At 71.5% G+C, this 115343-nt stretch carries 103 protein-coding genes and 3 pseudogenes (2 of these 106 cut by a window edge); 55 read left to right on the top strand and 51 right to left on the bottom strand.

The features are described from left to right. Positions 1-391 carry the 5' portion of a Flp pilus assembly protein CpaB gene (cpaB, locus tag D6270_RS22080; protein WP_109163871.1) on the bottom strand. 323 nt of this gene lie to the left of the window's left edge, so 391 of the gene's 714 nt are visible here — the first part of the coding sequence; the start codon lies at positions 389-391; its stop codon lies beyond the left edge, outside the window. A 104-nt stretch (positions 392-495) separates the two neighbouring features. After that, positions 496-1362, bottom strand: coding sequence for a hypothetical protein (locus D6270_RS22075; protein ID WP_204117074.1), 867 nt, complete (start codon positions 1360-1362; stop codon positions 496-498). A gap of 642 nt (positions 1363-2004) precedes the next feature. Between D6270_RS22075 and D6270_RS22070 the strand changes: the two genes are divergently transcribed. After that, positions 2005-3735, top strand: a complete 1731-nt coding sequence (locus D6270_RS22070; protein ID WP_318780028.1) for a chitinase — start codon at positions 2005-2007, stop codon at positions 3733-3735. A gap of 146 nt (positions 3736-3881) precedes the next feature. Here D6270_RS22070 and D6270_RS22065 read toward each other — a convergent pair whose 3' ends face one another. From D6270_RS22065 to D6270_RS22045, 5 genes and pseudogenes are all read right to left on the bottom strand, one after another. After that, positions 3882-5183, bottom strand: coding sequence for an Nramp family divalent metal transporter (locus tag D6270_RS22065; RefSeq protein ID WP_109167313.1), 1302 nt, complete (start codon positions 5181-5183; stop codon positions 3882-3884). Between the two features lie 94 nt (positions 5184-5277). Beyond that, positions 5278-6753 (bottom strand): GntP family permease, encoded by a 1476-nt coding sequence (locus tag D6270_RS22060; RefSeq protein WP_109163888.1) that lies wholly within the window; start codon positions 6751-6753, stop codon positions 5278-5280. A gap of 228 nt (positions 6754-6981) precedes the next feature. Beyond that, complete coding sequence (locus tag D6270_RS22055; RefSeq protein ID WP_030561417.1) at positions 6982-7392, bottom strand: RidA family protein; 411 nt, start codon at positions 7390-7392, stop codon at positions 6982-6984. 6 nt (positions 7393-7398) lie between these two features. Beyond that, positions 7399-8157, bottom strand: coding sequence for an IclR family transcriptional regulator (locus D6270_RS22050; RefSeq protein WP_109163892.1), 759 nt, complete (start codon positions 8155-8157; stop codon positions 7399-7401). Then, positions 8154-9235, bottom strand: a pseudogene (locus D6270_RS22045) (sugar kinase). Before D6270_RS22045 ends, D6270_RS22050 begins: the two are co-directional and overlap by 4 nt. Positions 9236-9326: 91 nt before the next feature. Between D6270_RS22045 and D6270_RS22040 the strand changes: the two are divergent. After that, positions 9327-10669, top strand: a pseudogene (locus D6270_RS22040) (alanine racemase). A gap of 33 nt (positions 10670-10702) precedes the next feature. Continuing rightward, on the top strand, positions 10703-12322 hold the full coding sequence (locus tag D6270_RS22035; RefSeq protein WP_109163896.1) for an N-acyl-D-amino-acid deacylase family protein: 1620 nt from the start codon (positions 10703-10705) through the stop codon (positions 12320-12322). A gap of 50 nt (positions 12323-12372) precedes the next feature. On the opposite strand, the gene D6270_RS22030 is transcribed toward D6270_RS22035, so the two are convergent. Then, positions 12373-13227 (bottom strand): siderophore-interacting protein, encoded by an 855-nt coding sequence (locus D6270_RS22030; RefSeq protein ID WP_109163897.1) that lies wholly within the window; start codon positions 13225-13227, stop codon positions 12373-12375. Between the two features lie 91 nt (positions 13228-13318). On the opposite strand from D6270_RS22030, the gene D6270_RS22025 reads away from it, so the two are divergent. Continuing rightward, complete coding sequence (locus D6270_RS22025; protein WP_109163898.1) at positions 13319-14182, top strand: TetR/AcrR family transcriptional regulator; 864 nt, start codon at positions 13319-13321, stop codon at positions 14180-14182. Positions 14183-14308: 126 nt separating this feature from the next. Here the strand turns inward: D6270_RS22025 and D6270_RS22020 are convergent, their stop codons facing one another. After that, positions 14309-15166, bottom strand: a complete 858-nt coding sequence (locus tag D6270_RS22020; RefSeq protein ID WP_109163899.1) for a S1 family peptidase — start codon at positions 15164-15166, stop codon at positions 14309-14311. A gap of 127 nt (positions 15167-15293) precedes the next feature. On the opposite strand from D6270_RS22020, the gene D6270_RS22010 reads away from it, so the two are divergent. The 4 genes from D6270_RS22010 to D6270_RS21995 all read left to right on the top strand — a co-directional run bounded on the left by D6270_RS22010 (position 15294) and on the right by D6270_RS21995 (position 18672). Next, positions 15294-15569 carry a hypothetical protein gene (locus tag D6270_RS22010; RefSeq protein WP_225976925.1) on the top strand — a complete coding sequence of 92 codons (276 nt, stop codon included), beginning with the start codon at positions 15294-15296 and terminating at the stop codon, positions 15567-15569. 210 nt (positions 15570-15779) lie between these two features. Then, a complete protein-coding gene (locus tag D6270_RS22005) occupies positions 15780-16595 on the top strand; it encodes an arylamine N-acetyltransferase family protein (RefSeq protein ID WP_109163900.1) in 816 nt (271 codons plus the stop codon). Between the two features lie 390 nt (positions 16596-16985). Next, complete coding sequence (locus D6270_RS22000) at positions 16986-18197, top strand: pyridoxal phosphate-dependent aminotransferase (protein ID WP_109163901.1); 1212 nt, start codon at positions 16986-16988, stop codon at positions 18195-18197. 79 nt (positions 18198-18276) lie between these two features. Next, entirely contained in the window at positions 18277-18672 is a 396-nt protein-coding gene (locus D6270_RS21995; protein WP_093690791.1) for an SCO4983 family protein, read from the top strand. 246 nt (positions 18673-18918) lie between these two features. Here D6270_RS21995 and D6270_RS21990 read toward each other — a convergent pair whose 3' ends face one another. Further along, entirely contained in the window at positions 18919-20745 is a 1827-nt protein-coding gene (locus D6270_RS21990; protein ID WP_109163902.1) for a phosphoenolpyruvate carboxykinase (GTP), read from the bottom strand. A 209-nt stretch (positions 20746-20954) separates the two neighbouring features. On the opposite strand from D6270_RS21990, the gene trhA reads away from it, so the two are divergent. Then, complete coding sequence (gene trhA, locus D6270_RS21985) at positions 20955-21668, top strand: PAQR family membrane homeostasis protein TrhA (protein ID WP_109163903.1); 714 nt, start codon at positions 20955-20957, stop codon at positions 21666-21668. A 115-nt stretch (positions 21669-21783) separates the two neighbouring features. Here the strand turns inward: trhA and D6270_RS21980 are convergent, their stop codons facing one another. Then, complete coding sequence (locus D6270_RS21980; RefSeq protein ID WP_109163904.1) at positions 21784-23802, bottom strand: thioredoxin domain-containing protein; 2019 nt, start codon at positions 23800-23802, stop codon at positions 21784-21786. Positions 23803-23998: 196 nt separating this feature from the next. On the opposite strand from D6270_RS21980, the gene D6270_RS21975 reads away from it, so the two are divergent. After that, the gene (locus D6270_RS21975) at positions 23999-24565 is read left to right on the top strand and encodes a Uma2 family endonuclease (RefSeq protein ID WP_109163905.1); all 567 of its coding nucleotides are present in this window, start codon (positions 23999-24001) and stop codon (positions 24563-24565) included. A 179-nt stretch (positions 24566-24744) separates the two neighbouring features. Here D6270_RS21975 and D6270_RS21970 read toward each other — a convergent pair whose 3' ends face one another. Further along, entirely contained in the window at positions 24745-25512 is a 768-nt protein-coding gene (locus D6270_RS21970; protein WP_109163906.1) for a transposase, read from the bottom strand. 311 nt (positions 25513-25823) lie between these two features. Between D6270_RS21970 and D6270_RS21965 the strand changes: the two genes are divergently transcribed. Both D6270_RS21965 and D6270_RS21960 read left to right on the top strand, forming a co-directional pair. Further along, positions 25824-26243, top strand: a complete 420-nt coding sequence (locus D6270_RS21965) for a hypothetical protein (protein ID WP_109162526.1) — start codon at positions 25824-25826, stop codon at positions 26241-26243. A gap of 64 nt (positions 26244-26307) precedes the next feature. Beyond that, a protein-coding gene (locus D6270_RS21960; RefSeq protein WP_162600266.1) for an IS5 family transposase occupies positions 26308-27116 on the top strand; the annotation gives its coding sequence in 2 pieces (ribosomal slippage) (positions 26308-26647 and positions 26647-27116; 810 coding nt in all). Here D6270_RS21960 and D6270_RS21955 read toward each other — a convergent pair. The 3 genes from D6270_RS21955 to D6270_RS21945 form a co-directional block, all read right to left on the bottom strand. Then, positions 27108-27650 carry a hypothetical protein gene (locus D6270_RS21955; RefSeq protein ID WP_158650544.1) on the bottom strand — a complete coding sequence of 181 codons (543 nt, stop codon included), beginning with the start codon at positions 27648-27650 and terminating at the stop codon, positions 27108-27110. The genes D6270_RS21960 and D6270_RS21955 overlap by 9 nt on opposite strands. A gap of 371 nt (positions 27651-28021) precedes the next feature. Beyond that, positions 28022-28327 carry a hypothetical protein gene (locus D6270_RS21950; RefSeq protein WP_158650543.1) on the bottom strand — a complete coding sequence of 102 codons (306 nt, stop codon included), beginning with the start codon at positions 28325-28327 and terminating at the stop codon, positions 28022-28024. 37 nt (positions 28328-28364) lie between these two features. Then, a complete protein-coding gene (locus tag D6270_RS21945) occupies positions 28365-33536 on the bottom strand; it encodes a DUF6531 domain-containing protein (RefSeq protein WP_109163909.1) in 5172 nt (1723 codons plus the stop codon). A 611-nt stretch (positions 33537-34147) separates the two neighbouring features. Between D6270_RS21945 and D6270_RS21940 the strand changes: the two genes are divergently transcribed. The 3 genes from D6270_RS21940 (at position 34148) to D6270_RS21930 (ending at position 38676) form a co-directional block, all read left to right on the top strand. Continuing rightward, a protein-coding gene (locus D6270_RS21940) for an IS5 family transposase (protein WP_109167315.1) occupies positions 34148-34974 on the top strand; the annotation gives its coding sequence in 2 pieces (ribosomal slippage) (positions 34148-34490 and positions 34490-34974; 828 coding nt in all). 5 nt (positions 34975-34979) lie between these two features. Then, positions 34980-35228, top strand: a complete 249-nt coding sequence (locus D6270_RS21935) for a hypothetical protein (RefSeq protein ID WP_109163910.1) — start codon at positions 34980-34982, stop codon at positions 35226-35228. A gap of 142 nt (positions 35229-35370) precedes the next feature. Continuing rightward, a complete protein-coding gene (locus tag D6270_RS21930; RefSeq protein ID WP_109163911.1) occupies positions 35371-38676 on the top strand; it encodes a tetratricopeptide repeat protein in 3306 nt (1101 codons plus the stop codon). A gap of 31 nt (positions 38677-38707) precedes the next feature. Here the strand turns inward: D6270_RS21930 and D6270_RS21925 are convergent, their stop codons facing one another. Next, complete coding sequence (locus D6270_RS21925) at positions 38708-38932, bottom strand: hypothetical protein (protein WP_109163912.1); 225 nt, start codon at positions 38930-38932, stop codon at positions 38708-38710. A gap of 1 nt (position 38933) precedes the next feature. Next, positions 38934-39815: a mycothiol conjugate amidase Mca gene (gene mca, locus D6270_RS21920; RefSeq protein WP_109163913.1), complete on the bottom strand. Its 882-nt coding sequence runs from the start codon at positions 39813-39815 to the stop codon at positions 38934-38936. A gap of 211 nt (positions 39816-40026) precedes the next feature. Here mca and D6270_RS21915 point away from each other — a divergent pair, with 211 nt between their 5' ends. Then, positions 40027-40443 carry a DUF4307 domain-containing protein gene (locus D6270_RS21915; RefSeq protein WP_109163914.1) on the top strand — a complete coding sequence of 139 codons (417 nt, stop codon included), beginning with the start codon at positions 40027-40029 and terminating at the stop codon, positions 40441-40443. Positions 40444-40657: 214 nt separating this feature from the next. Further along, on the top strand, positions 40658-41155 hold the full coding sequence (gene greA / locus D6270_RS21910) for a transcription elongation factor GreA (RefSeq protein ID WP_109163915.1): 498 nt from the start codon (positions 40658-40660) through the stop codon (positions 41153-41155). Between the two features lie 88 nt (positions 41156-41243). On the opposite strand, the gene D6270_RS21905 is transcribed toward greA, so the two are convergent. From D6270_RS21905 to ilvA, 3 genes are all read right to left on the bottom strand, one after another. After that, positions 41244-42107, bottom strand: coding sequence for an ABC transporter permease (locus D6270_RS21905; protein WP_109163916.1), 864 nt, complete (start codon positions 42105-42107; stop codon positions 41244-41246). Beyond that, a complete protein-coding gene (locus tag D6270_RS21900) occupies positions 42104-43078 on the bottom strand; it encodes an ATP-binding cassette domain-containing protein (RefSeq protein WP_109163917.1) in 975 nt (324 codons plus the stop codon). Before D6270_RS21900 ends, D6270_RS21905 begins: the two co-directional genes overlap by 4 nt. Before the next feature lie 144 nt (positions 43079-43222). Then, a complete protein-coding gene (ilvA, locus tag D6270_RS21895; protein WP_109163918.1) occupies positions 43223-44452 on the bottom strand; it encodes a threonine ammonia-lyase in 1230 nt (409 codons plus the stop codon). A gap of 157 nt (positions 44453-44609) precedes the next feature. On the opposite strand from ilvA, the gene D6270_RS21890 reads away from it, so the two are divergent. The 9 genes from D6270_RS21890 (at position 44610) to D6270_RS21850 (ending at position 51822) form a co-directional block, all read left to right on the top strand. Continuing rightward, positions 44610-45137, top strand: coding sequence for a MarR family winged helix-turn-helix transcriptional regulator (locus D6270_RS21890; RefSeq protein WP_109163919.1), 528 nt, complete (start codon positions 44610-44612; stop codon positions 45135-45137). 112 nt (positions 45138-45249) lie between these two features. Then, complete coding sequence (locus tag D6270_RS21885; RefSeq protein ID WP_109163920.1) at positions 45250-46098, top strand: STAS domain-containing protein; 849 nt, start codon at positions 45250-45252, stop codon at positions 46096-46098. Continuing rightward, entirely contained in the window at positions 46095-46469 is a 375-nt protein-coding gene (locus D6270_RS21880) for an STAS domain-containing protein (protein WP_109163921.1), read from the top strand. Before D6270_RS21885 ends, D6270_RS21880 begins: the two co-directional genes overlap by 4 nt. Continuing rightward, entirely contained in the window at positions 46466-46888 is a 423-nt protein-coding gene (locus tag D6270_RS21875; protein ID WP_109163922.1) for an ATP-binding protein, read from the top strand. Before D6270_RS21880 ends, D6270_RS21875 begins: the two co-directional genes overlap by 4 nt. After that, a complete protein-coding gene (locus D6270_RS21870) occupies positions 46876-47970 on the top strand; it encodes an ATP-binding SpoIIE family protein phosphatase (RefSeq protein WP_109163923.1) in 1095 nt (364 codons plus the stop codon). The genes D6270_RS21875 and D6270_RS21870 overlap by 13 nt, the downstream gene beginning before the upstream one ends. Continuing rightward, positions 47967-49349 (top strand): sensor histidine kinase, encoded by a 1383-nt coding sequence (locus D6270_RS21865; RefSeq protein ID WP_109163924.1) that lies wholly within the window; start codon positions 47967-47969, stop codon positions 49347-49349. Before D6270_RS21870 ends, D6270_RS21865 begins: the two co-directional genes overlap by 4 nt. Further along, positions 49346-50968: a fused response regulator/phosphatase gene (locus tag D6270_RS21860; RefSeq protein ID WP_109163925.1), complete on the top strand. Its 1623-nt coding sequence runs from the start codon at positions 49346-49348 to the stop codon at positions 50966-50968. The genes D6270_RS21865 and D6270_RS21860 overlap by 4 nt, the downstream gene beginning before the upstream one ends. Before the next feature lie 48 nt (positions 50969-51016). After that, positions 51017-51565, top strand: coding sequence for a sigma factor-like helix-turn-helix DNA-binding protein (locus D6270_RS21855; RefSeq protein ID WP_109163926.1), 549 nt, complete (start codon positions 51017-51019; stop codon positions 51563-51565). 44 nt (positions 51566-51609) lie between these two features. Continuing rightward, entirely contained in the window at positions 51610-51822 is a 213-nt protein-coding gene (locus D6270_RS21850; RefSeq protein ID WP_109167316.1) for a hypothetical protein, read from the top strand. A 54-nt stretch (positions 51823-51876) separates the two neighbouring features. Here D6270_RS21850 and D6270_RS21845 read toward each other — a convergent pair whose 3' ends face one another. Next, entirely contained in the window at positions 51877-53022 is a 1146-nt protein-coding gene (locus tag D6270_RS21845) for a cystathionine gamma-synthase (protein ID WP_109163927.1), read from the bottom strand. Positions 53023-53125: 103 nt separating this feature from the next. On the opposite strand from D6270_RS21845, the gene D6270_RS21840 reads away from it, so the two are divergent. The 3 genes from D6270_RS21840 (at position 53126) to D6270_RS21830 (ending at position 55486) form a co-directional block, all read left to right on the top strand. Further along, entirely contained in the window at positions 53126-54229 is a 1104-nt protein-coding gene (locus D6270_RS21840; RefSeq protein WP_109163928.1) for a hypothetical protein, read from the top strand. A 92-nt stretch (positions 54230-54321) separates the two neighbouring features. Then, entirely contained in the window at positions 54322-54987 is a 666-nt protein-coding gene (gene msrA / locus D6270_RS21835) for a peptide-methionine (S)-S-oxide reductase MsrA (protein WP_109163929.1), read from the top strand. A gap of 64 nt (positions 54988-55051) precedes the next feature. After that, positions 55052-55486, top strand: coding sequence for a VOC family protein (locus tag D6270_RS21830; protein WP_109163930.1), 435 nt, complete (start codon positions 55052-55054; stop codon positions 55484-55486). Between the two features lie 99 nt (positions 55487-55585). On the opposite strand, the gene D6270_RS21825 is transcribed toward D6270_RS21830, so the two are convergent. The 3 genes from D6270_RS21825 to gdhA all read right to left on the bottom strand — a co-directional run bounded on the left by D6270_RS21825 (position 55586) and on the right by gdhA (position 58366). After that, positions 55586-56347: an isocitrate lyase/PEP mutase family protein gene (locus D6270_RS21825; protein ID WP_109163931.1), complete on the bottom strand. Its 762-nt coding sequence runs from the start codon at positions 56345-56347 to the stop codon at positions 55586-55588. Positions 56348-56384: 37 nt separating this feature from the next. After that, entirely contained in the window at positions 56385-56786 is a 402-nt protein-coding gene (locus tag D6270_RS21820; protein WP_109163932.1) for a helix-turn-helix domain-containing protein, read from the bottom strand. Positions 56787-56986: 200 nt separating this feature from the next. After that, positions 56987-58366 carry an NADP-specific glutamate dehydrogenase gene (gdhA, locus tag D6270_RS21815; protein WP_109163933.1) on the bottom strand — a complete coding sequence of 460 codons (1380 nt, stop codon included), beginning with the start codon at positions 58364-58366 and terminating at the stop codon, positions 56987-56989. 446 nt (positions 58367-58812) lie between these two features. On the opposite strand from gdhA, the gene D6270_RS21810 reads away from it, so the two are divergent. Next, positions 58813-59301: an RDD family protein gene (locus tag D6270_RS21810; RefSeq protein ID WP_225977074.1), complete on the top strand. Its 489-nt coding sequence runs from the start codon at positions 58813-58815 to the stop codon at positions 59299-59301. On the opposite strand, the gene D6270_RS21805 is transcribed toward D6270_RS21810, so the two are convergent. The 3 genes from D6270_RS21805 to D6270_RS21795 form a co-directional block, all read right to left on the bottom strand. After that, positions 59265-59660 carry a DUF1330 domain-containing protein gene (locus D6270_RS21805; RefSeq protein ID WP_109163934.1) on the bottom strand — a complete coding sequence of 132 codons (396 nt, stop codon included), beginning with the start codon at positions 59658-59660 and terminating at the stop codon, positions 59265-59267. The two genes, D6270_RS21810 and D6270_RS21805, sit on opposite strands and share 37 nt — an antisense overlap. Positions 59661-59961: 301 nt before the next feature. Next, complete coding sequence (locus tag D6270_RS21800) at positions 59962-61227, bottom strand: L,D-transpeptidase (RefSeq protein ID WP_109163935.1); 1266 nt, start codon at positions 61225-61227, stop codon at positions 59962-59964. 236 nt (positions 61228-61463) lie between these two features. After that, positions 61464-61913: a hypothetical protein gene (locus D6270_RS21795; protein ID WP_382776717.1), complete on the bottom strand. Its 450-nt coding sequence runs from the start codon at positions 61911-61913 to the stop codon at positions 61464-61466. A 108-nt stretch (positions 61914-62021) separates the two neighbouring features. Between D6270_RS21795 and D6270_RS21790 the strand changes: the two genes are divergently transcribed. After that, positions 62022-62348, top strand: coding sequence for a hypothetical protein (locus tag D6270_RS21790; RefSeq protein WP_109163936.1), 327 nt, complete (start codon positions 62022-62024; stop codon positions 62346-62348). A 117-nt stretch (positions 62349-62465) separates the two neighbouring features. On the opposite strand, the gene hutH is transcribed toward D6270_RS21790, so the two are convergent. The 5 genes from hutH to D6270_RS21765 form a co-directional block, all read right to left on the bottom strand. Continuing rightward, positions 62466-64016, bottom strand: a complete 1551-nt coding sequence (hutH, locus tag D6270_RS21785) for a histidine ammonia-lyase (RefSeq protein ID WP_109163937.1) — start codon at positions 64014-64016, stop codon at positions 62466-62468. Positions 64017-64344: 328 nt separating this feature from the next. Beyond that, positions 64345-65499 carry a GGDEF domain-containing protein gene (locus tag D6270_RS21780; protein ID WP_109163938.1) on the bottom strand — a complete coding sequence of 385 codons (1155 nt, stop codon included), beginning with the start codon at positions 65497-65499 and terminating at the stop codon, positions 64345-64347. 98 nt (positions 65500-65597) lie between these two features. Next, entirely contained in the window at positions 65598-66410 is an 813-nt protein-coding gene (locus tag D6270_RS21775) for an enoyl-CoA hydratase/isomerase family protein (protein WP_109163939.1), read from the bottom strand. 165 nt (positions 66411-66575) lie between these two features. Then, positions 66576-67775 carry an adenylate/guanylate cyclase domain-containing protein gene (locus tag D6270_RS21770; RefSeq protein WP_109163940.1) on the bottom strand — a complete coding sequence of 400 codons (1200 nt, stop codon included), beginning with the start codon at positions 67773-67775 and terminating at the stop codon, positions 66576-66578. A gap of 191 nt (positions 67776-67966) precedes the next feature. Next, on the bottom strand, positions 67967-68839 hold the full coding sequence (locus D6270_RS21765) for a biotin--[acetyl-CoA-carboxylase] ligase (RefSeq protein ID WP_109163941.1): 873 nt from the start codon (positions 68837-68839) through the stop codon (positions 67967-67969). A gap of 207 nt (positions 68840-69046) precedes the next feature. On the opposite strand from D6270_RS21765, the gene D6270_RS21760 reads away from it, so the two are divergent. The 4 genes from D6270_RS21760 to D6270_RS21750 all read left to right on the top strand — a co-directional run bounded on the left by D6270_RS21760 (position 69047) and on the right by D6270_RS21750 (position 71719). After that, positions 69047-70627 carry an acyl-CoA carboxylase subunit beta gene (locus D6270_RS21760; RefSeq protein WP_109163942.1) on the top strand — a complete coding sequence of 527 codons (1581 nt, stop codon included), beginning with the start codon at positions 69047-69049 and terminating at the stop codon, positions 70625-70627. A gap of 27 nt (positions 70628-70654) precedes the next feature. Continuing rightward, entirely contained in the window at positions 70655-70861 is a 207-nt protein-coding gene (locus tag D6270_RS21755) for an acyl-CoA carboxylase epsilon subunit (protein ID WP_109163943.1), read from the top strand. Between the two features lie 77 nt (positions 70862-70938). Further along, the gene (mmpB, locus tag D6270_RS33685) at positions 70939-71067 is read left to right on the top strand and encodes a morphogenic membrane protein MmpB (protein ID WP_264081522.1); all 129 of its coding nucleotides are present in this window, start codon (positions 70939-70941) and stop codon (positions 71065-71067) included. 40 nt (positions 71068-71107) lie between these two features. After that, positions 71108-71719 carry a nucleoside triphosphate pyrophosphatase gene (locus tag D6270_RS21750; protein WP_109163944.1) on the top strand — a complete coding sequence of 204 codons (612 nt, stop codon included), beginning with the start codon at positions 71108-71110 and terminating at the stop codon, positions 71717-71719. A 21-nt stretch (positions 71720-71740) separates the two neighbouring features. On the opposite strand, the gene D6270_RS21745 is transcribed toward D6270_RS21750, so the two are convergent. After that, the gene (locus tag D6270_RS21745; protein WP_225976923.1) at positions 71741-72181 is read right to left on the bottom strand and encodes a hypothetical protein; all 441 of its coding nucleotides are present in this window, start codon (positions 72179-72181) and stop codon (positions 71741-71743) included. Between the two features lie 376 nt (positions 72182-72557). On the opposite strand from D6270_RS21745, the gene D6270_RS21740 reads away from it, so the two are divergent. After that, on the top strand, positions 72558-74312 hold the full coding sequence (locus D6270_RS21740) for an acetyl/propionyl/methylcrotonyl-CoA carboxylase subunit alpha (protein ID WP_109163945.1): 1755 nt from the start codon (positions 72558-72560) through the stop codon (positions 74310-74312). Positions 74313-74443: 131 nt separating this feature from the next. Continuing rightward, on the top strand, positions 74444-75040 hold the full coding sequence (locus D6270_RS21735; protein WP_109163946.1) for a TetR/AcrR family transcriptional regulator: 597 nt from the start codon (positions 74444-74446) through the stop codon (positions 75038-75040). Positions 75041-75188: 148 nt separating this feature from the next. On the opposite strand, the gene D6270_RS21730 is transcribed toward D6270_RS21735, so the two are convergent. Together D6270_RS21730 and D6270_RS21725 are read right to left on the bottom strand one after the other, a co-directional pair. Next, the gene (locus tag D6270_RS21730; protein WP_109163947.1) at positions 75189-76157 is read right to left on the bottom strand and encodes a DeoR/GlpR family DNA-binding transcription regulator; all 969 of its coding nucleotides are present in this window, start codon (positions 76155-76157) and stop codon (positions 75189-75191) included. 208 nt (positions 76158-76365) lie between these two features. Continuing rightward, a complete protein-coding gene (locus D6270_RS21725; protein WP_109163948.1) occupies positions 76366-77805 on the bottom strand; it encodes an NAD(P)H-quinone dehydrogenase in 1440 nt (479 codons plus the stop codon). A gap of 389 nt (positions 77806-78194) precedes the next feature. Here D6270_RS21725 and D6270_RS21720 point away from each other — a divergent pair, with 389 nt between their 5' ends. From D6270_RS21720 to D6270_RS21710, 3 genes and pseudogenes are all read left to right on the top strand, one after another. Continuing rightward, positions 78195-78632: a gamma-glutamylcyclotransferase family protein gene (locus tag D6270_RS21720; RefSeq protein ID WP_015610940.1), complete on the top strand. Its 438-nt coding sequence runs from the start codon at positions 78195-78197 to the stop codon at positions 78630-78632. Between the two features lie 105 nt (positions 78633-78737). Then, on the top strand, positions 78738-79562 hold the full coding sequence (locus D6270_RS21715; RefSeq protein WP_109163949.1) for a purine-nucleoside phosphorylase: 825 nt from the start codon (positions 78738-78740) through the stop codon (positions 79560-79562). A 294-nt stretch (positions 79563-79856) separates the two neighbouring features. Continuing rightward, a pseudogene (locus tag D6270_RS21710) lies at positions 79857-81496 on the top strand (phospho-sugar mutase). A 165-nt stretch (positions 81497-81661) separates the two neighbouring features. On the opposite strand, the gene D6270_RS21705 reads toward D6270_RS21710, so the two are convergent. Beyond that, positions 81662-82312, bottom strand: a complete 651-nt coding sequence (locus D6270_RS21705) for a PH domain-containing protein (protein WP_109163951.1) — start codon at positions 82310-82312, stop codon at positions 81662-81664. Between the two features lie 127 nt (positions 82313-82439). Here D6270_RS21705 and deoC point away from each other — a divergent pair, with 127 nt between their 5' ends. Genes deoC through D6270_RS21690 form a run of 3 tightly spaced genes read left to right on the top strand, consistent with a single transcriptional unit; the run spans position 82440 to position 85740 of the window. After that, a complete protein-coding gene (gene deoC / locus D6270_RS21700; RefSeq protein ID WP_109167320.1) occupies positions 82440-83387 on the top strand; it encodes a deoxyribose-phosphate aldolase in 948 nt (315 codons plus the stop codon). Positions 83388-83393: 6 nt separating this feature from the next. Next, positions 83394-84830, top strand: coding sequence for an aldehyde dehydrogenase family protein (locus D6270_RS21695; RefSeq protein ID WP_109163952.1), 1437 nt, complete (start codon positions 83394-83396; stop codon positions 84828-84830). Next, the gene (locus D6270_RS21690) at positions 84823-85740 is read left to right on the top strand and encodes an aldehyde dehydrogenase family protein (protein ID WP_109163953.1); all 918 of its coding nucleotides are present in this window, start codon (positions 84823-84825) and stop codon (positions 85738-85740) included. Before D6270_RS21695 ends, D6270_RS21690 begins: the two co-directional genes overlap by 8 nt. Before the next feature lie 92 nt (positions 85741-85832). Here the strand turns inward: D6270_RS21690 and D6270_RS21685 are convergent, their stop codons facing one another. Further along, complete coding sequence (locus D6270_RS21685) at positions 85833-86255, bottom strand: hypothetical protein (protein WP_109163954.1); 423 nt, start codon at positions 86253-86255, stop codon at positions 85833-85835. A gap of 57 nt (positions 86256-86312) precedes the next feature. On the opposite strand from D6270_RS21685, the gene D6270_RS21680 reads away from it, so the two are divergent. Beyond that, a complete protein-coding gene (locus tag D6270_RS21680; protein WP_109163955.1) occupies positions 86313-87020 on the top strand; it encodes a uridine kinase in 708 nt (235 codons plus the stop codon). 527 nt (positions 87021-87547) lie between these two features. Here D6270_RS21680 and D6270_RS21670 read toward each other — a convergent pair. Further along, complete coding sequence (locus D6270_RS21670; protein WP_109163957.1) at positions 87548-88348, bottom strand: SigE family RNA polymerase sigma factor; 801 nt, start codon at positions 88346-88348, stop codon at positions 87548-87550. 217 nt (positions 88349-88565) lie between these two features. On the opposite strand from D6270_RS21670, the gene afsQ1 reads away from it, so the two are divergent. From afsQ1 to D6270_RS21645, 5 genes are all read left to right on the top strand, one after another. Next, positions 88566-89243, top strand: coding sequence for a two-component system response regulator AfsQ1 (gene afsQ1 / locus D6270_RS21665; protein ID WP_204117197.1), 678 nt, complete (start codon positions 88566-88568; stop codon positions 89241-89243). Further along, on the top strand, positions 89240-90802 hold the full coding sequence (locus tag D6270_RS21660) for an ATP-binding protein (protein ID WP_109163959.1): 1563 nt from the start codon (positions 89240-89242) through the stop codon (positions 90800-90802). The genes afsQ1 and D6270_RS21660 overlap by 4 nt, the downstream gene beginning before the upstream one ends. Positions 90803-90903: 101 nt before the next feature. Next, positions 90904-91557, top strand: a complete 654-nt coding sequence (locus D6270_RS21655; protein WP_225977073.1) for a hypothetical protein — start codon at positions 90904-90906, stop codon at positions 91555-91557. 70 nt (positions 91558-91627) lie between these two features. Next, positions 91628-92194 (top strand): VanZ family protein, encoded by a 567-nt coding sequence (locus D6270_RS21650; protein WP_204117198.1) that lies wholly within the window; start codon positions 91628-91630, stop codon positions 92192-92194. A gap of 132 nt (positions 92195-92326) precedes the next feature. Beyond that, positions 92327-92533, top strand: a complete 207-nt coding sequence (locus D6270_RS21645) for a PspC domain-containing protein (RefSeq protein WP_109163961.1) — start codon at positions 92327-92329, stop codon at positions 92531-92533. Positions 92534-92620: 87 nt separating this feature from the next. Here the strand turns inward: D6270_RS21645 and D6270_RS21640 are convergent, their stop codons facing one another. Next, positions 92621-92923: a hypothetical protein gene (locus D6270_RS21640; protein WP_109163962.1), complete on the bottom strand. Its 303-nt coding sequence runs from the start codon at positions 92921-92923 to the stop codon at positions 92621-92623. Between the two features lie 134 nt (positions 92924-93057). Continuing rightward, on the bottom strand, positions 93058-94212 hold the full coding sequence (locus tag D6270_RS21635) for an adenosine deaminase (RefSeq protein ID WP_109163963.1): 1155 nt from the start codon (positions 94210-94212) through the stop codon (positions 93058-93060). A 113-nt stretch (positions 94213-94325) separates the two neighbouring features. On the opposite strand from D6270_RS21635, the gene D6270_RS21630 reads away from it, so the two are divergent. Then, entirely contained in the window at positions 94326-95087 is a 762-nt protein-coding gene (locus D6270_RS21630) for an alpha/beta hydrolase (protein ID WP_109163964.1), read from the top strand. A gap of 211 nt (positions 95088-95298) precedes the next feature. Here D6270_RS21630 and D6270_RS21625 read toward each other — a convergent pair whose 3' ends face one another. Beyond that, complete coding sequence (locus D6270_RS21625; RefSeq protein WP_109163965.1) at positions 95299-96252, bottom strand: LysR family transcriptional regulator; 954 nt, start codon at positions 96250-96252, stop codon at positions 95299-95301. 62 nt (positions 96253-96314) lie between these two features. Here D6270_RS21625 and D6270_RS21620 point away from each other — a divergent pair, with 62 nt between their 5' ends. The 3 genes from D6270_RS21620 (at position 96315) to D6270_RS21610 (ending at position 99708) form a co-directional block, all read left to right on the top strand. Then, positions 96315-97625 carry an MFS transporter gene (locus tag D6270_RS21620; protein WP_109163966.1) on the top strand — a complete coding sequence of 437 codons (1311 nt, stop codon included), beginning with the start codon at positions 96315-96317 and terminating at the stop codon, positions 97623-97625. Between the two features lie 187 nt (positions 97626-97812). Beyond that, the gene (locus D6270_RS21615; protein ID WP_109163967.1) at positions 97813-98529 is read left to right on the top strand and encodes a L,D-transpeptidase family protein; all 717 of its coding nucleotides are present in this window, start codon (positions 97813-97815) and stop codon (positions 98527-98529) included. 141 nt (positions 98530-98670) lie between these two features. Next, positions 98671-99708 (top strand): sigma-70 family RNA polymerase sigma factor, encoded by a 1038-nt coding sequence (locus D6270_RS21610; protein ID WP_109163968.1) that lies wholly within the window; start codon positions 98671-98673, stop codon positions 99706-99708. Between the two features lie 13 nt (positions 99709-99721). Here the strand turns inward: D6270_RS21610 and D6270_RS21605 are convergent, their stop codons facing one another. Then, complete coding sequence (locus tag D6270_RS21605; RefSeq protein ID WP_109163969.1) at positions 99722-100075, bottom strand: STAS domain-containing protein; 354 nt, start codon at positions 100073-100075, stop codon at positions 99722-99724. Positions 100076-100222: 147 nt separating this feature from the next. On the opposite strand from D6270_RS21605, the gene D6270_RS21600 reads away from it, so the two are divergent. After that, positions 100223-103558, top strand: a complete 3336-nt coding sequence (locus D6270_RS21600) for a S8 family peptidase (RefSeq protein WP_109163970.1) — start codon at positions 100223-100225, stop codon at positions 103556-103558. 100 nt (positions 103559-103658) lie between these two features. Here D6270_RS21600 and D6270_RS21595 read toward each other — a convergent pair whose 3' ends face one another. The 7 genes from D6270_RS21595 to D6270_RS21565 all read right to left on the bottom strand — a co-directional run bounded on the left by D6270_RS21595 (position 103659) and on the right by D6270_RS21565 (position 112221). Continuing rightward, positions 103659-104936, bottom strand: a complete 1278-nt coding sequence (locus tag D6270_RS21595) for a thymidine phosphorylase (RefSeq protein ID WP_109163971.1) — start codon at positions 104934-104936, stop codon at positions 103659-103661. A 113-nt stretch (positions 104937-105049) separates the two neighbouring features. After that, on the bottom strand, positions 105050-105469 hold the full coding sequence (locus D6270_RS21590; protein WP_109163972.1) for a cytidine deaminase: 420 nt from the start codon (positions 105467-105469) through the stop codon (positions 105050-105052). Continuing rightward, the gene (locus D6270_RS21585) at positions 105466-106728 is read right to left on the bottom strand and encodes an ABC transporter permease (RefSeq protein WP_109163973.1); all 1263 of its coding nucleotides are present in this window, start codon (positions 106726-106728) and stop codon (positions 105466-105468) included. Before D6270_RS21585 ends, D6270_RS21590 begins: the two co-directional genes overlap by 4 nt. Next, on the bottom strand, positions 106725-107840 hold the full coding sequence (locus tag D6270_RS21580) for an ABC transporter permease (RefSeq protein ID WP_109163974.1): 1116 nt from the start codon (positions 107838-107840) through the stop codon (positions 106725-106727). Before D6270_RS21580 ends, D6270_RS21585 begins: the two co-directional genes overlap by 4 nt. Beyond that, positions 107837-109420, bottom strand: a complete 1584-nt coding sequence (locus tag D6270_RS21575; RefSeq protein ID WP_109167322.1) for an ABC transporter ATP-binding protein — start codon at positions 109418-109420, stop codon at positions 107837-107839. The genes D6270_RS21580 and D6270_RS21575 overlap by 4 nt, the downstream gene beginning before the upstream one ends. A gap of 344 nt (positions 109421-109764) precedes the next feature. Further along, complete coding sequence (locus D6270_RS21570; RefSeq protein WP_109163975.1) at positions 109765-110811, bottom strand: BMP family lipoprotein; 1047 nt, start codon at positions 110809-110811, stop codon at positions 109765-109767. Between the two features lie 174 nt (positions 110812-110985). Next, positions 110986-112221: an amidohydrolase gene (locus D6270_RS21565; protein ID WP_109163976.1), complete on the bottom strand. Its 1236-nt coding sequence runs from the start codon at positions 112219-112221 to the stop codon at positions 110986-110988. 257 nt (positions 112222-112478) lie between these two features. Between D6270_RS21565 and D6270_RS21560 the strand changes: the two genes are divergently transcribed. Then, complete coding sequence (locus tag D6270_RS21560) at positions 112479-114140, top strand: FG-GAP repeat domain-containing protein (RefSeq protein WP_151414711.1); 1662 nt, start codon at positions 112479-112481, stop codon at positions 114138-114140. A 108-nt stretch (positions 114141-114248) separates the two neighbouring features. Here D6270_RS21560 and D6270_RS21555 read toward each other — a convergent pair whose 3' ends face one another. Both D6270_RS21555 and D6270_RS21550 read right to left on the bottom strand, forming a co-directional pair. Continuing rightward, complete coding sequence (locus D6270_RS21555) at positions 114249-115283, bottom strand: hypothetical protein (protein ID WP_109163978.1); 1035 nt, start codon at positions 115281-115283, stop codon at positions 114249-114251. A 10-nt stretch (positions 115284-115293) separates the two neighbouring features. Then, a protein-coding gene (locus tag D6270_RS21550) for an N-acetylneuraminate synthase family protein (RefSeq protein ID WP_109163979.1) crosses the window boundary here: on the bottom strand, positions 115294-115343 show its 3' end. 883 nt of this gene lie beyond the right edge of the window; 50 of the gene's 933 nt are visible here — the last part of the coding sequence; its start codon lies off the right edge, out of view; the stop codon is at positions 115294-115296.

Here is a 115343-nt window from a genome sequence, read left to right as displayed (position 1 = left end):
GTGTGATCTTGCCCGCGACGCCGGTGGCGGCGTCGATCATGATGGCGATCTCCTGCTCACCGGCGCGGAGTTCGGGTTTGCGCACCATCATGTCCGACTGGAGCAGGGAGCCTTGGCGGAGCTGGGTGACGGCGATCTTCGACTCGACCTCCCGCAGGTCGGTCACGGCGTTCTCCGAGAGCCAGCGCTTGGGCATCGTGATCTTCTCGAACTGGCCGCTGTTCAGGGCCGTGTAGGGGGCCACATCGGTCTTCAGCTGGTAGGCGGTCACTTCGGGGCCCACCTTGGAGTTCACATCGCTGATCACCGAGAGCACTCCGGCGAAGGCACCGAAGGCGCACAGGACCGACAGGAGCAGGAGTATCACGCCGCGGCGCTGGCGGGAGTTCATGGGCCGGACAACCTCGTTCGAATCGGATGCGTGGGGCAGCGGACAGAGAGGGATGTGCGGTGAGGCGGTTCGGGCCGGGGTCCGGACGCCTGGGCCGGGCGGGCCTAGGGACCGGAGCGTTCGCCGGCTTCCAACTGGAGGACACCCGTGGACGCCGCGCGGTTCTCGGGAGCGGCGAGCGGTGCGGAACAGAAGGCGCACCGGTCGCCGATGAGCTCCATCTCGCACCAGTGGCACTTCTCCCGGCGGACGGAGGAGACCAGCTGGTACAGGACGGAGAGGTCCGGGAGGTGGGCGGCGAACTCCACCAGCTTTCCCGTGCCCCACCAGCGCGGGGAGTCGGCGGGCAGACCGGTGTCGTGGACGGCCTGGACCTTCCAGGCGGGCGCGAGGGTCTCCTGAACCCAGTCCGACTGCAACTGCCCTTTGGCGACGAGGAGATGCGTACGGAATTCGGGTCCGGCCAGGGCTTCGGCGGCCGGGCTCACCTTGATGAGCTGGGGCCGGGGCCCGGCGAGCACGGCGAACTGGGAGCCGGGGACCCAGGACTTGGCGTGGCTCTTGAGGCTGACCGGGACCCGGTCCAGCTTGGCGACCGAGTTGAGCAGGGCGCCCGCGTAGATGTAGTGCGAGAGCAGCCGGGCGGCGGAGGCGACCACCCCGGGGCTGAAGTGGCAGATGGACAGCTGGCGCATCTGGCGCACCAGTACGGCCACGCCGAGGGGCGGCAGGTCCACCTTGACCAGGGCGATCCGGTCGCTCTCCAGGACCGAGCGGATGGAGTGGAGCCGGCGTTCGTGCTCGGGGCGGATGCCGGACGGATAGAGGGCGATCACATATCCGTGCTGTTCGAGCAGGAGATGCATGTCGCCGATGGCCAGCTCCAGGGCCTGGGCTTCGGGGGCCTGGAGCAGGGCCGCGGTCGGTGTCTGCTGATCGGTGGGCGGCAGCACCAGATCTGCACTCGTCACTGCTATCGCGGTCGGCACGCTCTTCCCCGTTCGGCTCCGGCCGACGTCGGGACGTCGGCCGCAATCGCTCCTGCTCCGTGCTCCTGCCCCAGCACTTTAGCCACGTCTCACCAGGCAGAGAACAGTTATCGGAGACCAGTGCGTCATCATGCGAACACCGTTCGTACGCGGGTCGGGTGCTAAACGGGATGAAATCGATTCCAGTCAACTTCCCTACTGTTGCGGAGCGTTACCGAATCCGTCATCCGGAATCCGGGCGCGCTTCCGTTTCCGCACGTCAGGGCGGGCGGGAGAGCGTTCCGGACCATTCCGGCGGGCCGTTCCCGTCACGGTGCGAAGACCTTCGGCAAGATCACCCATGCGGGTAGCGGGAGGCGGGCCCCGGACCACCTTCCGGCAAAGAAATTCCGGCCCGGGACGCCCCGGGAAGCCGCCCCGGGCATCGGACCGCCCACCCCTCCCGAAGACCCTTTCACTGCCAGAGGTCTTGACAACTTGATTGGTCTGGACCAGTTTATCCGCCAGCGGTGACGACCGCTTCCACGCCACCCGCACGGCCTTCCCCTTCCTCGCCGCCGTGCACCCGCCCGCACCGCCGCACCACCCCCGCCACGCACCACCAACTCCCCACGGAGGCCCCCCGTGCAACGCTCCGCAGGCAGCAGAAGACAGAGAAGGCACAACTCCCGGCCCTTCCTCGGCGGCGCCATGGCCGTCATCGCGGCGGGCGCCCTGACCGTCACCGGGCTCGTCTCCACCGCCCAGGCCGCCGACGTCAACAACGCCAAGAACGCGGGCTTCGAGTCGGGGCTCGCCAACTGGTCCTGTTCCGCCGGAAGCGGCGCCACCGTCTCCTCCCCCGTGCGCAGCGGCACGTCCGCCCTCAAGGCCACCCCGGCCGGCCAGGACAACGCCAAGTGCACGCAGACCGTGGCCGTGAAGCCCAACTCGACGTACGCGCTGAGCTCCTGGGTGCAGGGCGGTTACGCCTACCTCGGGGTGACCGGCAGCGGAACGACCGACGTCTCCACCTGGACGCCCGGCTCCTCCACCTGGACGAAGCTCTCCACCAGCTTCAAGACCGGCGCCAACACCACCTCGGTGACCATCTACACGCACGGCTGGTACGGGCAGTCGGCCTACTTCGCCGACGACGTCGAGGTGACCGGCCCCGACGGCGGTGGCGGCGGCGAGCAGCCCCCGGTCCTGCCGGGCACCCCCGCCGGTCTCACCGCGGGCGCCACGACGACGTCCTCCATCGCCCTGTCCTGGAACGCGGTCTCCGGCGCCACCGGCTACAAGGTGTACCGCAACGGCACCCAGGCCACCACGGCCACCGGGACCTCGGCGACCATCACGGGGCTGACCGCGGACACCGCGTACCAGTTCTCCGTGAGCGCCACCAACGCGGCCGGGGAGTCGGCCAAGTCGGCCGCCATCACCGCCCGTACGGCCAAGCAGGGTACGGGCCCCGGTCCCGGCACCACCGTGCCCAAGCACGCGGTGACCGGCTACTGGCAGAACTTCAACAACGGCGCGGCCGTCCAGAAGCTCACCGACGTCCCGGCCGACTACGACATCATCGCGGTCTCCTTCGCGGACGCCACGGCGACGCCGGGCGCGGTCACCTTCAAGCTGGACTCGGCCGGGCTGAACGGCTACACCGACGCCCAGTTCCGCGCGGACATCAAGACCAAGCAGGCGCAGGGCAAGAACATCATCATCTCGATCGGCGGCGAACTGGGCACGATCCGGGTCGACAACGACGCCTCCGCCACCGCCTTCGCCAACTCGGTGTACGCGCTGATGCAGGACTACGGCTTCAACGGGGTCGACATCGACCTGGAGAACGGCCTCAACGCCACCTACATGACGAAGGCGCTGCGCCAGCTCTCGGCGAAGGCGGGCAGCGGGCTCGTCATCACGATGGCCCCGCAGACCATCGACATGCAGTCGACGTCGGGTGAGTACTTCAAGACGGCGCTCAACATCAAGGACATCCTGACCGTCGTCAACATGCAGTACTACAACAGCGGTTCGATGCTCGGCTGTGACGGCAAGGTGTACTCGCAGGGATCGGTGGACTTCCTCACCGCGCTCGCCTGCATCCAGCTGGAGGGCGGCCTCGACCCGAGCCAGGTCGGCATCGGCGTCCCGGCCTCCACCCGGGGCGCGGGCAGCGGCTACGTCTCCCCGTCGATCGTGAACGCCGCCCTGGACTGCCTGACCAAGGGCACCAACTGCGGCTCGTTCAAGCCTTCGAAGACCTACCCGTCGCTCCGTGGCGCGATGACCTGGTCCACGAACTGGGACGCGACGGCCGGGAACGCCTGGTCGAAGGCGGTCGGCCCGCACGTCCGCAGCCTGCCGTAGCACCACCGCACCACCCCGGAACCTGCAGCGCCGCCGCTCCCCCGGCGGCGCTGCGGCGTTCCATGAGCCGGCTTCCGCAAACCGGCTTCAGAGAGTCGGATTCAGAGAGTCGGATTCCGTAAGCCGGTTTCCGTAGGTCCCCCGCATCACCAGGGCAGTTCACGCACCTGCTGCACGCAGAGCACGACGAACAGCAGCCCGGCCACGGCCAGCATCCCGTTGCTGAGCGGTCCGTTGCGCCACTCCCTCGGCGTACGGGAGGAGTTGAGCAGCCACAGCAGGGTCAGGGCGAGGAACGGCATGAAGAACGCGCCGAGCACCCCGTACGCGATGACCAGGCCGAAGGGCTCGTCCAGCCAGAGCAGGGTCATCGGCGGGAAGGTCAGCCAGAGCAGGTACGCCCGGAACGGCAGCGACCGCTGCTGCCGGTCGACGACGGCAGGACCGGCGTGCTCCTTCTCGCCCTCCGCCGGGGCGCGGAACCGCTCCACGAAGTCGGCGAACATCAGGCTCACCCCGTGCCAGACGCCGATCAGCGAGGAGAACGAGGTGGCGAAGAAGCCGACCAGGAACAGCTTCGCGGTGCCCGCGCCGAACCGGTCCTCCAGCACCTTCCCCAGGTCGATCAGCCCCCGGTCACCCGAGGTGAGGGCGATCTGCGAGGCGTGCAGCAACTCGGCGCCGACGATCAGCATCGCCACGACGAAGATCCCGGTGGTGATGTAGGCGACCCGGTTGTCCAGCCGCATCACCTGCATCCAGGAGGAGTTGCTCCACCCCTTGGCGTTGACCCAGTAGCCGTACGCCGCCATGGTGATCGTGCCGCCGACGCCGCCGATCAGCCCGAGGGTGTAGAGCAGCGAACCGTCCGGCAGTACGGGGACGAGCCCGGCGAACGAGGCGCCCGCATCGGGCACCACCCGGGCGGCCACGTACACGACCACCACGAACATGATCCCGACCAGGACCGTCATGACCTTCTCGAAGACGGCGTACCGGTTGAACCAGACGAAGGCCAGACCGGCCAGCCCGGTCACGATCGCCCAGAACTTCAGCCCCGGCCCGTCCGGGAAGAGCGCCACGATGGGCAGGGCGCTGGAGGACATGGCCGTCGCCCCGTAGATGAAACCCCAGATGACGACGTACACCGCGAAGTAGACGGTCGTCCACGCGCCGATGCTGCGCCAGCCGTCGAAGAGCGTGCGCCCGGTCGCCAGGTGCCAGCGCCCGGCCGCCTCGGCGAGCGAGATCTTGACGAGGCAGCCGATCACCGCCGCCCACATCAGGGTGTACCCGAACTTGCTGCCCGCGACGAGCGTCGCGACCAGATCACCCGCCCCGACGCCGGTCGCCGCGACGACGATCCCGGGGCCGATGTACCTCCAGCTGGATTGACGCGGTCGGGAGGCCGGCTCCCCTGTCTCTGTGGTTGCGTTCGTCTCCGACATGCCGATCAAGGAAGCGCAATCGGGTGGCCGGCACAAGGGGGCGTGCGGGGGTCGGGTGGGCGGGGGCCGCCGTGACCCCCGCCGCCCGCCCGCCCTAGATCACCAGGCTGAGCAGCGCCGCGACCGCGAAGCCCGCCACCGACAGCACGGTCTCCAGCACCGTCCAGGACTTCAACGTGTCGCGTTCCGAGATGCCGAAATACTTCGACACCATCCAGAAGCCGCCGTCGTTCACATGCGAGGCGAAGATCGAACCGGCCGAGATGGCCATGATGATCAGCGCCAGGTGGGCCTGGGAGAGGTCCTGGCCCTCCACCAGCGGGACCACGATCCCGGCCGTGGTGACGATCGCGACGGTGGCCGAGCCCTGGGCGACGCGCAGGACGACCGAGATCAGCCAGGCGAGCAGGATCACCGGCAGGCCCACGTCGTTGAACGTGTCGGCCAGCGCGTCCGCGATGCCGCTGCCCTTGAGTACGGCGCCGAAGATGCCGCCCGCGCCGACCACCAGCAGGATGTTGCCGATCGGCTTGAGCGAGGACGTGGAGACGGACTCCAGGGACTTGCGGGACCAGCCGCGGCGGATGCCGAGCAGGTAGTACGCCAGGAACAGCGCGATCGTCAGGGCGACGAACGGGTTGCCGAAGAACTCCACGACCGAGCGGAGAGTCGAAGGGTTCAGCGCGATGGAGGAGAACGTCGCGGCGAGGATCAGGATCAGCGGGGTGCCGATGATCGCCAGGACCGTCAGGAGCGGGACCGGCTTCTCGTGCGGGGTGACCCCGGCGGCGCGCTGTTCGGCGGCTACGGCGGCCTTGGCTTCCTCCGCGGCCTCCACCATGTCCTGCGGTACGTCGACGAAGATCCGCTTCCCGATCCAGGAGGAGTACGCCCAGGCGGCCAGGACGGACGGGATGCCGACGACGGCGCCCATCAGGATGACCCAGCCGAGCGACACGTTGAAGAGTCCGGCGGCGGCCACCGGACCGGGGTGCGGGGGCAGGAACGCGTGGGTCATCGACAGCCCCGCCAGCAGCGGCATCGCATAGAGCAGGATCGATTTTCCGGAGCGCTTCGCGGCGGCGTACACGATCGGCGCGAGGACGAAGATGCCGACGTCGAAGAAGACCGGGATGCCGAAGACGAGACCCGTCATCCCCATGGCGAGGGGGGCGCGCTTCTCTCCGAAGGCGTTCAGCAGGCGGGCGCTCAACACCTGGGCGCCGCCCGAGACTTCGAGGATCGCGCCGAGCATCGTACCGAGCCCGATGATGATCGCGACATGGCCGAGGATGCCGCCCATGCCGGACTCGATGACGGAGACGGCGGCGGATTTCTGCACCGTGCCGAAGAGCTCGGTGACCGAGAGCCCGGCACCGAGGCCGACGGCTATGGAGACCGCGAGCAGGGCGACGAACGGCTGGAGCCTGACCTTGATGATCAGGAAGAGGAGGAGCGCGATACCGAGGGCGGCGACGGTCAGCAGACCGGCGGTGCCGTCGATCAGGAGGAGCAGGCCACCGGTGTGCGGTGGCGTCTCGACCGGCGGTGGGGTGGCGGCGAGAAACAAGGGGACTCCGGTGGTGCTGGAGGAGGGTATGGGGGAGCGCGGCACGGCGCCCCGGAAGAGCGGGACGCCGCGCCGTACGGCTTGCTGAAGCGGTTCTGCGGGCGCGAGTGCAGGTGCGGACGCGGACGCGAGTGCAGCTGCGCGTGCGGGCGCGGGTGCGGGTGCGGCAAAGGGATCAGTGGGGCCTGGCGTCCGGTGGAGCCGGGTCGGCCGGCCGGGCCGGGACCGTCAGCTGAGCACCGCGAGGGCGTCGATCTCGATCAACAGGCCCTTGGGCAGGCCGACGTAGACCGTCGTGCGGGCCGAGGGGGCCTCCTTGAGGTTCTGCTCGGCGAAGTACGCGTTGTAGATCTCGTTCATCTCCGCGAAGTGGTCCACGTCGGTCAGGTAGACGCGCATCATCATCACGTCGTCCCAGCTCGCGCCGCCCTCCTCCAGGATCGCCTTGACGTTGGCGAAGGTCTGGAGGGTCTGCTCGCGCAGGGTGGGTCCGGCGGGGGTCGGGGCCTGTCCCTCGACGGCCGGGAGGAAGCCGACCTGGCCGGCGACCTGGAGGATGTTCCCCTTCCGCACGCCGTGCGAGAACTTCGCGGGCGGAGTGGTGTGGGTGGAGGGGGTGAGGGCGGTCTTCTCGGTCATGGCTGATCAGGCTTTCTTGGGTCGGTTGCTGCCGGAGAACTCCCGGCTGATCGTCTCGGCGGTGCGCCGGACCAGCGGGAGCAGGGTGAGGAGCTCCTCGGCCGTGACGACCACGTTCGGTGCGGAGACCGACATGGCCGCGACGACCCGTCCGTCGGCGCCCCGGATGGGGGCGCCGACGCAGTTGATGGACTCCTCGTGGCCACCGAGGTCGGTGGCCCAGCCCTGTTCGCGCACGACGGCCAACTCCTTGAGGAAGGCGGCCGCGCTGGGCGTCGAACGGGGCGTGTACATGGGGTAGTCGAGCTTCTCGGCGATCGCGCGCCGCTCGGGCTCGGTGAGGTCGGCGAGCAGCAGCTTGGCCACGGCCGCGACGGTGATCGCGACGGGCTTGCCGATCCGCGAGTACATCCGGACCGGGTAGCGGCTCTCGACCTTGTCGATGTAGAGGACTTCCTGCTCCTCGTAGACCGCGAGGTGCACGGTGTGCCCGCACTTGTCGTTGAGTTCGACCAGGTGGGGGTGGGCGATCTCGCGTACGTCGAGGTTCTCGACGGCCTCCTGGGCGAGGGCGAAGAGCCGGGCGCCGAGGCGGTAGCGCTGGTCCTGCTGGCGGTAGACGAGCCCGTGCTCGTGGAGCGTACGCAGCAGGCGCAGCGCCGTGGACTTGTGGACGCCGAGCCGCTCGGCGACCTGGCCGAGGTCGGCGGGGCCCTGGGCGAGCAGCGGCAGGATGCTGAGCGCCCGGTCGACGGTCTGGCTCATGGCGTACGTACCTCCTCGGGGGCCCGGTCGGCTGCGGTCCAGCCGGGGCCGAGACGAAGTCTCCCCCAGGCACCGTCGTCGAGGGCGACCAGCCGGTCGGCGTGGTCACGGGCGGGCGGCTCGGTGAGGTCCCCGGGCACGGTGAGGACGGCGGCGGCCATGAGATGCCCGTGCCGAACCCGGTCCCGCACCGGCAGCCCACGCAGGGTCGCGGAGAGGAACCCGGCGGCGAACGCGTCCCCGGCCCCGACGGCGGCGACGACGTCCACGTGGAGGGCGGGGACGGGGGTGACCGTTTCAGCCCCTTCGGCGTTCGAGGAGCGGGGTCCGGGGCGGCGCCCCGAGAACACCGTCGCGCCCGCGCTCCCCCGCTTCACCACCACCACGCCCGGCTCCGGCAGAGCCGCCCGGATCGCCTCCGCGCCCACGATCCCCCATGCCTCCTCCGCCTCGTCCTCCCCACGAACACCAGGTCGCAGCGGCGAGCCAGCTCCAGCAGCACGGACGCGTCCGCGCCCCGCCACAGGTGCGGCCGATGGTTCACATCGAACGACACCAGCGGCCGCCCCGGACGCGGAGCCGTCAGCTCCCGCAGCAGCTCCAGACAGTCCGCCGACAACGCCGCCGTGATCCCGGACAAATGCAGCACACGACCCGCGAACACCTCCTCGTACGGCACGTTCGCCGGGGACATCGCGGACGCCGCCGACCCCGCCCGGTAGTACGCCACCTCGTGCGCCCCCGCCCCGCGATCCGTCGCCGTACGGAAGTAGATCCCCGTCGGACGCAGCGGATCGCGCCGCACAGCCGACGTGTCGACCCCGTACCCCGCGATCGTCTCGACCAGGTGGTCGCCGAAGCCGTCCGCCCCGACCCGCCCCACCCACGCCGCCCGGTGCCCGGCGGCGGCGAGCGCGCAGGCCACGTTGGACTCGGCGCCGCCGATCCCCCGCCCGAAGGACGGCACATCGGCGAGGCGGCCGGGCTGCGAGGGCAGGAACGTCACCATGGACTCACCGAGACAGACGACCTCGGTGGTCGCGTCGGCGCGGGCCGTCCCTGCTGCGGGTCCGGACACTGAAGGCTCCTCGCTGATCGGCGTGCGGGCCGGTGGTCACCATTGACCGGGCATCGGCTCGGATGTTAGACAGCGTTGAGCGATATGCGCAATGGGTGTTGCATATGATGCAACGTACTTCGAGGAGCTTCCCTTGGCAGCCGAAAGCCTCACCTCCCGAGCCGAGCAGCTGGCCGCCGGCCTCGCCGAAGAACGCGTCGACCACCGCTTCAAGGCGCTCCCGCCCGACGCCGAGGGCCTGACCGTCGAAGCCCTCGCCGCCGAGCGCCGCAACCTCTTCACCGGCGGGTTCACCACCCCCGTCCTCGCCCTCTCCGCCGAGTCCGTCGCACACAACCTCGCCCTGCTGGAGACCTACGCCGAACGTCACGGCCTCGCCTTCGCCCCGCACGGCAAGACCTCCATGTCCCCGCAGCTCTTCGCGGACCAGCTGAAGCGCGGCGCCTGGGGCATCACGGCCGCCGTGCCGCACCAGGCCCGCGTCTACCGCGCGTACGGCATCGGCCGGATCTTCCTCGCCAACGAACTGGTCGACCCGGTCGCGCTGCGCTGGCTGGCCGGTGAGATGACCGCCGACCCGGAGCTCCGCTTCATCTGCTACGTCGACTCCGTGCGCGGGGTGGAGCTGATGGAGGCGGCCCTGAGCGCGGCGGGCGCCACCCGCCCCTCGACGTGGTCGTGGAGCTCGGCGCGGGCGAGGGCGCGCGCACCGGCGCCCGGACCGAGGCCGACTGCGCGGCGGTGGCCGACGCGGTGGCGGCGGCCGGGTCGCTGCGCCTGGTGGGCGTGGCCGGATACGAGGGCGAGGTGCCGGACGCCGATCCGGAGCGCGTACGGGCGTGGCTGCGGCGGCTCGTGGCGCTCGCGGCCGACTTCGACGGCGCCGGGCGGTTCACCGGCGCCGAGGAGATCGTCATCAGCGCGGGCGGCAGCGCCTGGTTCGACGCGGTGGCGGACGTCTTCGCCGAGATCCCCGAACTCACGCTCCCGGAACTGAAGTTGCTCCGATCCGGCGCGTACGTGTCGCACGACGACGGCCACTACAAGCACCTCACCCCCTTCAACAGGGTGCCCGAGGAAGGCACGTTGGAGCCCGCGTTCCGACTCTGGGCCCAGGTCGTCTCGCGCCCGACCGGTGAGCAGGCCTTCCTCAACGCGGGCAAGCGGGACGCGGCGTACGACCTGGACCTCCCCGAGGCGCAGGTGGTCCGCTCGGCCCGGGACGGCTCGGTCCGCCCCGCCACCGGGATCACGGTGACCGGCCTCTCCGACCAGCACACCTGGGTCCGTACGGAGGAAGGGGCGGAGCTGGAGGTCGGTGACTGGGTCGGCATGGGCCTCTCGCACCCCTGCACCAGCTTCGACAAGTGGCAGCTGATCCCGCTGGTCGAGGCGGACGGCACGGTCAGCGACTACATCCGCACGTTCTTCTGAGCCGTTCCGTCCCCGCTCCCTGAAAGGCCACCCATGGACCTGGTCCTGCGTGACGCGCTCGTCGTCGACGGCACCGGCGAGACCTCCTACCGCGCCGATGTGGCGGTCGACGGCGGCCGGATCGCCGAGATCCACCGCGAGGGCTCCCCCGGCCCCCGCCCCACCGCCACCCGCACGGTCGACGCCGACGGCCTCGCGCTGGCCCCCGGCTTCATCGACATGCACGCCCACAGCGATCTGGCGCTGCTGCGCGACCCGGAGCACACGGCGAAGGCGGCGCAGGGCGTCACGCTGGAAGTGCTCGGCCAGGACGGGCTGTCGTACGCCCCGGCCGACGACCGCACGCTCGCCGAGGTCCGCCGCTCCATCACCGGCTGGAACGGCGACGGCTCCGACATCGACTTCGACTGGCGCACGGTCGGCGGCTACCTGGACCGTCTGGACCGCAACTTCGGCGGCCAGGGCATCGCGGTCAACGCGGCCTACCTGGTCCCGCAGGGCACGGTCCGGATGTACGCCGTGGGCTGGGACGACCGCCCCGCCACCGACGCCGAACTGGCCCGGATGAAGGCGCTGGTGGACCAGGGGATGCGGGAGGGCGCGGTGGGCATGTCGTCCGGCCTGACCTACACCCCCGGGATGTACGCGGACGACGCCGAGCTCACCGAACTCTGCCGGGTGGTGGCCCGCCACGGCGGCTACTACTGCCCGCACCACCGCAGTTACGGCGCGGGAGCACTGGAGGCGTACGAGGAGATGGTGCAGCTGACCCGGAACGCCGGCTGCGCCCTCCATCTCGCCCACGCCACCATGAACTTCGGCGTCAACGAGGGCAGGGCACCCGACCTCCTGGCCCTGCTGGACGATGCGCTGGCCGCCGGGGCCGACATCTCCCTCGACACCTACCCGTACACCCCCGGCTGCACCACCCTCGTGGCGATGCTGCCGAGCTGGGCGAGCGAGGGCGGGCCCGAGTCGGTCCTCACCCGGCTCGCGGACCCTTCGAGCTCCGAGAAGATACGGCACCACCTGGAGGTGCTCGGCTCGGACGGCTGCCACGGGGTGCCGATCGGGTGGGACACCATCGAGATCTCGGGCGTCGGCGCACCGCACCTGGCTGAGTATGTGGGCCGTACGGTGGCGGACTCGGCCCGGCTCCTGGGCGAGGAGGCCTGGGTGACCGCCCGGCGGCTGCTCACCGAGGACCGGCTCGGGACGACGATCCTCCAGCACGTGGGCCACGAGGAGAACGTCCGGCAGATCATGCGCCACCCGGTCCACACCGGCGGCAGCGACGGCATCCTCCAGGGCGACAAGCCGCATCCACGGGCGTACGGCACGTTTCCGCAGTACCTGGGGCGGTACGCAAGGGAGTTGGGCGTCCTCTCGCTGGAGGAGTGCGTGGCCCACCTCACCTCGCGCCCGGCCGCCCGTCTGCGGCTGGCGGACCGGGGCCTGGTGCGCGAGGGCTACCGCGCGGACCTGGTGCTCTTCGACCCGGAGACGGTGGCGGCGGGCTCCACGTTCGGGGAGCCGCGCACGCTGCCGGTGGGCATCCCGCACGTGCTGATCGACGGCCGGTTCGTCATCGAGGACGGCCGGCGTACGTCGGTGCTGGCGGGCCGGGCGGTGCGGGGCGCGGGGGCCGCCTGAGCAACCTCAGCACACTGCGCGCACCGTTACCCCGCGCGTCCTGCGCACCGTTACGAGGCGTCGGCGGCCCGCTCCGCCGCCCAGGCCAGATCCTCCTCGGTGGGAGCGTCGTCCTGGGTGAGCGCGCGCCGCCAGTAGCCGCTGAACTCCACGGCGGACCTGGGCAGTCGGCACTCCCCCACCAGGTGACGACGCAGCGCCCGCACCGCCGACGCCTCGCCCGCCACCCAGGCCGCGTCCACCCCGTCGAGGTCCGCCCCGGCACCCCGTACCGCCTCCGGGAGCGAGCCGCCCCGGCCCCGGTGCACCCAGCGCACCTCGGCCCCTCCGGCGGCAGCCGGCAGCTCCAGCTCCTCCCCGGCGTCGGCCACCTCGGCGTACACGAGCGCCCCGGTCGTGGCCGGCAGCGCCTCCAGCACCGTGGCGATGGCCGGGAGCGCGGTCTCGTCCCCGGCGAGCAGCATCCGCTCCGCCTCCGGCAGCGGGCGGGCGTACCGGGACGACGGGCCGACCATGCCGAGCACGTCACCGGGGCGGGCGTCCGCACCCCAGCGCGAGGCTGGCCCGCTGTCGCCGTGGAGCACGAAGTCCACGGCCATCGCGTTGCGTCGGCGGTCGTAGGAGCGGACGGTGAAGCTGCGCATCCAGGGCCGCCGAGCCTCCGGGATCGCGAGGAACGCCTCGTACCAGCGCATGCCGTACGGGTCCTCGGCGCCCGGCTCCGGCAGCAGCCCCTCCGCCACGCTCCGCCCCTCGCGCGGCAGGCAGAGCTTCAGCTGCTGGTCGGGGCGGTCCTCCATGAGGCGGGGCAGCGCGTCCCCGGTGAAGGTGACCCTGGCCGTGCGCGGGGTGATCCGCTCGGCCCCCGTGACCCGCACATGGCTGACCGGCATGGCCTGACTCATGAGCCGGACCCCTCTCCGTCGAGACCGCTGATATCTTTACGTCGTAAAGAATTACCCGACCGAAGTTACTTTATGGCGTAAGGAGTCGCAAGTGGTGGTCTTCGCCGGGCAGGGTGACGCCCGCCGCTCCCTCTCCCTGCTCTGGCGCCCGGAGGCCGCAGCCCCGCCGCGCGGCGGCCCCGGGCCCAAGCCCCGGCTCAGCGTGGACGCCATCGTGGCGGCGGCCGTCGCGGTGGCGGACGAAGAGGGCATGGCGGCCCTGTCGATGCGGGCGGTCGGGGACCGGCTGGGCCGGACCGCGATGGCGCTCTACACCCACGTACCCGGCAAGAGCGAGCTGCTGGACCTGATGTACGACGCGGTCCACGCCGAACTCCCTTCCGCCTACCCGGAGTCGGCCGACTGGCGGGTGCCGCTCACCGCGTGGGCCGGGGAGGTCCTGGAGTTCTACGTCCGCCACCCCTGGGTGCTCCAGGTCTCGCAGGCGCGGCCGGTGCTGGGCCCGCACGAATACGCGAACCTGGACACGCTCGTCCGGCTGCTCGGGGCGACGGGGCTGGCGGCGCGGACGGTGCGGCGACTGGTGGGGACGCTGTTCCCGCTGGTGCAGGGGTCGGCGCGGACGGTGGCCGACGCCCGGCGGGCCGCGACGGCGACCGGGAGCTCCGACGAGGAGTGGTGGGCGGCACGCTCGGCGGCCCTGACGGAGCTGGTCCCGGACTTCGCGGAGCGCTTCCCGGCGGTGATCGGGCTGGAGCGGGACGGGGCGCCCCCGGAGCCGGCGGCGGCCATGGGCCCGGACGACGGCATGCCGTATCCGGAGCGGGAGGCGCGGGAGACCTTCCGGGTGGGGCTCGGGGTCCTGCTGGACGGGATCGACGCGGCGAGGGCAGCGGCCCGAAGGGACGGGCAGGCGGCCCAAGGCGACGGGCAGCCGACCCAAGGGGACGCGTAGGCGGCCCAGGGGGACACACCGAGGAGCGCACAGAGGGAGGCGCGGAAGGGCGCATGGAGCGCGTGACCGCGCCGGGCGGCCCTGGGGCCAGGACCGCCCGGCGCGCCTGCGAGGCAGGCGGGGGAGCTACGGCTTGGGCAGCCCGCAGCCCTCCCGGTCCAGGTCGATCTTGTTGCCGGTGCCGATGCACGGGACCATGTTGTACGTCTGCTGGGCGTAGTTGATGCCCTCGCGGACGGTCACGTTGCCGTTCTCGTCGACCTCGCACGGGTTGTTGTCCGTGCACTCCTGGCCGTCCTCGTTACCGGTGTTGTTGACGGCGACCACCTTGCCGGTGGCGTCGTCGATCACCGGCGAACCCGACGTACCGCCGATGGTCTGGCACTCCGGGGTGTAGCGGACGGAGTCCTTCCAGCTCCATCGGCCCTCCTTGAGCTGGGGGACGAAGCCGTCGATGTCGCAGCTGTAGGTGCGCTTCCAGTAGCCCGAGGCGACGGTGATGGCGGAGCCCGCCACCGGGTGGGCGGTCTCCAGCTCCAGCGCCTGGATGCCGTAGCTGTCCTCTATCTGCTGGTAGGTGGAGGTGAGTTCGTAGAGCGAGAGGTCGGTGTCAGTCATCGTGCCGTACGCGATCTTGCTCGCCTTCAGCGTGCCGACACCGGTGCCCGAGGCGTTGAGCAGCGTGAACGTCCGCGTGGACGGGCGGTCGACGAGCACCTGACCGGGGCCCGGGAAGCCGGTCTCCAGGCAGTGCCCGTTGGAGAGCACGAGGGCGGGGTCGGTGGGGGCGGAGTCGGGCGAACGGACCACGGAGCCCGAACAGTTGCTGAGCGCGACGGTTCCGGCGAAGGTCACGGCCTTCGCGGCGGGAGCGGTCTCGGTGGCGGATTCCTGCACCTGTGCGGATTCGGCCGCGACGGCGGGCGCGATGCCCGCGCCCAGGAGCAGGGCAGCAAGAAACGCACCGATGAGAGGCTTGTTCATGTGGGGGGTCCCCTCCAGTGATGCCAAGGACCGGAGATCTTCCGGCTTTTGACATGCGCATGGTTCCCCAGATGTCAGGCCATCACAAGGGGTCACTTCCGGCCAAGGCGTCCCGCCCGGGGAAGACGTGCTCGCGCCCCCACTCCCCCAGCGGCCCGGGCGGCACGCGTTCGCACTGGTGGAGAACGCGGGGGCCGACCAGAAGCACTTCGGCGAGCTGGTGGCCGACCGGTTCGCCGCGATGGCTCCGGCGACCGCCGGGCTCGGTGCCGCCCCTGCGGCCGAGGACACGACCAGCCCGGCCGTGGTGGCGGCCGGGGCGGCGCCGTTCCGTGCGGCGCGGGAGCAGGGCGTGGACACGGCCCTGCTGACCACGTCGGCGGGCGCGACGACCGGAATCTGACGGTCCGGCGCGCCGGGACGGGGCCTGGGCCTGGGCCCGGCGGGGCAGTGCGCGGAAGCCGGGGTCCGATGGCCCGGCGCGCCGGGCCAGGCCCCGAAGCGCCCGCCCGTCCCCCATACGGGCTCGGTCCCAGGTCCCGGTCCGTGCGGTCGCCCCGCCTGGTACCACGGCCTGAGGCGCTCCCCGGCCCCGGCTGCGTACGGTCGGGGTATGACACTCGACCTCGACGCCTATTTCGCCAGGATCGGCTGGTCCGGGGAGCCCCGCCCCACGGTGGAGGTGCTGCGGTCCCTGCACCGCGCGCACGCCCTGGGCATCCCGTTCGAGAACCTGGACCCGGTGCTCGGCTCGGCGCCCTCCCTGGACCTGGCCGACCTGGAGGCCAAGCTCGTCCACGGCGGGCGGGGCGGCTACTGCTACGAGCAGAACACCCTCTTCGCCACCGCCCTGCGACAACTCGGCTTCACCGTCACGCTGCTGGCCGCCCGGGTGCTGCTCGGCGCCGCCCCGGGCGATGTCCGGCCGCGCAGCCACATACTGCTGCGGGTGGACGTGCCAGACGTGGCGACCCCGTACGTGGCCGATGTCGGGTTCGGCACCGTCGGCGCGCTGCTGGAGCCGGTCGAGATGGTGGCGGGGGCCGAGCTGTCCGACGCGCCGCGCCATCACCGGCTGGTCACGGTGGCCCACGAGGGGCCGCTGGAGATGTGGGAGTTGCAGGCGGAGAAGGGCGGCAGCTGGGAAGCGCAGTACAGCTTCACGCCGGAGCCGTTCGAGGGCCCGGACTTCGAGATGATCAACTGGTACGTCGCCACCAGCCCGCATTCGCCGTTCGCTCAGGCGGTGTACGTGCAGCGTGCCCTGCCCGACGCCTCGCATCTGTCGCTGGCCGGCCTGGACCTGGTCGAGACGGCGGAGGACGGCACGATCAAGGAGCGGATGCTGTCCGGCCCCGCCGAGGTCGTCCAGGTGCTGGAGGACGGCTTCGGCATCCGCGTACCGGAGGGCGCCGCGCTGCCGGGGTGAACCGGCGAGGTGTCTCGCCGGCGCAGCGACCCGCCCGCGCCGCACTCCCGGGTGGGGCCGCGGGCCGCCGCACTCCCCGGCACCGGAGGCCCCGCGCACTCCCGGGCGCGACCGGAGGCCGCCGCACCCCCAGCGCGCCCCCAAGGCGCCACGCACCCCGCCGCGCCCCGACGGGTTTCCGCCGCTCCGCCCGCGTGGCGCATCTCACCCGGCCGGGTGGCTCACGCCCCATTCCAAGCCGCGACGCCGCCCCGACCGGCCGATCCCACGGTCCGGGCCCGGGGCGGCCTTGCCGATGGAAGCCGGAGCGCGGGGCGGGCGGGCAAGGGGGGTCGCGAGGACGGCGCAATCTCCGCGCACCGCGCGAAACGCGGCCGTAAGCTCGCGGACATGCAGGTCACCCAGTCCACGAAGCTCGCCAATGTCTGTTACGAGATCCGGGGCCCCGTGCTGGAGGAGGCGATGCGGCTCGAAGCGGCCGGTCAGCGCATCCTCAAGCTCAACACGGGCAACCCGGCCGCGTTCGGGTTCGAGTGCCCGCCGGAGATTCTCGAGGACATCCTGCGCAACCTCGCGGGCGCGCACGGCTACGGGGACGCGAAGGGGCTGCTCTCGGCGCGGCGCGCGGTGGTGCAGCACTACCAGACCAAGGGGATCGACCTCGACGTCGAGGACATCTACCTGGGCAACGGCGTCTCCGAGCTGATCCAGATGTCGATGCAGGCGCTCCTCGACGACGGCGACGAGGTCCTCGTACCGGCTCCGGACTACCCCCTGTGGACGGCCTCGGTCTCCCTGGCGGGCGGGACGGCCGTGCACTACCGGTGCGACGAGCAGGCCGACTGGATGCCGGACCTCGCGGACATCGAGCGGAAGATCACCGACCGCACCAAGGCCCTGGTGATCATCAACCCGAACAATCCGACCGGCGCGGTGTACGACGACGAGATGCTGCGCGGTCTCACCGAGATCGCCCGGCGCCACAACCTGATCGTCTGCTCCGACGAGATCTACGACCGCATCCTGTACGACGGCGCGACCCACACCCCCACCGCGGCGCTGGCCCCGGACCTGATGGTGCTGACCTTCAACGGCCTCTCCAAGAACTACCGGGTGGCCGGCTTCCGCTCCGGCTGGCTGGCGGTCTGCGGCCCGAAGGCGCACGCCACCTCGTACATCGAGGGGCTCACGATCCTGGCCAACATGCGGCTCTGCGCCAACATGCCCTCCCAGCACGCCGTGGCCACCGCGCTCGGCGGGCGGCAGTCGATCGACGACCTGGTGCTGCCGGGGGGCCGGATCCTGGAGCAGCGGGACGTGGCGTACGACCTGCTGACCTCGATCCCCGGGGTGACCTGCGTGAAGCCGAAGGGGGCGCTCTACCTCTTCCCGCGCCTGGACCCCAAGGTCTACAAGATCAAGGACGACCGGCAGATGGTCCTGGACCTGTTGCGGGCCGAGAGGATCATGGTCGTGCAGGGTACGGGGTTCAACTGGCCGGAGCCCGACCACTTCCGCATCGTGACGCTGCCGGCGACCGAGGAGCTGACCGACGCGATGACCCGGATCGGCACGTTCCTGGACGGCTACGGGCAGCTCTAGACCCCCGGGGCAGGATCGCGCACAAACTTAGACTCAATCCAATGTAGGATGGATACCCAGCATCACCGGGAGGCCATCCATGTACGAGCCGATCCGCACCCCATCGGTCCACAGCCCGGCCGACGAAGCGGACTTTCCGCACCGCAGCCGTGAGGAGGAGCTGGACATCCAGCTCGCGGGGCATCTCGCCGCCCTCCTCGCGGTCACCGACGAACTCGGCCTCGGCCCGGCGGGCGACCGTATCGCCGAACAGGTGGCACGCCTGCGCGGCGCCCCGCCCGCCCGGCACGCCGCGCTGACCGACGCCGCCCCGGCGTCCCTGCACCGCCGCGCCCACGCCCTGGCGGGCCGCGCACTGGTGGTGGCCGCGTCCCGCGCCGACACCACCGCCGCCATCCTCTCCGCGCAGCGGATGGACGCCCACACCGAGGCCCTCGCCTCCACCCCCGCCGAACAGCTGGTCGGCGCCCACTGACGGCCCCGGTCCGCGTGCCGCCTCGGCGCACGGACCGGGTGCCACGGCCTCCCACCCGAGAACGAGGGCGGCCCCCGGAACCGTGAGGGGTTCCGGGGGCCGGAGGGGCTGTCCTTGGTCAGGGACGGCCCCGGGGCTGTCGGTGACGACAGGCCCCGTACCGCGGCGGATCGCCGATTCCCCAGGTCAGGGCGGATGCCGACGGAGCCAGCCGCGGAGTTCGGCAGGTCGAGCGGGCGTACGGGCTCAGCCCAGCCGCTCCACCAGCGCGCGGTACTCGTCCCACAGCTCCTTGGGCGTGTGGTCGCCGAAGGTGTTCAGGTGCTCGGGGACCAGGGCGGCCTCCTCGCGCCAGACCTCCTTGTCGACCGTGAGCAGGAAGTCGAGGTCGGACTCGGAGAGGTCCAGCCCCTCGGTGTCGAGTGCTCCCTTGGCCGGCAGGATGCCGATCGGGGTCTCGACGCCCTCGCCCTTGCCCTCCAGGCGCTCCACGATCCACTTCAGGACACGGCTGTTCTCGCCGAAGCCGGGCCACACGAACGTGCCCGCCTCGTTCTTGCGGAACCAGTTCACGTAGTAGATCTTCGGCAGCTTGGACTGATCGGCCTTGTCCGCACCCACCTTGACCCAGTGGTTCATGTAGTCGCCCATGTTGTAGCCGCAGAACGGCAGCATGGCGAACGGGTCGCGGCGCAGCTCGCCGACCTTGCCCTCGGCCGCCGCCGTCTTCTCGGAGGCGACGTTGGCTCCGAGGAAGACGCCGTGCTGCCAGTCGAAGGACTCGGTGACCAGCGGCACGGCCGAGGCGCGGCGGCCGCCGAAGAGGATGGCCGAGATCGGGACACCCTTGGGGTCCTCCCACTCCGGCGCGATGATCGGGCACTGCCCGGCGGGCACGGTGAAGCGGGCGTTGGGGTGGGCGGCGGGCGTCCCGGACGCGGGGGTCCAGTCGTTGCCCTTCCAGTCCGTGAGGTGCGCGGGCGCCTCCTCGGTCATGCCCTCCCACCAGACGTCACCGTCGTCGGTGAGCGCGACGTTGGTGAAGACGGAGTTGCCCCACATCGTCTTCATGGCGTTGGCGTTGGTGTGCTCGCCGGTGCCCGGCGCGACGCCGAAGAAGCCGGCCTCCGGGTTGATCGCGTAGAGCCGGCCGTCCTCGCCGAACCGCATCCAGGCGATGTCGTCGCCGATGGTCTCCACGGTCCAGCCGGGGATGGTCGGCTCCAGCATGGCGAGGTTCGTCTTGCCACAGGCGGACGGGAACGCGGCCGCCACGTAGGTCGACTCACCGCGCGGCGGCGTGAGCTTGAGGATCAGCATGTGCTCGGCGAGCCAGCCCTCGTCGCGGGCCATCACGGAGGCGATGCGGAGCGCGTAACACTTCTTGCCCAGCAGGGCGTTGCCGCCGTAGCCGGAGCCGTACGACCAGATCTCGCGGTCCTCGGGGAAGTGCGAGATGTACTTGGTGCTGTTGCAGGGCCACGGGACGTCCTCCTGGCCCTCGGCCAGCGGCGCTCCCAGCGTGTGGACGGCCTTCACGAAGAAGCCGTCGGTGCCCAGCTCGTCCAGGACCGCCTGACCCATGCGGGTCATGGTGCGCATGGAGACGGCGACGTACGCGGAGTCGGTGATCTCCACGCCGATCGCGGAGAGCGGCGAGCCGACGGGCCCCATGCAGAAGGGCACGACGTACATGGTGCGCCCGCGCATGGACCCGCGGAAGACACCGTTCCCGCCCGTGAAGACCTCCCGCATCTCGGCGGGGTCCTTCCAGTGGTTGGTCGGACCCGCGTCCTTCTCCTCCTTGGAGCAGATGAACGTACGGTCCTCGACGCGGGCGACATCGCTCGGGTCGGACGCGGCGTAGTACGAGTTCGGCCGCTTGATCTCGTCCAGCTTGGTGAACGTGCCCTTGGCGACGAGCTCCCCGCACAGGCGCTCGTACTCGGCCTCGGAGCCGTCGCACCAGACCACCCGGTCGGGCAGGGTGATGGCTGCGATCTCGTCGACCCAGGAGACCAGCTCCTGGTGGTGGGTGGGGACAGTGAGGGGAGCCGCGATGTCGCGCGCCACGATCGCTCCTTGATGAGGGTGGGTGTTGTCAGGTGCCCCGTGGGGGCTGCGACCCGGATGCTTCGTACCCTTCGATCCCCTGGCGCTCATCCGGTGCCGACCGCACTCATTTGATCATCCGACCGTTTCGCCCATATGTCCAGGGGGCCTCACACGTGAGCATCACCACTCATATTCGTTACCTACGGTTGCGTAGGTAGCATGCGGATATGACTGACGCCGCTGCTGCCGCCGCGATCCCAGGGCCTGCCGAGCCGACGACCGGCCCCGTCGAACTCGACCCCGTTCCCGTCAAGCCCCGCATGCGCGGCTGGCTGCACGCCGGCATGTTCCCGGCGGTGCTGATCGCCGGGATCACCCTGATCGCCCTCACGGACAGCACCCGCGGCCGGATCGCGTGCGCCATCTACATCGCCACCGCCTGCCTGCTCTTCGGCGTGAGCGCGGTCTACCACCGCGGCACCTGGGGCCCGCGCGGGGAGGCGGTGCTGCGCCGCCTGGACCACGCCAACATCTTCCTGATCATCGCGGGGACCTATACCCCGCTGACCCTGCTGCTCCTGCCCGAATCCACCGGACGGCCCCTGCTCTGGGCGGTCTGGGCGGCAGCGGCGGCGGGCATCGCCTTCCGGGTCTTCTGGGTCGGCGCCCCACGCTGGCTCTACACGCCGTGCTACATCGCGATGGGCTGGGCGGCGGTCTTCTTCCTGCCCGACTTCATGCGGACGGGCGGCATCGCGGTCCTGGTGCTGGTCATCGTGGGCGGGCTGCTCTACAGCGCGGGCGGCGTGATCTACGGCATCAAGCGGCCGAACCCGTCGCCGCGCTGGTTCGGCTTCCACGAGGTCTTCCACTCGCTGACGCTGGCGGCGTTCGTGGCGCACTACGTGGGCATCTCGCTGGTGGCGTACCAGCACGGATAGGCGGTACGCGTACGGGCAAGGGTCCGGCCACGCCTGCACGCCGAACGACTGAGGAACAACGTCCCGAGGGGCCGGTCGCAGACGACGGCCGGCCCCTCCCCCTCGCTCCGCGGCGTCAGCCGCCCAGCTTCACCGCCAGCTCGGCCGCATCCGTGGTCGGCGCGTCACAGACGAAATGCCGGCAGACGTACGCAGTCGGCACCCCGCCCACCAGCGGCCGGTCCACCAGCAGCGGGAACTCGGCCCCCGCCCCCGGCCCCTCGCCCGCCGCGACGACCGCACCGGGCGCCCGGCCGAGCAGCGCCGTACGGTGCAGCTCACCGCCGACGGGCCCGGCGACGGCCACCTCGCGGGGCCCGTCCAGCAGCGCCTCGGCGACGGCGAGCCCCCAGCCGATGAACCGGGGCGCACGGGGGGCCAGCGCCTTGACGACACCGAGCGCACCTTCGGCGGCGGTCCGGTGAGCTTCGGACCCGGTGTACGCGGCGTACGAGAGCAGAGCCCCCGCCGCAGCGGTCCAACCGGCCGGAGTGGCGCTGTCGGTCGGATCCTGCGGCCGCCGGATCAGCTTCTCGGCCTCATGGGCGGTGTCGTAGAGCTGCCCGCCCTCACCGGTGAACTGCTCCAGTACGACATCGAGCAGGAACCCGGCGAACTCCAGCCAAGCGCCCTCCCCGGTCACCGCGGCCAGGGCGAGGAACCCCTCGGCCACGTCGCCGTAGTCCTCCAGCACCCCGGCGTTGGTGCCGGCGCGCCCGTCCTTGGAGGTACGGGTCAGCCGGGCGACCTCGCCCAGGTGGACCCGGACCAGCAGGTCGGCGGCCTCGGTGGCGCGCTCCACCAGGTCGGGCCGGTCGAAGTAGGCGCCGGTCTCGGCGAGGGCGGCGATGGCGAGCCCGTTCCAGGCGGCGACCACCTTGTCGTCCCGCCCCGGACGCGGCCGCTCCTCCCGTGCCGCCAGCAGCCGCGCCCGTACGTCGGCGACGCGCCCGGCGTCCACGGGCCGCCCCTCACCGGAAAGCTGGAGGACGGAGGCGCCTTCCTCGAAGGTGCCCGCCTCGGTCACCCCGAAGTAGGCGGCGGCGAAGGCCCCGTCCTCCTCACCGAGCACCGCGCGCAGCTGCGCGGGAGTCCACACGTAGAAGGCGCCCTCGACGTGCTTCCCCTGCGCGTCCTCGCTGTCGGCGTCGAGCGCGGAGGCGAAGCCGCCCTCGGTGGTACGGAGCTCCCGCACCATGAAGTCGGCGGTCTCCAGGGCGATGCGACGGGCCTCGGCGGACCCGGTGGTGCGCCAGAGATGGGCGTAGACCCGGCACAACAGCGCGTTGTCGTACAGCATCTTCTCGAAGTGCGGGACGACCCACTCCCGGTCCACGGAGTACCGGGCGAACCCGCCGCCGAGCTGGTCGTAGATCCCGCCCCGGGCCATCGCCGAACAGGTGTCGGCGGCCATCTGGAGGGCCCCCTCGGACCCGGTACGGGCGTAGTGCCGCAGCAGGAACTCCACGGCCATGGACGGCGGGAACTTGGGCGCACCCCCGAACCCGCCGTGCTGCCCGTCGTACTCCCGGGTCAGCCCGAGCAACGCCTGCGCGACCTCCGGCTCCCCCGGCACCCCGTCGCCCCCATGAGCCAACGACCGCCCGGCCAGATCAGCCACGATCCGCCCGGCCACCTCGGCCACCTCCTCACGCCGGTCACTCCAGGCGGCGCTCACCCCTTCGAGCACCTGCTGGAAGGAGGGCGACCCGTGCCGCGGCTCGGGCGGGAAGTAGGTCCCGAAGTAGAAGGGTTCGGCATCCGGCGTGAGAAAAACGGTCATCGGCCACCCACCATGCCCGGTGGCCGCCTGCACGGCCTCCATGTACACGGCGTCGACATCGGGCCGCTCCTCCCGGTCGACCTTCACGGCGACGAAGCGCTCGTTGAGGTAGGCCGCCACGGTCTCGTCCTCGAAGGACTCGTGGGCCATGACGTGGCACCAGTGGCACGCGGAGTATCCAACGGATAGCAGAACGGGTACATCGCGCCGTTTCGCTTCGTCGAACGCCTCGGGTCCCCACGGCCACCAGTCGACCGGATTGTCAGCGTGCTGAAGCAGATAAGGCGAGGTCACACCAGCTAGCCGGTTCATACGGCCCAGCCTCTCACAGCGTCTGCCGCGACCGGTGAAACGCTGACGAGCCCGCCTCACTTGGCCGAATTGCACTTATGCCCCATGACGTGGTGGGCGGCTCCTTCCCTTCCGAGTCGGGCAGTCGGGCACCTCGGAACAGTAGGCTGACTCCAGCAGCGCCGGACCTGCCGAGGCCTCTCGAAGGAGGTAGACCATGACCGCCGAGATGGTGGCGCCCGCGTGGATGCATACGCAGATCAGCGCGGAGCAGTACGACTCCTGGTCGGAGGAGCAGTGCGCCGGCATCGAGATCGTGGACGGGATGGTCGTCGTGAGCCCGAGCGCCTCCAAGCGCCACAACCGGCTGGCCCGCATCCTGGCCAACGCCCTGGACGCCGCCGCGGGCCCAGACTGGAACGCCGACACAGACTTCGACGTCCGCCTGCAGGATGTGCCGCTCACCAACCGCCGTCCGGACGTCACCGTGTATCGGGCGGAGACCATCGACCTCACACCCACCCGCCCCGAGCACGTGCTCTTGGTCGTGGAGGTGGTGTCGCCCGGCTCGGAAACCACGGACCGGATCGTGAAGGTGGACCAGTACGCCAAGGCGGGTATCCCCTTCTACTGGCGCATTGAACAGGCCGCCACCGGTGTCCCAATCGTGTACACCTACGTCCTCGACCCCGCCACCAAGGCCTACCGGGACGGCGAGATGTTCACCGGCATCGCGAAGGCCACCGCACCATTCCCCGTGACGGTCGATCTTGGCGTCCTGTAGGGGCACCGACAGGTTGTCCACCAACGATGCTTGACCTTTAACGCACGCATCGTGCTGCTTCACAGTCCGATCGACAAGCGTCTTCCATCTCCGGACCTGGCAAACCTCCTGCTAAGGGCTGTCCCGTAAATGATCTCTGACGGACGGGAACGCGGGAGGGGATCCATCCGGCCGCTTATCTAGCCGGAGAGGTTGAGGTTGTGCATCCGGGCGATGCCGAGCATGGCGTGGTGGACACCATCGCCTTTGAGGCGGCAGTCGCGGAGGATCTTCCAGTTCTTCATGCGGGCGAAGACGTGCTCGACCCGGGCGCGGACCTGCTTGTGGGATTTGTTGTGGGCTTCCTTCCAATCGGGCAGCTCCTCGGCCTTGCGGCGCCGGTGAGGCATCACGAGTCCGGTGCCCGGATAGCCGCCGTCGGCGATGGTGAGGGTCGTGCCAACGGCAGCCTTGGCCCCTGACCCCTCCCATGCCCTGCAGTCATTGCGGTTGCCGGGTAGCGGGCGTCCCACCAGGACGACGTGGCGGGTGTCGGCGTCAATGACGACCTGGTGGTTGGTGGAGTACCGATAGTTCTTGGACCGCTCGGCGATGGTGTGGTCCCGGGTAGGCACGAGCGTCCCGTCCACGATCAGTACGGTGCCCTTGTCGAAAGACCTGCGTGGCCGGAGCGCGATCATCGGCCCGAGATGGTCGATGATCCGGTCTGCTGCGGACTTCGACACACCGAAGAGCAGCGCGAGCTGCCGCATCGTCAAGTTTGTTCGCCAGTAAGCCGCGACCAGCAGCGTCCGGTCCTCCAGAGGCAGGCTCCACGGCCGCCCTCTACCAACGGTGTCCGCACCCTCACGCCGCAGAACCGTCACCAGCTTGCCGAAGGAACGCTGGCTCAGCCCGGTGAACGGGGCTATCCAGGACGGCTGCGATGCCGTAATCACACCAGTCACAACTGGATCATCCCAGTTGCCGCTGCCGCCCCATGCCCTCGATTCTGCGTGAGGAGGTTCGTCCCCTCCGAGATGCGAGGAATTCTGCACCGAAAGCCTGACGCACCGATGAGTTTCCTGCGCTGCGGGGGTCCTATTGGCAGCAACGCACACCACAGCAGTACGGACCCTACTTACAGCTCGTTTCACAATGAGGGTGACGAGGAGCTTGCTGTCAAGCTCGACCTCGTCCGTAAGATCGCTCCATGCCTGCTGACAAACGTGTAACTCGGTCCATGTGTCGCGTCCAGCCGATATCAGATCCTCGGCCGATGTCGGAGCTGCCTCAGCGGATCTGGTCAGATGAGGACTGGGAGCGAATCCAGCGTGGCTACGGGGCGCAGGACATGGACGAGAAGTGGGACGTCTTCACAGAGGGTGAGGTCGTCTTCTTCCATCGAAGCTGGACCGGTTACGGAGTCTTCGCGGCGACCTTCGCACCGGTTGATAGTGGTGGATGGCGAATCGCCAGCGTCGTGGTTGAGCGTGATGGCGAACGCTACGGAGGCTCGGACGACGCCTACGACTGCGTCATGCTTGAGTTGGTGATCACTGCCATTGTGCTTGGCGAACCAGCGCCGAAGCTCCGATCGAGGCTGGTGGAGTTGACCCGTCGAAAGTCACGCTCCGCTGATGCCCCGGCCGGCGTGATTCAGCACAGCGCCTTGGGACTGCGCTCAGACTCCAACTGATCGTTCCAGGATGAGTTCGCCGCGGGGCTTGGCGGTCGGGTCTGGTGGCGGCAGAGTGGTGCAGGTGTCGGATGATCTTGTGCCTGATGACCTGTGGGAACGCGTCGCCCCATTGCTGCCACCCCGTCCGCCGCGGCGTCATCGGTATCCCGGACGCCTGCCCGCGGACGATCGTGCCGCCCTGCGAGGCATCGTTTACGTGCTGCGCAAGAATGTGAGCTGGAGGGACGTGCCTGCCGAGCGGACCGGGTGCAGTGGGGTGACGGCCTGGCGGCGGCTGCAGGACTGGACCGAGGCCGGCGTCTGGCCCCGACTGCACGAGGTTCTTCTGGCCGAGCTGCGCAGGGCGGGTCTGTTGGACATGGACGACTGCGCGATCGACGGCTCGCACGTCCGGGCCCTGAAAGGGGGGCTCACACTGGACCTTCGCCGGTCGACCGTGCGCGGCCGGGCAGCAAGCACCATCTGATCACCGACCGGCACGGCACCCCTCTCGCCGTCTCGCTGACCGGCGGAAACCGGCACGACGTCACCCAGCTGACGCCCCTGCTGGACGCGATCCCCCACATCCGCGGAGTCCGAGGGCGGCCTCGGCACCGGCCGGGTCGGCTGTTCGCCGACCGCGGCTACGACTACGACAAGTACCGGCGCATCCTCAGAGCCCGCGGCATCACACCGAAGATCGCCCGACGCGGCGTCCCGCACGGCTCCGGACTGGGCAAGACACGGTGGGTCGTCGAGCGGACCTTCGCCTGGCTCCGCCAGTTCAAACGCCTCCGCATCCGCTACGAGATACGCGCCGACCTCCACCTCGGGCTGCTTCAACTCGCCTGCAGCATCATCTGCTTGCGACGCCTACGAACCTCATTCTGAAACGATCAGTAACAGACGGACAACGACCGCGAGCTGGAGCAGTGGCTGGCAGACCCGAGCACCAGCATCCCGCTCAACGCCCGAGACCGGGGCCGGGCTCCTCGCGGCGAGGTGAACTGGCGGCGTGCCAGCATGCTCGCCACCAACGGCCGCACTCACGTATTGTTCGCCGCCGAGAACCGCTTGGGGCTCAAGCGGCGTCACCGCGTGCTCGCGTGGCTCGCCGACACCGGCCGCAGCCACACAGGCCCTGTACGTGTACCGTCCTTCGCTCCGCCCGCGGATGAGCGCCTCACTCACAACGACCGGGTCCTGCATGAATGGCTGGAAAACCAGGACAACTTGATTCCCGTCCACCCGGTAGACGATCAGGTCGCGTGGGCCGGTGAGCCGAACTGGACGGAACTGGCCCGACTTGTTTACGGGCAACCGAGCAACGTCTTCGGCCACGGCAACAAGGCCCGGGCCGAGCAACGGCGCCAGTGGGTCTGTGAGGTGGCCCGCGACCCGAACCTCACCATCGCGACGGATCACGGCCTCAACCTCCGCATGCTCCGGGCAGCCTGCTACGAACGAAAACCTCGAGCTGAAGAAGAAGACGTCCGTCCAGGGACAGCGCCGCATCGCCGCCCTGCCTACGTCGGGCCCCTGGCTGGAGTAACTCCGCAGGTGGGACGTCCACCGAGTCCTGTGCATCGTGACATTTACAGGTCACGGCTCTGTTGCGAGGGCAGACTGGATACTCGCGCTGGGCAGTCGGTGGGTGGCTTGCGGGTTGGGGGCGTTTGCCGGGTCCGCTACATGGGCCGCCACGCCGCTCTCATGAGCTGAAGCACATCCCCCAGTGGAATGCCGAGAGGCCGGGCTCTGGGTAGAGCGCGGCCTCTCGGGTGGTGACGTGGCACCTACCAGTAGGTACGCGTGATCTTGTCAGGCAGTCGCCCCTGCCGCTCCCCTTCCTGGAAGATCGCCGATGCCGCGATCAGGAAAGCACGGACGAGCTTCGGGTCCAGGCCGGGATTTTCCACGTTCCCGACGTTTTTGTCGAGGAGCATTTCGCCGAGGGTTATTCCCTCCAGCGTGCAGGGGCGGGCGACTGACCCCTCCGGGTCGATCAGGATGTTCCCGGTGACACCTTCTGCAGTTTCCCAGGCGTAGACGGATCCCACTTCGAGAGAAATGGTCTTCCTGCACGTCAGTGATGCTGTCACGGGGATTTCCACCAGTTCGCTCGAGCCAGGGGTTTGATCACCGGAATCCTATACCGTCCGCCGCGGGCGCATGTTCGTCCCAGGTGCGGCCGGCGTCCAAGGTCGCCTGATGGGCGCGGCGATAGTTCTGGTCGCCGTGCTGACGCATCCAGTTCGACTCGTACAGTTCATGCGCGAGCAGATCGAAATCGCTGGGATGCGGATTTCCGTTCTGGAGGCGTTCCCAGGCCCTGGCGATACGCGGATTGGCGTCGAATCGTAGAATTCCCGCGTCGAGCTGATGCGATTCGACGAACAGGTGGTTGTAGATCTGATTGATATCGGCCGCAGAATAACCGTGCGACGCCGCGGTCTGCGCCACCCGGTCGAGCTGGGCGTCGGCGCGGATCGCGGCATAGGCGTGGTCCGCCCATTCCAGCTCGAAGTCCATCTCGCTGCGCGGCCGCCGGAAGGACGAACCGCCGGACTGCAGCTCCCGCTCCGTGGCCACCGCGGTCCGCCGCCACCCGGTCAGCCCGCCGACCCCGGTGAGGACCAGCTGCTGGGCGAGTTCGTCGGCGGTCTCTGCGTACAGGTCGGCGAGCGCGTCGCAGCCCTGCTGCCGGAGCATGTACTCGGCCCGGTACAGCCGATAGGCGGGGCGGACGGGAAGGTACCTGTCGATGAACGCGCCCGCGCCACCGTTCTCACCTGTAAACGCGTCCTCCAAATCCCCGAGGAACACGAACGGCGACTTGGCGACGTCCACGAAGGCGTCGCCGAAGATGCCGAGCGCTTCGCCGAGGCTGTCGACTCGGTCATTGTTCGGGTCGTCGGGCGTCAGACCGCTGGGGTCGGTGAGCACGCTGGGCACGTTGTCGGCGTAGGCGTACGCGGAGACATACGGCGTCGACAGGTCCCTGTCGGCCGGGTCGGACCGCGTGAAGCGGCCGGTGGCGGTGTCGTACTGGCGGGCGTGCAGGTCGAGATTGCCGGTGCTGGTCTCGTACCGGGCGCCGGTGTACGACGGAGTGCTCGCGGGCGCCCCGCTGGTGGTGGTGTTCAGGACGCGGGTGCCGAACGAGTCGTAGGCCCAGCGCTGGTAGAGGGTCCCGGTACTGTCGGCAACGTCGACCGGGGAGCCCTGGGTGTCGTGGTGGTAGTAGAAGAGCGCCCCGGCGCCCGTTTTGGTGGCGGTGGGCTGGCCGAGGGGGTCGTAGCGGTAGGACTGCTTGACGGCCCAGGCGCTGTCGTACTCGGTGGCCAGGATGGGCAGGGGTGCGTTGGGGTCCCACTGGGTGCGGTTGGTGACCGCGCCGTCCTTGGCAGTGGTGACCTGGTTGCCGCTCGCGTCGTGGTCGTAGGTGTAGGCGGCGCCTGCGACGGTGGCGGCGGAGATCTGTCCGGCCAGGTCGTAGGTGTAGGTGTCGGCGCCGGCCTTGGTCCGGTTGCCCTCGGCGTCGTGGTCGTAGGCTGTGGTCGCGATGCCGGTGGTGGTCGAGGTGAGCTGGTCGGCCGCGTCATAGGTGTAGCTGGTCGAGGCGGTGCCCAGGGTGGAGGTCAGCCGGTTGCCGACTTTGTCGTAGGTGTAGGACGTGGTGCGGCTGGCGGCGCAGCCGGTGACCCAGGGCTGCGGCGCGCAGCCGGAGGTGAGCCGGCCGACCGCGTCATAGGTGAGGTCGTAGCCGCCGGTGCCGACGCTGGCCCGGGTGACCTCCACGCGCGAGGGCAGGCCCGCCGCGGACAGTGTCAGCGCCGTCTTGGTGACCGTGGCGCCCGCCTTGGTGGCGGTCACCGCCGTGACCCGGCCCGCCCGGTCGTAGGTGCGGTTCTCGGTCTCGGTGTTGGGCAGGGCCGACGTGACCAGGTTGCCCGCCGGGTCCCAGGTGTACGTGGTGGTCTTGCCGTCGGCCGCCATCGTCGCGGTGTTGCCGTCGGCGTCGTACGTGTACGTGATCGTGTTGCCGTCGGAGTACTTGCGGGTGAGCATCTGCCCGGCAGCGTCGTAGGTGTAGGCGAAGCCACGCGTCTTGGTCAGATTGCCGACCGCGTCGTAGACAAAGTCCTCGGAGATCTTGGAGTTCGCGCGGGCGGTCAACTGCCCGGCGTCGTCGTAGCCGAAGGTCGCGTCGGGGGTGGCGTCCGAGTAGTCGATCTTGGTGAGCAGACCGCGCGGGTCGTACGCGTAGCCGGTGGTGCCGCGGGGCGTGGTCTTCCCGGTGACGTTGCCCTCCGCGTCGTATGCGTAGGTCGTCTTCCGTTCCAGTGGGTCGGTGACCGAAGTGAGGCGGTGCACCGCGTCGTAGCCGTACGCGGTGACGTGGCCGTTGGCGTCGGTGCGCTCGGTGAGGTTGCCGAGCTTGTCGTGACCGTAGGCGGTTACCGCGCCGTCGGGGGCGGTGACCTTGATCAGCTGGTCCAGGTCGTCGTAGCCGTAAGAGGTGGTGCGCCCATCAGCGTCCTTGCGTCCGACGACCTTGCCGAGGGCGTCGTAGGCGGTGGTGGTGACGCCGCCGAGCGGGCCGGTGACCTTGGTGGGGTTGCCCGCCGGGTCGTAGCCATACGTTGTCGTGTACTGGGCGGGGTCGGCGCCGGTGCCGTTGCCGCGCGGATCGACCGCGGTGGCTCGGCGGCCGTCGCCGTCGTAGGTCCAGCTCGACTTGTGACCGAGCGGGGAGGTGCGGCTGAGCAGGTTGCCTTCGGTGTCGTAGGCGTAAGTCGTGGTCTTGCTCAGCTGGTCGGTGCTGCTGCTGAGGCGGTTGTTCTTGTCGTAGACGGCGGTGGTCGTCTTGCCTGCGGCGTCGGTGGTCTTGGTGACATTGTTGTTGGCGTCGTAGGTGTAGCCGGTGGTGTGGCCCAGCGGGTCCGTGACCACGAGCGGCCGGTTGATCGCGTCGTAGGTCCTCTTCGTCGTCGCGCCCGTGGGACCGGTGGTCTCGGTGAGGTTGCCAGCCGCGTCGTACACGTAGGACGTGGTGTAGGCGGCCGGGTCGGCGCCGGAGTCGTTCCCGCGCGGCGAGACGCTGCTGAGCAGCCGACCGACCTTGTCGTACATGTAGGTGGTTCGGCCGCCGGCCGCGTCGGTCTCGGAGGCGAGCCGTCCGCTCGCGTCGTAGGTGCGGGTGAGGGACTTGCCAGCCTGGTCAATGGTCCGGGTCAGGTTCCCCGCGTTGTCGTAGCCGAGGGTGGCGGTGTCGCCCGCAGGGTTGCGCACCGATGTCAACTGCTCTGCGCCGTTGTACTCGTAGGTCGTCGTACGGCCCAGGGCGTCCGTGGCCGAGCTGAGCAGACCACGGCCGTCGTAGGTGTACTTCGTGGTGTACGCGGCCGGGTCGGCACCGGAGACGTTGCCGCGCGGGTCCGTCCTGGTCAGGACGCGGCCCGCCTTGTCATAAGTGAACGTCGTCTTCGCACCCAGCGGGGTGGTGACCGACGTCCGGTTGCCCGCGGCGTCGTACCCGTACGTGGTGACCTTGCCGCGCGGGCTCGTCACGGTCTCCAGCGAGCCGAGCGCGGTGTATGTGTAGAGGGTCTTGCCGCCCGTCGGGTCCGTCGCCGACGTCAGCCGGTTCGCGGTGTAAGCGTATGTCGTCTTGTTGCCGCGGCCGTCAGTGTGGCTCGTGAGGTTGCCCGCGGTGTCGTAGCCCCAACTCTCCTTGTAGCCGAGCGCAACCGGCGCAGTGCGGGTGAGCATCCGCCCCGCGGTGTCGTACGTCATCGCTGTGGTGTTGCCGCGCCGGTCGGTGATGGCGGCCGGGCGCAGCTGACGGTTGTAGTCGTAGGTGATGCTCTTGCCGTACGGGTCGATCGTCTCCATCAGGACGTTGCTGGCGTAGACGTCGGTCCACACGCCGCCGTCGGGTGCGGTGGTGTGCGACTCGCTCTTGCCGTCCCAGGTGAACGTGGTGGTCTTGCTGTTCTGGTCGGTCTGGGACTTGATACGGCCCGCGCTGTCGTAGACATTGCTGACTTTGCCGCCGGCCGGGTCGGTGTAGGACGACAGCCGCTTCTTCGTGTCATACGCGTACGAGGACGTCCTGCCGGCCGGGTCGGTGACCGAGGTCAGCAGACCGTCGGTGTAGCCGTACGAGACCGATGTACCGTCCGGCAGGCCCACCTTGGACAGCAGTCCGTCGGCGCTTGGTGTGAAGGAGGTGGTGCGACCGGCGGCGTCCTTGACGGAGGCGAGCTTGCTTGACGCGTACGTCAGGCTCAGGCCCTTGCCCGCCGCGCTGACCACCGAGGTCAGCAGACCGGCACTGTCGAAGGTCCGCACAGTGTGGTCCGGGGTGGTGACCGTGTACGTACTCGTCCCCTTGACCAGCTTGGCCGTCGTGCCCGCCGGGGCGGTGTACGTGCCGTCGCTCGCCTGCGTGAACACGAATGACGCCCCGTCACCCGTCCGGTATGTCGCCTTCCCCGTCGCGAGGGTCAGCCGCGCGTCGAACGGCGTCGCCCAGCCGCGCCCCAGCAGACCGGTGGAGGTCGAGTCCGACCGATAGGTGCGCTCCAGGGTCAGCGGCACCCCCGGACCCGTCAGAGAGGCGTCGATGAGTTGCTCGTAGAACATGCCGGTCGCCGTGTTGACCGGGTCGGCGCGGTGGGCCTGGGCGTAACAGGTGCAGATGCCCGCCGCTGCGCCGGGAATGCCGGGCGTGTAGAAAGCCCCCACCAGTGGCGAGGTGGTCCCGCCCGGGCTTGAGCCGTCGGCGTTGTTCAGGAAGACCCAGGCGTAGTACTTCTTGCCGTCCTCCAGGATTCCGCCCAGTTCACCGCCGGCCCACCAGAAGCACTGGTCAGTGGGGTAGGAGTTGCTCGACCACCAGTCGTAGCACCAGGCGCCGGTGTCCGGGGTGTCCCCGCTGGGGTCATCGGTGGACTTCTTGATCTCTTGCTGAACGACGGGGGAGCCCGCTTCGTCCAGGACATACAGCCACATCCCGGTGTACGTCGATCCCCGCTGCGGCAGCTTCACCTGCCCGCCGATCGACAGCATGCCGGGGTACGCGGTCGCCCAGGCCGACACCGAAACCGGGTTCCCGGGCGCGGCGGCGAGGCGCTGCGCAGCCGCGCCCGCCTCGGCGCCGGGGCCACGCTTGATGCGCTCCGTGTCCGGCCGCCCGTGAGGGGTGCCCTTGGCTTTGCGCTCCGGCGCGTTCATGTAGCCCCGCATGGGCGACAGTTCGTGCCGGTCCTTCGCGACCTGCTTGCGGCGCTCGGCCAGCGTCATCGCCTGGGGCGGATCGGGCAGGTCCTCGGCCGTACGGGCCTTGACCTGGGCGACGCCCGCCGCAGCACCGCCCGGTCGGTCCCGGGGAGCCGCCCAAGACGGGGCGGCAGCCGATATCGCAAGGAGGATGAAGGCCAGGAAGGCCGTGACGAGTCTTCGCGCTTGTGTGCGCATGATGAATCACCTGTGAGGCAGCAGTGAGCAGAGACTCAGTGATGTTGATCCACAAAGCGTCCGCAGTAACGCGCGGTACGAAATGCGGCTGGATTGCAGCGGCAACGCTGAAGTGATGAGAGGGGAAGCACCTGGTCACGAGGGCGGGCAGGTGCTCAAATTGGCGTGGACGCGACGACGCGAGCGGGCCGGTGCACGTGAACGCACCATTACCGGTGGAGGGCTGGGCAGAGGACAGCCCTCCACCGGACGAGGCAACCTAGGTCGCGAGGCCGCCACGGACGGCGCTGCAAGGCCGGCCCGGGATCAGACACAAGGGCCGAGCGCGCACGGGGGGCCTCGACACGCGACCCACCTGGTGACTCGGAATAGAGGACTGGCCGATCCCTCCGCACTTAGAGCGTGTCCTACATGGCCAGTTGGCGGTTGTGCTGTTCATGGGAAGTGGAGGGTGGGGATGGATTGTTCCGGACGGACTGTGGGAGATAGCGAGGCCGTTACTGCCGTCGGCCAGAGTGCGGCCGCAGGGCGGCGGGGTCGCGAACATCGATGATGAGGCGGTCTTCGCGGCGATCATCTACGTACTGGTCAGCGGATGCGCCTGGCGGGCCCTGCCGCCGTGCTTCGGTGCGTCGAAGTCGACCGTGCACCGACGGTTCGTCATCTGGTCGAGAGCCGGGGTGTGGGGCCGGCTGCATGAGAAGATTCTGCAGCTCCTGGATGAACGGGACTTGATCGATCTGTCCCGGGCGGTCCTGGACTCCGCGCACGTGCGCGCTAAAAAGGGGGCGAACTTGCAGGTCCGAGCCCCGTGGACCGGGGCAAGCCGGGTTCCAGGATGCACGTCCTGTCCGACGCGGACGGACTGCCCCTACGCGTCGGGCTCTCCGCGGCCAACACCCACGACAGCCTCGCGCTGAAGCCCATGCTGTCCCATTTCCACATGGGACACGAATCCCACGCGACGGAATCGAAGCCCGGCCGCCTTCACGCCGATAAGGCGTACGACGTCCCCCACCTGCGGCGATGGCTCTGGGGTAAGCACATCGGAGTCCGCATCGCCCGCAAAGGCATCGAATCCAGCGAGCGGCTCGGCCGCCGCAGATGGGTCATCGAGCGCACCATGTCCTGGCTGACCGGCTACCGCAGACTCAACCACCCCTACGAGCGGAAACCAGGCAACTACCTGGCCTTTCTCGGACTGGCAGCCGCTCTCTGCTGCTACAAACGATTCCTCAAACTGACCATGCAGGACACGCTCTAAGGCCCGTGAAGGCCCGTGTCCGACTGCGGGAGACGGCCGGGCTCCCGTCGGCCGCGCGCGGCCCCGCCGCCACGTTCGCGGACCGTCTCGGCGTACTGGCGGCCAGGATGCGCGAGGTGTCGAAGGCCCGTACGGAGCAGGAGTTCCGGGAGCGGATGGCGAGCACCGGGGAGGGTGACGGGACCGAGGAGGAAGGACGGATGCGGGCCGCCGTCGGGCTGCCCGCACCGGGCACGGGCGACATGGCCGGGTGAGCCCGCACCTCCGTCCTTGACCCTCCCCTTGCACGGTGGCTCTCGCGCCGAAGCGCCGTACGCAGGACACTTGGTCCTGACGTCGGGTCACCGACCCCCGGCGGCGCAGGACATCGGACGCAGCTCTCGGAGGGGGACACACATGCGGGACAGCCATCGGGCGGAAGCCGAAAGGCTGTTGGTGCGGGCCGTGGAGGAGGAGGCGCGTCGCACGGGTGGCCGGACGGACCCCGGTGTGCTGATGGCGCGGGCGCGGGCGGCTCTGGACACCATCGCGGCGGGGGCGGGCGAGGAGTACGCCGCGTACACGCAGGCACTCGACGCGGCGGCGGCCGGTGACCGTCCCCTCTCCGAGCGGCTCAGCCGGGAGGCGCTGGGGACTCCACTGCTGGTCACAGGGGTCGCGGCCGTCGCCGCGTTCGGGGCGGATCTGGCGTTCGGCACGACCACCGGTCCCGCCCTCGGCGCGGGCGCGGTCGTCGCGGTGGCCGGCGCCGCGACGACCGTGGCGAAGGCGACCGCCTCGCACTGGCCCGCCGCCCACCGCCGCGCCGGAGCGGCCGGACAGCCGGGCGGGGCCGAGCAGTTGCGGCTCCAGTGGCTTTCCGCGCTGGAGGTACGGGGCATCCGCCCGTATCTGGACCAGCAGCGGATGCTCACCCCCACCACCCGCGCGTCCCAGCAGAGAAAGCCCTCTGTCGTACGGCAGTTGCGCGGCGGTGACCGCAGTGCAGCCGCCCGTGCCCGGGTCGTGCTGGAGCAGTCCTTCGGCCATCTGCCCAGCACCGAAGGGCCGTTCACCGGCCGGCGGGCCGAGCTGGGACAGATCGCCCAGTGGGTGCACGCCGCCCGCGCCTCCACGCGGACCCGCCCCACCGTCGTCGTGCTGCACGGCGAACCGGGGTCCGGACGCACGACGCTCGCGGTGCGGGCGGCGCACGCGCTCAAGGACCAGTTCAAGGGCGCCTGCGTGGTCGACCTGCGGGGCCAGGTCAGCGGGGAGAGTCCGCTGCCGACCCGGGACGCCCTGCTCCACCTCCTCAACCGGCTGGGCGCCCCGCGCGAGCAGCTCCTCTTCCGGGACGGCACCACGCCCGGAGCCCCCGCCCGACGCGACGGGGCTCCCGGCAACTCCGGTCCCGCGCAGGCGGCGGCGTACGGGAAGTCCGCCGCCGAACAGCATGTGCGGCGCCTCGGCGAGCTGTACCACCAGCACCTCACCGGGACCCCCGTCACCATCGTGCTGGACGACGCGACCGACGCCGAGCAGGTCCGCACCCTGATCCCGGAGCGCTCCGACAGCCTGGTCATCATCACCGCCCGGGAGCCGCTGGAGCTGCCCGAGGACGTGCCGGCCTGGGTGCACCACCTGCCGGTCGGCCCGCTGGACGCGGGAGGCGCCGAGGAGCTGCTGCGCGAGGTGGCCGGGGGCGAGGAGTCGGGGCCGTACGACTATCCGGCCACCGACGCCGTCGTGGAGCTGTGCGGCGGGCTGCCGCTGGCGCTGCGGGTGGCCGCGTCCGCGCTCGGGGCCCGTACCCGCAGTGCGCTCGCGGAGGACCTGCGGGCGTACGGTCCGGTCTCCCCCGTGGACCGGACCCTGTGGCTGCGCTACACCGACCAGAACGAGGCGGCCCGCCGGCTGCTGCGGCGGCTCGCGCTGGCGGGCCGGGCCAGCCTCGGGGCGGCGGCCGCCGCTGCCCTGCTGGCGGCCGATGAGCAGGAGGCCGGGCGGCGGCTGGAGGAGCTGACCCGGGCCGGGCTGCTCACCCACGTTCGGGGCTCGCGCTACCGGCTCCACGACCTCGTGAGGGGCTTCGCCCTGGCCCGGCTCCTGGACGAGGAGGAGCCCGCCGAGCGGGCAGCCGCCCATGAGCGGCTGCTGACGAGCTACGCGGAGCTGGCGAACGCCGTGATCCGCATGGTCGACGGGAAGATGTCGACCCGGGCCGGACAGTTCGGCTCGCACGGCTTCGGTTCGCTGGACTCGGCGCTGCGCTGGCTGGACGACGAGTCCAGCTTCATCACCTCCGCGCTGCGCCACACCGAGGGCGTCGACCAGTCCACCGTCCTGAACCTCCTGGGCGCGTTGTGCGACTACTGCCTGCTGCGCGGCGACCTCTACCGGCTGGGTGAGATCAGCGAGCTGACGCGCTCCGTCGACCAGGGGCTGCTGGAGCGCTCGGTGCAGTGGCGTACGGGGATCGCGGCGCGGCAGCTCGGTGAGCTGGACAAGGCCCGCACCACGCTCTCCTCGGTGGTCGGCCTCTACCGGGAGGCGGACAACGACGCGGGCGCGGCCCTCGCCCTCTGCTCGCTCGGCATCACCCTGCACCACCAGGGCAACCTCACCGAGGCCGCCGCCCGGCTCGGGGAGGCGCTGGAGCTCCAGGCCTCCGCCTCGCAGGCCGAGGACCGGGCCTGGACCCTGCACGCGCTGGCGGCCGTCGAACGCGACCGGGGCAACCTGGCCCGCGCGCTCGCCCTGCTGGACACCGCGCTCACCCTGCACCGCGAGGGCGAGTCGCTGCACGGGGAGGCGTGGACGCGCTTCCAGCTCGGCCAGGTCCGCCTCCGTACCGGCGAGGTGGCGGCGGCCGAGGAGGCCCTGTCCACCGCCCTGGAGCTGTACGGCCGCACCCGCGACGGGCGCGGCGAGGCCTGGGCCATCACCCAGCTCGCCCGGGCCCGGCTGCTGGACGGCGACCCGGAGGCCGCCCTGGAGCAGCTCCGCGACGCGCTGGCCCGGCACCGGGACAACGAGGACGCGCGCGGTGAGGCGTGGACGCTGTACTACCTGGGCCAGGCGCTGGAGGAGGCCGGCGACACCGTGGAGGCCGTACGGGAGCTGGAGCGGGCCCGGACGATGTTCTCCCGGATGCGGGACGTGTACGGGCTCGCCTGCGCCCGCCACCACTCGGGCCGGGTCACCCGCGACCAGCGGGCCGCGCAGACGGGGAACCTGCGCAATTCGGGGTTCGCCCGGCAGCTCCTGATGGACGCGCGGGCCGACTTCCGGCGCATCGGGGTGGCGCACGGGGAGGCGTGGGCCTGCCTGGAGCTGGCGCTGATCGACGCGGGCAACGGCCGGGCGGCCCAGGCGCTCGCGCTGTGCGACGAGGCGGTGGAGCTGTTCGTCTCGTACGGGGACGAGCGCGGGCGCGACTGGGCCCGGTTCCTGCGGTGCACGCTGCTGCCGTACGCCTCGCCGGGCGGCAGCGAGGTGGGCACGGTGGTGGCCCAGCAGGAGCTGGCGGAGCTGGCCGCCGCGCACCACCCGGCCCGGGACTCCGGTCTCGAGCGGTGCGCGGAGACGTTCGCGGTGGTCCTGAGCCGGGGTGTGGACCTGGAGGACGGCTGGCAGGCGTGGCGGCTCGGCCTGATCCCGACCCGCCACTCCCGCGAGGTCATGGGCGTGCGGACCTCTGCCGGCCCGTCCGGCGTCTGAGGACGGAAGCCCGCGTCCCGGGGCCCCTGGCCTACTTCTCGGCGGTCACGCCGGGGGCCCCGCTCTCGGCGGCCGGATCAGGCGCCTCCTCGAAGTTGACCCGCCCCATGTGCCGGTTCATCGACTTCATCAGCTGCCACACCCCGATGGCGAGGGCGGCGAAGACGAGGAACCCGAGAACGCCGGGGGTGACCTTGTTCTTGTCGAGTTCGGCGGCGAGCGGGACGACGTGCGTCAGTGCCTGGGTCGCGTACATATCAGGCATTGTCGCGGATGCCCGCGAAGAGGTCGCTCTCGGGGAGGGAGGTATCGACCAGAGACTTCGCCAGCTCGTACTCCTCGGTCGGCCAGACCTCCCGCTGGATCTCCATCGGAACGCGGAACCAGCCGCCCTCCGGATCGATCTGCGTGGCGTGCGCGATCAGCGCCTTGTCGCGGATCTCGTAGAACTCGTCGCAGGGAACGTGCGTGGTCAGCGTGCGTTCGACGCGCTCGAACTCCTTCCACCGCTCCAGCCACTCCCCGTACGGCGACTCCAGGCCGCGCGCCAGGAGCGCCTCGTGCAGCGCGACGGTGCGCGGCCGGTTGAAGCCCTGGTTGTAGTAGAGCTTCCGCGGCGTCCAGACCGGCCCGAACTCGTCCTCCGGGAAGGCCTCCGCGTCGGCCGCACCGTCGAACGCGATCATCGAGATCGTGTGCGTCATGATGTGGTCGGGGTGCGGGTAGCCGCCGTTCTCGTCGTACGTGGTGATGACCTGCGGCCGGAACGCGCGGATCTTCGCCACCAGCCGCCCGGCCGCGACCTGGGGGTCCTCCAGCGCGAAGCAGCCCTCCGGCAGCGGCGGCAGCGGGTCTCCCTCGGGGAGGCCGGAGTCGACGAAACCGAGCCACTCCTGCTGGACGCCCAGGATCTCCCGGGCCTCGTCCATCTCCTTCTTGCGCACCTCGTGGATGTTCTTCTCGATGTACGCGTCGCCCTGGAGCTTCGGGTTGAGGATGGAGCCGCGCTCGCCCCCCGTGCAGGTCACGACCAGCACGTCCACCCCCTCGGACACGTACTTGGCCATGGTGGCCGCGCCCTTGCTCGACTCGTCGTCGGGGTGGGCGTGAACGGCCATCAGTCGCAGCTGCTCAGTCAAAGCTCGATCCTCAGTGATGTGGTCGCGATGTGATGTGACCGCGGTGGGTCGCCAGGGAGAGAGTGCCATCACCCTGGTGGTCGTTGTCCTGCCTCTTTCGTGGTCCTGCTGTTCCGCTCCGGGGCGCGGTCGGACGACGAACCGGGGACTTCTATAGTGACCGAACGGGGAGGTGGAAAATTCCTCGTTGCCCGGACCGGAGGGAAAGATCATGACGGCGGTTCGCGAAGCCACGCCCGCGGGGCGGTACGGCAGGACCGACGACCAGCGTGCGGACCGCAGGCTGAAGATCGTCGGTTCGGTGCTGGGCGTCGCGCTGCTCGGCGTGGTCGGCTGGATCGGCTACGGCTATGTGACCGGCCAGGGCATCAGCGCCGAGCTGATCAAGTTCGACATCGTCTCCGACACACGGACCGAGGCCCACCTCGAAGTGCGCAAGGGCAGCGAGGTCGACGGCTACTGCACCGTACGGGCCCTGAGCAAGGACGGCAGCGAGGTCGGCCGCAAGGAGGCCCGCTTCGGCCCCGGTGCGAGCCGGATCGACGAGCTCCTCGTGATGCGGACCCGGGCCCGGGCCACCGCGGTGGAGCTCACGGGCTGCACGGGCGGCGACTCTCCCGCCGGCTGACCGTCCGACGGCGGACTTTTCGCCGCGCCCGATCCAGTGCACCCCTGCTGACCTGGGCCTTCCCTCGGCCGGGCAGTCCACCCGGACGTGTGACGGTTTACCTTCTCCCCCTTTTCCTGGGGAATTGTTAGGCTCGTGGTTTCGCCCACCCGAGGAAGTACATGCTTCCGGGTAGGGCGATCCTTTGTATTCCCAGTACCGACGAGGAGCACCTGTGACCCAGACCAGCGAAAACGTCACCTGGCTCACGCAGGAGGCGTACAACCAGCTCAAGGCCGAGCTGGAGTACCTGTCTGGTCCCGCGCGCACGGAGATCGCCGTCAAGATCGCGGCGGCCCGTGAGGAGGGTGACCTCCGGGAGAACGGCGGGTACCACGCGGCCAAGGAGGAGCAGGGCAAGATGGAGCTGCGCGTGCGGCAGCTCACCCAGCTCCTGGAGCACGCGAAGGTCGGCGAGGCGCCGGCCGACGACGGCGTGGTCGAGCCCGGCATGGTCGTGACGATCGCCTTCGACGGCGACGAGGACGACACGACGACGTTCCTGCTCGCCTCCCGCGAGTACGCCAGCGGGGACATCGAGACGTACTCCCCGCAGTCCCCGCTCGGTATCGGCGTGAACGGCAAGCGGACCGGCGACAACGCGGAGTACGAGCTGCCGAACGGCAGGACGGCCACGGTGAAGATCCTCGCCGCGAAGCCGTACACGGGCTGACGCCCGGCCCGCCCCGACGCACACGACGCGGGACCCCGGCCCTCTCGGAGGGCCGGGGTCCCGCGTCGTCGCGTCTTGCTGGGATGGCTCAGGCGGTCGCCGAGCGGTACTTGCGGACCGCCAGGGTCCGGAACACCACGATGATCACGACCGACCAGATGACCGAGGCGAGGATCGGGTGCTCCATCGGCCATGCCCCGGTGACCGACTTCGGCACGCCCGGCATCGTGTTGCCGAAGAGCTGGCGGGCGCCCGCCACCGTGGCGCTGAAGGGGTTCCACTCGGCGACGTGCTGGAGGAACGTCGGCATGCCGGTGACCGGCACGAAGGCGTTCGAGATGAACGTCAGCGGGAAGAGCCAGATCAGCCCGCCGGAGGTGGCCGCCTCGGGGGTGCGTACGGAGAGGCCGATCAGGGCCCCGATCCAGGAGAAGGCGTAGCCGAGCAGGAGCAGCAGCAGGAAGCCGCCGATCACCTTGCCGAGGTTCTCGTGGGTGCGCCAGCCGACGATCAGGGCGACCCCGGCGAGCACGACGAGCGTGAGCGTGGTCTGTACGAGGTCGGCGAGCGTACGTCCGGTGAGGACGGCGCCCCGGGCCATCGGCAGCGACCGGAAGCGGTCGATGAGCCCCTTGTGCATGTCGTCGGCGATGCCCGCGCCGGCGCCCGCGGTGGCGAAGGTGACGGTCTGGGCGAAGATGCCCGCCATCAGGAACTCCTTGTACAGCTGCGGGTCGGTGGAGCCGCCGATGCTGATGGAGCCGCCGAAGACGTACGTGAACAGCACCACGAACATGATCGGCTGGATGAGCCCGAAGATCACCATCTCGGGGATCCGGGTCATCCTGATCAGGTTCCGCTTGGCGACGACGAGCGAGTCCTTGACGGACTGGACCATGCCGCCGGAGGGGCGGGGGGCCAGGACGGGGGCGTCCTTGGTGGTGACGCTCACGGGGTCTCCTCCTTGCCGTCGTTGTCGTGGGCCTCGGCCGCGTGGCCCGTGAGCGAGAGGAAGACGTCGTCCAGGGTCGGGCGGCGCAGGGCGATGTCGTCGATCTCCACGCCGCTGCCGTCCAGCTCGCGGATGATCTCGGCGAGCAGCTTGGCCCCGCCGCTCACCGGGACGGTCAGCTTGCGCGAGAGCCGTACGACGCTGACCTCGCCCTTGCCGAGGGTGGTCAGCACGGAACGGGCGGGTTCGATCTCGTCGGGGCGGTGCACGACGACCTCGACGCGCTCGCCGCCGGTGCGGGCCTTGAGCTCGTCGGAGGTGCCGCGGGCGATGACCTGACCGTGGTCGATGACGCAGATGTCGTTGGCGAGGCGGTCGGCCTCCTCCAGGTACTGCGTGGTCAGCAGCAGCGTCGTACCGCCCGCCACCAGGTCCTCGATGACGTCCCAGAGCTGCTGCCGGTTGCGCGGGTCGAGGCCGGTGGTCGGCTCGTCCATGAACATCACGGGCGGCGAGACGACCAGGGCGGCCGCGAGGTCGAGGCGGCGGCGCATGCCGCCGGAGTACGTCTTGGCCGTACGGTCGGCGGCGTCGGCGAGGTTGAACCGCTCCAGCAGGACGCCCGCCCGGGCCTTCGCGTCGCGGGCGCTCATCTGGTAGAGCTGCCCGACCATCTGGAGGTTCTCGCGGCCGGTCAGATACTCGTCGACCGCGGCGAACTGCCCGGAGAGCCCGATGGAGCGGCGTACCTCGTTGGGCTTCTTCAGCACATCGATCCCGGCCACGAACGCAGCTCCGCTGTCGGGGCGCAGGAGGGTGGTCAGGACCCGTACGGCGGTCGTCTTGCCCGCGCCGTTGGGTCCGAGCAGCCCGAGGACGGTGCCCTCGGGAACATCGAGGTCGACCCCGTCCAGGGCTCGTACGTCACCGAAGGTCTTCACCAGGCCTTCGGCGTGGATCGCACCTGGCATAGAGGGACTCCCCCGTCGCTCGTTCTGGGTACGTGCGCGCCACGTGGCTTCTCGTCACCTGGCTTCGGGAGTGATCCTAGGATTCGCGGGGCCTCACCGCGCGGTGAATATCGAGAGCCGGCCAAGCTAGCGGAATCCGGACGGTCAGCCGATGACCCGGTACCCCTCCGCGCGCAGCGCCGCCTCGACCTCTTCGCAGTGGCGGGGGCCCTTGGTCTCCAGGTGGAGGTCCACCTCCACCTCGGTCAGGCCCAGGCGCGGGTCGGTGCGCACATGGCCGATGTCCAGCACATTGGCGTCGGCCACGGTCAGTGCGGCCAGCAGGGTGGCCAGGGCCCCCGGGCGGTCGGTGAGCCGCAGCCGCAGGCTGAGGTAGCGGCCGGCGGCGGACATCCCGTGGCGCAGGACGCGCTGCATCAGCAGCGGGTCCACGTTGCCGCCCGAGAGCACCGCCACCACCGGCCCCCGGAACGCCGCCGGGTCGCTGAGCAGCGCGGCCACCGGGCTCGCCCCGGCCGGCTCCACCACCAGCTTGGCCCGCTCCAGGCAGAGCAGCAGCGCGCTGGAGAGCTCGTTCTCGGTGACGGTCCGCACCTCGTCGACCAGCTCCTCGATCACCGCGAAGGGGACGTCGCCGGGGCGCCCCACCTTGATGCCGTCGGCCATGGTGACCGGGTCGTCGAGGGAGACCGGGCGGCCGGCGGCGAGCGAGGGCGGGTAGGCGGCGGCGCCCTCGGCCTGGACGCCGACGATCCGGATGTCGGGGCGCAGCGCCTTGACCGCGACGGCGATCCCGGCCGCGAGTCCGCCGCCGCCGATACCGACGACGATGGTGCGGACCTCGGGGCACTGCTCCAGGATCTCCAGCCCGACCGTGCCCTGGCCCGCGATGATGTCGGGGTGGTCGAAGGGGTGGATGAAGACCGCGCCGGTCCGCTCCGCGTACTCCTGGGCGGCGGCCAGCGTCTCGTCGACGACCTGTCCGTGCAGCCGCACCTCGGCCCCGTACTCCTGGGTCGCGGCGACCTTGGGGAGCGGTGCGCCGACGGGCATGAAGACGGTGGAGCGCACACCGAGGAGGGAGGAGGCGAGCGCGACGCCCTGGGCGTGGTTCCCGGCGCTCGCGGCGACCACCCCGGCCGCCCGCTCCACCGGGGTGAGGCCGGAGATGCGGACGTAGGCGCCGCGCAGTTTGAAGGAGCCGGTGCGCTGGAGGTTCTCGCACTTGAGGTGGACGGGGGCGCCGACCAGCTCGGTCAGGTGCCGGCTGCCCTCCAGGGCGGTCACTCTGGCCACCCCGGACAGCATTTTCTGCGCGCCCCGGACATCGTCGAGGATCAGGGCCGGGTGCCGGGAGGTCGCGCGGAACATCATGCCCGCAAGTCTTGCAGCTCGGAGCGGTCGCGGCAGACTTGTCCCATGGCGGCCTGCGGTGGTGTCCGCAGGTTTGTGCGGCACTGGTACGCGTTGCCCCGGGGCCGCGTACTCTGTCCCCCACCCATCCGACACCGCACGAAGAGAGCTTCCAGCCATGCCCCCTCAGGACATGACGACTGCTGCGTCTCCTTCCGGGGGCACCGCCCCCGAACACCCGGGCCCCGACCGCCTGCTGGACTCCCTCCAGCACCAGGTGGCGGTCTTCGCCCGCCGTGCCGAGCAGACCCGCCTCGGCGGTGTCGGCCAGGTCCGCAACTCGATGGACCGGGCGGCGTACCTGCTGCTGAACCGCCTGGACAAGGAAGGCCCGATGGGCGTCAAGGCGCTCGCCGCGGGCATGGGGATCGACTCCTCGACCGTGACCCGGCAGGTGGCCCCGCTCGTGGACACCGGGCTGGTCAAGCGGACCTCGCACCCGGAGGACGGGCGGGCCGTCGTGCTCCAGCTCTCCCCGCGCGGCCAGGCCCGCCTGGAAGAGGTCCGCGCCTCCCGGCGTGAGCTGATGTCGCAGGTGACGGACGGCTGGACGCAGGAGGAACGGGACACCTTCTGCGCGCTGCTCACCCGGTTCAACGGTTCGCTGGCCGCCCGCCAGGCCGCGCACCAGCCGCCGGGCGACTGACCCCCGCGCCCGAGCCCTCCGGTCCCTGCCCCCGCCACGAGGGGCGGGGACCTTGCCGTACCCTTCGCGAAGAGTTGCCTGAAGGATACTTTTTAGAGGTAAGGGGCGGGACATGGCGCAACAGAAGAGCCCGAGGGGCCCGGTGGAGCTGCTCACCACCGACCGGGAGAAGGCCACCGCGGAGTGGATCGACGGTGTCGCCGGATCGCTCCAGGGCCGTATCAGCAAGGCGGAGCTCGACCGGGAGCTACGCGAACTGTACGAGGCCCTGGTGTCCGGACTGGCCGCGGGGGACGAGACCCGTGGTGAAAGCCTGTCCGAGGTGCGGGCGCTGCTGACGGAGCTGTCCCGCAACCGGGCCCGGCAGGGATTCACGCCCAGCGAGACGGCGATCAGCGTGCTGGCGCTGAAGCAGGCGCTGGAGCCGGTGATGCGCAACGACTCCACCGCGGACACCACCGCCTACCTGCGGCTGAGCCGCGTACTCGACGACCTGGCGCTCTACACCATCGAGACGTACACCCGCACCCGCGAGGAGATCATCAGCTCGCAGGCCGCCCAGCTCATGGAGCTTTCGACGCCCGTGGTGAAGCTCTGGGACGGCGTCATCGCCGTGCCCCTGGTGGGCACCCTGGACTCCGCCCGCACCCAGGTGGTGATGGAGAAGCTCCTCCAGGCGCTGGTGGACACCGGCTCCGAGCAGGCCATCATCGACATCACCGGGGTTCCCGCCGTGGACACCGAGGTCGCGCAGCACCTGCTCAAGACGGTCGTCGCGGCCCGGCTGATGGGCGCGGAGTGCACGGTCTCCGGTATCCGCCCGCAGATCGCGCAGACCATCGTGGCGCTCGGCATCGAATTCGGTGACATCGTCACCAAGGCGACCCTCGCCGACGCGCTCCAGCACGCGCTGAAGAGGTCCGGCGTCGATCTCGTCACCCGTCAGGGCGGCGAGCGATGACCGAGCGGGTACCGGTCCTGCGGATCGGTGACATCCTCCTCGTCTCGATCCAGGTGGATCTGGAGGACCAGACGGTCCTGGACCTCCAGGAGGACCTGGCGGAGCAGATCGTCGCGCGGTCCGCCCGGGGGGTCGTCATCGACATCACCGCGGTCGAGATCGTCGACTCGTTCGTCGGCCGTATGCTGGCCACGATCGCCTCCATCTCCCGGCTCCTCGACGCCGAGACCGTGGTCGTGGGCATGCGGCCCGCCGTGGCCATCACCCTCGTCGAGCTGGGACTGTCGCTGGGCGGGGTGCGTACGGCTCTCGACCTGGAGAAGGGACTCGCGCTGCTGCGCCGGTCTGCGACCGGTGCGGAACTGCCGTGAGCGTCCCCTGGGCGGTGGAGACACCACCGCAGACGCAGCCGATCACCCAGAACGACGACGTGGTCCGCTCCCGCCAGCAGGTCCGCACGTTCGCGCAGGCGTGCCGGCTCTCCCTGGTCGACCAGACGAAGTTCATCACGGCCGCCAGCGAACTGGCCCGGAACACCCTGGTGTACGGCGGTGGCGGCGAGATGCGGGCCGGGCCGGTGGAACGGCACGGGCGGCGCGGCGTCGCGGCCGTCTTCGAGGACTCCGGCCCCGGCATACCCGACACCGAACTGGCCCTCACCGACGGCTGGACCTCCGGCGGCGGGCTCGGGCTCGGGCTGAGCGGGGCGCGACGGCTGGTCGACGAGTTCTTCCTCGACACCGAGGTGGGGCGCGGCACCACCGTCACCATCATCAAGTGGGCGCGATGACGACGCCGACCGTGCTGGACCACGAGGACGTGGAGTGGTTCCGCGCCGCTCCCGAGATGCCATCGGCGGCCCGGGGCGCCGCCGCCACCCTGGCCCGGCGCATCGGACTGGACGCCTACCGGTCCTCCGAGGTCGCCCTCGCGGTCACCGAGGCGGCGACCAACCTCCAGCGCCACGCGAGCGACGGCGCGCTGCTGCTCCGCGTCCTGCGCACCCCGGAGCAGGCAGGTGTCGAGTTCGTCACCGTGGACACCGGCCCCGGCATGGCCGATGTCCAGGCGGCGCTGTCGGACGGCGCCTCCTCCGCCGGGACGCTGGGCATCGGGCTCGGCGCGGTGGCCCGGCTCGCCGACGCCTTCGACATCCACTCCCTGCCGGGCCGGGGCACGGTCATGGCCGCGCAGTTCTGGGCGCGCGAGGCCGGGGCGGCGCCGACCGGCGGTGTGCCGTCGGTCGCCTCGGGGCTGACCCGGCCCATCAGCGGCGAGACGAGCTGCGGCGACGCCTGGGCCGTACGCGTGGACGAAGGCGCTACGGAAGAGTCCCGCCCCTCCGGCGGCGGCTCCGCCCCGTCCGCCGAGCCGGCGGTCCTGGCCATGCTCTGCGACGGGCTGGGCCACGGACCGCTCGCCGCGCTCGCCTCCGAGGCCGCGGTGGCGGCGTTCCGGCGGAGCACGGCCCGCCACCCGGAGGGCCTGCTGCGCGACATCCACGCGGCGCTGCGCGGCACCCGGGGCGGCGCGGTGGCGGTGGCCCGGATCGAGCCGGCCCATGGGCGGCTCCTCTACTGCGGCATCGGGAACGTGAGCGGTGTGCTGCTCGGGCCCGAGTCGCGTAACGGGCTGCTGTCCGCACCGGGCATCGTCGGGCAGCAGATGCGCAGCCTGCGCACCTTCGAACTGCCCTTGAAGCCCGGCGGAGCGCTGGTCATGCACTCCGACGGGCTGACCGAGCGGTGGAAGGCCGACGACCTGCCCGGTCTGCTCCGGCACAGCCCGGCCGTGATGGCGGGCCAGCTGCTGCGCGAGGCGGGGGTCCGCCGCGACGACGCGGGGATCCTGGTCGTGAAGGGCGCCTGGTGAGCGGGGGCGTACCGGACCCGGCCATCCTCGCAGCGTACGAACTGACCACGGCGCAGGACGTCTTCGCCCTGCGCCGCACCGGCCAGAGCGCGGCGGCGGCCCTGGGGATGGACCGGCAGGACCAGATGCGCGTCGCCACCGCGCTGAGCGAGCTGGGCCGCGACCGGCTCGGCTGCGCGGGCCTGACCGTGTCCTTCGCCCTGCCGGTGGGCCGGGAGCCGGTGCTCTCGGTCGTCTTCGCGTGGACGGGCGGTACGAAGGCGGACCCGGATCTCGAACCGGCCGCCCGGCTGCTGCACCGCGTCCGCCACGAGCCCGCCGCCCCGGGGGGACGGATCGTCGCCGAGCATCCGCTGCCCGCGAGCTGGGCGGACGGGCCGGACGTACGGCGCGGGGCGCGGGAGGCGCTGAGCCGGCACGCCTCCCCGACCCTCTCCGACGACCTGCGGGCCCAGACCCGCGACCTGATCACCGCCCTGGAGGAGACCCGGGCCCAGCGCGAGGAGATGCGCCGGCTCAACGAGGAGCTGGAGGAGACCAACCGGGGCGTCCTGGCCCTGTACACCGAGCTGTCGCAGGAGCTGGAGGAGACCAACAGCGGGGTCGTGGCCCTCCACGCCGAGCTGGAGGAGAAGTCCGCGCGGCTGCGCGAGACCAGCGAGGCCAAGACGCGGTTCTGGCGCAACATCAGCCATGAGCTCCGCACGCCGGTGAACGCGATGGTGGCCCTCACCCGGCTGTTGCTGGCCCCCGGCTCCGCCCCGCTCACCGACGAGCAGCGGCGGCAGCTCTCCCTCATCGACGCCTCCGGGCAGTCCCTGCTCTCGCTGGTCGGCGACCTGCTGGACGTGGCGAAGGCGGAGGCGGGCCAGCTGGAGGTCATCACGGCGCCGACCGATCTGCGGGCGCTGCTGGCCCAGCTGGGTGCCGTGATGCGCGGGACGGGGGCGTCCGGCGTCACCCTGCTGATGCCGGAGCCCGCGGCCTTCCCGGTGGCGCTCACCGACGAGGCCCTGCTGACCCGCATCCTGCGCAACCTGCTCTCCAACGCCCTGAAGTTCACCGAGGAGGGCGAGGTCCGGGTGGAGCTCCGGGTGGAACCTCCGTGGATGGCCTTCACCGTCACCGACACCGGCGTCGGTATCCCGGAGGACGAACTGGCCCAGGTGTTCGAGGAGTTCTACCAGGTGCGCGGGCCGCTCCAGCGGGTCCACCGGGGCACCGGCCTCGGACTCCCGTACGCCCGGACGCTCGCCGAACTCCTCGGCGGCACGCTCCGGTTGTCGAGCGCCCCCGGAGCGGGTACCCGGGTCGAGGTCGAGCTGCCCTTCGTGCCCGCGCCCCCGCCGTCCGCACCCGCCCCGGAGACCGACCCGTGACCGACACCGCCCGCGTCGACAGCGCGCCAGGAACCGTCCTGGTGATCGACGACGACGAGACCAACCGCTACATCCTCACGAGCTGGCTCACCCGCGCCGGGCACACGGTCGTGGGCGCGGCCGACGGCACGGCGGGGCTGGCCCTGCTCGCTTCGGCCGACCGCCCGCTGCCGGAAGCGGCCGTCATCGACGTGCAGCTCCCGGACATGACCGGCTTCGAGGTCTGCGAGCGGATCAAGGCCGACGCGCGCACCGCCTCCCTGCCGGTCATCCACGTCTCGGCCGTCGCCGTCAACGCCGAGGACCACACGGAGGGGCTCAGCCGGGGCGCGGACGCCTATCTGGACCAGCCCATCGACCCGGGCGAGTTCCTGGCCACCGTGACGGCCGCCCTGCGCTACGCGCGTGCCAGGCGCCGGGCGGAGCTGCTGACCCTGCGGCTGGCCGCGCTGAACCGGGCGACCCTGGACGTCTACCGGGCCGTCGGCTTCCACTCCTTCAGCGCCGCGGCGACCGGTGGCGCCGCCGCCCTGATGTCCGCGCCCGCCACCGCGGTCTTCCTGAGCCCGCAGGGGCAGCCGGTGCACAGCCACGCCGCCGGCCCCGACGCGGCCCCGGTCTCCGTGCCGGCCGCGGCCGAACTGCTGGACCGGCTGGCCTCCTCATCGCTCGGCGGTGACTCCGGCATCGAGGTCACGGCGATACCGCACAGCCACTGGAAGGCGATGCTGCCTCTCGACCCGATCGAGGGGGACGTCGTCCTGGTGGTGGCCCGGACCAAGCGCAACCGGCCGCCCGTCTGCGTCGCCGTACCCGCCTGGGCGGCCGACGGCACCGACGAGCGCGAGCTCCTCCAGCAGCTCGTCAACGCCTGTGCGCTGGCCCTGGAGGCGCTGCGTACCTTCAACGAGGAGCACGCCCTCGCGCTCGCCCTCCAGCGCACCTTCCTGCCGGACCGGCTGCCGTCCGTACCGGGTGTCTCGCTCGCCGTGCGCTACCTCCCGGCCTCCGACCACGCGGAGATCGGCGGCGACTTCTACGAGGCACTGGAGACGCCGGACGGGCTGCTCCTGGCCATCGGAGACGTGGCCGGGCACTCGCTGGTGGCCGCGACGGTCATGGGCGAGATCCGCCACGCGCTGCGCGCCTACGCCCTGGAGGGCCACCCGCCCCACCATGTGCTGGAGCGCCTCGACGCCCTCCTCGCCCACACCCGGCCCGGCCTCACCGTGACGCTCTGCCTCGTCCTGGTCGACCCGGACGGCAGCCGGATCCACGTCGCCAACGCCGGTCACATCCCGCCCCTCCTGCTCGCCCCCGACTCCACCGCCGCCTACCTCCACGAGCACGGCCCGCTGCTGGGCCTCCGCCTCCCGCACCCGCCCGCCCGCGTCCACCCGGTCGCCCCGGGCACCCGCATCCTGCTGATCACCGACGGGCTGGTGGAGGTGCGCACCCAGAACCTCGACGACAGCCTGGCCGCGTTCCGCTCCGCGACCCTGGCGGGCCCCCGGGAGCTGGAGGCGCTGTGCGACGTCCTCCTCGGCTCGTTCGGCGAGGACAAGGAGGACGACATCGCGCTGCTCGCCCTCCAGCTGGACGACGCCCCGGGCCCGTGACGTCGGCCCTCTTGACCGCACCCGGGTGCCGGGGCTCGGATGAGCTGCATGCGAGAGCGGCAGACCCACCGGGACCGGCTCCGCGCCCAGGAGTTCGAGGCCTTCGTGGCGGGCGCGGGCGGCCGGCTGCTGCGTACGGCGACGCTGCTCACCGCCGAGCCGGCCGCACCGGCGGGCGCGTACGTACGGGCCGAGCGGCTGCTCTGCGCGGCGCTGGCCCGGACGTACGCGGAGTGGGACCGGCTGCGCGGCGAGGACCCCTACGACCGCACCCGCCAGGAGCTCGCGGTGCGCTTCGCCCGGGACGCCTGGCGCCACCGGCGCCCGCTCGGCGGGGTGCTGGACCGGCTCACACCGCTGGAGCGGCTGGTGCTGGTGCTGCGGCTGTACGAGGAGGTCGGCGAGGACCAGACGGCGGCGCTGCTGGGGCTTCCGGCGGACCGGGTACGGGCGGTCTGCGACCGGGCGATCGCGGTGATGCGGTCAGCGGGGTCGGGGCGCGGGGCGGCGAGGTCGGGGCGCGGGGGTCCGGCCGCCGGGTCGGGGCGCACGGGGCCGGCCGCCGGGTCACCGTTCGCGTCCGGGGCGGCGCCGTGATCCGGGACGGGGGCCAGGACCGCAAGGCGGCGGAGGTCCGCCGGATGCTGGAGGGTCCGCATCCGGCGGTGCCGGCCGGTCTGGCGGACCGGGCCGCGCGGCGTGGCGCCCGGCTGCTGCGGTGGCGGCGCGGGGCGCGGCGTACGGCCTGGTGGCTGGCGGGGACGGGGTTCGCCGCGTTCCTGGTGTGGGCGGGGGTGGAGCAGCCGTGGCTGCCCGCGCCGACGGAGGTGACCCCGCCGCTTGAGGGGTGGTGAAGGTGCCGGGGGCCCGCCGTGCGCCGAGCGGGCCCCCGGGGTTCCGCTCCCCGGTCAGCCCAGGGCCTGGGTGAGGTCGGCGAGCAGGTCGTCGCCGTTCTCGATGCCGACGGAGAGGCGGACCAGGTCGGCGGGGACCTCCAGCAGGGAGCCCGCGACGGAGGCGTGCGTCATCCGGCCGGGGTGCTCGATCAGCGACTCGACACCGCCGAGGGACTCGCCGAGCGTGAAGAGCCTGGCCCGGTTGCAGACCTCGACCGCCGCCTCCTCGCCGCCCGCGACGCGGAAGGAGACCATGCCGCCGAACGCCTTCATCTGCTTGGCGGCGACCTCGTGGCCGGGGTGCTCGGGGAGGCCCGGGTAGAGGACGTGGGAGACCTTGGGGTGGCGGGTCAGCAGGTCGGCGACCTTGGTGGCGTTCTCGGTGTGGCGGTCCATGCGGACGGCGAGGGTCTTGATGCCGCGCAGCACGAGCCAGGCGTCGAAGGGGCCGGAGACCGCGCCCATGGCGTTCTGGTGGAAGGCCAGGTCGTCGGCGAGCTCGGGGTCGCTGACGACGAGGGCGCCGCCGACGACGTCGGAGTGGCCGCCCATGTACTTGGTGGTGGAGTGCACGATGACGTCCGCGCCGAGCGCGAGCGGCTGCTGGAGGTAGGGCGAGGCGAAGGTGTTGTCGACGACGAGGCGGGCCCCGGCCTCGTGCGCGACCTGGGCGACGGCGGCGATGTCGGTGATGCCGAGCAGCGGGTTGGAGGGGGTCTCCACCCAGACCGCCTTGGTGCGCGGGGTGATCGCCTCGCGCACCGCCGCCACGTCCGAGGTGTCGGCGACCGAGAACTCCACGCCCCAGCGGCCGGCGACCTTGGCGAAGAGCCGGAAGGTGCCGCCGTAGGCGTCGTTGGGGATGACCACGTGGTCACCGGGGGTCAGCAGCGTTCGCAGGAGGCAGTCCTCGGCGGCGAGGCCGGAGGCGAAGGCGAGACCCCGGCGGCCGCCTTCGAGGGCCGCCAGGTTCTCCTCCAGGGCCGTACGGGTCGGGTTGGCGCTGCGGCTGTACTCGTAACCGCCGCGCAGTCCGCCCACGCCGTCCTGCTTGTACGTGGACACCTGGTAGATGGGCGGAACCACCGCGCCGGTGAGGGGGTCGGCGGTGTTCCCCGCGTGGATCGCGAGAGTCTCGAAGCTGTGCTGGTCGCTCATGGCCCCGAGCGTAGTTCGTCGCGCGGGCCCTCACCGGCCACTCACCGCTCCCGGGGCAGGAGGTCTCTTACCGGCCACTCACCGCTCCGGGGACAATGGGTCCATGGAGATTCTGTTGTTCCTGCTCGCGATGTGCATGCTCGCCGCGATCGTCGGCCCCTGGGTGATGCGCCGACGGGGCGGTATCCGCCAGGTCGCCCCGGGCTCGCCGGACGCGGCCGACCCCGACACCTACGGCTTCGCCCGCCAGGAGGAGCTGGACGTCCGGATGCCGGGCCCGGACCAGGACCTCCTGGACGTCCTCGACGTGGTCCAGGCCACCCAGGAGTGGCGGGCCGCCTCCCAGCTGCTGGCCGGTACGCCGAAGGAGAGCGAGGTCCGCTGGCAGCGGGTGCAGGCCTTCGCGGGCGCGGCCTCGCTGGAGCTGGCGGAGCGGCCGGGCGAAGGCGGCTCGTGGCTGCGCAAGTGGCGGGCGGAGGCCCCGAAGGACGCGGGCGGGGCGGCGGTGCACGCGGAGTTCCTGGTGCAGCAGGCGTGGCGCTCCTCGTCGGCGGGGAGCGACGACTTCCGGGTCATCCTGGAGGAGGCCCGCTCGGTCTGCGGCCAGGCGGCGCTCCTCGCGCCCGGTGACCCGGTGCCGTACATCGTGGAGCTGGCGGTGGCCCGCGGCCTGAACTACACCCCCGAGCAGTTCGACCAGCTCTGGGCGAAGATCATCGACCGGGCCCCGGCGCACATGGGCGCGCACATCGCGGCGCTGCACTTCCACTGCGAGAAGTGGCACGGCTCCCGCGAGGACGCCGACGCCTTCGCCACGGCCGCCGCCGCCCGCGCCCCGCAGGGTTCGCTGCTGGCCGCGCTGCCGCTGTTCGCGGTGTACGAGCACCTGCCGGAGGTCAACCTGGTGCAGGGCTTCTACCGCGGCCAGGTGGTGGTGAAGGCGGTCGAGGGCGCGATGTTCGCGGTCCACGCGGCCCGCCCGGACGACCCGATGCTCGCCCACGTACGCCATCTGCTGGTGCTGTTCCTGGTCCACATGGAGCGCTGGTCGGAGGCGATGCACCAGCTGGTCCTGATCGACGGCCACGTGGGCGCGCTGCCGTGGACGGCGGAGGCGGACCCGGCCGCGCAGTACGCGGTCTACCGGGCGCTGGCGGTCGCGGGCTACGAGGCGAACGGCGGCTCCCCGGCGACGCTGCCGCACTGAGAGCGGCGCCCGAGGGGCGTGCGGCCGGAATCCCGGTGGCGGGTCCCTTGTTGTACGTACCGAACCCCCACGACCCCGGAGGAGCCACCCGCATGTTCCTGAACCGCCGCACCCCCGAGCTCCCCACCCCGGAGCAGGCCCTGCGCGGCCGCCCCGTCCCCGAATTCACCGTCCCCTCCCGCCACACGGTCCTGGGCAACCCGCTGGTCGGCCCGTATCCGGAGGGGCTGGAGGTGGCGGACTTCGCGCTCGGCTGCTTCTGGGGCGCGGAGCGGAAGTTCTGGCAGACGAAGGGCGTCTGGACGACGCTCGTCGGCTACCAGGGCGGCTACACGGAGAACCCGACGTACGAGGAGGCCTGCTCGGGCCTGACCGGCCACACGGAGGCGGTCCGGGTCGTCTTCGACCCTGCCGTCGTCACGTACGAGGAGCTGCTGAAGCTGTTCTGGGAGTCCCACAACCCGACCCAGGGCTTCCGCCAGGGCAACGACGTGGGCACCCAGTACCGCTCCGCGATCTACACCCACTCCCCCGCCCAGGCAGCGGCGGCCGACGCCTCCCGCGCGGCGTACCAGAAGGTCCTGACGGCCTCGGGCCACCAGGAGATCACCACGGAGATCCTCCCGGCGGAGGGCCGCCCGTTCTGGCCGGCGGAGGCGTACCACCAGCAGTACCTGGACAAGAACCCGGGCGGCTACTGCGGAATCGGCGGTACGGGGGTGTCCTGCCCGATCGGGGTGGCGCCGGTCGAGGGCTGAGCGTCCGCGCGGGACCGGAGAAACCCAGGTGCCGGTGGGCGGCACACATCGTTAGGGTGCCCGGATGACGCAGATCAGGAAGCTCCAGTTCACCTTCGACTGCGCGCAGCCCGAGCGCCTCGCCCGCTTCTGGTGCGAGGTGCTGGGGTACGTCGCCCCGGCGCCGCCGGAGGGGTTCGCGACCTGGGACGCGTACAACCGCACACTGCCGCCCGAGGACCGGGACGCGTGGTTCGCCTGCTCCGATCCCTCGGGGGCCGGCCCGCGGCTGTACTTCCAGCGCGTTCCGGAGGGAAAGGTCGTGAAGAACCGGGTCCACCTCGATGTACGGGCGGGCCTCGGGCTCGTGGGGGCGGAGCGGCTCGCCACGCTGGAGGCCGAGCGCGACCGGCTGGTGGCGCTGGGGGCGGTGTGCCAGCGGGTGATGGTCGCGGACGAGGAGAACGAGTCGTGCATCGTGATGCAGGACATCGAGGGCAACGAGTTCTGCCTCGACTGAGGCGGCTCGGCCGAGGCAGCTGTCGCACGGCGGGCGGCGCGGGTCCGGTACCTCCCGGACGCCGCGCCGCCCGCCGCCGTCGCCGAACAGCGGGACGGACTACGGAGCCCAGGGACCCAGCATGTCCTTCATCGCGTCCGTCAGCGCGAGTTGCAGCAGCGGGCCGTAGGTGATCCGGCCGACGCCGAGGCGGCGGAAGCGCTCCAGGTCGTGTTTGACCGGGTGGGCCGTGGAGTTCACGGGTACGGAGACGGCGGCCGTCACCGCCGCCAGCAGCTCGTCGTTGTCCTGGATCTTCACCGGGTAGACGCTGTCCGCGCCGGCCTGCTCCAGGGCCCGCAGCCGTTCGATCGCCTCGTCGAGGACGGCGGCGGCGTCCTCCGCGTGCAGGAACAGGTCGGTCCGTCCGTTGATCCAGACCGGGACGCCCGCGTCGTCGGCCGCCGCGCGCAGGCCCGCGATGTAGCCCGCGTGCTCCTCCGTGGTGCGCACCCGGCCGCCCTCCGAGTGGACGGTGTCCTCGATGTTGAGGCCGACGCCGCCGACCTCGATCAGTCCGGCGATGAGATCCGCGGGCTTCTGCCCGTACCCGGCCTCCAGGTCCACGGAGACGGGGATGTCGACCGACGCGATGATCGGCCTGACGGCGGCGAGCACCTCCTCGAAGCTCTGCCCCTCCTGGTCCTTCGCCCCCCGGGAGTCGGCGAGCGGGTGGCTGCCGACCGTCAGCGCGGAGAATCCGGCGGCGGCCGCCGTCCGGGCCGACCAGGCGTCCCAGACGGTCGGCAGCACGAGCGGCTGGTGGTCGGCGTGCAGTTGCCCGAGGCGCTGAGCGCGCTCAACTGTGGTGCGAGAGTCCATGCCGACGACCGTACCCCCGGACCGGCCGGATACCCGCTCAGGCGGCCAGCCGCACGCCCATCGGCCCCGCCGGGCGGCCGGGATGTCCGGCGTGGCCGCCGCCGAGGCTCCGGGACCGCGCCCCGGAGAGTCTGATCAGCTCCTCCTGGGCCAGCGTGAGGACGTCGGCGAGTCCCAGGCCGAGCGCCTGGGCGGCGGCGGCCAGCACCTCGGAGGAGGCCTCCTTGCGGCCGCGCTCCACCTCGGAGAGGTAGGCCATCGAGATCCGCGCGGCGTCGGCCACGTCCTTCAACGTCCGCTCCTGGGACCGCCGTTCCCTCCGCAGTACGTCCCCGACGAGGTCGCGCCAGAGCGGCTCCCGGGACGGAGCGGGCCCGGGCGGGGCCGGGAGCGGGCGCAGGGGGATGACACGGGCCTGGTTCGTCGCTCGGATGGTCACCGCTCCAGCCTAGGAGCCGCGCACCCGCCAGGCACGGCCCGGGCGTTGCGCTCCGGGCGGATCTGCTGACGGCGAAGCCCCGTGACAAGGAGCCACGCGGGAGGGGCAGCGCACGCAGGAGAGGCCGTCCCGCAGGAGAGGGACGTACCGGCCCGTGCGGGGCGCCCCGCACGGGCCGGTGACCTACGGGAGAAGGGTGCTCAGATCAGCCCCTGCGCCAGCATCGCGTCCGCCACCAGCTCGAACCCCGCGATGTTCGCGCCCACCACGTAGTTCCCCGGGCTGCCGTACCGCTCGGCGGTCGTGTAGCAGGAGTCGTGGATGTGGCGCATGATCTCGGCGAGGCGCTCCTCGGTGTGCGAGAAGGTCCAGGAGTCCCGGGAGGCGTTCTGCTGCATCTCCAGGGCGCTCGTGGCGACCCCGCCCGCGTTGGCCGCCTTGCCGGGGGCGAAGGCGATGCCCGCCTGCTGGAAGACGTGGACCGCCTCCGGGGTGGTGGGCATGTTGGCGCCCTCGGCGACGGCCTTGACCCCGTTGCGTACGAGTTCGAGCGCGTCGGCCTCGTGCAGCTCGTTCTGGGTGGCGCAGGGCAGGGCCACGTCCACGGGGACCGACCACACCCCCGCACCGGCCACGAACCGGGCGTGCGCGCCGCGCCGCTCGGCGTACTCGGAGACCCGGCCCCGGCCCGCCTCCTTGATCTCCTTCAGGAGGGCGAGGTCGATGCCCTTCTCGTCGACGACGTAGCCGCCGGAGTCCGAGCAGGTGATGACGGTCGCACCGAGCTGCTGGGCCTTCTCGATGGCGTAGACGGCGACGTTGCCGGAGCCGGAGACGGCGATGGTCTGGCCCTCCAGCGACTCGCCCCGGCTGCGCAGCATCTCGGCGGTGAACAGGACCGTGCCGTAGCCGGTGGCCTCCGTACGGGCCTGGGCGCCGCCCCAGCCGAGCCCCTTGCCGGTGAGGACGCCGGACTCGTAACGGTTGGTGATCCGCTTGTACTGGCCGAAGAGGTAGCCGATCTCGCGGCCGCCGACGCCGATGTCACCGGCGGGGACGTCGGTGTACTCGCCCAGGTGGCGGTGGAGCTCGGTCATGAAGGACTGGCAGAACCGCATGATCTCGGCGTCGGAGCGGCCCTTGGGGTCGAAGTCCGCGCCGCCCTTGCCGCCGCCGATGGGCATGCCGGTGAGGGCGTTCTTGAAGATCTGCTCGAAGCCGAGGAACTTCACGATGCCGAGGTTGACGGAAGGGTGGAAGCGCAGGCCGCCCTTGTACGGGCCCAGCGAGCTGGAGAACTCGACCCGGAAGCCCCGGTTGACGTGGATGTCACCGGAGTCGTCGGCCCACGGCACCCGGAAGATCAGCTGACGCTCCGGCTCGCATATCCGCTCGATGATGCGGGCGTCCACGAACTCGGGGCGCTGCGTCAGCACGGGGCCGAGCGTCTCCAGGACCTCACGGACCGCCTGGTGGAACTCCTTCTCACCCTGGTTGCGCCGCAGGATCTCGGCGTAGAGCGGCTCGATGATCCGGTGGGCGGATCCGGGCGTGGGGGCGGGGTCGGGGATGACCGGCATCTGATCAAGACCTTCCGTGGTCGGCTCGTGCGCGTCGGCGCCCTCGTCCCGGAGGGCGCCACCGTCGTACGTCCCGATTGTCCCGCGCCACCCGATGATCTTCGACGCCCATCCACATGCTGGCCACCGAGGGCACCTGCGGCCCCTCGCCCACGGCCTCCGGACGGTGCCGCCGAACCCCATCGCCGCCCCGCACGCGTTCGCTCATCCGTTCCCGTCACGGTAAGGGATCGGTGAAGGCCGGTAAGGGCAGGATGGTTACCCGTCAGGAACCACGACACCCTGCCTGACGATCGGTCATGATGCTCCCCATGACGAAGCGACGGGGGCGTCGAAGAGCGCAATCGCCTTATCAGCCAAGGTTGTTGTACGGAACCGGCCGGACCGCCGCCCTTCCCGCGCGGCAGCGGCCGGCACCGCACGGAGCGCCCGGGCGGCAGCCCCGCATCCCCAAGGGCACCGGGGAGACGCGCCGCTATCTGGCGGTCGGGCTGGACTGCTACCTCTGCCTGCTGGTCGTCGGCCTGCTGGTGCACTCGTGCCTGGGCCAGGCGCACTGGGGCGCGGGCCGGACGGCGGCGCTGCTCGTCGGCCACCTGGCCGTGCTGTCCTTTGCCAACCAGGTGCTGCTCACGATGGCGGTACGGGCGAGCGCCGGAAAGCTGATCATGGGCGTACGGGTGATCCGGCTGCCCGACGCGGGCCGGCCGGAGTTCCGCCGCCTGGTCCTGCGCTGGCTGTACGGCCTGTTCTGGCTCCCGCTCCAGCCCTGGCACCACCTCCGCCGGGGAGCCGCCGCGGAGCCACCACCCCGCGAACGCCTGGGCGGCGGCCCCCGCACCCCGCCCGACACGGACCTGGCGGGGGTACGCCAGGTCCACCGCAGCGACCTGCGGTACTACCGGGACGCGGTGGAGGCGTGCGGCACGGGCTGACCCTGGTCCGTGCGGTCCCGGGCCGCCCGCATCGCCGCGGCCGTGGCCGACGCGTCGTACTCCGGGCCGGCACCCGGGACGATCACCACATCACCGTCGAAGTGCCGGGTGCGCAGCGGCAGGATCTCCTGGTAGGCCGGGGACGCGTACCAGGCACGGATCTCCTCGACCCCGGGGAAGGCCACGAGCACCAGCGCCCCCGGCCACTCCCCCTCCACCACCTCCACCTCGGCCCCGTGCACCAGGAACCGGCCGCCGTAGGGCTCCATGGTGGCCTGGATGCGCTCCAGGTAGTCCAGCACCTCGTCGTGGACGGGGCCGTCGGCGGGGCGCAGGTGGGCGATGGCGTACGCGGTCATGGTCCGCTCCTCCGGGGTGGGGCGTGGCGTGGTCCTTCGGTACGCCTCCGATGCTGCCGGGCGGGGCGGAGGGCGTCGATTACCCCGGAGGTCATGACGGCGGCCGCGGCGCGTACGGCGACCGGCCGAGCAGCAGGGGCACCCATGGCGGAGGAGCTGGGCCCGGGTGAGCACACCGGCACCGGGGGCAGCACTGACGGTCCCCGTCCCCGCACACGCCGAAGGCGGCGGCCCCCGGAGCGTTCCGGGGGCCGCCGCCTTCGCGCGGGGACGGGGGTGAAGCGGGGATCAGGCGCAGGGGTCAGGCGGCGGAGCCGGCCGTCCACTGGGCCCAGTCCATGTTCCAGCCGTTGAGGCCGTTGTCCGGGGTGATGGTCTTGTCCGGGGAGTTCTTGACGATCACCACGTCGCCGATGAGCGAGTTGTTGTAGAACCAGGCGGCGGGCTGGTTGTCGTCGTTCGCGCCCTTCACATCGGCGAGGCCCACGCAGCCGTGGCTGGTGTTGGCGGTGCCGAAGATGCCCTTGCCCCAGTAGTTGCCGTGGATGAAGGTGCCCGAGGTGGACAGGCGCATGGCGTGCGGCACGTCCTTGATGTCGTACTCGCCCTTGCCGTCGTCATCGGTGAAGCCGACGGTGGCACCGTTCATCCGGGTCTCCTTGTGCTTCTCGGAGATCACCATCTGACCGTTGTACGTGGGGTTCTCGGGGGCGCCCGCGGAGATCGGGATCGTCTTGACCGTCTTGCCGTCGCGGGTGACCGTCATCATCTTGGTCTTCGCGTCGACGGTGGAGACCTGGTTGCGGCCGACCTTGAACGTCACGGTCTTCTGCTGCACGCCGAAGACGCCGTCCGCGCCCTCGACACCGTCCAGCGCGAGCTTCAGGGTGACGGTGGAGCCGCCCTGCCAGTAGCTCTCGGGGCGCAGGTCCAGGCGCTGGGCGTTGAACCAGTGGCCGACGACCTCCTGGCCGCTGCTGGAGGTCACGGTGATGCCGTCCTGGACGGCCTTCTTGTCCGTGATCGGCTTGTTGAAGTTGATCGAGACGGGCATCCCGACGCCGACGGTGGAGCCGTCCTCGGGGGTGAAGTTCCCGATGAAGCTGTTGTCGGGCGAGACGGTGGTGAAGGAGCTGTTCTCGTGGGCCTTGCGGCCCTTCGCGTCCTCGGCCGTGGCGTCGATCTTGTACGTGGTGGAGCGTTCGAGCTGGCCCGCGGGCTTCCAGCTGGAGCCGTCGGCCGCCAGCGTGCCCTCGACCGCCTTGCCGTCCGCCGAGGTCATGACGACCTCGGTCAGCTTGCCCTTCTTGACGGAGACCTGGGCGGCGTTGTTGATGCTCGCGTTGGTGGCACCGTTCTCGGGCTCGATCGCTATCTGTGCCTCGGAGGCGTCCTCGGCCGCGGCCTTGTCGACCTCCTGCGCCTGCGACGACTCCGAGCTGCCGGCGCCCGCCTTCTTTCCGCCGTCGTCGGTACAGGCCGAAAGCACCAGCACGCCGCCGAGCAGTGCGGACACGGCCGCGAGGCCCCTGCGCCGCTTGCTGTCCGTCATCACACGCTTCTCCATCGTTGCCGATTCCCCAAAATCCCCGAACAGGGCTGCCATGCGGCGATTCCCCGTCAATGTTCCAAGAACACCCGGAGCGGGTGCTCCGTTCCACATCCGTCAGGGATGTGGGGAACACCACTCATCGACGCGCCCGCGGCAGCGGTGGTTCCCGCTGCCGAGCGCCGATACGAAACCGCCGCACAGCACGGCCCCGGTCCGCGGTGGAGCGAGGCCGGGGCCGGTGTTCTCACACGTCAGACCCGCTGCGCGAGGTCACCGTCCTCGCCGTCGTTCCTCCCATTGTGCGCGACCGCGTCGCCGTACCCCTCCTCGTCGTCCCCGGGCACGGCCAGGAACGGTCCGTCCTCGTCGTCCTCGTCACCGTCCCAGCCCTCCGCGTCGGGGTCGTAGTCGACGCTCTCGCTGCTCCAGGAAGCCTGCGCGAGCTCCACCCCGGGCACCTCGCTGACCAGGTCGAACGGATCGATCAGCGAAGCGAGGGCCTCTGCTCCGTCTGCCCGCACGGTGGCCTCGGCATGCATCCGCTCCTCGGCGGTGTCACTCTCGGTGATGCCCGAGACCGGCTCCCCGTACTCGGCGGCGATGGATTCGAGGGCGGTGCCGGTGAGGGCGTCGAGGTCGGTGACCTCCAGCACCATCTCCACGCGAACGCGAACAAATCTGGATGTCTCTTCTGTGCTCATGCTCCGGAGCGTATGGCTCGGGGAGGCCGCGACTTTCCACCGACCCGCCGCTTTGCTTAGCATCGGCCCACGGGGCTAACTCATGGTTGTCGCAAGGGGATCGAAACTGTGTCCGTCACTCGCCGCACACTCCTGACCGCCACCGCCGCAGGAACGCTGCTGGCCGCTCTCTGGTTCGTCCCGTCGGCCAACGCGACCATCGAGAGCGCCTCGCGGAACGGCGCGGTCACCGGGTCCGGCACCGCGCCCGGCCAGGGCATATCGTCGACGCGGACCACCGGGGAGGCCGCAGAGGCGGCCGGGCCGCAGCTCGCCGAGACCGGACCGGGCGTGGACACCACCCCGTATCTGATCGGCGGCACGGCGCTGCTGGGCCTCGGCGCGGGCTTCGTCACCTACTCGGTGCGCCGCTCGGGAGCGCTCCCGGCCGCCTGAATCCCGTACGTACGGAAGAGGAACCCGTACGTACGGTGAGGACCCCGTACGTACGGAGAGGGCTGCCGCTCCCCCCGGGTGCGACAGCCCTCTCCGCGTACCGCCTACCGAACCGGCTCAGGCCAGCGGCCCCGTGACCGGCTCCACCGCCGCCACCAGACGCCCTGCCCGTACGAACGTGTCGGCGGCGGCCAGGTCCGGCGCGAGGAAGCGGTCCGGCCCCGGGCCCTGCGCCCCGGCGGCCCGCAGCGCGGCCACGGCGGCCTGCGAGGCGGGGGCGGGGGTGAGCCCCTCGGCGGCGCGCAGCTCCACCGCCCGGGTCGCCGCGTACAGCTCCACGGCGACGATCCGGGCGAGGTTGTCCACGGCGGTACGGAGCTTGCGCGCGGCCGACCAGCCCATGGAGACGTGGTCCTCCTGCATCGCGGAGGACGGGATGGAGTCGGCGGAGGCGGGGACCGCGAGCCGCTTCATCTCGCTGACCAGGGCGGCCTGCGTGTACTGGGCGATCATCAGCCCCGAGTCGACACCGGCGTCGTCCGCGAGGAACGGCGGCAGCCCGTGCGAACGGTTCTTGTCGAGGAGGCGGTCGGTGCGGCGCTCGCAGATGGAGCCGAGGTCGGCGGCGACGATCGCGAGGAAGTCCAGGACGTACGCGACGGGCGCGCCGTGGAAGTTGCCGTTGGACTCCACCCGGCCGTCGGGCAGGACCACCGGGTTGTCGACCGAGGAGGCCAGTTCACGGCCCGCGACCACCGCCGCGTAGTCGAGGGTGTCGCGTCCGGCGCCGTTGACCTGGGGGGCGCAGCGTACGGAGTAGGCGTCCTGGACCCGGGGCGCGTCGTCCTGATGGTGGCCCGTCAGCCCTGAACCGGCCAGCACCCGGAGCATGTTGTCCGCGCTGACGCCCTGGCCGGGGTGCGGGCGGATGGCGTGCAGCTCGGGGGCGAGGACCTTGTCCGTGCCGAGCAGCGCCTCCAGGGAGAGCGCGGCGGTGATGTCGGCGGAGATGTAGAGGTTACGCAGGTCGGCGAGGGCCATGACCAGCATGCCGAGCATGCCGTCGGTGCCGTTGAGGAGCGCCAGCCCCTCCTTCTCGCGCAGTTCCACCGGGGTGATGCCGTGCGCGGCGAGCAGCTCGCCCGCCGGGCGGACCGTGCCGTCGGGGCCCTCCGCTTCGCCCTCGCCCATCAGTGTGAGCGCGCAGTGTGAGAGCGGGGCGAGGTCGCCGGAGCAGCCCAGCGAGCCGTACTCGTGGACGACAGGCGTGATGCCCGCGTTCAGCACGTCCGCCATGGTCTGCGCGACCTCGGGGCGTACGCCGGTGTGGCCGGAGGCGACCGTCTTGAGCCGGAGGAACATCAGCGCGCGCACGACCTCGCGCTCCACGCGGGGTCCCATACCCGCCGCGTGCGAGCGGACGATGTTGCGCTGGAGCTGGGCGCGCAGCTCGGTGCTGATGTGGCGGCTGGCGAGGGCGCCGAAGCCGGTGGAGACGCCGTAGACGGGCTCGGGCTTCGCGGCGAGCGCGTCCACGATGAGGCGGGCGGCGGCCAGCGCGTCCACGGCGGCGGTGGAGAGCTCCACCCGGGCGCCGTGGCGGGCCACGGCGACGACGTCCTCGGCGGTGGTTCCGGACGTCCCCACCACGACAGTGTGCATATCCATATTCAGCAGCGTACGGATTGAAACCTGCCGTGTCACTAGCTGTTGCCGGTGCCGCGTCACCAGCGGTGGGGCACAGCGCCCCTTACACCTTCCCCGCGCGGGCCTGCGTACCTCAGCGGATCGCGTGCCCACCGCGGCACCGGGAAGCTGCACGCATGCGCCGACCCCCGCCGCTCGCCCCGTCGCCGCTGTTCACCGTCGGCTGCGGAGTGGCGCGGTCCTCCGAGGGCGAGGCGACGGACGCCCCTCGAACCAAGGGCCGGTCACCCGCCCGACCCGTGCCCAGGGCCGGTCGGCGGCTGGACCGCACACCGCGCTCGACGCCCCCTCAAGGCCGGTTGCCCCGCAGCCTGCGGCGGTCGTGGGCCGACTTCGGCGGGGAGTCCGCGAGCCGGATGACCTCGCCGTCCCGCCCGGCCACCACCGGCCGCAGCGAGCGGGCCGCCTTGGCCCGGTACTGAGCGGCGTCCGCCAGCCGGAACAGCCGGCGGGCCGAGCGCACCGGGCCGATCGGGTCGCCCGTGGACGCGACCCCGCAGGCCACCCCGTTGCCCAGCTCGATCACCGCCGCCCGGTCGCAGAGCTCGGTGGCCACCCCCACCACGTCGTCCGCCTCGGGCCCGTCCGCCACCAGGCAGAACTCGTCGCCGCCGAGCCGGGCGGCCAGCGCGTCCGGAAGCATCGCCCCGCAGAGGGAGAGCACCGAGCCGAAACGTTCCAGCAGGCGGTCGCCGACCGCGTGGCCGTGGGTGTCGTTCACCGCCTTGAGGCCGTTGAGGTCGCAGACGACGAGGCTGACGACGACCCCGGCGGTGCGGTGCGCCTCGACCGCCTCGTCGAGGCGGATGTCGACGGCCCGCCGGTTGGCGAGGCCGGTCAGCGGGTCGGTGAAGGCCAGCTTGCGGACCTCCTCCAGGCGTTCGGTCTGGGCGATCCCGGAGGCCACAACGGCGGCGAGCACGGTGGCGAAGTTCGCGTCGTCCCGGTCGAACACCGGCTTCCCGGCCTGCCGCGCCACATACAGCTCGCCCCAGGCCCGCCCGTGCAGCACGATCGGCGCGACCACGCAGCAGCCCCGGCCGCGCCGCCGCAGCGCCGCCACCCGCTGGTGGCAGTACGGGCGGGCGCCGCGCGCCGGGCCGCCCGCGCCGGGCAGCCCGTCGGCGGTCTCCACCCAGGCGTCGGGCTCACCGCCACCGGCCCAGCGCTCGTGCAGGAACTCGGTGATCTCCGGGAACTCGTGGACCGGGTAGGCCTCCTCCTCGGGGAACTCCTCCTCCCCTTCGGCCCGCTGCCCCGCGTTGACCAGGACCCGCAGCCTGCCCCGGCCCCGCTCCCACACCGAGAGTGCGGCGAAGCTGCCGCCCAGCGCCTCGCAGGCCCCCAGCGCGGCCGCCCGCCACGACTCGCGCGGCGTGTAGGCCGCTGCCATCGTCTGCGCCAGCGAAACCACGGCCCGCAGCCGAGCATCGTCTTCACCCATTTGTCCAGCTTATGTAGTTTTTTTGCCTTTTGATCAGTTTGATGCGCAACTAATTTTCGGCGTCATCCCGTCGGACGACTCACGCCGTGCGGGCGCGGTCACTCACCCGGCCACCGCGGGCTCCGCTTCTCGTTGAAGGCGGCCACGCCCTCCGCCCGGTCCCCGGAGAAGGCCACCGACCGCCAGGCCGCGTCCTCCACCTCAAGGCCTGCCCGCAGGTCGAGGCCGTGCCCCAGCCGGAGCGCCTTCTTGGCTGCCCGCAGCCCGACCGGCGAGTTGGCGGCCATCCGGGCACCCACCGCGAGGGCCTCCTCCCGGTCCCGCCCCGCCGCCACCAGCTCGTCCACCAGCCCCAGCTCCCGCGCCTCGGCCGCCTCCACCCGGCGCGCGGTGAAGACCAGCTCGGCGGCGCGGGCCGCCCCCACCCGGCGCGGCAGCAGCTGCGTACCGCCGCCGCCCGGGATGACGCCCACGGACACCTCGGGCAGTCCGACCACGGCGGTGGCGTCGGCGACGATCACATCGCAGGCGAGGGCCAGTTCGAAGCCGCCGCCGAGGGCGAAGCCGTGCACGGCGGCGATCGTCGGCATCGGCAGCTCCAGCACACCGGTGTAGGCGGCCCGGGCGGTGGGCCGCTGGCGTACCAGCTCGGCATCGGTGAAGGAGTTCCGCTCCTTGAGGTCGGCGCCCACACAGAAGGCCCGCTCGTGGCTGGAGGTGAGGACGGTGACGCGGACACCCGGGTCGGCGCCGAGCGCCTCGCAGGCGGCGGCGAGGGAGCGGGCCATCTCGGTGGAGACGGCGTTCATGGCCTTCGGCCGGTCGAGGACCAGCTCGGCCACGTGCTCCTGGCCGGCGTGCCGCCGTACGGCGACGAACTCCCCGAACCGCTGCTCGGACGTGACGGTCATGACTGCACCCCTGTCGGTCGACTGCCGGTGGACGGCACCGGCGCGTATCCGGACGCCGGTGAACGCCGGTTAACGCAGGTTGCCGACAGGGATCCTAGACAGGGTGTCCGGGGAACCGACAGGGCGAGCCGGCCCCGGACTCCCCGAGCCACCGGCAGAGGGGGCTCAGGACCCCGTCTTCCCCCGCCGCGCCAGCAGCCACGGCTCCACCACACCCAGCCCGCGCACCGGCCGCTGCCACATCGGCTGGAGCCCGAAGCGGTACGTGGGCAGCGGCGGCTCGTAGACCGCCTCGCGGCCCTCCTTCTCGGCCAGCCGCGCCCGCTCGGCGGCGGCCGCGACCTCCTCGGCGGCCTGGGCCTCCGACTCCGGGGCCTCCCCGTGCCGGACCAGCTCCTTGGCGAACGCCCCGTCCACCAGGACGGCGTCCTTCGGAGCTATCGAGGTGAGCCGGCTGGCGAGGTTCACCGTGGTGCCGAAGACATCGCCCATGCGCGTGGTGACCGTGCCGAAGGCGATCCCGACGCGCAGGGCGGGCATCGTCTCGTCCTGGGACATGGCCTCGATCAGCCGGAGCGCTATCTCGGCGGCGGTGCCCGCGTCGTCGGCGGCGAACAGCACCTCGTCGCCGAGGGTCTTGATGAGCCGTCCGCCGTGCGCGGCGACCAGGTCGGCGGCGGTCGTCTCGAAGGACTCGACCAGCTCGCCGAGCTCCTCCTCCTCCAGCCGCCGGGTCAGCCGGGTGAAGCCGACCAGGTCCGCGAAGCCGACGGCCAGGCGCCGGTCGACCATCTCGTCGTCGTCGGCCGCCTGCACGACCCGCCCGGTCGCGGCGGCCAGCTGGCGCCGCCACACGTAGACGAGGAACTCCTGGAGCTCCGGCAGCAACAGCTCCACCAGCGGATACGTGACCTCGGTCCGCGTCATCCCCGGCTCGGGCGGCTCGGTGAGCCCCTCCAGGAACGAGTCGATCTGCCACTCCGCCAGCCGTGCCGTGGTCTGCCCGGTGGAGCGGGCGACCTGGATCGCCATCGGCTCGCTGAGCAGCCCCGCCTCCACCAGACCGGCCAGCCGCCGCAGGGCGAGCACATCGGCCTCGGTGAGCGCCTTGGCCTGGCCGATGTCGGCGAATCCCATGGCCCGCCAGAAACGGGAGGCCAGGTCCATGGAGACCCCGGCGGTGCGGGCGGCCTGGAAGGGCGTGTAGCGGCGGTCGGCGCCGAGGATCAGCGCTTCGAGGCGGATCGCGAGGGGGTCGTCGGTCGGCTCGGCCGTGTGGTCGACCTCGTGATGCGGGGTGGCATGGACCGAGGAGTCCGACGGGCGCTCCTCGCCCGCGCCGGACGTCGTGTCGCCGACGGTCACCAGCCGCCTCCTGCCCGTTCCCTGCGCACTGCCTGCCGATCTGTCGCTGATCGCCCCAACAGTGATCTGTCGCTGGATCGCCTCAACAATACGGCAGGTGTGCCCTAGCTCACGTCGTTCGTCGTCCGATACGGGTGCGTCGCGCGTGACATCCACCGGTTACGCGGTATCCACACCGTCCGGGGCCCTCCTCAGGTCAGCCCGCCCGCCGCGCCCCGCAGGTGCACGATGTCGCCGGCCGACACCGGCTGCTGGAGCCCGTCCTCGGTGGAGAGCACCAGACGGCCGTCACCGTCGATCGCGACGGCCTGCCCGACCAGCGAGTTCCCGCCGGGCAGCTCGGCCCGCACGGTCCGGTCCAGGGTCGCGCACCCGGCCGCGTACGCCGCCTGGAGCCCGGACGCGGCCGCGTCACCGCCCGCGCCCTTCCACTCCCCGTACCAGTGCTCCAGTGAGCGCAGGACGGCCCGCAGCAGGGTCTCCCGGTCGGTGGAGACGGCTCCGGCGAGGGCCAGGGACCCGGCGGTGGGGGCGGGCAGCTCGTCGGCGCGGAGCGAGACGTTGATGCCGAGGCCGACGACGATGCCGTTCCCGGCGAACTCGCCGAGGATGCCGCCCGCCTTGCGCTCCTCCCCCTCCACCGTGACCAGGAGGTCGTTGGGCCACTTGAGTGCGGTGTCGACGCCCGCCGCCTTGGCGAGGCCGGTCGCGGCGGCCACTCCGGCGAGCAGCGGCACCCACCCCCAACGCTCCACCGGCACGTCCTCGCCGGGCTCCAGGTAGACCGAGAGGAACAGCCCCGAGCGGGGCGGCGCGGTCCAGCTGCGCTCCAGCCGGCCGCGCCCGGCGGTCTGCTCCTCGGCGACCAGGACCGTGCCCTCGGCCAGGCCCTCGGAGCGGGCCCGCTCCGCGAGGTCGGAGTTGGTGGACCCGGTGGCCTCCACGACCTCCAGCTCGCTCCAGAGCGACTCGGGCCGCAGCAGTCCGCGGCGCAGCGCGGTCACGTTCAGGGGCGGCCGGTCCAGGTCCGACCAGCGGTTGTGTGACGCATCCGGTGGTGTCATGCAAGCCACCCTAGGTGTGGCAAAGGACGCACTGCCTTTCCGGAGTCGCGCCGATACCCTACGAGTCAGTAGCCGGAGAGTTACGTACGAGGGTTGCGTAACCAGAAGTTACGCGCCAGTAGCCGCAGAGCCGGACAGACGACCGGTCGTCCCCCCGTGACCGCTACCGATCGTCGTCCCCGTGATCAGGCAGGGAGCCGCCCCCCGATGTCCGAGCCGCAGAGCGACATCCACACCACCGCGGGCAAGCTCGCGGACCTGAGGCGCCGCATTGACGAAGCGACGCACGCGGGTTCCACCCGCGCGGTCGAGAAGCAGCACGCCAAGGGCAAGCTGACGGCCCGTGAGCGGGTCGGCCTCCTCCTCGACGAGGGCTCCTTCGTGGAACTCGACGAGTTCGCCCGGCACCGCTCCACCAACTTCGGCATCGAGAAGAACCGCCCGTACGGCGACGGTGTCGTCACCGGGTACGGCACGGTCGACGGCCGCCCGGTCTGCGTCTACTCGCAGGACTTCACCATCTTCGGCGGCTCGCTCGGCGAGGTGTACGGCGAGAAGATCGTCAAGGTCATGGACTTCGCGCTGAAGACCGGCTGTCCGGTGATCGGCATCAACGACGGCGGCGGCGCGCGCATCCAGGAAGGCGTGGCCGCGCTCGGCCTGTTCGCCGAGATCTTCCGCCGCAATGTGCACGCCTCCGGGGTGATCCCGCAGATCTCGCTGATCGTCGGCCCGTGCGCGGGCGGGGCGGTCTACTCCCCCGCGATCACCGACTTCACGGTGATGGTCGACCAGACCTCGCACATGTTCATCACCGGGCCCGACGTCATCAAGACGGTCACCGGTGAGGACGTCGGCTTCGAGGAGCTGGGCGGAGCCCGTACGCACAACACCACCTCCGGGGTGGCGCACCACATGGCGGGCGACGAGAAGGACGCCATCGAGTACGTCAAGTCGCTGCTGTCCTACCTCCCTTCGAACAACCTCTCCGAGGCCCCGGCCTTCCCGGAGGAGGCGGACCTCGCGGTCACCGACGAGGACCGGGAGCTGGACACGCTGATCCCGGACTCGGCGAATCAGCCGTACGACATGCACACCGCGATCGAACACGTCCTGGACGACGCGGAGTTCCTGGAGACCCAGGCCCTCTTCGCGCCGAACATCATCACCGGTTTCGGGCGGGTGGAGGGGCACCCGGTCGGGATCGTCGCCAACCAGCCGATGCAGTTCGCCGGTTGCCTGGACATCGACGCGAGCGAGAAGGCGGCGCGCTTCGTCCGGACCTGCGACGCGTTCAACGTGCCGGTCATCACCTTCGTGGACGTACCGGGCTTCCTGCCGGGCGTGGACCAGGAGTACGGCGGCATCATCCGGCGCGGCGCCAAGCTGATCTACGCGTACGCGGAGGCGACGGTCCCGCTGATCACCGTCATCACCCGCAAGGCGTTCGGCGGCGCGTACGACGTGATGGGCTCCAAGCACCTGGGCGCCGATCTGAACGTGGCCTGGCCGACCGCCCAGATCGCCGTCATGGGCGCCCAGGGCGCGGTGAACATCCTGCACCGCCGCACCATCGCCGCCGCCGAGGACCCGGACGCCACCCGCGCCGAGCTGATGACGGACTACGAGGACGCGCTGCTCAACCCGTACGTGGCGGCCGAGCGCGGCTACGTCGACGCGGTGATCCTGCCGTCCGAGACCCGGGCCCACATCGTGAGGGGGCTGCGTCAGCTGCGTACGAAGCGGGAATCACTGCCTCCGAAGAAGCACGGCAACATCCCGCTCTAGCCCGTCCCCGGAGAAAGGAGCCCGCCCATGATCAGGGTCGTACGGGGCAACCCGACCCCCGAGGAGCTGGCCGCCGCCCTGGCGGTGGTCCAGGCCCGCGCCGCGGCGAGCGCCGCCGTGTCGTCCGGCGCGCCCGTCCCGCCCGAGCAGTGGTCCGACCCGGGCCGCATCGCCCGTACGGACCGCCCGCGGCCGGGCCCGAGGGCCTGGGCCCGGACGTACTGGCCGGCCTGAACCGGTCCAGGGCGCCGCTGCCTCTTGAGTACCCGTACTCAGGCGCGTCGGCGCCCGGCGCGGGCAGGATCGGAAGCATGCTGTGGTCCGACCCCGAGAACAAGCCGCCGAAGGAACTGCGCGACGCCCAGGACATGATGCGCCGCGTGGGTTTCGTGCTCGCGCTGGCGATGGTGCTCGCGATGTTCGTGCTCGGCACCCGCTGAGCCGTCACAGGGTCTCTCGCGGGCGCGGGCTCCTTCTACGATGGCCGGTATGACTGATCAGCGCCGCCTCGTGCTCGCCTCCGCCTCCCCCGCCCGCCTCGGCCTGCTCCGCCAGGCGGGTTTCGCCCCCGAGGTGATCGTCAGCGGGGTGGACGAGGACGCCCTGAGCGCCCCGACCCCCGGTGAACTGGCCCTGGTGCTGGCCCGGGCCAAGGCGGCGGCGGTCGCGGAGCGCCCCGAGGCCGCCGGTGCCCTGGTCATCGGCTGCGACTCGGTCCTCGAACTGGACGGCGAGGCGCTCGGCAAGCCGGCCGACGCCGAGGAGGCCACCGCCCGCTGGAAGGCGATGCGCGGCCGGTCCGGCATCCTCCAGACCGGCCACAGCGTGATCGACACCGCCTCGGGGCGCCACGCATCGGCGACGGCGTCCACGGTCGTACGGTTCGGCGAGCCGAGCGACGCCGAGGTCGCCGCGTACGTCGCGTCGGGCGAGCCGCTGCACGTCGCCGGGGCCTTCACGCTGGACGGCCGCTCGGCACCGTTCGTCGACTCCATCGAGGGCGACCACGGCAATGTGATCGGCCTCTCGCTGCCGCTGCTGCGCCGCCTGCTGGGCGAACTGGACCTCTCGGTCACGGAGTTGTGGGTCTGAGCCGACCTTCCGGGCCCCGGCTCAGACCGCCGCCGGGGCCGCCTCGTCGCCCACCCGGTCCTCGCCGCGGCCCTCGGGCCCGTACGCGATCAGGGTGAACACCAGCAGGGCCAGCACCACCATCATGAAGGCGAACGCGGCCCAGCCCACCAGCCCCACGGTCACCGCGCCGAGCACGCCGTGCACCACCGCGCAGCCGATCAGCGCGATCCGCCCGAACCGCCCCGGCGAGCGGTCCCGGACCCCGGCGAGCAGCGCGATCAGCCCGCACCCGATCAGGAGCAGGGCGGAGACCCCGCCCAGCACCCAGGTCCCGGTGGTCATGGCCTTCGGGTCCATCCCGGCCAGCGACATGTTCTGGTTCTCGGCGACCGTGGCGAGGACGGCGTTGACGGCGAAGATGCCCACGGCCTCCCCGAACAGCACGAGCGCGGTCACGAGCGCCACCGATCTGCGCAGCACGGCGCCTCCCCTGTCATCCGCCCCGTCGTCCGCGGCCTGTTACCTGCAGTACGTGCGTGCCGCGGACCTTACTCACCGGTATTCCTTCGGACAAGGGGTTCGACCGCCCCGCACGCCACGCAAAGAATCCCTCGGCCGTTCGTAGGGACTCCACAAAGAAACGCCGTGAGGCGTTGACCCTAAAGACAGAGACCTGCACCACACCCGATGGTTACTGTGCGGTTGTAGAACCCGGCGTACCGTGGTGCCACAAGGGATTTCACTACTGGGGCAAGCCTCGGATCACACTCCGTGTGGGCAAGCTCACCATTGGGGACGGGTCGTAGCGCCGTGTCGGTAGTCCCTAAACTCAGCTTGTTTCAAGGAGGGAGTCATCGTGCGCAAGGTGCTCATCGCCAACCGTGGCGAAATCGCTGTCCGCGTCGCTCGGGCATGCCGGGACGCGGGGATCGCGAGCGTGGCGGTCTACGCCGATCCGGACCGGGACGCGTTGCACGTCCGGGCCGCCGACGAGGCGTTCGCTCTGGGCGGTGACACCCCGGCCGCCAGCTACCTGGACATGGCCAAGGTGCTCCAGGCCGCCGCGGACTCCGGCGCGGACGCCATCCACCCCGGCTACGGGTTCCTGTCGGAGAACGCCGAGTTCGCCCAGGCCGTCCTGGACGCCGGGCTGACGTGGATCGGCCCGCCGCCGCAGGCCATCCGGGACCTGGGTGACAAGGTCGCGGCCCGGCACATCGCGCAGCGCGCCGGTGCGCCGCTGGTGGCCGGTACGCCGGACCCGGTGGAGGGCTCCGCCGAGGTCGTCGCGTTCGCCGAGCAGAACGGCCTCCCCATCGCGATCAAGGCCGCCTTCGGTGGTGGCGGGCGCGGGCTGAAGGTCGCCCGCACGCTGGAGGAGATCCCGGAGCTGTACGACTCCGCCGTCCGCGAGGCCGTGGCCGCGTTCGGGCGGGGCGAGTGCTTCGTGGAGCGCTACCTCGACAAGCCCCGCCACGTGGAGACCCAGTGCCTGGCCGACCAGCACGGCAACGTGGTCGTCGTCTCGACCCGTGACTGCTCGCTCCAGCGCCGCCACCAGAAGCTGGTTGAAGAGGCCCCGGCCCCCTTCCTGACCCAGGCGCAGAACGACGAGCTGTACGCGGCGTCCAAGGCGATCCTGAAGGAAGCCGGTTACGTCGGCGCCGGCACGGTCGAGTTCCTCGTCGGGGTCGACGGCACGATCTCCTTCCTGGAGGTCAACACCCGCCTCCAGGTGGAGCACCCCGTCACCGAAGAGGTCACCGGCATCGACCTCGTACGCGAGATGTTCCGCATCGCCGACGGCGAGGAGCTCGGCTACGGCGACCCGGCCGTGCGCGGGCACTCCTTCGAGTTCCGGATCAACGGCGAGGACCCGGGCCGCGGCTTCCTCCCCGCCCCCGGCACCGTGACGACGTTCGCGCCGCCGACCGGCCCCGGTGTCCGCCTGGACGCGGGCGTCGAGTCCGGCTCCGTGATCGGCCCGGCCTGGGACTCCCTCCTGGCCAAGCTGATCATCACCGGCGCCACCCGCGAGCAGGCCCTCCAGCGCGCCGCGCGTGCGCTGGCGGAGTTCCAGGTCGAGGGCATGGCCACCGCCATCCCCTTCCACCGCGCCGTCGTCGCCGACCCGGCCTTCACCGCGGACCCGTTCACCGTCCACACCCGGTGGATCGAGACGGAGTTCGTCAACGAGATCAAGCCGTTCGCCGCCCCGGCGGAGGCGGACGCCGAGGACGAGGCCGGTCGCGAGACCGTCGTCGTCGAGGTCGGCGGCAAGCGTCTGGAGGTCTCGCTGCCTTCGTCGCTCGGCATGAGCCTGGCCCGTACGGGCCTCGCGGCCGGCGCCAAGCCCAAGCGCCGCGCGGCGAAGAAGGCCGGTTCCGCCGCCTCCGGCGACTCCCTCGCCTCCCCGATGCAGGGCACGATCGTCAAGGTCGCGGTCGAGGAGGGGCAGGAGGTCAAGGAGGGCGACCTCGTCGTCGTCCTGGAGGCCATGAAGATGGAGCAGCCGCTGAACGCGCACCGCTCCGGCACGGTCAAGGGGCTCACGGCGGAGGTCGGCGGTTCCGTCTCCTCCGGCGCCCTGATCTGCGAGATCAAGGACTGACGGCTCACGGTCCGTACGCATTGGTACGGAGGGGCCCGGCCGGCGTCGTCATGACGCGGCCGGGCCCCTTCGCGTGGAGTGGCATCCTGGATCCCGACAGGCCCCTACAGGACCGAGGGAGGGCGGGAGCCATGGCAGGGCCGATCTCCATGGAGACGGGCACTTCGCGGCCGCCGGAGCGGCCGATGCGCGCGGACGCCCGCCGGAACCACGAACGCCTCGTCGGCGTGGCCCGTACGGCCTTCGCCGAGCACGGCACGGATGCCTCGCTGGAGGACATCGCGCGGCAGGCGGGCGTGGGCATCGGCACCCTGTACCGCCACTTCCCCCACCGCCACGCCCTGATGAACGCCGTCTTCCAGGACGCCCTGTGCTCCCTCCTGGACCGCTCCCGGGAGCTGGCGGGCGCGGAGGCCCCGTGCCAGGCGCTGGTGGACTGGCTGGGCGCGATCATCACTCATGCGGGTGAGTACCGCGGCCTGGCCCGCGCGCTCATGTCGGCCTCACGGGACGAGAGTTCGGCGCTGGCCCAGTGCCATCTGCCGTTGCGGGAGGCGGGGGCGGGGCTGCTGCGGCGGGCGCAGGAGAGCGGGTCGGTGCGGGCGGACGTCTCGATCGACGATCTGCTGCAACTGACGAACGCGATCGCGCTGGCGGCGGAGCAGTCGCCGGACGATCCGGCGCTGGCGGAGCGGTTGCTGCGGCTGACGCTGCGAGGGCTGAAGTAGGGGGCGGGGCCGCGTGAGTTGACTGCCGCGAGCCCCGCCCCACCCCGCTCCATGATGACGCCCGCGTCGCCGGTGTCGAGGGCCGGCGAAATCCGGCCCCTCCGGCGTTCGAGGAGCGGGGGTTCGGGGGCAGGGGCCCGGGGCGGGCCTATCGTCGGCGCAGGTCCGCCACCCGGGCACGCTCGCCCGTCGACGGCGGCTGGTCGGACAGCGGCGCCGCGCTGCGCAGTTGCGGGCCCAGCCCCCCGGTCCGGCCCGTCGTCCGCCGCTGGCCCGGCAGCGGCATGTCGCGGCGGGGTCGGCGGTCGCCGGACGGGCCCTCGGACGTGTCGGCGTCCGGGCCCGCCACCGTGACCTCCACGCCCTGGTCCGCCAGGGCCTGGAGCTCGGCGGCCGCGCGCTCGTCGTGGAGCGGAGGCTCGTCCGTCACCAGGCGGGTGATCAGCTCCGTGGGCACCGTCTGGAACATCGTGTCGGCGCCCAGCTTCGTGTGGTCCGCCAGCACGACCACCTCCGCGGCGGCCTGCACGAGGGCCCGGTCCACGCTGGCCGAGAGCATGTTGGAGGTGGACAGGCCACGCTCCGCCGTGAGGCCGCTCCCGGAGAGGAAGGCCCGGGAGACCCGCAGCCCCTGGAGGGACTGCTCGGCCCCGCTGCCCACCAGCGCGTAGTTGCTGCCGCGCAGGGTGCCGCCGGTCATGACGACCTCCACCCGGTTGGCATGGGCCAACGCCTGGGCGACCAGCAGCGAGTTGGTGACCACGGTCAGGCCGGGGACCCGCGCGAGCCGGCGGGCCAGCTCCTGCGTGGTCGTACCGGCGCCGACCACGATGGCCTCGCCCTCACCGACCAGCGAGGCCGCCAGGTCGGCGATGGCCGTCTTCTCCGCGGTGGAGAGATGGGATTTCTGCGGAAAGCCGGACTCCCGCGTAAAACCGCCCGGCAAGACCGCACCGCCGTGCCGGCGGTCGAGGAGTCCTTCTGCCTCCAGTGCCCGCACGTCCCGCCGTACGGTCACTTCGGAGGTCTGGACGACGCGGGCGAGCTCACGGAGCGATACCGCCCCGTTGGCACGCACCATTTCGAGGATCAACTGACGACGTTCTGCAGCGAACACGGAACTGACAGTAACCTGGCCGCCGGTGAGTTTTCAGCAGTTTGCGCCGAATAACGGAAGTTGTACATCCGACGGGGCCCCAAGTGGTATAGGGGCTTTCGATGTTGTCCGGGTGTGATCGCCGAGCGGTCACCACCCCCGCCCGGAGTGACGGGGGTTGCCGGGGAATGTCGAGGTTCCCCGGCAACCACCAGGTCGTCACCCTTCGTCAGCCCTCGTCCGTGAGCTTGCGGGTGTGCAGCTGTCGCGCCACTTCCGCGATCGATCCGGACAGGGACGGGTACACGGTGAACGCCTTTGCGATCTGTTCCACGGTCAGGTTGTTGTCGACCGCGAGCGAGATCGGGTGGATCAGTTCGCTGGCGCGCGGCGCGACGACGCAGCCGCCGACCACGATCCCCGTACCGGGACGGCAGAAGATCTTGACGAAGCCGTCGCGGATGCCCTGCATCTTGGCGCGCGGATTGCGCAGCAGCGGCAGCTTCACCACCCGGGCGTCGATCTTGCCCGCGTCCACGTCGGCCTGGCTGTAGCCGACGGTGGCGATCTCCGGGTCGGTGAAGACGTTGGCGGAGACCGTCTTGAGGTTCAGCGGGGCCACCGCGTCGCCGAGGAAGTGGTACATCGCGATCCGGCCCTGCATCGCGGCGACCGAGGCCAGTGCGAAGATCCCGGTGACGTCACCGGCCGCGTAGACGCCGGGGGCGCTGGTGCGCGAGACCCGGTCGGTCAGGATGTGGCCGGACTCCTTCAGCCGTACGCCGGCCTCCTCCAGGCCCATCCCCGCGGTGTTGGGGATCGCGCCGACCGCCATCAGGCAGTGCGAGCCGGTGATGACCCGGCCGTCGGCCAGCGTCACCTCGACCCGGTCGCCGACCCGCTTGGCGGACTGGGCGCGGGAGCGGGCCATGACGTTCATGCCGCGCCGCCGGAACACGTCCTCCAGCACGGCGGCCGCGTCCGGGTCCTCGCCCGGCAGCACCCGGTCGCGGGAGGAGACGAGGGTGACGCGGGAGCCGAGCGCCTGGTAGGCCCCGGCGAACTCGGCACCGGTCACACCGGAACCGACCACGATGAGCTCCTCGGGCAGCTCGTCGAGGTCGTAGACCTGGGTCCAGTTCAGGATGCGCTCGCCGTCCGGCTGCGCGTCCGGGATCTCGCGCGGGTGGCCGCCGGTCGCGATCAGCACCGCGTCGGCGCTGAGCCGCTCCTCGGTGCCGTCCGCGGCGGTGACGACGACCTGGCGGGAGCCGTCGGCCGCCTGGAGCCCGTCCAGCCGGCCCCGGCCGCGCATCACGCGGGCGCCGGCCCGGGTGACGGATGCGGTGATGTCGTGGGACTGGGCGAGCGCCAGGCGCTTCACGCGGCGGTTGACCTTGCCCAGGTCGACGCCGACCACCCTCGCCGCCTGCTCTATGTGCGGCGTGTCGTCGGCGACGATGATCCCCAGCTCCTCGTACGAGGAGTCGAAGGTCGTCATCACCTCGGCCGTCGCGATCAGGGTCTTCGATGGCACACAGTCGGTGAGTACCGAGGCTCCGCCGAGGCCGTCGCAGTCGACGACGGTCACCTCCGCGCCGAGCTGGGCGCCCACCAGAGCCGCCTCGTAGCCGCCGGGGCCGCCGCCGATGATCACGATCCGGGTCACGAAAAGTCCGCCTCGCGTGGGTGTCATCCCGCGGCCGTCTGCCGCCCCGGCCGGGGGTCCGGGGGATCGCCCCGGGGGAATGCAGTACGTACTCCATTGTCCCGCACGCGCCAACCGGCTTCGCCCCGGGGCCCTCCATACGGGAGACGGGGCCCCCGGCGGTGCGGGAGGCGGGCCCGGCCGAAGAGGAGGACGAGGTCCCGGGCGCACGGGATCCGCAGGCGGAGGCAAGGCACCGGACGCAAGGGGTCCGCGGGGGGAGGCGGGGCCCGGACGTACGGGAACAGCCGTCCGCACAGCCCTTCGAACCCTCGCCCGGCACTCCCCCGACCGGGGCCTTCGTCACAGGAACCGGCACTCCCGCGCCCCCCTCCCGTACCCTCGGACCCATGTCGCTCTACGCCGCGTACGCCGGCAACCTCGACGCGCGGCTCATGACCCGCCGCGCCCCGCATTCCCCGATGCGCAGCACCGGCTGGCTCAACGGCTGGCGGCTGACCTTCGGCGGGGAGCAGATGGGCTGGGAGGGGGCGCTGGCCACCGTGGTGGAGGCGCCGCGCTCCCAGGTCTTCGTCGCGCTGTACGACCTGGCCCCGATGGACGAGGACTCCATGGACCGCTGGGAGGGCGTCGGCCTCGACATCTACCGGCGGATGCGGGTCCGTGTGCACACCCTGGACGGCGAGGAGCCGGCCTGGATGTACGTGCTGAACGGATACGAGGGCGGCCTGCCCTCGGCGCGCTACCTCGGCGAGATCGCGGACGCGGCCGAGTCCGCCGGCGCCCCCCACGACTATGTGATGGGCCTGCGCAAGCGCCCCTGCTGAGCGGGGTGCGGCCGGCGCTCCTCGTGCGAAGCCACAAAGCCATCCGGCGAGTCTTTGCAGCGGTACATCTACGCGCGTAGGCATTCAGCGGTTACGCTCTTCCGCGTGAACGCATCAGTTATTCCGGACAACATCCAGGGCGACCCGTACGCAGCCGCTGCCGGGGCCGCCGCCCGCCTGCGCGAGCTGACCGGCGCCGAGACCCATGACGTCGCCCTGGTCATGGGCTCCGGCTGGGCACCCGCGGGCGAAGCACTCGGCGCCCCGGAGGCCGAGTTCCCCGTCACCGCGCTCCCCGGCTTCCCAGCGCCCGCGGTCGAGGGCCACGGCGGCACGGTCCGCTCGTACAAGATCGGCGACAAGCGCGCGCTGGTCTTCCTCGGCCGCACGCACTACTACGAGGGCCGCGGCGTCGCCGCCGTCGCCCACGGAGTCCGTACGGCGGTGGCCGCGGGCTGCGGGACCGTCGTCCTGACCAACGGCTGCGGCGGGCTGCGCGAGGGCATGCGCCCCGGGCAGCCGGTGCTGATCAGCGACCACATCAACCTGACGGCGACCTCGCCGATCGTGGGCGCCAACTTCGTCGACCTGACCGATCTGTACTCGCCGCGTCTGCGCGCGCTGTGCAAGGAGATCGACGGCACCCTCGAAGAGGGCGTGTACGTCCAGTTCCCCGGCCCGCACTACGAGACCCCGGCCGAGATCAACATGGTCCGGGTCATGGGCGGCGACCTGGTCGGCATGTCCACGGTCCTGGAGGCCATCGCGGCCCGCGAGGCCGGCGCCGAGGTGCTGGGCCTCTCCCTGGTCACCAACCTGGCGGCTGGCCTCTCCGGCGAGCCCCTGAACCACGAGGAAGTCCTCCAGGCGGGCCGCGACTCGGCCACGCGGATGGGCGCCCTGCTGGCCCGGGTGCTGGAGCGCATCTAGCCCGCGCGGGCCCGCGTGCCCACCGACAGCGATCCCCGCGCCCGAGGACCGGGACCGTCTCCCGGTCCGTCCGGCCCTTGGGGGCCAGGCCCCCTCCCGGCCCGCTCCGGCTTCCCTTCCAGCCCGTCCGGCGTTCGAGGGCCGGGGTCCGGGGCCGAGCCCCGGTTCCGGGAGGGGCGGGGAGGGGAACAGCCCGCGCAGCGCCCACCCCCGGAGACGGCCGGCCCCGCACCGACGCCCGGCCCCGCACCCACCCCCGTACGCCCCCTCCGCACACCCCGAAAGGCGGACCCCGTGCAGCACGACCTCATCGCGCAGGCCAGGACCTGGCTGGCCGAGGACCCCGACCCCGAGACGCGCGACGAGCTGGGCGCCCTCATCGGGGCGGGCGACACCCAGGAGCTCGCCGCCCGCTTCGCGGGCACGCTCCAGTTCGGCACCGCCGGACTGCGCGGCGAGCTGGGGCGGGCCCCATGCGGATGAACCGGTCCGTGGTGATCCGGGCGGCGGCGGGCCTCGCCGCGTATCTGAAGGCCCAGGGCCAGGCCGGCGGCCTCGTCGTCATCGGCTACGACGCCCGCTACAAGTCGGAGGACTTCGCGCGCGACACCGCCGCCGTGATGACCGGCGCCGGCCTCCGCGCCGCCGTCCTCCCCCGCCCGCTCCCCACCCCCGTACTCGCGTACGCCATAAGGCACCTGGGCGCCGTCGCCGGCGTCGAGGTCACCGCCAGCCACAACCCGCCCCGCGACAACGGCTACAAGGTCTACCTCGGCGACGGCTCGCAGATCGTGCCCCCGGCCGACGGCGAGATCGCGGCCGCCATCGCCGCGGTCGGCCCGCTGGCGGACGTCGTACGTCCCGAGGACGGCTGGGAGACCCTCGGCGAGGAGGTCCTGGCCGCCTACCTCGCCCGTACGGACGCGGTCCTGGCCCCGGGCAGCCCCCGCACCGCCCGCACCGTCTACACCGCCATGCACGGCGTCGGCACCTCCGTGCTGACCGCCGCCTTCCAGCGGGCCGGTTTCCCGGCCCCGGTGCTGGTGGCCGAACAGGCGGACCCCGACCCCGCGTTCCCCACCGTGGCCTTCCCCAACCCGGAGGAGCCCGGTGCGATGGATCTCGCCTTCGCCACCGCGCGCCGGGCGGCGCCGGACCTGATCATCGCCAACGACCCGGACGCGGACCGCTGCGCCGTCGCCGTGCCCGACACCGCCACCGAGGGCGGCTGGCGGATGCTGCGCGGCGACGAGGTGGGCGCGCTGCTCGCCGCGCACCTGGTGGAGCGGGGCGTCAGCGGCGTGTTCGCCGAGTCGATCGTGTCGTCGTCGCTGCTCGGCCGGATCGCCGAGAAGGCGGGGATCGGTTACGCGGAGACCCTGACCGGCTTCAAGTGGATCGCCCGGGTGGACGGCCTGCGGTACGGCTACGAGGAGGCGCTCGGCTACTGCGTCGACCCCGAGGGCGTACGCGACAAGGACGGCATCACCGCCGCCCTGCTCGTCGCCGAGCTGGCCTCCGTACTCAAGGAGCAGGGCCGTACGCTGCTGGACCTGCTGGACGACCTGGCGCTCGCCCACGGGCTGCACGCCACCGACCAGCTGTCGGTGCGGGTGGAGGACCTGACGGTCATCGCTGACGCCATGGCCCGGCTCCGCGAGCAGCCGCCGACCGCGCTGGCCGGCCTCGCCGTCATCTCGGCCGAGGACCTGTCGCGGGGCACGGCCTCGCTGCCGCCCACCGACGGGCTCCGCTACCAGCTGGAGGGCGCCCGGGTGATCGTCCGCCCGAGCGGCACCGAGCCGAAGCTGAAGTGCTACCTGGAGGTCGTGGTCCCGGTCGCGGACGCCGCCGGGCTGCCCGCCGCACGGGCCCGGGGCGCGGAGCTGCTCGCCGTGATCAAGCGGGACCTGGCGGCGGCCGCCGGGATCTGAGGCGTACGGACGGAGACAGAGGACCGGCCCCCGCTCCTCTGCAGGAGGGGGGGCCGGTCCTTCGGCGCTGTACGGCGTGCGGGCCAGGGAGGCCGGTCCTTCCGCGCTGTACCGCGTGCGGGCCGGGGAAGGCCGGTCCTTCCGTTCCGGACGGCGTGCGGGCCCTCAGCCGATCGCCCACAGCGCCACGAACAGCACCACCCCCACGACGGCCGGTGCGATCACCTCGTACGCCCAGCGCACCGAGCCCGTCGTGGTCCCGCCCGCCGGGTCACCCGCCTTCTCCGCGAGCCCCCGCAGCTCCATGATCGTCTGGTCGGCGGCCGCGACGGGCGGCGCGCTGTGCCGATGGGCGTCGGCGCCCGTGCCGGCGCCGGGCGAGAAGCGGCCGTAGGCGTCCTTGTGCGGCGCGCGGCCGGCGGCGCGCGAGGCCTTCTTGCGGTCGCGCAGGGAGACCGGGATGGCCCACAGCTGGTACTTGGTGCCGCCGGCGGCGATCAGCTCGGAGGAGTACCCGGCTCGGACGTCGGCGACCTCGGCCCAGGGCAGCCGGATCGTCCGGAACGGGTTGCGGATGCGGATCCGCTCGTCGTTCACGGAGACGACGGGCCGCAGGGTGAACGCCACGATCAGCGGCACAGCGGTGAGGAGGGCGGCCAGGGCCAGCCAGGGCGCCTGTCCGTCACCCCGGAGCAGGGCGTCCCCGGCCATCACGACGACCAGGGTGAGAAGCAGCACTCCGCAGACCAGCGCGGATGTCGAGCGGTAGGTCCGGTCGGCGAACTGCGGCTCTGCGGGGGGTGTGGGGCTCGTCATGGGGCGATTCTGCCTGACGGGCCCGGAGGAGCGGTCATCTGCCCCGGGCGCATGTGTGGCGGTGCGCACGGTTGAGCGGGACCCCTGTACAGGTCGCTACGCGCGTAGATATGCTCCCCTGGTGACCATGCCCACCACTGCTCCCGCATTCTCCGACGCGACGGCGTCCGACAGTGCGCTGCGCCGCTTCCTCTTCGGGCTGCCCGGCGTCGACGCCGTCGGCCTCGAAGCGCGCGCCGCCGCCCTCGGAACCCGTTCGATCAAGACGACGGCCAAGGCGTACGCCATCGATCTCGCGATCTCAATGATCGACCTGACGACGCTGGAAGGCGCGGACACCCCGGGCAAGGTCCGGGCTCTCGCCGCCAAGGCCGTCCACCCCGACCCGCTCGACCGCACGACCCCGCGCACCGCCGCGGTCTGCGTCTACCCCGACATGGTGGCGACCGCCACCGCCGCGCTCGCCGGTTCCGGTGTGAAGGTGGCGTCCGTGGCGACCGCCTTCCCGGCCGGCCGTGCCGCGCTGGACGTCAAGCTCGCGGACGTCCGCGACGCCGTGGCGGCCGGGGCCGACGAGATCGACATGGTGATCGACCGGGGTGCCTTCCTCTCCGGCCGCTTCCTGAAGGTCTACGAGGAGATCGTGGCCGTGAAGGCCGAGTGCGGGACCGCCCGCCTCAAGGTGATCTTCGAGACCGGCGAGCTCTCCACGTACGACAACATCCGCCGCGCCTCCTGGCTCGGGATGCTGGCGGGCGCGGACTTCATCAAGACCTCGACCGGCAAGGTGGCCACCAACGCCACCCCCGCCAACACGCTGCTGATGCTGGAGGCCGTCCGCGACTTCCGGGCACAGACCGGCGTACAGATCGGTGTGAAGCCGGCCGGCGGGATCCGCACGACCAAGGACGCGGTCAAGTTCCTGGTGCTGGTGAACGAGACGGCGGGTGAGGACTGGCTGGACAACCACTGGTTCCGGTTCGGCGCCTCCAGCCTCCTCAACGACCTGCTGATGCAGCGCCAGAAGCTCAGTACCGGCCGTTACTCCGGCCCCGATTACGTGACGGTGGACTGATACGCCATGGCATCCGCATTCGAGTACGCACCGGCGCCGGAGTCCCGTTCCGTCGTCGACATCGCCCCGTCCTACGGGCTGTTCATCGACGGTGAGTTCACCGAGGCGGCCGACGGCAAGGTCTTCAAGACCGTCTCGCCGAGCACCGAGGAGGTGCTCTCCGAGGTCGCGCAGGCGGGCGCGGCGGACGTGGACCGGGCCGTGAAGGCGGCCCAAAAGGCGTTCGAGAAGTGGTCGGCGCTGCCCGGCTCCGAGCGCGCCAAGTACCTGTTCCGGATCGCCCGGATCATCCAGGAGCGCAGCCGTGAGCTGGCCGTCCTGGAGACCCTCGACAACGGTAAGCCGATCAGGGAGACCCGCGACGCGGACCTCCCGCTGGTCGCCGCGCACTTCTTCTACTACGCGGGCTGGGCCGACAAGCTGGACCACGCGGGATACGGGGCCAGCCCCCGGCCGCTGGGTGTGGCGGGCCAGGTCATCCCGTGGAACTTCCCGCTGCTGATGCTGGCGTGGAAGATCGCCCCGGCGCTCGCCACGGGCAACACGGTGGTGCTTAAGCCGGCCGAGACGACTCCGCTCTCCGCCCTCTTCTTCGCGGACATCTGCCGTCAGGCGGGACTCCCCAAGGGTGTCGTCAACATCCTCACGGGTTACGGGGACGCGGGCGAGGCTGTCGTCACGCACCCGGACGTCAACAAGGTCGCCTTCACCGGTTCGACCGCCGTCGGCAAGGCCATCGCGCGCTCGGTCGCGGGCACCGACAAGAAGGTCACGCTGGAGCTGGGCGGCAAGGGCGCCAACATCGTCTTCGACGATGCCCCCATCGACCAGGCCGTCGAGGGCATCGTCACCGGCATCTTCTTCAACCAGGGCCAGGTCTGCTGCGCGGGCTCCCGGCTGCTGGTCCAGGAGTCGGTGCAGGACGAGGTGCTGGACGCGCTGAAGCGGAGGCTCTCGACGCTGCGCCTCGGCGACCCGCTGGACAAGAACACCGACATCGGCGCGATCAACTCCGCCGAGCAGCTCGCCCGGATCACCGCCTTGGTGGAGACCGGCGAGGCGGAGGGCGCGGAGCGCTGGAGCGCGCCCTGCGCACTGCCGTCGTCGGGTTACTGGTTCCCGCCGACGCTGTTCACCGACGTCACGCAGGCCCACACGGTCGCCCGTGACGAGATCTTCGGCCCGGTGCTCTCCGTGCTCTCGTTCCGTACCCCGGACGAGGCGGTCGCCAAGGCCAACAACAGCCAGTACGGCCTCTCGGCGGGCATCTGGACGGAGAAGGGCTCCCGCATCCTCGCGGTCGCCGACAAGCTCCGCGCGGGCGTCGTCTGGGCCAACACGTTCAACAAGTTCGACCCGACGTCGCCGTTCGGCGGCTACAAGGAGTCGGGCTACGGCCGCGAGGGCGGCCGCCACGGCCTGGAGGCGTACCTCGATGTCTGAGCAGAACCGACTTGGCGTCTTCAAGACCTACAAGCTGTACGTGGGGGGCAAGTTCCCCCGCTCCGAGAGCGGCCGGGTGTACGAGGTGACGGACTCCAAGGGCCAGTGGCTCGCCAACGCGCCGCAGTCCTCGCGCAAGGACGCGCGTGACGCCGTCGTGGCCGCGCGGAAGGCGTTCGGCGGCTGGTCGGGGGCGACGGCGTACAACCGCGGCCAGGTCCTCTACCGCGTCGCCGAGATGCTGGAGGGCCGCAAGGAGCAGTTCGTCCGCGAGGTGGCGGCCTCCGAGGGGCTGTCGAAGTCCAAGGCGGCGGCCGTGGTGGACGCGTCGATCGACCGCTGGGTCTGGTACGCGGGCTGGACCGACAAGATCGGGCAGATCTCGGGCGGGGCGAACCCGGTCGCGGGCCCGTTCTTCAACCTCTCCACCCCGGAGCCGACGGGTGTGGTCGCGGTCCTCGCGCCGCAGGGGTCCTCGCTGCTGGGCCTGGTCTCGGTGATCGCCCCGGTGATCGCGACCGGCAACACGGCGGTCGTCATCGCCTCGGCCGACGCCCCGCTGCCCGCGCTCTCGCTGGGCGAGGTGCTGGCCACCTCGGACGTCCCCGGCGGTGTGGTCAACATCCTGTCGGGCGCCACGGCGGAGCTGGCGGCCCCGCTCGCCGCCCACCAGGACGTGAACGCGATCGACCTCACCGGCGCCGGCCCGGAGCTGGCCAAGGAGCTGGAGATCGCGGCGGCGGACAACCTGAAGCGGGTCCTGCGCCCGCTGCCCGCCGAGGCGGACGGCTCGGACGTGTCCACCGACTGGTCGGCCGCGCCCGGCACGCACCGGCTGACGGCGTTCCTGGAGACCAAGACGGTCTGGCACCCGACGGGTGCACTGGGGGCGTCGGGGTCGTCGTACTGACGCCCCTGTCCTCCTGAGCCTTCCCCCACGCACGAACGGGGCCGCCCCTCACCCACCGGGGCGGCCCCGTTCGTCGTGCCGTGCCGCAGACGTCAGCCCGTGACCAGGCGGGTCACCTGCCCCACCACCGGCAGGTCGCTGATCGCACCGCCGCTGGTGAGCGGGTCGGTGAGCAGGGCGGTCGACACCGGCTGGAAGTCGGCGACCTGGGTGCCGACCGCGTTGTCCAGCGGGTCCACCCCGGTCTTGGCCAGCGGATGCAGCTGGAGTTCGGTGATGGGCCGGATGCTGTTCGTCAGCGAGGTGCCGAGCGCGCTGGTCACCGCGGGCCCGGCGCTCTCGGTGACGGCCTGGACGGCCGCGGTGCCCTGCTCGGGGATCTCGGCGACCGGAGGCAGCTGGGGAGCGGCCTGGGCGGCGCCCGCACCGGCCCCCAGGGCCGCTCCCAGCGCGGTCACGGTCAGACCGGCGCGCAGCAGGGCGCGGCGTTCGGGCTTGCGTGCGTGAAGTGCCATGTTTCCACCTGATCGACCTGGTCGGGTAATCGTGCGTACGCGCAGAGTAGTTGAGGTGTGACGCTGGATACCAACAGGAGGCCCGGGTGGTCCCCTGCGCGGGTCAATGCCTCACACTTCTGTTCTGTGAGTTCCCGTTCCCTCCCGATCCCGACCCGCGTCGTGCTGCTCGCGGGCCCCTCCGGCTCCGGCAAGTCCGTCCTGGCCGCCCGCACCGGCCTCCCGGTGCTGCGCCTGGACGACTTCTACAAGGAGCACGACGACCCGACGCTGCCCCGGGTCCCGGGCTCCACGGACATCGACTGGGACTCCGCCGCGTCCTGGGACGCGGACGCGGCGGTGGCGGCCATCGCCGAGCTGTGCCGGTCCGGCCGTACGGACGTTCCGGTGTACGACATCGCCACCAGCTCCCGTACGGGCCGTGAGGGCTTCCACATCGAGCGCTCGCCGCTCTTCGTGGCCGAGGGCATCTTCGCGGCCGACATCGTGGGCCGCTGCCAGGAACTGGGCCTGCTGGCGGACGCGCTCTGCCTGCGCGGCCGTCCCTCCACCACGTTCCGCCGCCGCCTGGTCCGGGACCTGCGCGAGGGACGCAAGTCGGTCCCGTTCCTGCTCCGCCGAGGCTGGCGCCTGATGCGGGCCGAACGCCGCATCGTGGCCCGCCAGACGGCGCTGGGGGCGTATCCGTGCGCCAAGGACGAGGCGCTGGGCAGACTGGCGGCAGCGGCGGCGGGGCGGTGCCGACGGGTGACGGTGCCGGAGTAGCCGCCTCGACCGGTGGCGGGGGCCGCGCAGCCGAAGGTCTGGACGGCGGCCTTCATGAAGGGGGCGAAGTAGGTGTCCCGCTTCGGCAAGTCCTCGTGGCGCTTGCCCGCCTCCAGGGGATGACGGACGACTTCTCGACCCTGCGCCTCGTGTCCGTCAGGTCGTCGTCATCCGGGCCGTCCCCCTCGGCATCCGGACGGTGCGGCCCCGGGAGCACCGCGTCCACCTGCTCCGGCGCCGGACGCGTACGGCCGGCTGCTCGCGCTGTGCCCACTCGCTCACTTCCTGGTTCGCCGGGGCCGGGGACACCGGCGCCGACCACACCGTAACGGCCATGGCGCACAGCGAACGGGGCCGTACAGGACCCCCCGGCCCGTACGACCCCGCTGCGTTTCCCCCGTGTCCCGCGCCTCCCCCGAAGCGACGGGCCGTTCCCCCGTGTTTCCCCCGGACCCCCTCGGATCCCGTTTTCACTGCTCCCCCGTGGCCCCTGCCTCCCCCGATGCAGTGGCCGTTCCCCCGTAGCCTCAGGCCACCAGCTCGCCGAAGGACTCCTGCTCGTCACGGCCGAAGCTGAGGACCTCGTCCTCGCGCAGCCGGCGGAGGGACCGCCAGATGCTGGACTTCACCGTGCCGACACTGATGTCGAGGATCGACGCGATCTCCGGGTCGGTGCGGCCCTCGTAGTACCGCAGGACCAGCATCGTGCGCTGGAGTTCGGGCAGCCGGGCCAGTGCCTGCCAGAGCACCGCCCGCAGCTCCGTGCCGCGCATCGCGTCCATGTCGCCCACCGTCTCCGGCAGCTCCTCGGTCGGGTATTCGTTCAGCTTGCGCCTGCGCCAGGCGCTGATGTGCAGGTTGGTCATGGTGCGGCGCAGATAGCCGCCGACCGCCGCCTTGTCGCTGATCCTGTCCCACGCCCGGTAGGTCGAGAAGAGGGCGCTCTGCAGCAGGTCCTCGGCCTCGAACCGGTCGCCGGTCAGGTGGTAGGCGGTGGCGTACAGGGAGGCCCGCCGCTCCTGGACGTAGGCCGTGAACGCCGCTTCGGCTCCCTCGGTCTCCGTCCGGGGGCGGTCCCCCGTGACCTCCCCGTACGCGCTTCCCCCGTTCTCCCCCGTGCTTTCCCCCGTGGGGGCGTCGACCACCGTCATGTACGTCGTACGCGGCTGCTCCGCGGCCGACTGCGACGGCAGGTACGGACGCCCCGCGCTCCGAACGCACCCCCGCACGTTCATCACGCTCATCGCACCGGACTTCTCCGTGTTCCGGCCGACATCGTGGAGACGCGTCGCAACTGCGCTTGAGCCGGTGCTGTGCAGTGCGTTCATCTCGCGCCCCCTATCGGTGGGAATCGGTGAAGTCCTTCGTTCGTTTCCTGCTGACCAAGAGCTTGCCGGGGCAGTTTCATGGCGCTGTCCCCCGACTGTCACAGGCCTGTCACAGGGGCGGTCGCGGCCGTGCCCAACGGTGGATCGCGGGTGCGTCCGGACAATGGGAGGGGCCACAGGTCGAACTGAAGCGCCACCATGGGCCAGAATGACGCTCGTGCCTTTCCTGTTGCTGATCGAGGACGACGACGCCATCCGCACGGCCCTCGAACTCTCGCTGTCACGCCAGGGCCACCGTGTGGCCACCGCGGCGACGGGAGAGGACGGCCTGGAGCTGCTGCGCGAGCAGCGCCCCGACCTGGTCGTGCTGGACGTCATGCTGCCCGGGATCGACGGTTTCGAGGTGTGCCGGCGTATCCGGCGCACCGACCAGCTGCCGATCATTCTGCTGACCGCGCGCAGCGACGACATCGACGTCGTGGTGGGACTGGAGTCCGGCGCGGACGACTATGTGGTCAAACCCGTCCAGGGCCGGGTGCTGGACGCCCGGATCCGGGCGGTGCTGCGCCGCGGGGAGCGCGAGTCGACCGACTCGGCGACCTTCGGCAACGTGGTCATCGACCGCTCCGCCATGACCGTCACCAAGGGCGGTGAGGATCTTCAGCTCACGCCGACCGAGCTGCGGCTCCTGCTGGAGCTGAGCCGCCGGCCCGGCCAGGCCCTCTCCCGCCAGCAGCTGCTGCGCCTGGTGTGGGAGCACGACTACCTGGGTGACTCACGGCTGGTGGACGCCTGTGTCCAGCGGCTGCGCGCCAAGGTGGAGGACGTGCCGTCCTCGCCGACCCTGATCCGTACGGTGCGGGGCGTGGGCTACCGGCTGGACCCGCCTCAGTGACGGAGAGGACCAAGCGGTCGATCCGGGCGGGCCTGCGCTGGACCAGCCTGCGGCTGCGGCTCGTCGTGGTGTTCGCGCTGGTCGCGCTGACCGCCGCGGTCTCCGCGTCGGGGATCGCGTACTGGCTCAACCGCGAGGCCGTGCTGACCCGTACGCAGGACACCGCTCTCGACGACTTCCGGCGGCAGATGCAGGAGACGGCTGCGACGCTGCCGGTACGGCCTCCCAAGGACGCTCTCCAGCGGGCCGCCGGGCAGATGGCCTCCGGCGGCCCCGGCTACAACGTGCTGCTGGAGGACGAGCGTGAGCGCGGCAAGCCGATCGTCGGCTACTCCGACCTGGACGCCTTCACCCTGAACGACGTACCGGACTCGCTGCGCGAGCAGGTGGCCCGCAAGCAGCCGCTGAACTCGAACAACGAGCACGAGTACCACCTGTTCTGGCAGCGTACGAGCATCGCGGGCACCCCGTACCTCGTCGCCGGTACGCGGATCATCGGCGGCGGCCCCACCGGGTACATGCTCAAGTCCCTCGACCAGGAGCGGCAGGACCTCAACTCGCTGGCCTGGTCGCTGGGGATCGCCACCACCCTGGCGCTGATCGGTTCGGCGCTGCTGGCCCAGGCCGCCGCGACGACGGTGCTGCGCCCGGTGCAGCGGCTCGGCGACGCGGCCCGCAAGCTCGGCGAGGGCAAACTCGACACCCGGCTCACCGTCTCCGGTACGGACGAACTCGCCGATCTCTCCCGTACGTTCAACCGGACCGCCAGCTCGCTGGAGAAGAAGGTCGCGGACATGAGCGCGCGGGAGGAGTCCAGCCGGCGGTTCGTCGCCGACATGTCGCACGAGCTGCGCACCCCGCTGACCGCGATCACCGCGGTGGCCGAGGTGCTGGAGGACGAGGCGGACAGCCTCGACCCGATGATCGCGCCCGCCGTGCACCTCGTGGTGAGCGAGACCCGGCGGCTGAACGACCTGGTGGAGAACCTGATGGAGGTGACCCGCTTCGACGCGGGCACCGCGCGGCTGGTCCTGGACGACGTGGACGTGGCCGACCAGGTCACCGCGTGCATCGACGCGCGGGCCTGGCTGGACGCGGTGGACCTGGACGCGGAGCGCGGCATGATGGTCCGCCTCGACCCGCGCCGCCTCGATGTGATCCTGGCCAATCTGATCGGCAACGCGCTGAAGCACGGAGGTTCGCCGGTGGGGGTCCGGGTGCGGACCGAGGGCGAGGAGCTGGTCATCGAGGTACGGGACCACGGTCCTGGTATCCCCGAGGAGGTGCTGCCGCATGTCTTCGACCGGTTCTACAAGGCCAGCGCCTCCCGGCCGCGTTCGGAGGGCAGCGGGCTCGGCCTCTCCATCGCCATGGAGAACGCGCACATCCACGGCGGTGACATCACGGCCGCCAACTCCCCCGACGGCGGTGCGGTGTTCGTCCTGCGGCTGCCGCGCGACGCCGAGAAGCTGACGGGGGGCGGGGCGTCGTCGGACCAGGACCCGAACGGGCGGGACGAGGGGGCCGGGGGCAAGGGCGAGGACGGTGGGGTGTCGTGACGGGCAGGGGTGCGGGTACGGGTGCGTTCCGGCTGCGGTGGCGTGCGGCTGCCGCGACGTCCCGGCCGCCGACGCGTGCGGCCGGCGTGTCCCGGCTGCCGATGCGCGCGGCCGTCACGTCCCCGTTGCGGTCCCGTGCGGCCGTCGCGTCCCGGCTGCGGGCCCGTGCGGTCTTCGCGCTCGGTGCCGTGCTGGCCGTCGCCGCGCTCGCCTCGGGGTGCGGGATCCGGACGACGTCCGTGCCCGTGGACGCCGGTGCCGCGCCCTCCCGGGGGCCGTGCAAGGTGGCCTCGGGGGATGTCACGACCCGGTCGCCGGACAGCGTGGCGGCATCGGTGTACCTGCTCTGCGCCTCGCAGCTGGTGGCCGTGGACCGGCCGGCGCCCGCCGGTGCGGCCGGCTCGGACCGGCTGGTGGCCGCCCGCGCCCTGCTGGAGCAGGTGCAGCAGGCGCCGCCCGAGGACGAGCGCGTGGCCGGGTTCGCCACGGCGGTCCCCTCCGAGCTGCGGGTGGGGCCCTCCCGCGCGGACGACCCGGCGGGCACCCTGCGGCTGAGCAGCCAGCCCGAGGACCTGTCGACGGAGGCGCTGGCGCAGCTGGTGTGCACGTACGCGGAGAACGAGGCGCTCGTGGCGGGCGGCACGGTGGTGCTGGGCGGGCCCGGCGATTACCCGCCGCGCGGCTATCTGTGCACCTCGCAGACGAAGTCCCGGCCGCAGGACGTGACGACCCCGGACGCACTCGAACTGAACTGAGGGCCGGTACGCCGCAGACCCCGGCGAAGTCGCCGGAACCGATCCCCCCGCCCGGGGCGTCCTGGTGGGTGTGCGTCAAGGTTCGGACGGTCAGACCGTCATCCGCTTCCGCGCGGCGGGGGTCACTCTCCTCTTCGCGCATCTGCTGCTCGTCGGGTGGCTGACGCTGCGCCCGCTGGACGTCCCCTGGACGACCGCCGCCAACTTCGAGCCGCTCGCCTCCATCAGGGCCGACCTCGCGCTGGGCCCGGCCGAGGCCGCGCGGCGGATCGGCGGGGCGCTGGTCCTGCTGGCCCCGCTCGGGGTGCTGCTGCCGATGGCCGGGGGGCGGGTCTTCGTCTCCCCCTGGGTGTCGCTGCTGCGGACGGTGGCGGCCGGGGCGCTGATCTCGCTCGCCATCGAGCTGGGTCAGACCGGGGTGCCGGGCCAGGTGGTCGACATCGACTCGGTGCTGCTGAACACCACCGGCGTGGTCCTGGCCCATCTGCTGGTCGTCCCGGTCTGCCGGGCGCGGCTGCGCCGCCGGGGGGTGCCGGGCGTACGGGACCTTCCCCGGTACCGGCAGGAGGCCCGTCTCAGGGACGAGGCCCCTGGGGGGTCGACCCCGACGATTACCAGGGTCGGCATCGCCCCGTAGAGCGATGCTTTGTCCCTCCCGGCGGATGCACCATGGATACATCGGGAGCAGCACAGACCGGCTCCCGGCTTCCCGGCGGAGCAGGACACGACAGACCCGCTCCCACCGCTACGTATCGCGAAGGAGCCCACCATGGCCGCACTGGTCCGCCCCACCGAAGGACGCATGATCGGCGGAGTGTGCGCGGGGCTGGCACGGCGCTTCGGCACCTCGGCCTCCACGATGCGCGTCATCTTCGTCGTCTCGTGCCTGCTGCCCGGTCCGCAGTTCCTGGTCTATCTGGCCCTGTGGGCGCTGCTGCCCGCGGAGAAGTCCTCCTCGTCCGCGACGGCCTGGTGACGCGACCGGCCGCAGCGGGCTCCGGACATGACGGTGGGGCGCACACCCTGGTCAGGGTGTGCGCCCCACACGCGTCCGCGGGTGCGGTCAGCCGCCGAGCGGGATGCCGTTGGCGGTCAGGCCCTGCGTGGGCAGTCCACCGAGCAGGCCGGTGACCGGGGCGGCGGCGTCGGTGGCGTCCCCGCCGAGGACCTTGCCGACGGTCTCCTGGACCGGAGCGTTCTGGGCGGTCTTGGCGACGGTGTCCAGCGCCATGGTGGAGACGGGGAGCGCGCCGGCCGCGGTGTCGAGGGGCAGCGAGGGGGCGGCGGAGGCGCTCCCGGCGGCGGCAGCGGCGAAAGCGGCACCGAGGGCGGCGACACCGAGAGTCTTGGCAGCGGTCTTCTTCATGAAGAATTCATCCTTGGGGAAGGGGATGTGAGCGGCTCTGCACGGTAGTCATCCCGCGGCCCCGGCCGCAAACATCCCGACACGCGGAAAATGGCCGGGATTTCGCGTCCCGGCCATCTCCCACGCCCCGAACGTCAGCTCGCCGCGGCGACAGAACCGCTGGTCACGGCTGTCTGCCGGAAAAGCCACTCGGACTTCAGCTCGGCGTAACCGGGCTTGACGACCTCGTTGATCATCGCGAGACGTTCGTCGAAAGGAATGAAAGCTGATTTCATCGCATTGACGGTGAACCACTGCATGTCGTCGAGTGTGTATCCGAATGCGTCGGTCAGCAGCTCGAATTCACGGCTCATACTCGTCCCGCTCATGAGGCGGTTGTCCGTGTTCACGGTGACGCGGAAATGCAGCTTCCGCAGCAGTCCGATGGGGTGCTGCGCGTACGAGGTGGCGGCGCCGGTCTGGAGGTTGGACGTCGGGCACATCTCCAGCGGGATGCGCTTGTCCCGTACGTAGGAGGCGAGGCGGCCGAGGGAGACCGAGCCGTCCTCCGCGACCTCGATGTCGTCGATGATCCGCACGCCGTGGCCGAGCCGGTCGGCGCCGCACCACTGGAGGGCCTGCCAGATCGACGGCAGGCCGAAGGCCTCGCCCGCGTGGATGGTGAAGTGGTTGTTCTCCCGCTTGAGGTACTCGAACGCGTCGAGGTGGCGGGTGGGAGGGAAGCCGGCCTCGGCGCCCGCGATGTCGAAGCCGACGACGCCCTGGTCGCGGTAGCTGTTGGCGAGCTCGGCGATCTCCAGCGCGCGGGCGGCGTGCCGCATCGCGGTGAGCAGGGCGCCGACGCGGATGCGGTGACCGTTGGCGCGGGCGATGCGCTCGCCCTCGCGGAAGCCCGCGTTGACCGCCTCGACGACCTCTTCGAGGGTCAGGCCGCCCTCCAGGTGCTGCTCGGGGGCGTAGCGGACCTCGGCATAGACGACGCCGTCCTCGGCCAGGTCCTCGGCGCACTCCGCGGCCACCCGGAAGAGCGCGTCGCGGGTCTGCATGACGGCGCAGGTGTGGGCGAAGGTCTCCAGATACCGGGGCAGCGAACCGGAGTCGGCGGCCTCGCGGAACCAGATGCCGAGCTTGTCGGCCTCGGTCTCGGGGAGGGAGTCGTAACCCTGCGCGCGGGCCAGCTCGATGATCGTGCCCGGGCGCAGGCCGCCGTCGAGGTGGTCGTGGAGCAGCACCTTGGGGGCGCGCCGGATCTGGTCGGAATCAGGGACATTCGGGGTCTGGCTCGTCATCTTGGCACTCTAGCGCCTACGCGCGTAGAGCGCCTGTCGGCGCTTTCCGTCGATGCGCAACAGTGACCGGAAAGTCGGGTGGAGTACACCTGCTCTTCTGAGACTGTTCTGTCATGGCACAGCGCGCACTCCCCCTGCCTGCCGCCAGGCTGGGACGGGCCGTACAGACGGCCGGAGCACCCTACGAGGTCAGCGGCGTGGCCCTGCTGCTCCCGGACGGGGAGCCCGACTCACGGCGCCGCCCCTCCCCCCTGTCGTACGCGATCCAGCTGCCGTTCGCCCGTGCGCTGGCGCGCGCCGGGGAGGGCGACGGGCTCGCGGTGCACGTCCTGCGCTACCGCTGCCGGGGCTGGAACGACACCGACGCGCATCCGGCGCAGGACGCGGCCTGGGCGGCCGACGAGGTCCAGCGGCGGTACGGGGACGTCCCCGTCTGCCTGGTGGGCCACGGGATGGGCGGGCGGGCGGCGCTGCGGGCCGCCGGGCACGGGGCGGTCACCTCGGTCCTGGCGATGGCCCCCTGGCTGCCGGACCACACCGCCGCCGAGCCGGAGCCGGTGAAGCAGCTCATGGGGCGGCGCGTACTGATCGTGCACGGCACCAACGACGAGCGCACGGACCCGGAGTTGTCGTACCGGCTGGCCGAGCGGGCGAAGAAGTCCAACCGCGACACCTGCCGCTTCGAGGTCCACTCCGACGGCCACGCGCTACGCCAGCACCGCTCCGAAGTGGTGGCGCTGGCGGCCGACTTCGTACGAGGCTCCCTCTTCGCCCGCTCCTACGCGCGCCCGGTCAAGGACGCCCTGGCCGCACCGCCGCCGCTGGGGCTGCGGATGCCGCTGGCGGCGGGGTTCGGCCGGTCGCTGCGGCACTGAGCGACGCCGTACGCAGGAGCCGTCGGGCCGTGCGCACGCCTGCCGGCCTCTGCGGCAGCGGCACCATGGCCGAGCCGGCGACGGCCGCGAAGGTGACGCCCTTCAGACCCGGGCCCCCGGGCAATCGGGGGGAGGCTGGATGCACCGGCCCGTGGTCGCCCGCTGTGCCCATGGGAGCCCGCCCGTCCCCGTTCGAGCTGTCCGGTTCTCCTCAGTCCGGCAGCAGGTTCCCCCGCCGCGAGAGCAGGAACCGCTTGAAGGCGGCGACCGGCGGGGTGTCCGGGTGGCCGTCCAGCCAGGCGACGCCGATCTCGCGGACCGCGCGCGGGGCCGTGACCGTCAGCTCGACCACGCCCGGGCGGGCCACGGCGGGCGGGGGCAGCAGGGCGACGCCCAACCCGGCGGCGACCAGGCCGCGCAGGGTTTCGGCCTCCTCGCCCTCGAAGGCGACGCGCGGGGTGAAACCGGCCTCCGCGCAGAGGTCGTCGGTGATGCGGCGGAGCCCGTAACCGGGTTCGAGCGTGACGAAGGTTTCGTCGGCGGCCTCCGCGAGGCGGATGCGGCGGCGGGAGGCCAGGCGGTGGTCGTCGGGGACCACCAGGCGCAGGCGCTGTTCGTCGAGGCGGCGGGTGACCAGGTCGGGAGCGTCGGGGACGGGTGAGGTGAGGCAGAGATCGAGGCCGCCCGCGCGGAGGCGTTCGATCATCGCCTCGCCGTAGTTCTGGACGAGCTGGAAGCGGACCTTGGGGTGGTCGGCCCGGAAGGCGCGGATCAGGGCGGGTACGGTCTCCGAGCCCATGGTGTGCAGGAAGCCGAAGGAGACCCGGCCGGTCGTGAGGTCGGCGTCCGCGCGGACCGCGTCGGCGGCCTTCTCCACCTCGGCCAGGGCGCGTTCGGCCGAGGTGAGGAAGGTGCGGCCGGCCGGGGTGAGCGAGACCGTGCGGCCCTTGCGGGCGAACAGGGCGACACCCAGGTCCGCTTCGAGCCGGACCATGGCCCGCGAGAGCGTGGACTGCGGGACGCCGAGCTCGTGTGCGGCGCGGGTCACATGCTCGTGGCGGGCCACCGCCTCGAAGTACGCGAGGCGGGGCGCGAGGACGGCCCGGATGTCTTCTTCGTAACTGCTCGGTGACAGCCGGGGCTGTGAGCTGCGTTGATGCACCATGGGATCGATTATGGCGGTTTCGTGCATTGGACGCATGAAACGTGTCGCTCTACGTTCGTCGTATGCCTCCCGCCGATACCGGGGCATCCACCGTCGTCGTGGATGCCTCTGCCCCGTCGTCCCCCGTCATCACCTCCCGCGCCGCCGCGCCCGCCGCCACCGAGCGGCTGGAGCCCGGCCGCCCCGGCTACCGCAAGATGAGCTTCGCGCTCTTCGCCGCGGGTGTCGCGGCCTTCGCCCTCCTCTACTCCACCCAGGCCCTGCTGCCCGCGATCTCCGCCGCGTACGGCGTGAGCGCGGGTCAGGCGAGCTGGACGGTCTCCGCGGCGACCGGCGCTCTGGCGCTGTGCGTGCTGCCGCTGAGCGCCCTGTCGGAGCGGTTCGGGCGGCGGCAGATGATGACGGCCTCGCTGACGGTCGCGGTCCTCGTCGGGATGCTGGTGCCGTTCGCCCCCTCGATCGGCTGGCTGATCGCGCTGCGGGCCATCCAGGGGGCGGCGCTCGCCGGGCTGCCCGCCTCCGCGATGGCGTATCTCGCGGAGGAGGTACGGCCCAAGGCGCTGGTCGCCGCGATCGGGCTGTTCGTCGCGGGCAACAGCATCGGCGGCATGAGCGGCCGCATCCTCACCGGCTGGGTCGCCCAGCTGTGGGGCTGGCGCGCGGCGCTCGCGGCGGTCGGGCTGCTGGCGGTGGCCTGCGCCGTGGCCTTCCACTTCCTGATCCCCAGGGCGCGCCATTTCCAGCCCGGTTCGCTGAACCCGAAGCGGCTGGCGCGGACCGTCGCCACCCATCTCTCCAACCCGCTGCTGGTGCGGCTGTACGCGATCGGCGCGCTGTTCATGACGGTGTTCGGCGCGGTCTACACGGTGATCGGCTACCGGCTGGTCGAGGAGCCGTTCTCGCTGCCGCAGGGCATCGTCGGGTCGGTCTTCCTGGTCTACCTGGTCGGTACGGTCTCCTCCGCCGCGGCCGGACGGCTGGTGGCCCGGCTCGGCCGCCGGGGCGCGCTCTACCTCGCCGTCTCCACCACCACGGCCGGGCTGCTGCTCTCGCTCGCCGGCCAGCTGGCCTCCGTACTGCTGGGTCTGGTGCTGATCACGGCCGGGTTCTTCGCCGGGCACGCGGTCGCCTCGTCCTCGGTGAGCCGGACCGCGACGACGGGCCGGGCGCAGGCCTCCGCGCTCTACCAGTCGGCGTACTACCTGGGCTCCAGCGCGGGCGGCACGCTCGGTGCGGTCGCCTTCCACGCGGGCGGCTGGGCGGCGACGGTGGCGCTGGGCCTGCTCGCGGTCCTCGGCGTCGTCTCCATCACCCTGTACGGGACCCGGGTGGCGCGGGCCGAGCGGCGGGCACTGGTGCCGGCGACCCGCTGACCCCTCGAAAGCCCGATCCAGAGTTGCCGGAGTCCGGAGTTTCCGGCGGCCCGTTCCGCAGTACGCCATTCCGGCTGTGCGGGAACGCGACGCAACCGAGACCTGCCCCCGTGCAACCACCCCTCCCCTTCGCGCGTCTACCAGGCGTAACCACAAAACCACTGTGGGCGAAGGGGAGTTGGGTCACATGGGAGTGATGGCGAAAGTACCCGGAGGGCGGCTGCGACGCGGGGCGGCGCTCTCCGTGGCCGGTCTGGTGGCGGCACCCGCCCTGGTCCTGGGCACCGGCACCACGGCCCAGGCGGCCTCCTGCACCACCTCCACCGGGCCGCACCAGAAGCAGGTCGAGAAGTTCCTGAAGCGGCCCGTAGACGGCAAGCAGTCGGCGGCCGACTGCAAGGCGATCCAGAAGTTCCAGAAGGCCCACGGGATCACCCCCACCATCGGCTACGCAGGACCGCTGACCTGGCGCACGATGAACACGATGCTCGCCCAGAAGGCCGCCGGGAAGAACCCCGACAAGGCCGGGAAGTGTCCCACCGACAAGGGGCGTATCGCCTGTGTCGACCTGACCCGGCAGCTGAGCTGGATCCAGGACGGCAAGAAGCTGAAGTACGGGCCGGTGCCGGTGCGGACCGGTCGCGACGGCGCGGAGACCCGGACCGGCGCCAAGAAGATCTACTGGCGCAGCATCAACCACTGGTCGACGATCTACAAGGTGTGGATGCCGCACGCGCAGTTCTTCGACGGCGGCCAGGCGTTCCACTCGGTCACCAAGTCCATGTACAACCCGCCGGGCTCCGGGGGCTGCGTCAACATGCGCCCCGCCGACGCGAAGGCATACTGGAAACTGCTGAAGAACGGCGACGATGTCTACGTCTACGGGCGCAAGCCCGGGACCTGACCGGGCCTGGCCGGCGATCGCCCATCGGCCTCATTCCTCCTCTGTTGTCAGTGGCCTGCGGTAGCTTCCGACGTACCGGGTGAGCTTCGGACGTACCGGGTGACGGATGCCGCGGCGCGGCCGCTGGACAGGGGTGGAGCGATGAGCGATCTGACGACGAGGACGGCCGCGGGGGCGGGGGCCGGCGCTGCGGACGGAGCGGGCCCCACGGATGTCGACGCCCGTCTCGAAGGCCACCGGACCGAGCTGACCGGGTACTGCTATCGGATGCTCGGCTCCGCCTTCGAGGCCGAGGACGCGGTGCAGGACACGCTGGTGCGGGCCTGGCGCAACTTCGACAAGTTCGAGGGCCGCTCGTCCCTGCGCTCCTGGCTCTACCGGATCGCCACCAACGTCTGCCTGGACATGCTGAGCGCGGGCAACAAGCGGGCCCGTCCGGTCGATCTGACGGGCCCGACCCCGCTCGCCCAGGCCGCGCTCACCCCCCGCCCGGAGAACGTCTGGCTGGAGCCGATGCCGGACGGCCGCATCCTGCCGAGCGTCGAGGACCCGGCGGAGGCGGCCGTGGCGCGGGAGTCGGTGCGCCTGGCGTTCGTCGCCGCCCTCCAGCACCTGCCGCCCAAGCAGCGTGCCGTGCTGATCCTGCGCGAGGTGCTCGCCTGGAAGGCCGCCGAGGTCGCCGAGCTGCTGGAGACCTCCGTCGCCTCGGTCAACAGCGCCCTCCAGCGGGCCCGCGCCACCCTGACGGAGACGGAGGGGCGGGTCCCGGACGCGGCGGACCCCCTCGACGAGGAGCAGCAGAAGCTTCTGGAGCGCTATGTGAAGGCGTTCGAGGGGTACGACATGGCCGCCCTGACCGCGCTGCTCCACGAGGACGCGGTGATGACGATGCCGCCGTTCGACCTGTGGCTCCAGGGGACCTCGGACATCACGGGCTTCATGACCACCATCGGCGCGGCCTGCGCCGGCTCCCGGCTGGTGCCCGTGGCGGCCAACGGCTCCCCGGGCTTCGCGCACTACAAGCCCGACCCGGAGGGCGGCGGTTTCGTGCCGTGGGCGGTGCAGGTCATCGACGTCCGGGACGGGGCGATCTCGGGGATGCACTGCTTCCTCGACGTGGAGCGCTGGATCCCGCTGTTCGGCCTGGCCGACCGGCTTCCGGCGGCGGACGGGGGCTGACCTGCCCGGGCGGTCACGGCCCCGGCACCCGCTCCTCCGGCCCCTCCAGGGCGACCACGTCCGCCAGCCCCACCAGGTCCAGCAGCCCCTGGAGTTCGGGGCCCACGCGGCGCAGCCGCAGCTGCCGCCCGGCCCGGCGGGCGACGAGCGCGAGCCGGGCCACCGCCTCGACCAGGGTCAGGTCCGCCCGGTCCACGCCGCCCACGTCGCACGCGACCGGCGCGGCGCCCCGGGGGCCGTTCAGCAAGGTCTCCAGCTCCGCGCAGAGGGCCGGTACGGCATCACGGGTGAGATGTCCGGGGACGACGAGGACGATCGGATCGATGGCTGCCACAACGGGAGGACCGGTCCGGCGACCGAAACTCATCGCCGCGGGGCGGATTTCCGGCCAGAGAGAGTCAACTCACAACTCGTACACATCCCTTGCGAACCTCTTCACGATTTTCACCCTCTAGATTGAGTGAACGGTTCAGAGGAACCGCCTCATTCTCCAGGGGGAGAGTTGCACAGACACGTGAAGAGGGTGGGGGTCCCGGCTGTCGCCGCGGCTGCCGCCGTCGCGCTCGCCGCGGGCATGACCACGCCCGCCGCCGCCCGCCCGGTCGCGCCCGCAACCGCGGGCAAGGCGGTTCCGGGCAAGGCCGCGCACCAGCTGACGCTGATCACCGGTGACCGGGTGTCCGTGGACGCCAAGGGCCGGGTCGTGGGCTTCGAGCCCGCGGAGGGGCGTGCCGGGATACCGGTGCACAAGCAGATACGTGACGGGCGCACGCTCGTCGTACCCGCCGACGCCCAGCGGCTCATCGCCTCGGGCAAGCTGGACCGGCGGCTGTTCGACATCACCGAGCTGAACCGGCCGGAGAACCGCCGGGCCCAGAAGAAGGACCTGCGGCTCATCGTCAGCTACCGGGGCGCGCAGAGCGCCCGGGCGAAGGCGGAGGTCCGGGACGCGGGCGCCACCCGGATCGGCCGGAGCCTGACCTCGCTGAACGCGGAGTCGGTCGAGACGCCGAAGGCGGACGCGCCGGACCTGTGGCAGGCGCTCACCAGCGAGCGGACCGGTGAGGTCCAGCGCACCACCGCCGCCGGCGTCGACCGGATCTGGCTGGACGGCAGGCGCAAGGCGTCCCTGGACCGCAGCGTCGCCCAGATCGGGGCGCCCACCGCCTGGCAGGCCGGCTACACCGGCAAGGGCGTCAAGATCGCGGTCCTGGACACCGGTGTGGACGGGACCCACGACGACCTCAAGGGCAAGATCGCCGCGGCGAAGAACTTCACCAAGTCGCCCGACCTCAGGGACCGCATCGGTCACGGCACGCACGTCGCCTCGATCGCCGCGGGCACGGGCGCCAGGTCCGGTGGCACGTTCAAGGGCGTCGCCCCGGACGCCGAACTGCTGGCCGGCAAGGTCCTCGGGGACGACGGGTACGGCGACGACTCCGGCATCCTGGCCGGGATGGAGTGGGCGGTCGCCCAGGGCGCCGACATCGTCAACCTGAGCCTCGGCGGCGAGGACACCCCCGGGGTGGACGCGCTGGAAGCCGCGGTCAACAAGCTCTCGGCCCAGAAGGGCGTCCTGTTCGCCATCGCGGCGGGCAACGAGGGCAGCGGCGCGGGCACGATCGGCTCGCCGGGCAGCGCGGAAGCCGCGCTGACCGTCGGCGCGGTCGACGTGAACGACAAGCTGGCGGGCTTCTCCAGCCGTGGCCCGCGCGTGGGCGACGGCGGCGTCAAGCCCGATGTCACCGCCCCCGGCGTGGCGATCACCGCGGCCTCGGCCAAGGGCTCCGAGATCGCTCAGGAGGTCGGCGAGAACCCGCCCGGCTACCTCACCATCGACGGTACGTCGATGGCCACCCCGCACGTCGCGGGCGCCGCGGCCCTGCTCAAGCAGCAGCACCCGGAGTGGACGTACAAGCAGCTGAAGAGCGTGCTGGCGTCCTCCACCAAGCCCGGTGCGTACACCCCGTTCCAGCAGGGTACGGGCCGGATCGCGGTGGACCGGGCGCTCACCCAGTCCGTCGTGAGCGAGCAGGCCTCGGTCAACCTCGGTGTGCAGCAGTGGCCGCACACCGACGACGTCCCGGTCTCCAAGCCGGTCACCTACCGCAACCTCGGCACCACGGACGTCACGCTCGACCTGACGGTCGACGGAACCGGCCCCAAGGGCAAGCCCGCCCCCGCCGGTTTCTTCACCCTCGGCGCCTCGCAGGTCACCGTGCCCGCGGGCGGCACCGCCCAGGTGGCGCTGACGGCGGACACCCGGCTCGGCGGCGCGGAGGTGGGCTCGTACTCCGCGTACGTCGTGGCCACCGGCGACGGCCAGAGCGTCCGCACCTCGGCCGCGGTCGACCGTGAGCGCGAGTCGTACGACGTCACGCTGAAGGCCATCGGCCGCACGGGCAAGGTCCCGGCCGCGGCGGACGTGGAGTTGGACGATCTGGGCGGGAGCGCCGGCGGCGCCTCGTTCACCTCGGCCCTCAAGAACGGTGTGGCCACGCTCCGGGTGCCCAAGGGCACCTACGTGCTGAACAGCAGCGTCGTCACGGACAAGAAGAAGACGTCGGACGTCGACTGGCTCGCCCAGCCGAAGCTGAGCGTCACGAAGAACACGACGCTCACGCTGGACGCCCGGAAGACCAAGCCGGCCGCCGTCACCCTGCCGGTGAAGGGGGCCAAGCTCCGCGGCATCCAGACCGAGTACTCGATCACGACCAAGCAGTACGACATCACCTACGGCTGGATGGTCGGTGCCAAGGGGACCCTCCGCACCGCCCACATCGGCCCGAAGGTCACCGACGGCTCGCTCAGCCAGCGGTGGGCCGGCAACTGGAACACGGGCGCGTCGGGCGACTACAGCATCGCGACCGGCGGCAAGGTCACCCAGTTCGCCACGGGCTTCAAGCGGACGTACAAGGCGAACCAGTTCGCCACGGTGAAGCTGACCATGGGCGTCGGCGCGGTCAAGAAGAAGACCGCCGAGGTCTACCCCGTCGCCACGCTGCCGGGCGGCTACGAGATGTACGGCGCGCCCGCGAAGCAGGCGCTGCCGGGCGTCCGTACGATCCGCCTCGCCACCACCGACAAGACCCGCTGGGCCCTGGACTTCGCCCAGGTCGGCGGCAAGGACAAGCAGGGCTACCCGGTCTACGAGGCGGCGTACTCCCTCGGGAACCCCGTCACCTACAAGGCCGGCAAGTCGTACGCGAAGACCGTGAACACCGGGGTCTTCGGCCCCCGGCTGAGCGGCTACGACGGTATCTACCGCGACGGCAACGAGATCGCCGGCCTCCTTCCGCTGCTGGCGGACGGCAAGGGCAACGACGGTGCGCCGGAGTTCTCCTCCGTCACGACGGTGCTCCACCGCAACGGCAAGAAGTACGCCCAGATGAAGGACCCGCTCCAGGGCTGGGACTACTTCACCGTTCCGGCGGCCGCCGCCGACTACAAGCTCACCTCGTCGGTGAAGCACAGCGCGAAGATCGGCGCGCTCTCCACCCGGGTCGACGTCAGCTTCTCGTTCCGCTCCAAGAAGGCGTACACGAAGCTGCCGGCCTCCACCGTCCGCTTCACCCCCGCGCTCTCCACGGACGGCCGGGCGGCGGCGGGCAAGACGGTCTCCGTGCCGGTGACGGTGCAGGGTTCGGCCGCCGGGAAGAACCTCAAGTCGCTGACGACGTACGTCAGTTACAACGGCGGCAAGACCTGGAAGAAGGTCACCGTGAAGAAGGGCAAGATCACGGTGAAGAACCCGGCCAAGGGCAAGGCCATCTCCTTCTCCGCCAACATCACCGACAAGAAGGGCAACAAGTCCTCGGTGAAGATCTACAACGCCTACCTGGGCAAGTGACCCGGTAGCACGGGAGGTTCACCCCGCCCGCACACAACGGCGGCCCGCCGCACGGAACTTCCTCCGTGCGGCGGGCCGCTCGCTCGTTCTCCGGGCCGCGTTACGCGATGCGCTCCCGCACCACCGGCAGCGGGGCGAACGGCGTGCCCGTCGGGGCGATGTCGTACGCGTCGGGCAGGGCCTTGAGCGCGTAGTCGAACTTCTCCGGGGTGTCCGTGTGCAGCGTCATCAGGGGCTGGCCCTCGGAGACCGTGTCACCGGGCTTGGCGTGGAGCTCGACGCCCGCGCCCGCCTGCACCGGGTCCTCCTTGCGGGCGCGGCCCGCGCCCAGGCGCCAGGCGGCGACGCCGACGTCGTAGGCGTCCAGGCGGGTCAGGACGCCGGAGGCCGGGGCCGTCACGATGTGCTTCTCGCGGGCGGTGGGGAGGGTGGCGTCCGGGTCGCCGCCCTGGGCCGAGATCATGCGGCGCCAGACGTCCATCGCGGAGCCGTCGGCGAGCGCCTTCTCGGGGTCGGCGTCCTTGAGGCCCGCCGCGTCCAGCATCTCGCGGGCGAGCGCGAGGGTGAGGTCGATGACGTCCTGGGGGCCGCCGCCGGCGAGGACCTCGACCGACTCCCGTACCTCCAGGGCGTTACCCGCGGTGAGACCGAGCGGGGTCGACATGTCGGTGAGCAGCGCGACCGTGCGGACGCCGCTGTCGGTGCCGAGCGCGACCATGGTGGAGGCCAGCTCGCGGGCGTCCTCGATGGTCTTCATGAAGGCGCCGGAGCCGACCTTGACGTCCAGGACGAGCGCGCCGGTGCCCTCGGCGATCTTCTTGGACATGATGGAGCTGGCGATGAGCGGGATCGCCTCGACGGTGCCGGTGACGTCGCGCAGCGCGTACAGCTTCTTGTCGGCGGGGGCGAGGCCGTCACCGGCGGCGCAGATGACCGCGCCGGTGGTGTCGAGGACGTTCAGCATCTCCTCGCCTGTGATGTGGGCCCGCCAGCCGGGGATGGACTCCAGCTTGTCCAGGGTGCCGCCGGTGTGGCCGAGGCCCCGGCCGCTGAGCTGCGGCACGGCGGCACCGCACGCGGCGACCAGCGGGGCGAGCGGCAGGGTGATCTTGTCGCCGACGCCGCCGGTGGAGTGCTTGTCGGTGGTGGGGCGGGAGAGCGCGGCGAAGTCCATCCGCTCGCCGGAGGCGATCATCGCGGCGGTCCAGCGGGCGATCTCGGTGCGGTTCATCCCGTTGAGCAGGATCGCCATGGCGAGGGCGGACATCTGCTCGTCGGCGACCTCGCCGCGGGTGTACGCGTCGATGACCCAGTCGATCTGCTCGGGGGTCAGCTCGCCTCGGTCCCGCTTGGTGCGGATGACGGAGATGGCGTCCATGGAAGTCCTTCCGGCCGGTGCGTACGCAGGAGTTCATCGGCGACTCCACGCGCATGGAGAGGGGGAATGGCGGTGGCCCTTCCGGGAGGGGAAGGGCCACCAGGTTTACAGATTCAGCCGAGGTGCTGCGGGCCGAACGACTGCGGCAGCATCTCGTCCAGCGTGCGGCGCCCGTCGGGCGTCTCCAGGAGGAGTCCGGGGCCGCCGAACTCGTACAGGAGCTGGCGGCACCTGCCGCACGGCACCAGGACCGCCCCGGTGCCGTCCACACAGGTGAAGTGGGTCAGCCGGCCGCCGCCGGTCGCCTGGAGGGTGGAGACCAGGCCGCACTCGGCGCAGAGCGAGAGGCCGTAGGAGGCGTTCTCGACGTTGCAGCCGGTGATCGTGCGGCCGTCGTCCACCCGTGCGGCGACCCCGACCGGGAAGCCCGAGTAGGGTGCGTACGCCCGGGACATCGCGTCCCGGGCCGCGACCCGCAGGGCCTCCCAGTCGGACTCGCCGAACACCGGCCTCCCGGAGGCGGGCGAGGTCACTTGCCCTCGCCCTTCCGGTAGGGCACGCCGTTCGCCTTCGGCATCCGCAGCCGTTGCGCGGAGAGCGAGAGGACCAGCAGCGTGGTGACGTACGGAGCGGCGTCGACGAACTGGCTCGGCACCTGGTCGGTGAGCAGGTACCAGGTGAAGAGCAGCGCCGAGACGGCCGCCGAGATCACCGCGGCGACGTACTTCTTCTTGTAGAGCTGCCAGAACACCGCGATGACCAGCAGGATCGCCAGCAGGAGCAGCATCGCGTGGACGTTCTCGGCGCCACCGCGCAGCTTGAGGCTGTCGGTGAAGCCGAAGAGGCCGGCGCCCAGCGCCATACCGCCCGGCATCCAGTTGCCGAAGATCATGGCGGCGAGGCCGATGTAGCCGCGGCCGCCGGTCTGGCCCTCCTGGTAGATGCCGGTGGCGACGATCGCGAGGAACGCGCCGCCGAGGCCGGCGAGACCGCCCGAGATGGTGACGGCGATGTACTTGTACTTGTACACGTTGACGCCGAGCGTCTCGGCGGCCACCGGGGACTCACCGCAGGAGCGCAGCCGCAGCCCGAACGAGGTGCGCCACAGGACCCACCAGGTCGCCGGGATCAGCAGCAGCGCGAGCAGGGTCAGCAGCGAGAGGCCGGTGACCAGGCCGCCGAGGATGCCCGCGATGTCGGAGACCAGGAACCAGTGGTGTTGCTGGATGTCCCGCAGCCAGTCGGAGAGCCCCGGAATGGTGATCTTGTCGATCGGGTCGATGCGCGGGGACTGCTTCGAGGAGCCGCCCTTGACGCCGTCGAAGGCGAAGTTGGAGAGGTAGCGGGTGACGCCGACGGCGAGGATGTTGATGGCCACACCGGAGACGATGTGGTTCACGCCGAAGGTGACGGTGATGACCGCGTGGAGCAGGCCGCCGAGGCAGCCGCCGAGGATGCCGAAGAGGACACCCATCCACGGGCCCCACTGGAATCCGGCCCAGGCACCGAACCAGGTACCGAGGATCATCATGCCTTCGAGACCGATGTTGACGACGCCCGCGCGCTCGGCCCACAGGCCGCCGAGTCCGGCGAGGCCGATCGGGACGGCGAGCTCCAGCGCGCCGGCGACCTGGCCGACCGAGGTGATGTCGTCGGCGCCGCTGATCAGGCGGACGATCGAGACGAGGGCGAGGCCGCCCGCGATGATGAGCAGGACGACGGGCAGGGTGAGCTTGCGACGGCCGCCCTTCTTGGGGGCGGGGCGTGCGGCGGTGACTTTGCTGGTGCTCACAGGGCCGCCTCCTTCTCGGTCTTGATGGCGTGGCCGGCGGCGAGCTCCTCGCCCACCTTCTGCTGCTGGCGGCGCACGCCGTAGCGGCGTACGAGCTCGTAGGAGACGACGACCGAGATCACGATCAGACCCTGCATGATCGTGGCGATCTCCTTCTCGTACCCGTACTGGTCGAGAGAGGCCGACGACTTGTCGAGGAAGGCGATCAGCAGGGCGCTGAAGGCGATGCCGAGCGGGTTGTTGCGGCCCAGCAGCGCGATGGTGATACCGGTGAAGCCGATCCCGGTGGGGAAGTCGAGGCTGTATGTGTGGGTGTCGCCGAGCAGCGTCGGCATGCCGGCGAGGCCCGCCACCGCGCCGGAGATCAGCATCGAGGTGAGAATCATCTTCTTGGCGTCCACCCCGGAGGCCTGGGCGGCGCTCTCGCTGGCGCCCGTGGCGCGCAGGTCGAAGCCGAACCGGGTGCGGTTGAGGACGAACCAGTAGAGCAGGCCGCAGCCGGCCGCGACGAAGGTGAAGCCGTAGATCTCGCCGCCGTCGCCCATCGGCAGGCCCGGGAACCAGCCGGACTCCGCGATGTCACCGGTGGTGAGGTTGTTGGAGCCGGCGGGCTGCTCGCCGAAGTTCTTCGGCAGGATCAGCCAGGCGATCAGAGCGGTGGCGATCGAGTTGAGCATGATCGTGGAGACGACCTCGCTCACCCCGCGGGTCGTCTTGAGGAAGCCCGCGATACCGGCCCAGAAAGCGCCCACCAGCATCGCGACGACCACGATCAGCGCGATGTGCAGCGGGCCCGGCAGGCTGACGCTGGCGCCGACCAGTGCGGCCATCATGGCGGCGAGGCGGTACTGCCCGTCGACGCCGATGTTGAAGAGGTTCATCCGGAAGCCGACGGCCACGGCGAGGGCGGCGAGGTAGTACGTACCGGCCTGGTTGACGATCAGGACCTGTACGTCGACGTAGCTCGCCGACTCGAACATGATCCGGTACGGCTCGAAGGGGTTGCGGCCGGAGGCCAGCAGCACCACGGTCGTCAGCGCGAGGGCCACGACCAGGGCGAGCACCGGGCCGGCGAGGCCCAGGATCAGCCGGTCCTTGTCGAATTTCTTCATCGGGCCTCGTCCTCCGAGCCTTCGAGGTGACCGGTGGCGGCGCCGGTCATGGCCGAGCCCAGTTCCTCCGGGGTGATGGTGGCGGGGTCGGCGTCGGCGACCAGCCGGCCGCGGTACATGACGCGCAGGGTGTCGGAGAGCCCGATCAGCTCGTCCAGGTCCGCCGAGATCAGCAGGACGGCGAGCCCTTCGCGGCGGGCCTCGCGGATCTGGTCCCAGATCTGCGCCTGCGCGCCGACGTCCACGCCACGGGTGGGGTGGGCGGCGATCAGGAGCTTGGGCGTGTGGCTCATCTCGCGGCCGACGATCAGCTTCTGCTGGTTGCCGCCGGAGAGGGAGGCCGCGGTGACCTCGATACCGGGGGTGCGGACGTCGTACTCGCGCACGATCCGCTCGGTGTCGGTGCGGGCCGCCTTGTTGTCCAGCAGCCAGCCGCTGCTGTTGGGCTTCTCGGTGACGTGGCCGAGGATGCGGTTCTCCCAGAGCGGGGCGTCCAGCAGCACGCCGTGGCGGTGCCGGTCCTCGGGGATGTAGCCGATGCCGGACTCACGGCGCCTGCGGGTGGGTGCGTGCGAGATGTCGTCGGTGTCGAGGGTGATCACCCCGCCGTCCGGGTCCCGCATCCCCATCAGGGCCTCGATCAGCTCGGTCTGCCCGTTGCCCTCGACGCCGGCGATCCCGAGGACCTCACCCTTGTGGATGGTGAAGCCGACGTCCGCGAGGACGTCGCGGACGGTGCCGTCGGGGTCGGTGACGGTGAGCGCCAGGTCCCGTACGCGCAGCATGGGCACGTCGGTGACGGTGGACTCGCGGGTCTCCGGCGAGGGCAGCTCGCTGCCGACCATCAGTTCGGCGAGCTGCTTGGTCGTGGTGGTGGCCGGGTCGGCGGTGCCCACCGTCGTACCGCGGCGGATGACCGTGATGTCGTCGGCGACCGAGAGCACTTCGCCCAGCTTGTGCGAGATGAAGATGACGGTCAGGCCCTCGGCCTTGAGCTCGCGCAGGTTGGCGAAGAGGGCGTCGACCTCCTGCGGCACGAGGACCGCGGTCGGCTCGTCCAGGATGAGGATGCGGGCGCCCCGGTAGAGGACCTTGAGGATCTCCACCCGCTGCCGGTCGGCGACCCCGAGGTCCTCGACGAGCGCGTCGGGGCGGATGCCGAGACCGTACGCGTCGGAGATCTCCTTGATCTTCCTGCGGGCACCGGCGCCGATGCCGTACAGCTTCTCGCCGCCGAGGACCACGTTCTCCAGGACGGTGAAGTTGTCGGCGAGCATGAAGTGCTGGTGCACCATGCCGATGCCGCGCTCGATGGCGTCGCCGGGGTTGGAGAAGGAGACCTGCTCACCGTTGATGGCGATGGTGCCCTCGTCCGGCTTCTGCATGCCGTAGAGGATCTTCATCAGGGTGGACTTGCCGGCACCGTTCTCACCGACGAGGGCGTGAACCGTGCCCTTGCCGATCGTGATGTCGATGTCGTGGTTGGCGACGACGCCGGGGAAGCGCTTGGTGATGCCGTGCAGTTCCACGGCGGGGGGGCTGCTGGACGCGTTGATGACGCACTCTCCTTGGCCGGACAGGAGCGGGGGCGGAGGGGCTGGAGGGGGTGAAGTTATCGCGCCGGAGGGCCGTCTACACGCGTAGAGCTGCCGAATCGTAAGACACAGACGCACGTCACAGTCCGGACGCGGGGTCCGGAACCGGTGGGAGAGCACTGCGAGAGGCGGATCTTCTTCGGTTCTGCTGTTCTGGCTGCTGTTCTTGCCGCTGTTCTGCGGGTGCTGCGGGCGCCGCCCCCTGTTCACGGGTGAGGGCCCGGCGGGCCCTGTCCGCCCGCCACGCCTGGGTGCGGCGGACGTGCGGACAGGGCCTGGGAAACCGGCCGGGGTATCTGGCGGACCAGGACCGGCCTGGACCGGCCTGGTTACGGGGCGGTCTTGACGGTGATCTTGCCGTCGATGATGTCCTGCTTGGCCTTGTCGACCGCGGCGATGACGTCCTTCATCTCGGTGAAGGCCGGGTTGGACATCGACAGGCCGACGCCGTCCTTGTCCAGGCCGTAGCGGATCTCACCGGACTGCGGCTTGCCGTCCTGGACCGACTTGATCAGGTTGAAGACCGAGTCCTCGACGTCCTTCATGACCGAGGTCAGGATGGAATCCTTGTAGTTGGCGAGGCCCGCCTGGTTGTACTGGTCGGAGTCGACGCCGATGTTCCACTTGCCCGCCTTGGAGGCGGCCTCGATGGCACCGGAGCCGGCCAGGCCGGCGGCCGAGTAGATGACGTCGGCCTTCTTGTCGAGCTGGCCCTGGGCGGCGGCCTTGCCGAGGTCGGGCTTGGAGAAGCCGTCGAAGTTCGGCGGCTGGGTCAGGTACTGCGGGAGCACGTTCACCGACGGGTCGGTGTCCTTGACGCCCTGGACGTAACCGGCCTCGAACTTCTTGATCAGCGGGGTCTCGACGCCGCCGATGAAGCCGACCACCTTCGTCTTCGTGACCTTGGCGGCGGCGACGCCGGCGAGGTAGGAGCCCTGCTCCTCGTTGAAGACGATGTTGGCGATGTTCTTGCCCGTCACCGAGGCGTCGTCGATGATCCCGAAGGTGGTCTTCGGGAACTTCGGCGCGACCTTCTTGATGGCGGGGGCGTAGGCGAAGCCGACACCGATCACCGGGTTGTTGCCGGCGCGGGCCAGCTCGGTGAGGCGCTGGACCTTGTCGGCGTCGCTCTCGCCGTCCGAGGGCTCGGCCTCGTTGCCGCTGATGTCGAGGTCCTTCTCGGCCTTGGCGAGACCGGCGTAGGCGGCGTCGTTGAACGACTGGTCGCCGCGGCCACCGATGTCGTACGCGATGGCGGCCTTGTCCGAACCGTCGGAACCGGAGTCCGACGACGTTTTTCCGCCACACGCGGTGGCGGAGAGCGCGAGGGCCGCTGACGCGACGCCCACGGTGGCAATCCTGGTGATCCGGCGCAAGGGGAGGCTCCTTCAAACCTGACCGAAGCGCCTCTTCCGGCGCTGGTTTCGCGGCGATCGTAACGCGCGTAGATGTCAGATAAGAGCACGTACGGAAGCCGTTACCGGATCGTCGCGAACAGAAGGTGTCGCGGCCGTCCATGGATGGCCCGCGAACAGTTCGTTACGGCAGCCCTAAGAGCGTCCGGCCAGCAGGGCCGCGGCCGTGAACAGCTCAACCCCCACGGTGATGGCTTCCTCGTCCACATCGAAGTTGCCGCGGTGCAGGTCCAGACCGCGCGTGTCGCCGGGCGGCCGGACCCCCAGACGGGCCATCGCCCCGGGGACGCGCTCCAGGTACCAGGAGAAGTCCTCGCCGCCGAGGCTCTGCTCGGTGTCCTCGATCGCGTACGAACCGCGGCGCTCGGTCATCGCCGCGTCCAGCAGGCCGACGCTCTCGGCGTCGTTCACCACGGGCGGCACCCCCCGTACGTAATCGATCACGGTCTTCGCCCGGTGCATTCCGGCCACCTCGTCGACGGCGGCGTGCACCAGGTCGGCCGCGTCCCGCCAGGCGTTCAGATCCAGGCAGCGGACCGTGCCGGAGAGCTCGGCGTGCTGCGGGACGACGTTGGGGGCGTGGCCGGTGTGGAGGCGGCCCCAGGTGAGGACGAGGCCCGAGCGGGCGTCGACGCGACGGGAGAGCAGCGCGGGGACGTCCACGGCGACCCGGGCGGCGGCGGTGACCAGGTCGGTGGTGAGGTGCGGGCGGGCGGTGTGGCCGCCGGGGCCGTCGAGGGAGATCTCCAGGCGGTCGCAGGCGGAGGTGATGGGGCCGATGCGCAGCCCGATCGTCCCGACGTCCACCTTCGGGTCGCAGTGGACCGCGATGATCCGCCCGACGCCCTCCAGCACCCCGGACTCGATCGCGCTGAGCGCGCCGCCCGGCATGACCTCCTCGGCCGGCTGGAAGACCAGACGCACCGCGTTCGGCAGGAGCCCCTCGCGGTCCAGCTCCGCGAGCACCAGGCCGGCGCCGAGGACGGTGGTGGTGTGGACGTCGTGCCCGCAGGCGTGGGCGCGGTCGGGGACGGTGGACCGGTAGGGGACGTCCACCTTGGTGTCGGGGATCGGCAGCGCGTCGATGTCGGCCCGCAACGCCAGCATGGGCGTCACACCGTCCCACTCCCCCACATCGCAGACGAGCCCGGTCCCCACATCGAGGACCCGCGGCTTCAGCCCCGCCTTCTCCAGCCGGTCCTTGATGGCGGCGGTGGTGCGGAACTCCTGGTTGCCCAGCTCGGGGTGCATGTGCAGATCCCGGCGGAAGGCGATCAGCTCGGCCCGCAGCTCGTCACCGAGCCTGCCGGGCAGCCCACCTCCCCCCGGCTGGTCGACCAGGTCTTCGGGGCGGGAGGCGCGGGACTTCAACTGGTTCACCTTGTGAAGGGTAGGCCCCTTCGTCCCTCAACCGGCCACAGATCAAGAAATCTTCAACCGCACAGGGGAACGAAAGGCGGGGTGAGGGTGTGTGACGGGGGTTCCGGATGGGTACACTCCACCGCCTTTCGGCGGGCCGGGCACCGGCGGCAGGCCGCCCACCTGGAGCCGGGCCGAGAATCCGTTCCGGCCCGTCGGCGGCCTCCATAGGATCACGAAGGAATCATGAATTTCCTGTGAGGAGTCCTATGAACAGCACGTCCAGCACCGCCCCGAGGAGAAAGAGACTCCGCCGCGGCCCGGTCCTGGTGGCCGTCGTCGCCTCCCTCGGCACCGTCGCCGCCCTGGCCCCGCCCGCCACCGCCTCGGCGGACAGCGCCCGCTCCACCGCCTCCGCCGTGCGCGCGTCCGCCGCGAACAAGCCGCCGCGGATACCCGACCGCCTGGCCACGAGCCCGGCCACCGAGTGCGCCGGCGGGTTCGTCGGCAATACGCAGCTGACGCTGATGGCCCGGGTCAGGGACGCCGACTCCTTCTCCCTCACCGCGCGGTTCCAGATCTTCGCCACCGGCGGGACGGAACCGGTCGCCGACGCCTCGGTCGGTGCCATGCCGGGCTCCACCGCCTCCTACCGGGCCGATCTGCCCTCGGGCGACTACCGCTGGCGGGTCCGGGCCGAGGACGCGGAGGGGGCCACCTCCGCCTGGACCGGCTTCTGCACGTTCTCGGTGGACCGCGTCCGGCCCGACAAGCCGCCGACGGTCTCCTCGGAGCAGTTCCCCGACGGGTCCGGCGGCTGGCCGGCCGAGACCGGCAAGGCCCGTACGCCCGGCACCTTCACCCTGGGCGCGGCCGGTGTGGACGACGTCGTCGGGTACGTCTGGTACACCTCCTTCGACCCGAAGCAGCGCGAGGTCTCCGTATCCCCCGGCGGGACGGCGGACGTGACGGCCACTCCGCTGACCGGCGGACCGCACATGCTGTACGCCTACAGCCTCGACCGGTCCGGCAACCGCTCGGACACGACCACTTACCACTTCTACGCCCAAAGCACCGGTCTCGACGCCCCCGGCGACCTCAACGGGGACGGCGCCAAGGACATCTGGAGCCTGGACGCGCAGGGGAAGCTGCACACCTACGCGGGACGTGGCGACGGCACCTTCGCCCCGGCGGCCGACGGCAACCTGAGCGTGCCCGACGCCCGGGACGCCTCCTACCGCACCGACTGGGACGGCGACGGATACGTCGACCTGGTGACGCTGGAATACGACGCGGACGAGCAGCGGCAGAAGCTCTGGGTCCACTCCAACAACGGCCTGGGCACGGTCGACCCGGCCGCCGGCCGGCAGGAGCTCACGGTCTTCTGCCCGGTGCCGGACGAGAGCTACGGCTGCGTGGGCGAGCCCGGCTGGACCGGCGACGACCACTGGGGCGACGCGGAACAGGTCATCGCCCCCGGCGACCTGAACGGCGACGGCCAGGGCGACCTCCTGGTGCAGGAGGGCGGCAACCTGTGGGTCTACCACGGCCTGTGGGGGCAGATGCTGGACGCCCCGGTGCGGGTCGGCGGTACGGACTGGGACGACTACACCGTCCTCGCCCCCGGCGACCTCGACGGTGACGGCCTGGCGGACCTGTGGCTCCGCGAGAAGGCCACGGGCGACCTTTACAGCGTGCCCGGCACCGACGGCCCCGACGGCACCACGTGGGACGCCCCGGCGGACCGCGTGAAGATCGGCACGGGCTTCACCCCGGCCACCCACCCGGTGCTGGACACGGTGGGCGACCTCGACGGCGACGGCATCGCCGACCTGCACGGACGTACGCAGGACGGCACCATGACCGTGTGGCCGGGCCGCGTGGCGGCAGGCGGCGGCTTCGGTTTCGGGGAGGGGCAGGCGATCGGCTGACGCGTCGGGGACCTGGAGGCACCTGACGCGTCGGGGCCTCCGGACGCCCGGGGCCCCGGGGCTGCGGGGGTCCGGCGCGGCGAGGGCCCTCGAGCGACCCGGGGGGCTCTACGCGTGCGCCGTCGACGTCAGCCGCTGCACCCCCCGTGCCGTCTCCGTGACCCCGCTCAGGAAGCCCTGGGCGCGGGGTGAGGCCGTGGTGCGGAGCCATTCCGGGGCGATGTCGCAGACCGCGATGTTCACGCCGGTGCCGGCCAGGGCCAGGGGGAGGGTGTGGACCACCGTCGAGGGGAAGCTCACCACCGTGTGGCCGATGGGGCCGCGGCGGGCGATGAGTTCCAGGGGGAGGTCCGGGCGGACGATCTCCAGGCCGGTGGCGGCTTCCAGGGCGTGGAGCTTGTCGGCGGACTCGCGGCGGTGGGCGAAGTAGCGGGTGGCGCCGTGGGTGCGGGCCAGGGAGGCGACCGCCTCCTGGTACGGGACGGCGTCGACCACGCCCGTCTCCACCAGGGAGGTGCCGACCAGGTCGGCGCCCTTGCCCACGCTCGGCGGGCCGAAGCGGGCGCGGGTCCAGGCGAAGGTGTTGGCGGTGACGGTGACGCCCTTCGGGGGGTCGACCGGCATCGCGGTGAAGACCTCCACCTCGTGCCGGGCCGTCGGGGTGAAGCGGCGGCGGGCGGTGGCCGTGACCGGGGCGAGGAGCAGTTCGCGCGGGCCGCCGCGGCCCTTGCGGTGCCAGCGGGTCAGCCGCTCGCCCCGGGCCAGCTGGGTGACGAACTCCATGGTGGCCGTGCCGTCGTCGACCACCGTGAGGCGTGCGGCGCGGACCAGGGTCAGCAGGAGCTGCACATAGCGGGAGAACGGGTCGCCGATCACTATGTGGTCCGCCCGCCTGACCAGACCGGTCAGGGCGCGCAGGGCCTTGAGAGGCGCGCCGGAGTCCCCGCGCGCCTCCTGCCAGCGAACGGTGATGCCCTCGTCGCGGGCCAGCTCCGCCATCCTGCGCAGCTGGCCGCGCGACATCGGGTCGACCGGGGGGAGGACGACGACCGTGGTTCCGGCCGGGTCGTCTCCCCCCATGGCGTGGGTCCACTCCAGGACGTTCAGGAGCTGGACCGGGCTCTCGACGAAGGCGAGGTTCACCGGTCGGCGCTCAGACCGCGACCGGCTCGGGGGCCGGCGCGCTCTCGGTCTCGGCGACGA

Source organism: Streptomyces griseus subsp. griseus, assembly GCF_003610995.1.
In the GTDB taxonomy this organism is placed as follows: domain Bacteria; phylum Actinomycetota; class Actinomycetes; order Streptomycetales; family Streptomycetaceae; genus Streptomyces.
Note: the sequence above shows the minus strand (reverse complement) of the source record. Positions and strands in the feature narration are given on the sequence as shown.

Excerpts from the sequence above, each read along its gene's own strand:
- D6270_RS21885 (WP_109163920.1), top strand. The coding sequence starts at position 45,250 with ATGGCGCAACAGAAGAGCCCGAGGGGCCCGGTGGAGCTGCTCACCACC.
- trhA (WP_109163903.1), top strand. The coding sequence starts at position 20,955 with ATGACTGACGCCGCTGCTGCCGCCGCGATCCCAGGGCCTGCCGAGCCG.
- D6270_RS22055 (WP_030561417.1), bottom strand. The coding sequence starts at position 7,392 with ATGACCGAGAAGACCGCCCTCACCCCCTCCACCCACACCACTCCGCCC.
- D6270_RS21755 (WP_109163943.1), top strand. The coding sequence starts at position 70,655 with ATGATCAGGGTCGTACGGGGCAACCCGACCCCCGAGGAGCTGGCCGCC.
- D6270_RS21795 (WP_382776717.1), bottom strand. The coding sequence starts at position 61,913 with ATGAGCACAGAAGAGACATCCAGATTTGTTCGCGTTCGCGTGGAGATG.
- D6270_RS21640 (WP_109163962.1), bottom strand. The coding sequence starts at position 92,923 with ATGAAGAAGACCGCTGCCAAGACTCTCGGTGTCGCCGCCCTCGGTGCC.
- D6270_RS21695 (WP_109163952.1), top strand. The coding sequence starts at position 83,394 with ATGGCATCCGCATTCGAGTACGCACCGGCGCCGGAGTCCCGTTCCGTC.
- D6270_RS21610 (WP_109163968.1), top strand. The coding sequence starts at position 98,671 with ATGAGCGATCTGACGACGAGGACGGCCGCGGGGGCGGGGGCCGGCGCT.
- D6270_RS21670 (WP_109163957.1), bottom strand. The coding sequence starts at position 88,348 with ATGAACGCACTGCACAGCACCGGCTCAAGCGCAGTTGCGACGCGTCTC.
- D6270_RS21705 (WP_109163951.1), bottom strand. The coding sequence starts at position 82,312 with ATGACGAGCCCCACACCCCCCGCAGAGCCGCAGTTCGCCGACCGGACC.
- D6270_RS21900 (WP_109163917.1), bottom strand. The coding sequence starts at position 43,078 with ATGCCAGGTGCGATCCACGCCGAAGGCCTGGTGAAGACCTTCGGTGAC.
- D6270_RS21615 (WP_109163967.1), top strand. The coding sequence starts at position 97,813 with ATGGGAGTGATGGCGAAAGTACCCGGAGGGCGGCTGCGACGCGGGGCG.
- D6270_RS21780 (WP_109163938.1), bottom strand. The coding sequence starts at position 65,499 with ATGGGTGAAGACGATGCTCGGCTGCGGGCCGTGGTTTCGCTGGCGCAG.
- ilvA (WP_109163918.1), bottom strand. The coding sequence starts at position 44,452 with ATGATGTTCCGCGCGACCTCCCGGCACCCGGCCCTGATCCTCGACGAT.
- D6270_RS21840 (WP_109163928.1), top strand. The coding sequence starts at position 53,126 with ATGGAGATTCTGTTGTTCCTGCTCGCGATGTGCATGCTCGCCGCGATC.
- D6270_RS21630 (WP_109163964.1), top strand. The coding sequence starts at position 94,326 with ATGGCACAGCGCGCACTCCCCCTGCCTGCCGCCAGGCTGGGACGGGCC.
- D6270_RS21915 (WP_109163914.1), top strand. The coding sequence starts at position 40,027 with ATGACGGCGGTTCGCGAAGCCACGCCCGCGGGGCGGTACGGCAGGACC.
- D6270_RS21750 (WP_109163944.1), top strand. The coding sequence starts at position 71,108 with ATGGCCGGTATGACTGATCAGCGCCGCCTCGTGCTCGCCTCCGCCTCC.
- hutH (WP_109163937.1), bottom strand. The coding sequence starts at position 64,016 with ATGGATATGCACACTGTCGTGGTGGGGACGTCCGGAACCACCGCCGAG.
- D6270_RS21995 (WP_093690791.1), top strand. The coding sequence starts at position 18,277 with ATGTACGAGCCGATCCGCACCCCATCGGTCCACAGCCCGGCCGACGAA.
- D6270_RS21605 (WP_109163969.1), bottom strand. The coding sequence starts at position 100,075 with ATGAGTTTCGGTCGCCGGACCGGTCCTCCCGTTGTGGCAGCCATCGAT.
- D6270_RS21890 (WP_109163919.1), top strand. The coding sequence starts at position 44,610 with ATGCCCCCTCAGGACATGACGACTGCTGCGTCTCCTTCCGGGGGCACC.
- D6270_RS21945 (WP_109163909.1), bottom strand. The coding sequence starts at position 33,536 with ATGACGCTGGCCGAGCGCCGCAAGCAGGTCGCGAAGGACCGGCACGAA.
- gdhA (WP_109163933.1), bottom strand. The coding sequence starts at position 58,366 with ATGCCGGTCATCCCCGACCCCGCCCCCACGCCCGGATCCGCCCACCGG.
- D6270_RS21800 (WP_109163935.1), bottom strand. The coding sequence starts at position 61,227 with ATGGAGAAGCGTGTGATGACGGACAGCAAGCGGCGCAGGGGCCTCGCG.
- D6270_RS21825 (WP_109163931.1), bottom strand. The coding sequence starts at position 56,347 with ATGGACTCTCGCACCACAGTTGAGCGCGCTCAGCGCCTCGGGCAACTG.
- D6270_RS21760 (WP_109163942.1), top strand. The coding sequence starts at position 69,047 with ATGTCCGAGCCGCAGAGCGACATCCACACCACCGCGGGCAAGCTCGCG.
- D6270_RS21975 (WP_109163905.1), top strand. The coding sequence starts at position 23,999 with ATGACCGCCGAGATGGTGGCGCCCGCGTGGATGCATACGCAGATCAGC.
- D6270_RS21965 (WP_109162526.1), top strand. The coding sequence starts at position 25,824 with ATGTCGGAGCTGCCTCAGCGGATCTGGTCAGATGAGGACTGGGAGCGA.
- D6270_RS21690 (WP_109163953.1), top strand. The coding sequence starts at position 84,823 with ATGTCTGAGCAGAACCGACTTGGCGTCTTCAAGACCTACAAGCTGTAC.
- deoC (WP_109167320.1), top strand. The coding sequence starts at position 82,440 with ATGCCCACCACTGCTCCCGCATTCTCCGACGCGACGGCGTCCGACAGT.
- D6270_RS21685 (WP_109163954.1), bottom strand. The coding sequence starts at position 86,255 with ATGGCACTTCACGCACGCAAGCCCGAACGCCGCGCCCTGCTGCGCGCC.
- D6270_RS21930 (WP_109163911.1), top strand. The coding sequence starts at position 35,371 with ATGCGGGACAGCCATCGGGCGGAAGCCGAAAGGCTGTTGGTGCGGGCC.
- D6270_RS21620 (WP_109163966.1), top strand. The coding sequence starts at position 96,315 with ATGCCTCCCGCCGATACCGGGGCATCCACCGTCGTCGTGGATGCCTCT.
- D6270_RS22030 (WP_109163897.1), bottom strand. The coding sequence starts at position 13,227 with ATGAGTCAGGCCATGCCGGTCAGCCATGTGCGGGTCACGGGGGCCGAG.
- D6270_RS22000 (WP_109163901.1), top strand. The coding sequence starts at position 16,986 with ATGCAGGTCACCCAGTCCACGAAGCTCGCCAATGTCTGTTACGAGATC.
- D6270_RS21855 (WP_109163926.1), top strand. The coding sequence starts at position 51,017 with ATGCGAGAGCGGCAGACCCACCGGGACCGGCTCCGCGCCCAGGAGTTC.
- D6270_RS21845 (WP_109163927.1), bottom strand. The coding sequence starts at position 53,022 with ATGAGCGACCAGCACAGCTTCGAGACTCTCGCGATCCACGCGGGGAAC.
- D6270_RS21765 (WP_109163941.1), bottom strand. The coding sequence starts at position 68,839 with ATGACACCACCGGATGCGTCACACAACCGCTGGTCGGACCTGGACCGG.
- D6270_RS21735 (WP_109163946.1), top strand. The coding sequence starts at position 74,444 with ATGGCAGGGCCGATCTCCATGGAGACGGGCACTTCGCGGCCGCCGGAG.
- D6270_RS21645 (WP_109163961.1), top strand. The coding sequence starts at position 92,327 with ATGGCCGCACTGGTCCGCCCCACCGAAGGACGCATGATCGGCGGAGTG.
- D6270_RS22020 (WP_109163899.1), bottom strand. The coding sequence starts at position 15,166 with ATGAACAAGCCTCTCATCGGTGCGTTTCTTGCTGCCCTGCTCCTGGGC.
- D6270_RS21720 (WP_015610940.1), top strand. The coding sequence starts at position 78,195 with ATGTCGCTCTACGCCGCGTACGCCGGCAACCTCGACGCGCGGCTCATG.
- D6270_RS22035 (WP_109163896.1), top strand. The coding sequence starts at position 10,703 with ATGGACCTGGTCCTGCGTGACGCGCTCGTCGTCGACGGCACCGGCGAG.
- D6270_RS21580 (WP_109163974.1), bottom strand. The coding sequence starts at position 107,840 with ATGAAGAAATTCGACAAGGACCGGCTGATCCTGGGCCTCGCCGGCCCG.
- mmpB (WP_264081522.1), top strand. The coding sequence starts at position 70,939 with ATGCTGTGGTCCGACCCCGAGAACAAGCCGCCGAAGGAACTGCGCGAC.
- D6270_RS21655 (WP_225977073.1), top strand. The coding sequence starts at position 90,904 with ATGCGCGCGGCCGTCACGTCCCCGTTGCGGTCCCGTGCGGCCGTCGCG.
- D6270_RS21595 (WP_109163971.1), bottom strand. The coding sequence starts at position 104,936 with ATGGACGCCATCTCCGTCATCCGCACCAAGCGGGACCGAGGCGAGCTG.
- D6270_RS21850 (WP_109167316.1), top strand. The coding sequence starts at position 51,610 with ATGCTGGAGGGTCCGCATCCGGCGGTGCCGGCCGGTCTGGCGGACCGG.
- D6270_RS21805 (WP_109163934.1), bottom strand. The coding sequence starts at position 59,660 with ATGACCGCGTACGCCATCGCCCACCTGCGCCCCGCCGACGGCCCCGTC.
- D6270_RS21830 (WP_109163930.1), top strand. The coding sequence starts at position 55,052 with ATGACGCAGATCAGGAAGCTCCAGTTCACCTTCGACTGCGCGCAGCCC.
- D6270_RS21625 (WP_109163965.1), bottom strand. The coding sequence starts at position 96,252 with ATGGTGCATCAACGCAGCTCACAGCCCCGGCTGTCACCGAGCAGTTAC.
- D6270_RS21980 (WP_109163904.1), bottom strand. The coding sequence starts at position 23,802 with ATGAACCGGCTAGCTGGTGTGACCTCGCCTTATCTGCTTCAGCACGCT.
- D6270_RS21880 (WP_109163921.1), top strand. The coding sequence starts at position 46,095 with ATGACCGAGCGGGTACCGGTCCTGCGGATCGGTGACATCCTCCTCGTC.
- D6270_RS21925 (WP_109163912.1), bottom strand. The coding sequence starts at position 38,932 with ATGTACGCGACCCAGGCACTGACGCACGTCGTCCCGCTCGCCGCCGAA.
- msrA (WP_109163929.1), top strand. The coding sequence starts at position 54,322 with ATGTTCCTGAACCGCCGCACCCCCGAGCTCCCCACCCCGGAGCAGGCC.
- D6270_RS21775 (WP_109163939.1), bottom strand. The coding sequence starts at position 66,410 with ATGACCGTCACGTCCGAGCAGCGGTTCGGGGAGTTCGTCGCCGTACGG.
- D6270_RS22050 (WP_109163892.1), bottom strand. The coding sequence starts at position 8,157 with ATGAGCCAGACCGTCGACCGGGCGCTCAGCATCCTGCCGCTGCTCGCC.
- D6270_RS21560 (WP_151414711.1), top strand. The coding sequence starts at position 112,479 with ATGAACAGCACGTCCAGCACCGCCCCGAGGAGAAAGAGACTCCGCCGC.
- D6270_RS21635 (WP_109163963.1), bottom strand. The coding sequence starts at position 94,212 with ATGACGAGCCAGACCCCGAATGTCCCTGATTCCGACCAGATCCGGCGC.
- D6270_RS22065 (WP_109167313.1), bottom strand. The coding sequence starts at position 5,183 with ATGTCGGAGACGAACGCAACCACAGAGACAGGGGAGCCGGCCTCCCGA.
- D6270_RS22005 (WP_109163900.1), top strand. The coding sequence starts at position 15,780 with ATGACACTCGACCTCGACGCCTATTTCGCCAGGATCGGCTGGTCCGGG.